Origin of the sequence: Pseudomonas sp. GD03842, from assembly GCF_029841165.1 — a bacterium.
Taxonomy (GTDB): domain Bacteria; phylum Pseudomonadota; class Gammaproteobacteria; order Pseudomonadales; family Pseudomonadaceae; genus Aquipseudomonas.
Window position 1 is genome coordinate 399594 of sequence record NZ_JAOCEA010000001.1, and the last position, 115343, is coordinate 514936.

The 115343-nt window shown below is 60.5% G+C and carries 100 protein-coding genes and 6 pseudogenes (2 of these 106 cut by a window edge); 51 read left to right on the forward strand and 55 right to left on the reverse strand.

Going from position 1 to position 115343, the window contains the following annotated elements; translation table 11 throughout:
• Positions 1 to 203 carry the 5' portion of a hypothetical protein gene (locus N5D61_RS01825; protein WP_108236525.1) on the reverse strand. Its footprint begins 64 nt before the window's first position, so only the first 203 of its 267 coding nucleotides appear in the window; the start codon lies at positions 201 to 203; the stop codon falls past the left edge of the window.
• A gap of 388 nt (positions 204 to 591) precedes the next feature.
• On the opposite strand from N5D61_RS01825, the gene N5D61_RS01830 reads away from it, so the two are divergent.
• Positions 592 to 1911 (forward strand): sigma-54 dependent transcriptional regulator, encoded by a 1320-nt coding sequence (locus tag N5D61_RS01830; RefSeq protein WP_279890356.1) that lies wholly within the window; start codon positions 592 to 594, stop codon positions 1909 to 1911.
• A 57-nt stretch (positions 1912 to 1968) separates the two neighbouring features.
• Here the strand turns inward: N5D61_RS01830 and N5D61_RS01835 are convergent, their stop codons facing one another.
• Positions 1969 to 2496 carry an AAA family ATPase gene (locus tag N5D61_RS01835; RefSeq protein WP_108236527.1) on the reverse strand — a complete coding sequence of 176 codons (528 nt, stop codon included), beginning with the start codon at positions 2494 to 2496 and terminating at the stop codon, positions 1969 to 1971.
• 6 nt (positions 2497 to 2502) lie between these two features.
• Entirely contained in the window at positions 2503 to 3066 is a 564-nt protein-coding gene (gene pnuC, locus N5D61_RS01840) for a nicotinamide riboside transporter PnuC (protein ID WP_108236528.1), read from the reverse strand.
• Between the two features lie 279 nt (positions 3067 to 3345).
• On the opposite strand from pnuC, the gene N5D61_RS01845 reads away from it, so the two are divergent.
• Positions 3346 to 4176 carry an undecaprenyl-diphosphate phosphatase gene (locus N5D61_RS01845; RefSeq protein ID WP_108236756.1) on the forward strand — a complete coding sequence of 277 codons (831 nt, stop codon included), beginning with the start codon at positions 3346 to 3348 and terminating at the stop codon, positions 4174 to 4176.
• A 4-nt stretch (positions 4177 to 4180) separates the two neighbouring features.
• Positions 4181 to 4615, forward strand: coding sequence for a DUF1294 domain-containing protein (locus N5D61_RS01850; protein WP_108236529.1), 435 nt, complete (start codon positions 4181 to 4183; stop codon positions 4613 to 4615).
• 16 nt (positions 4616 to 4631) lie between these two features.
• Here N5D61_RS01850 and N5D61_RS01855 read toward each other — a convergent pair whose 3' ends face one another.
• Together N5D61_RS01855 and N5D61_RS01860 are read right to left on the reverse strand one after the other, a co-directional pair.
• Positions 4632 to 4976 (reverse strand): MmcQ/YjbR family DNA-binding protein, encoded by a 345-nt coding sequence (locus tag N5D61_RS01855; protein ID WP_108236530.1) that lies wholly within the window; start codon positions 4974 to 4976, stop codon positions 4632 to 4634.
• 22 nt (positions 4977 to 4998) lie between these two features.
• Positions 4999 to 5922 carry a LysR substrate-binding domain-containing protein gene (locus tag N5D61_RS01860; RefSeq protein ID WP_279890362.1) on the reverse strand — a complete coding sequence of 308 codons (924 nt, stop codon included), beginning with the start codon at positions 5920 to 5922 and terminating at the stop codon, positions 4999 to 5001.
• A 123-nt stretch (positions 5923 to 6045) separates the two neighbouring features.
• Here N5D61_RS01860 and N5D61_RS01865 point away from each other — a divergent pair, with 123 nt between their 5' ends.
• From N5D61_RS01865 to N5D61_RS01875, 3 genes are all read left to right on the forward strand, one after another.
• Positions 6046 to 6201 (forward strand): DUF2256 domain-containing protein, encoded by a 156-nt coding sequence (locus N5D61_RS01865; protein ID WP_108236531.1) that lies wholly within the window; start codon positions 6046 to 6048, stop codon positions 6199 to 6201.
• 213 nt (positions 6202 to 6414) lie between these two features.
• Complete coding sequence (locus N5D61_RS01870; protein ID WP_108236532.1) at positions 6415 to 7020, forward strand: FMN-dependent NADH-azoreductase; 606 nt, start codon at positions 6415 to 6417, stop codon at positions 7018 to 7020.
• A gap of 409 nt (positions 7021 to 7429) precedes the next feature.
• Positions 7430 to 8470, forward strand: coding sequence for a dienelactone hydrolase (locus tag N5D61_RS01875; protein ID WP_279890363.1), 1041 nt, complete (start codon positions 7430 to 7432; stop codon positions 8468 to 8470).
• A 13-nt stretch (positions 8471 to 8483) separates the two neighbouring features.
• Here the strand turns inward: N5D61_RS01875 and N5D61_RS01880 are convergent, their stop codons facing one another.
• The 3 genes from N5D61_RS01880 to N5D61_RS01890 all read right to left on the reverse strand — a co-directional run bounded on the left by N5D61_RS01880 (position 8484) and on the right by N5D61_RS01890 (position 11335).
• Positions 8484 to 9347 carry a TIGR03915 family putative DNA repair protein gene (locus tag N5D61_RS01880; protein WP_108236534.1) on the reverse strand — a complete coding sequence of 288 codons (864 nt, stop codon included), beginning with the start codon at positions 9345 to 9347 and terminating at the stop codon, positions 8484 to 8486.
• Positions 9344 to 10564, reverse strand: a complete 1221-nt coding sequence (locus tag N5D61_RS01885) for a putative DNA modification/repair radical SAM protein (protein ID WP_279890366.1) — start codon at positions 10562 to 10564, stop codon at positions 9344 to 9346. Before N5D61_RS01885 ends, N5D61_RS01880 begins: the two co-directional genes overlap by 4 nt.
• 126 nt (positions 10565 to 10690) lie before the next feature.
• Positions 10691 to 11335, reverse strand: a complete 645-nt coding sequence (locus N5D61_RS01890; RefSeq protein ID WP_108236536.1) for an HAD-IA family hydrolase — start codon at positions 11333 to 11335, stop codon at positions 10691 to 10693.
• A 255-nt stretch (positions 11336 to 11590) separates the two neighbouring features.
• Between N5D61_RS01890 and N5D61_RS01895 the strand changes: the two genes are divergently transcribed.
• Positions 11591 to 12712, forward strand: coding sequence for a DUF1615 domain-containing protein (locus tag N5D61_RS01895; RefSeq protein ID WP_279890368.1), 1122 nt, complete (start codon positions 11591 to 11593; stop codon positions 12710 to 12712).
• Between the two features lie 27 nt (positions 12713 to 12739).
• Here N5D61_RS01895 and N5D61_RS01900 read toward each other — a convergent pair whose 3' ends face one another.
• Positions 12740 to 13645 carry a LysR substrate-binding domain-containing protein gene (locus N5D61_RS01900; protein ID WP_279890370.1) on the reverse strand — a complete coding sequence of 302 codons (906 nt, stop codon included), beginning with the start codon at positions 13643 to 13645 and terminating at the stop codon, positions 12740 to 12742.
• A 212-nt stretch (positions 13646 to 13857) separates the two neighbouring features.
• Here N5D61_RS01900 and N5D61_RS01905 point away from each other — a divergent pair, with 212 nt between their 5' ends.
• The 6 genes from N5D61_RS01905 to N5D61_RS01930 all read left to right on the forward strand — a co-directional run bounded on the left by N5D61_RS01905 (position 13858) and on the right by N5D61_RS01930 (position 19267).
• Entirely contained in the window at positions 13858 to 14703 is an 846-nt protein-coding gene (locus N5D61_RS01905; protein ID WP_279890371.1) for a transporter substrate-binding domain-containing protein, read from the forward strand.
• A gap of 12 nt (positions 14704 to 14715) precedes the next feature.
• Positions 14716 to 15378, forward strand: coding sequence for an amino acid ABC transporter permease (locus N5D61_RS01910; protein ID WP_279890373.1), 663 nt, complete (start codon positions 14716 to 14718; stop codon positions 15376 to 15378).
• Positions 15379 to 15386: 8 nt separating this feature from the next.
• Positions 15387 to 16064: an amino acid ABC transporter permease gene (locus tag N5D61_RS01915; protein WP_108236540.1), complete on the forward strand. Its 678-nt coding sequence runs from the start codon at positions 15387 to 15389 to the stop codon at positions 16062 to 16064.
• A gap of 11 nt (positions 16065 to 16075) precedes the next feature.
• A complete protein-coding gene (gene argH, locus N5D61_RS01920) occupies positions 16076 to 17578 on the forward strand; it encodes an argininosuccinate lyase (protein WP_279890376.1) in 1503 nt (500 codons plus the stop codon).
• The gene (locus N5D61_RS01925) at positions 17575 to 18315 is read left to right on the forward strand and encodes an amino acid ABC transporter ATP-binding protein (RefSeq protein ID WP_108236542.1); all 741 of its coding nucleotides are present in this window, start codon (positions 17575 to 17577) and stop codon (positions 18313 to 18315) included. Before argH ends, N5D61_RS01925 begins: the two co-directional genes overlap by 4 nt.
• Positions 18316 to 18718: 403 nt before the next feature.
• Entirely contained in the window at positions 18719 to 19267 is a 549-nt protein-coding gene (locus N5D61_RS01930) for a cupin domain-containing protein (RefSeq protein ID WP_108236543.1), read from the forward strand.
• A gap of 218 nt (positions 19268 to 19485) precedes the next feature.
• Here N5D61_RS01930 and N5D61_RS01935 read toward each other — a convergent pair whose 3' ends face one another.
• The 3 genes from N5D61_RS01935 to N5D61_RS01945 form a co-directional block, all read right to left on the reverse strand.
• The gene (locus N5D61_RS01935) at positions 19486 to 20664 is read right to left on the reverse strand and encodes a cystathionine gamma-synthase (protein ID WP_279890379.1); all 1179 of its coding nucleotides are present in this window, start codon (positions 20662 to 20664) and stop codon (positions 19486 to 19488) included.
• On the reverse strand, positions 20661 to 22037 hold the full coding sequence (locus N5D61_RS01940; protein ID WP_279890380.1) for a cystathionine beta-synthase: 1377 nt from the start codon (positions 22035 to 22037) through the stop codon (positions 20661 to 20663). The genes N5D61_RS01935 and N5D61_RS01940 overlap by 4 nt, the downstream gene beginning before the upstream one ends.
• Before the next feature lie 155 nt (positions 22038 to 22192).
• Positions 22193 to 23497 carry a site-specific integrase gene (locus N5D61_RS01945; protein WP_279890382.1) on the reverse strand — a complete coding sequence of 435 codons (1305 nt, stop codon included), beginning with the start codon at positions 23495 to 23497 and terminating at the stop codon, positions 22193 to 22195.
• A 138-nt stretch (positions 23498 to 23635) separates the two neighbouring features.
• On the opposite strand from N5D61_RS01945, the pseudogene N5D61_RS01950 reads away from it, so the two are divergent.
• Both N5D61_RS01950 and N5D61_RS01955 read left to right on the forward strand, forming a co-directional pair.
• Positions 23636 to 24203: pseudogene (locus tag N5D61_RS01950) on the forward strand (LysR family transcriptional regulator); the annotation flags it as partial.
• A gap of 42 nt (positions 24204 to 24245) precedes the next feature.
• A pseudogene (locus N5D61_RS01955) lies at positions 24246 to 24353 on the forward strand (ABC transporter permease); the annotation flags it as partial.
• A 122-nt stretch (positions 24354 to 24475) separates the two neighbouring features.
• Here the strand turns inward: N5D61_RS01955 and N5D61_RS01960 are convergent.
• Positions 24476 to 25231, reverse strand: coding sequence for an alpha/beta hydrolase (locus N5D61_RS01960; RefSeq protein WP_279890384.1), 756 nt, complete (start codon positions 25229 to 25231; stop codon positions 24476 to 24478).
• Positions 25232 to 25581: 350 nt separating this feature from the next.
• On the opposite strand from N5D61_RS01960, the gene N5D61_RS01965 reads away from it, so the two are divergent.
• From N5D61_RS01965 to N5D61_RS01975, 3 genes and pseudogenes are all read left to right on the forward strand, one after another.
• The gene (locus N5D61_RS01965) at positions 25582 to 25704 is read left to right on the forward strand and encodes a hypothetical protein (RefSeq protein ID WP_279890539.1); all 123 of its coding nucleotides are present in this window, start codon (positions 25582 to 25584) and stop codon (positions 25702 to 25704) included.
• Positions 25701 to 26474 (forward strand): annotated as a pseudogene (locus N5D61_RS01970) (ABC transporter ATP-binding protein); the annotation flags it as partial. The gene N5D61_RS01965 and the pseudogene N5D61_RS01970, both read left to right, overlap by 4 nt.
• A gap of 64 nt (positions 26475 to 26538) precedes the next feature.
• A pseudogene (locus tag N5D61_RS01975) lies at positions 26539 to 26721 on the forward strand (ABC transporter substrate-binding protein); the annotation flags it as partial.
• 127 nt (positions 26722 to 26848) lie between these two features.
• On the opposite strand, the gene N5D61_RS01980 reads toward N5D61_RS01975, so the two are convergent.
• The 4 genes from N5D61_RS01980 to N5D61_RS01995 form a co-directional block, all read right to left on the reverse strand.
• Positions 26849 to 27610 carry an SDR family oxidoreductase gene (locus N5D61_RS01980; protein WP_279890386.1) on the reverse strand — a complete coding sequence of 254 codons (762 nt, stop codon included), beginning with the start codon at positions 27608 to 27610 and terminating at the stop codon, positions 26849 to 26851.
• 60 nt (positions 27611 to 27670) lie between these two features.
• Entirely contained in the window at positions 27671 to 28498 is an 828-nt protein-coding gene (locus N5D61_RS01985; protein WP_279890388.1) for a DMT family transporter, read from the reverse strand.
• Positions 28499 to 28580: 82 nt separating this feature from the next.
• A complete protein-coding gene (gene gcvA / locus N5D61_RS01990; RefSeq protein WP_108236550.1) occupies positions 28581 to 29486 on the reverse strand; it encodes a transcriptional regulator GcvA in 906 nt (301 codons plus the stop codon).
• A gap of 96 nt (positions 29487 to 29582) precedes the next feature.
• Positions 29583 to 30164, reverse strand: a complete 582-nt coding sequence (locus N5D61_RS01995) for a TetR/AcrR family transcriptional regulator (protein ID WP_279890389.1) — start codon at positions 30162 to 30164, stop codon at positions 29583 to 29585.
• Between N5D61_RS01995 and N5D61_RS02000 the strand changes: the two genes are divergently transcribed.
• From N5D61_RS02000 to N5D61_RS02035, 8 genes are all read left to right on the forward strand, one after another.
• Positions 30144 to 31289 carry a LysR family transcriptional regulator gene (locus N5D61_RS02000; RefSeq protein WP_279890390.1) on the forward strand — a complete coding sequence of 382 codons (1146 nt, stop codon included), beginning with the start codon at positions 30144 to 30146 and terminating at the stop codon, positions 31287 to 31289. The two genes, N5D61_RS01995 and N5D61_RS02000, sit on opposite strands and share 21 nt — an antisense overlap.
• Positions 31290 to 31576: 287 nt before the next feature.
• Positions 31577 to 32746, forward strand: coding sequence for an efflux RND transporter periplasmic adaptor subunit (locus tag N5D61_RS02005; protein ID WP_279890392.1), 1170 nt, complete (start codon positions 31577 to 31579; stop codon positions 32744 to 32746).
• Positions 32747 to 32751: 5 nt separating this feature from the next.
• Entirely contained in the window at positions 32752 to 35883 is a 3132-nt protein-coding gene (locus N5D61_RS02010; protein WP_279890394.1) for a multidrug efflux RND transporter permease subunit, read from the forward strand.
• Positions 35884 to 35972: 89 nt separating this feature from the next.
• Complete coding sequence (locus N5D61_RS02015) at positions 35973 to 37472, forward strand: efflux transporter outer membrane subunit (RefSeq protein ID WP_279890396.1); 1500 nt, start codon at positions 35973 to 35975, stop codon at positions 37470 to 37472.
• A 331-nt stretch (positions 37473 to 37803) separates the two neighbouring features.
• Positions 37804 to 39408 carry a GGDEF domain-containing protein gene (locus N5D61_RS02020; protein ID WP_279890398.1) on the forward strand — a complete coding sequence of 535 codons (1605 nt, stop codon included), beginning with the start codon at positions 37804 to 37806 and terminating at the stop codon, positions 39406 to 39408.
• 260 nt (positions 39409 to 39668) lie between these two features.
• Complete coding sequence (codB, locus tag N5D61_RS02025; protein ID WP_279890400.1) at positions 39669 to 40934, forward strand: cytosine permease; 1266 nt, start codon at positions 39669 to 39671, stop codon at positions 40932 to 40934.
• Between the two features lie 156 nt (positions 40935 to 41090).
• Positions 41091 to 42197, forward strand: a complete 1107-nt coding sequence (locus N5D61_RS02030; RefSeq protein WP_279890401.1) for a Gfo/Idh/MocA family oxidoreductase — start codon at positions 41091 to 41093, stop codon at positions 42195 to 42197.
• A gap of 200 nt (positions 42198 to 42397) precedes the next feature.
• Positions 42398 to 43249, forward strand: a complete 852-nt coding sequence (locus tag N5D61_RS02035; protein WP_279890404.1) for a LysR family transcriptional regulator — start codon at positions 42398 to 42400, stop codon at positions 43247 to 43249.
• 35 nt (positions 43250 to 43284) lie between these two features.
• Here the strand turns inward: N5D61_RS02035 and N5D61_RS02040 are convergent, their stop codons facing one another.
• Together N5D61_RS02040 and N5D61_RS02045 are read right to left on the reverse strand one after the other, a co-directional pair.
• Positions 43285 to 44733, reverse strand: a complete 1449-nt coding sequence (locus N5D61_RS02040) for an MFS transporter (protein WP_279890406.1) — start codon at positions 44731 to 44733, stop codon at positions 43285 to 43287.
• Positions 44734 to 44786: 53 nt separating this feature from the next.
• Positions 44787 to 45386 carry a TetR/AcrR family transcriptional regulator gene (locus N5D61_RS02045; protein ID WP_218565093.1) on the reverse strand — a complete coding sequence of 200 codons (600 nt, stop codon included), beginning with the start codon at positions 45384 to 45386 and terminating at the stop codon, positions 44787 to 44789.
• Positions 45387 to 45581: 195 nt separating this feature from the next.
• Between N5D61_RS02045 and N5D61_RS02050 the strand changes: the two genes are divergently transcribed.
• Together N5D61_RS02050 and N5D61_RS02055 are read left to right on the forward strand one after the other, a co-directional pair.
• A complete protein-coding gene (locus N5D61_RS02050) occupies positions 45582 to 46340 on the forward strand; it encodes an SDR family oxidoreductase (protein WP_279890410.1) in 759 nt (252 codons plus the stop codon).
• Between the two features lie 55 nt (positions 46341 to 46395).
• On the forward strand, positions 46396 to 46890 hold the full coding sequence (locus N5D61_RS02055; RefSeq protein WP_279890412.1) for a nuclear transport factor 2 family protein: 495 nt from the start codon (positions 46396 to 46398) through the stop codon (positions 46888 to 46890).
• A gap of 52 nt (positions 46891 to 46942) precedes the next feature.
• Here the strand turns inward: N5D61_RS02055 and N5D61_RS02060 are convergent.
• The 6 genes and pseudogenes from N5D61_RS02060 to N5D61_RS02085 form a co-directional block, all read right to left on the reverse strand.
• Positions 46943 to 47173: pseudogene (locus N5D61_RS02060) on the reverse strand (OprD family outer membrane porin); the annotation flags it as partial.
• Positions 47174 to 47315: 142 nt separating this feature from the next.
• Positions 47316 to 48377, reverse strand: a complete 1062-nt coding sequence (locus tag N5D61_RS02065) for an amidohydrolase family protein (protein WP_279890414.1) — start codon at positions 48375 to 48377, stop codon at positions 47316 to 47318.
• A gap of 73 nt (positions 48378 to 48450) precedes the next feature.
• Positions 48451 to 49773: an MFS transporter gene (locus N5D61_RS02070; protein ID WP_279890416.1), complete on the reverse strand. Its 1323-nt coding sequence runs from the start codon at positions 49771 to 49773 to the stop codon at positions 48451 to 48453.
• 70 nt (positions 49774 to 49843) lie between these two features.
• Positions 49844 to 51274 (reverse strand): NAD-dependent succinate-semialdehyde dehydrogenase, encoded by a 1431-nt coding sequence (locus N5D61_RS02075; RefSeq protein WP_279890417.1) that lies wholly within the window; start codon positions 51272 to 51274, stop codon positions 49844 to 49846.
• 53 nt (positions 51275 to 51327) lie between these two features.
• On the reverse strand, positions 51328 to 52218 hold the full coding sequence (locus tag N5D61_RS02080; RefSeq protein ID WP_279890419.1) for an NAD(P)-dependent oxidoreductase: 891 nt from the start codon (positions 52216 to 52218) through the stop codon (positions 51328 to 51330).
• Between the two features lie 239 nt (positions 52219 to 52457).
• Positions 52458 to 53417, reverse strand: coding sequence for a LysR family transcriptional regulator (locus tag N5D61_RS02085; protein ID WP_279890421.1), 960 nt, complete (start codon positions 53415 to 53417; stop codon positions 52458 to 52460).
• Between the two features lie 197 nt (positions 53418 to 53614).
• Here N5D61_RS02085 and N5D61_RS02090 point away from each other — a divergent pair, with 197 nt between their 5' ends.
• Positions 53615 to 54163 carry a carboxymuconolactone decarboxylase family protein gene (locus N5D61_RS02090; RefSeq protein ID WP_279890423.1) on the forward strand — a complete coding sequence of 183 codons (549 nt, stop codon included), beginning with the start codon at positions 53615 to 53617 and terminating at the stop codon, positions 54161 to 54163.
• A gap of 3 nt (positions 54164 to 54166) precedes the next feature.
• Positions 54167 to 54967, forward strand: coding sequence for an SDR family oxidoreductase (locus N5D61_RS02095; protein ID WP_108236562.1), 801 nt, complete (start codon positions 54167 to 54169; stop codon positions 54965 to 54967).
• Between the two features lie 398 nt (positions 54968 to 55365).
• Here the strand turns inward: N5D61_RS02095 and N5D61_RS02100 are convergent.
• From N5D61_RS02100 to N5D61_RS02110, 3 genes and pseudogenes are all read right to left on the reverse strand, one after another.
• Positions 55366 to 55503, reverse strand: a pseudogene (locus tag N5D61_RS02100) (OprD family outer membrane porin); the annotation flags it as partial.
• A 2-nt stretch (positions 55504 to 55505) separates the two neighbouring features.
• Positions 55506 to 56456, reverse strand: a complete 951-nt coding sequence (locus tag N5D61_RS02105) for a 3-hydroxyacyl-CoA dehydrogenase (RefSeq protein ID WP_279890424.1) — start codon at positions 56454 to 56456, stop codon at positions 55506 to 55508.
• Between the two features lie 27 nt (positions 56457 to 56483).
• Positions 56484 to 57590, reverse strand: coding sequence for an ATP-NAD kinase family protein (locus N5D61_RS02110; protein ID WP_279890426.1), 1107 nt, complete (start codon positions 57588 to 57590; stop codon positions 56484 to 56486).
• Positions 57591 to 57701: 111 nt separating this feature from the next.
• Here N5D61_RS02110 and gcvPA point away from each other — a divergent pair, with 111 nt between their 5' ends.
• Together gcvPA and gcvPB are read left to right on the forward strand one after the other, a co-directional pair.
• Complete coding sequence (gene gcvPA / locus N5D61_RS02115) at positions 57702 to 59111, forward strand: aminomethyl-transferring glycine dehydrogenase subunit GcvPA (protein WP_279890427.1); 1410 nt, start codon at positions 57702 to 57704, stop codon at positions 59109 to 59111.
• Positions 59104 to 60642, forward strand: coding sequence for an aminomethyl-transferring glycine dehydrogenase subunit GcvPB (gcvPB, locus tag N5D61_RS02120; RefSeq protein WP_279890429.1), 1539 nt, complete (start codon positions 59104 to 59106; stop codon positions 60640 to 60642). The genes gcvPA and gcvPB overlap by 8 nt, the downstream gene beginning before the upstream one ends.
• Positions 60643 to 60686: 44 nt before the next feature.
• On the opposite strand, the gene N5D61_RS02125 is transcribed toward gcvPB, so the two are convergent.
• Positions 60687 to 62090: an aminotransferase gene (locus tag N5D61_RS02125; RefSeq protein WP_279890431.1), complete on the reverse strand. Its 1404-nt coding sequence runs from the start codon at positions 62088 to 62090 to the stop codon at positions 60687 to 60689.
• Between the two features lie 116 nt (positions 62091 to 62206).
• Between N5D61_RS02125 and N5D61_RS02130 the strand changes: the two genes are divergently transcribed.
• The 12 genes from N5D61_RS02130 (at position 62207) to N5D61_RS02185 (ending at position 74660) form a co-directional block, all read left to right on the forward strand.
• Positions 62207 to 63661, forward strand: a complete 1455-nt coding sequence (locus tag N5D61_RS02130; RefSeq protein ID WP_279890536.1) for an NAD-dependent succinate-semialdehyde dehydrogenase — start codon at positions 62207 to 62209, stop codon at positions 63659 to 63661.
• A 62-nt stretch (positions 63662 to 63723) separates the two neighbouring features.
• A complete protein-coding gene (locus N5D61_RS02135; RefSeq protein WP_108236569.1) occupies positions 63724 to 64518 on the forward strand; it encodes an IclR family transcriptional regulator C-terminal domain-containing protein in 795 nt (264 codons plus the stop codon).
• Positions 64519 to 64901: 383 nt separating this feature from the next.
• Positions 64902 to 65669 (forward strand): SDR family NAD(P)-dependent oxidoreductase, encoded by a 768-nt coding sequence (locus N5D61_RS02140; protein ID WP_279890433.1) that lies wholly within the window; start codon positions 64902 to 64904, stop codon positions 65667 to 65669.
• A gap of 139 nt (positions 65670 to 65808) precedes the next feature.
• Positions 65809 to 66615, forward strand: coding sequence for a transporter substrate-binding domain-containing protein (locus N5D61_RS02145; protein ID WP_279890435.1), 807 nt, complete (start codon positions 65809 to 65811; stop codon positions 66613 to 66615).
• A gap of 66 nt (positions 66616 to 66681) precedes the next feature.
• On the forward strand, positions 66682 to 67356 hold the full coding sequence (locus N5D61_RS02150; RefSeq protein WP_279890437.1) for an amino acid ABC transporter permease: 675 nt from the start codon (positions 66682 to 66684) through the stop codon (positions 67354 to 67356).
• Entirely contained in the window at positions 67356 to 68102 is a 747-nt protein-coding gene (locus N5D61_RS02155; RefSeq protein ID WP_279890439.1) for an amino acid ABC transporter permease, read from the forward strand. Before N5D61_RS02150 ends, N5D61_RS02155 begins: the two co-directional genes overlap by 1 nt.
• A complete protein-coding gene (locus N5D61_RS02160; RefSeq protein WP_256600640.1) occupies positions 68086 to 68760 on the forward strand; it encodes an amino acid ABC transporter ATP-binding protein in 675 nt (224 codons plus the stop codon). The genes N5D61_RS02155 and N5D61_RS02160 overlap by 17 nt, the downstream gene beginning before the upstream one ends.
• Positions 68761 to 68790: 30 nt before the next feature.
• The gene (locus N5D61_RS02165) at positions 68791 to 70500 is read left to right on the forward strand and encodes an FAD-dependent oxidoreductase (protein ID WP_279890444.1); all 1710 of its coding nucleotides are present in this window, start codon (positions 68791 to 68793) and stop codon (positions 70498 to 70500) included.
• Between the two features lie 168 nt (positions 70501 to 70668).
• Positions 70669 to 71601 (forward strand): dihydrodipicolinate synthase family protein, encoded by a 933-nt coding sequence (locus tag N5D61_RS02170; RefSeq protein ID WP_108236576.1) that lies wholly within the window; start codon positions 70669 to 70671, stop codon positions 71599 to 71601.
• 14 nt (positions 71602 to 71615) lie between these two features.
• Positions 71616 to 72743 (forward strand): NADH:flavin oxidoreductase/NADH oxidase, encoded by a 1128-nt coding sequence (locus tag N5D61_RS02175; RefSeq protein ID WP_279890446.1) that lies wholly within the window; start codon positions 71616 to 71618, stop codon positions 72741 to 72743.
• 22 nt (positions 72744 to 72765) lie between these two features.
• A complete protein-coding gene (locus N5D61_RS02180) occupies positions 72766 to 73896 on the forward strand; it encodes an FAD-dependent oxidoreductase (RefSeq protein ID WP_108236578.1) in 1131 nt (376 codons plus the stop codon).
• A gap of 23 nt (positions 73897 to 73919) precedes the next feature.
• Positions 73920 to 74660, forward strand: coding sequence for an SDR family oxidoreductase (locus N5D61_RS02185; protein WP_279890449.1), 741 nt, complete (start codon positions 73920 to 73922; stop codon positions 74658 to 74660).
• Between the two features lie 118 nt (positions 74661 to 74778).
• On the opposite strand, the gene N5D61_RS02190 is transcribed toward N5D61_RS02185, so the two are convergent.
• The 8 genes from N5D61_RS02190 to N5D61_RS02225 all read right to left on the reverse strand — a co-directional run bounded on the left by N5D61_RS02190 (position 74779) and on the right by N5D61_RS02225 (position 87995).
• Complete coding sequence (locus N5D61_RS02190) at positions 74779 to 76191, reverse strand: sugar porter family MFS transporter (RefSeq protein WP_279890451.1); 1413 nt, start codon at positions 76189 to 76191, stop codon at positions 74779 to 74781.
• 1689 nt (positions 76192 to 77880) lie between these two features.
• A complete protein-coding gene (locus tag N5D61_RS02195) occupies positions 77881 to 79083 on the reverse strand; it encodes an MFS transporter (protein ID WP_279890452.1) in 1203 nt (400 codons plus the stop codon).
• Positions 79084 to 79318: 235 nt separating this feature from the next.
• The gene (locus N5D61_RS02200; protein ID WP_279890454.1) at positions 79319 to 80170 is read right to left on the reverse strand and encodes a glycine betaine ABC transporter substrate-binding protein; all 852 of its coding nucleotides are present in this window, start codon (positions 80168 to 80170) and stop codon (positions 79319 to 79321) included.
• Positions 80171 to 80485: 315 nt separating this feature from the next.
• The gene (locus tag N5D61_RS02205) at positions 80486 to 81064 is read right to left on the reverse strand and encodes a TetR/AcrR family transcriptional regulator (RefSeq protein WP_279890456.1); all 579 of its coding nucleotides are present in this window, start codon (positions 81062 to 81064) and stop codon (positions 80486 to 80488) included.
• Between the two features lie 190 nt (positions 81065 to 81254).
• On the reverse strand, positions 81255 to 82355 hold the full coding sequence (gene sfnG, locus N5D61_RS02210; protein ID WP_279890458.1) for a dimethylsulfone monooxygenase SfnG: 1101 nt from the start codon (positions 82353 to 82355) through the stop codon (positions 81255 to 81257).
• A gap of 339 nt (positions 82356 to 82694) precedes the next feature.
• Positions 82695 to 84191 carry a CoA-acylating methylmalonate-semialdehyde dehydrogenase gene (locus N5D61_RS02215; RefSeq protein WP_279890460.1) on the reverse strand — a complete coding sequence of 499 codons (1497 nt, stop codon included), beginning with the start codon at positions 84189 to 84191 and terminating at the stop codon, positions 82695 to 82697.
• Between the two features lie 59 nt (positions 84192 to 84250).
• Complete coding sequence (locus tag N5D61_RS02220; RefSeq protein WP_279890462.1) at positions 84251 to 85408, reverse strand: iron-containing alcohol dehydrogenase; 1158 nt, start codon at positions 85406 to 85408, stop codon at positions 84251 to 84253.
• An 88-nt stretch (positions 85409 to 85496) separates the two neighbouring features.
• Positions 85497 to 87995: a CoA transferase gene (locus N5D61_RS02225; RefSeq protein ID WP_279890464.1), complete on the reverse strand. Its 2499-nt coding sequence runs from the start codon at positions 87993 to 87995 to the stop codon at positions 85497 to 85499.
• A 257-nt stretch (positions 87996 to 88252) separates the two neighbouring features.
• Here N5D61_RS02225 and gcvA (N5D61_RS02230) point away from each other — a divergent pair, with 257 nt between their 5' ends.
• Positions 88253 to 89152, forward strand: a complete 900-nt coding sequence (gcvA, locus tag N5D61_RS02230) for a transcriptional regulator GcvA (protein ID WP_279890466.1) — start codon at positions 88253 to 88255, stop codon at positions 89150 to 89152.
• 393 nt (positions 89153 to 89545) lie between these two features.
• Here the strand turns inward: gcvA (N5D61_RS02230) and N5D61_RS02235 are convergent, their stop codons facing one another.
• Positions 89546 to 91003 carry a YncE family protein gene (locus N5D61_RS02235; RefSeq protein ID WP_279890468.1) on the reverse strand — a complete coding sequence of 486 codons (1458 nt, stop codon included), beginning with the start codon at positions 91001 to 91003 and terminating at the stop codon, positions 89546 to 89548.
• A gap of 38 nt (positions 91004 to 91041) precedes the next feature.
• Positions 91042 to 91467: a DUF305 domain-containing protein gene (locus N5D61_RS02240; protein WP_279890470.1), complete on the reverse strand. Its 426-nt coding sequence runs from the start codon at positions 91465 to 91467 to the stop codon at positions 91042 to 91044.
• Positions 91468 to 91827: 360 nt separating this feature from the next.
• On the opposite strand from N5D61_RS02240, the gene N5D61_RS02245 reads away from it, so the two are divergent.
• Positions 91828 to 92346 carry a MarR family transcriptional regulator gene (locus N5D61_RS02245; RefSeq protein ID WP_279890472.1) on the forward strand — a complete coding sequence of 173 codons (519 nt, stop codon included), beginning with the start codon at positions 91828 to 91830 and terminating at the stop codon, positions 92344 to 92346.
• An 87-nt stretch (positions 92347 to 92433) separates the two neighbouring features.
• On the opposite strand, the gene N5D61_RS02250 is transcribed toward N5D61_RS02245, so the two are convergent.
• The 12 genes from N5D61_RS02250 to N5D61_RS02305 all read right to left on the reverse strand — a co-directional run bounded on the left by N5D61_RS02250 (position 92434) and on the right by N5D61_RS02305 (position 105993).
• Positions 92434 to 94041, reverse strand: coding sequence for a gamma-glutamyltransferase family protein (locus N5D61_RS02250; RefSeq protein WP_279890474.1), 1608 nt, complete (start codon positions 94039 to 94041; stop codon positions 92434 to 92436).
• The gene (locus N5D61_RS02255) at positions 94041 to 95264 is read right to left on the reverse strand and encodes an amidase (protein ID WP_279890476.1); all 1224 of its coding nucleotides are present in this window, start codon (positions 95262 to 95264) and stop codon (positions 94041 to 94043) included. The genes N5D61_RS02250 and N5D61_RS02255 overlap by 1 nt, the downstream gene beginning before the upstream one ends.
• Complete coding sequence (hpxZ, locus tag N5D61_RS02260; RefSeq protein WP_279890477.1) at positions 95261 to 96841, reverse strand: oxalurate catabolism protein HpxZ; 1581 nt, start codon at positions 96839 to 96841, stop codon at positions 95261 to 95263. Before hpxZ ends, N5D61_RS02255 begins: the two co-directional genes overlap by 4 nt.
• 16 nt (positions 96842 to 96857) lie before the next feature.
• A complete protein-coding gene (locus N5D61_RS02265; protein ID WP_279890479.1) occupies positions 96858 to 98123 on the reverse strand; it encodes an amidohydrolase/deacetylase family metallohydrolase in 1266 nt (421 codons plus the stop codon).
• A gap of 428 nt (positions 98124 to 98551) precedes the next feature.
• Positions 98552 to 99244, reverse strand: a complete 693-nt coding sequence (locus N5D61_RS02270; protein WP_279890480.1) for an SRPBCC family protein — start codon at positions 99242 to 99244, stop codon at positions 98552 to 98554.
• A gap of 23 nt (positions 99245 to 99267) precedes the next feature.
• Positions 99268 to 99747, reverse strand: a complete 480-nt coding sequence (locus N5D61_RS02275; RefSeq protein ID WP_108236688.1) for a (2Fe-2S)-binding protein — start codon at positions 99745 to 99747, stop codon at positions 99268 to 99270.
• Entirely contained in the window at positions 99744 to 100574 is an 831-nt protein-coding gene (locus N5D61_RS02280) for an FAD binding domain-containing protein (RefSeq protein ID WP_279890482.1), read from the reverse strand. The genes N5D61_RS02275 and N5D61_RS02280 overlap by 4 nt, the downstream gene beginning before the upstream one ends.
• Positions 100571 to 102955: a xanthine dehydrogenase family protein molybdopterin-binding subunit gene (locus N5D61_RS02285; RefSeq protein WP_279890484.1), complete on the reverse strand. Its 2385-nt coding sequence runs from the start codon at positions 102953 to 102955 to the stop codon at positions 100571 to 100573. The genes N5D61_RS02280 and N5D61_RS02285 overlap by 4 nt, the downstream gene beginning before the upstream one ends.
• Positions 102956 to 103019: 64 nt before the next feature.
• A complete protein-coding gene (locus tag N5D61_RS02290) occupies positions 103020 to 103832 on the reverse strand; it encodes an amino acid ABC transporter ATP-binding protein (RefSeq protein WP_279890485.1) in 813 nt (270 codons plus the stop codon).
• The gene (locus N5D61_RS02295) at positions 103829 to 104488 is read right to left on the reverse strand and encodes an amino acid ABC transporter permease (RefSeq protein ID WP_279890486.1); all 660 of its coding nucleotides are present in this window, start codon (positions 104486 to 104488) and stop codon (positions 103829 to 103831) included. The genes N5D61_RS02290 and N5D61_RS02295 overlap by 4 nt, the downstream gene beginning before the upstream one ends.
• Positions 104485 to 105132 carry an amino acid ABC transporter permease gene (locus tag N5D61_RS02300; RefSeq protein ID WP_108236692.1) on the reverse strand — a complete coding sequence of 216 codons (648 nt, stop codon included), beginning with the start codon at positions 105130 to 105132 and terminating at the stop codon, positions 104485 to 104487. Before N5D61_RS02300 ends, N5D61_RS02295 begins: the two co-directional genes overlap by 4 nt.
• A 9-nt stretch (positions 105133 to 105141) precedes the next feature.
• Complete coding sequence (locus N5D61_RS02305) at positions 105142 to 105993, reverse strand: transporter substrate-binding domain-containing protein (protein ID WP_279890488.1); 852 nt, start codon at positions 105991 to 105993, stop codon at positions 105142 to 105144.
• Between the two features lie 542 nt (positions 105994 to 106535).
• Between N5D61_RS02305 and N5D61_RS02310 the strand changes: the two genes are divergently transcribed.
• Positions 106536 to 107345, forward strand: coding sequence for a phytanoyl-CoA dioxygenase family protein (locus N5D61_RS02310; protein WP_279890490.1), 810 nt, complete (start codon positions 106536 to 106538; stop codon positions 107343 to 107345).
• 69 nt (positions 107346 to 107414) lie between these two features.
• On the opposite strand, the gene N5D61_RS02315 is transcribed toward N5D61_RS02310, so the two are convergent.
• From N5D61_RS02315 to N5D61_RS02330, 4 genes are all read right to left on the reverse strand, one after another.
• Positions 107415 to 108707 carry a citrate:proton symporter gene (locus tag N5D61_RS02315; RefSeq protein ID WP_279890491.1) on the reverse strand — a complete coding sequence of 431 codons (1293 nt, stop codon included), beginning with the start codon at positions 108705 to 108707 and terminating at the stop codon, positions 107415 to 107417.
• A gap of 62 nt (positions 108708 to 108769) precedes the next feature.
• Positions 108770 to 109459 carry an RraA family protein gene (locus N5D61_RS02320; RefSeq protein WP_108236696.1) on the reverse strand — a complete coding sequence of 230 codons (690 nt, stop codon included), beginning with the start codon at positions 109457 to 109459 and terminating at the stop codon, positions 108770 to 108772.
• Between the two features lie 14 nt (positions 109460 to 109473).
• The gene (locus tag N5D61_RS02325) at positions 109474 to 110445 is read right to left on the reverse strand and encodes a hydroxyacid dehydrogenase (protein WP_279890492.1); all 972 of its coding nucleotides are present in this window, start codon (positions 110443 to 110445) and stop codon (positions 109474 to 109476) included.
• 102 nt (positions 110446 to 110547) lie between these two features.
• Positions 110548 to 111435 carry a LysR family transcriptional regulator gene (locus N5D61_RS02330; protein ID WP_279890493.1) on the reverse strand — a complete coding sequence of 296 codons (888 nt, stop codon included), beginning with the start codon at positions 111433 to 111435 and terminating at the stop codon, positions 110548 to 110550.
• Positions 111436 to 111705: 270 nt separating this feature from the next.
• Here N5D61_RS02330 and N5D61_RS02335 point away from each other — a divergent pair, with 270 nt between their 5' ends.
• The 4 genes in view from N5D61_RS02335 to N5D61_RS02350 are tightly spaced (at most 1 nt apart) and all read left to right on the forward strand, a layout consistent with a single transcriptional unit that may run on beyond the window.
• The gene (locus N5D61_RS02335) at positions 111706 to 112749 is read left to right on the forward strand and encodes an ABC transporter substrate-binding protein (RefSeq protein WP_279890495.1); all 1044 of its coding nucleotides are present in this window, start codon (positions 111706 to 111708) and stop codon (positions 112747 to 112749) included.
• Between the two features lies 1 nt (position 112750).
• Positions 112751 to 113566 carry an ABC transporter ATP-binding protein gene (locus N5D61_RS02340; protein WP_279890497.1) on the forward strand — a complete coding sequence of 272 codons (816 nt, stop codon included), beginning with the start codon at positions 112751 to 112753 and terminating at the stop codon, positions 113564 to 113566.
• A complete protein-coding gene (locus tag N5D61_RS02345; protein ID WP_279890499.1) occupies positions 113559 to 114434 on the forward strand; it encodes an ABC transporter permease in 876 nt (291 codons plus the stop codon). Before N5D61_RS02340 ends, N5D61_RS02345 begins: the two co-directional genes overlap by 8 nt.
• Positions 114431 to 115343: the 5' portion of an amidohydrolase family protein gene (locus N5D61_RS02350; protein WP_279890500.1), read on the forward strand. It continues 125 nt past the right edge of the window; only the first 913 of its 1038 coding nucleotides appear in the window; its start codon is at positions 114431 to 114433; its stop codon lies off the right edge, out of view. The genes N5D61_RS02345 and N5D61_RS02350 overlap by 4 nt, the downstream gene beginning before the upstream one ends.

Below are 115343 nucleotides of genomic sequence, written 5' to 3' on the forward strand. Positions count from 1 at the left end.
TCCAGTACATGCGCCAGTTGCTTGGGGTCGGAGTAGGCGCTGCTGGGAATCTGTTTGCGACCAATGCGAGTGCTGGTGCGATCGATCACGGTCAGTGTCAGCTCGCCGTTGCCGTCCTGTGGGGACCACGCCACGCACTGGAAGGGTTCGAAGGCGTGACCGGCGATCAGCAAAGCATCGTTGAAGCGCAAAGGGGCGTTCATGGAATGTCCTCAAGTGCCCAAATCAATTCAATCCCCGTCGGCGGGCTTACCGAGCGGCTGGATACCTGTACTGATGACCGCGAACAGCGGAGAAGTCACAAGAGATTTCAACTTTTTTCAATTTATTTACACATCGCGGCGATTTGTCGCATCGGATTTGCGCGCGTGTCGGCTCCGTCCTAAGCCATAGGCCCGCGTCGCCTGTACTTCATCCTGCCCGCCTTTCGCTCAACGCTGTTAAGCACGTTTCGATCTGAGGCTTATAGTGAATCGGTCCAAGCGCGTGTCAAATATTTGCTAATGTAACAATCAGCCTCGCCAAGACACTGTTTCTAAATGTGTTTTCTGTGTGCAAATCCCGTTGCCCTCCGGCGCCAAGGAAACCCGTATGCATGAACTGGCCTCTGTCCGTCGCCTGCTGATCGTCGAACCCTGCGAAGACTGTCTGCGTCTGATCCCTGGCCTGCGCATCGCGGGATGGGAAGTCGACACCTGCGGGTTGGATGCGGCGCTGTCTCATCCGTGTGACGTTGGCCTCATTCGTCTGCTGCCTCAGCATTTTGATCAGCCACAGCGCATCAAGGATCTCATCACCCGCAGCCAGACCGAATGGATCGCGGTGCTGACCGCTGACGACCTGCGTCGGGAGTCAATTGGCGACTTCGTTTGCGAATGGTTCTTCGACTTCCACACCTTACCGTTCGATGTCGCGCGGGTGCAGGTCACGCTCGGGCGCGCATACGGCATGGCCCGCCTGCGTGCGCAGGGGGCTGGGTACAGCGCAGCAGCGGAGCACCAGATGCTGGGTGAGAGTCGGCCCGTTCGCGAGTTGCGTCGTTTGCTTTCCAAGCTGGCCCCAACCGAATCGCCGGTGCTCATCCGCGGCGAGACGGGCACCGGTAAGGCGTTGGTGGCGCACCTGCTGCACGAACAGTCGCAACGGAGCGATCAGCCATTCGTTTCAGTCAACTGCAGTGCCATTCCCGAACATCAGCTCGATTTCGAATTGTTTGGTGAAGAAGGTGACACCCACCCCGGTGGTTCGCCGCGCAAACCGGGGCGTATCGAAGCCGCTGACGGTGGCACGTTGTTTCTCGATGAGCTGGGGGAAATGCCCCTGGACGTGCAGGCCAGGCTGCTGCGCTTCCTGCAGGACCGGTATATCGAAACCGCCGAGGGCCGGGTGCCGGTGGATGTGCGGATCTTGGCGGCGACCCATATCGATCTCGAGTCGGCGATACGCAAGAAGCGGTTTCGCGAAGACTTGTATTACCGTCTGAACGTCTTGCAGGTGGGGACTGCGCCCCTCCGTGAGCGGCACGGCGACCTGGCCTTGCTGGCCAATCATTTTGCGCATCTTTACAGCCAGGAAACCGGGCGACGCCCGCGCAACTTCAGTCAAGACGCGCTGGTCGCTATGGGCAAGCACGACTGGCCGGGGAATGTCCGCGAGCTGGAAAATCGCGTGCGTCGAGGCCTGGTACTCGCCGAAGGCCGTCAGATCGAAGCGTTCGATCTCGGGCTGCTCGGTGAAGAGGAAATCAGTTCGAGCATGGGCACGCTGGACGAGTACAAAAGCCGCGCGGAGCGACAGGCGCTGTGCGACGTGCTGACCCGCCACAGCGATAACCTGAGTGTCGCGGCCAAGGTGCTCGGCATCTCGCGGCCGACGTTCTACCGGTTGTTGCACAAGCATCAGATCCGATAATCACCGTTACGCGGCCTTGCCGAGTGCCCCCGGCCCTTCGGACGCTGGCCAATGGCTTCACGCTTGATTCAGCAATCGTTCCACTGCCGCAAACGCTCGATCCCTGCGGTAGCTCCAACTTCCGTCGATCACCTCGAACCGCTGATGATGCCGTTCCAGCCAGCTCTGGCTCGCGCGGAAGAACGCTCGACGCTCGGAGAGCAACGGCTGGCATCGCTGCCCGTCGCTCACCCAATCGACGCCGTCCGGTGACAACAGCAAGTGCAAGTCATAGCGCCGGGCGAGCAGTTCGGTTTCCAGCCATGGCGGGCAGTCGCCGAACAGTGTCTGGCTCCACAACAGGTTGCTCAGCAGATGGGTATCGAGTGTCAGGAGTGACGGTGCGCCCGACCGGGCGGCATCTTCTCGCGCCAATTGCCCGCGAGCGATGGCTGGAATGTCGGCATAGCAGGTGTCTCGTTGGTGCTCGTCAATGAAGTCGCGCACGTATTCGCCCACCAGCACACCGCCGAAGCGCTGTTGAATCTGCTCGGCCAGCCAGCTTTTGCCGCTGGATTCCGGACCTGCCAATACCAGAACTTTCATCGTGGATCAGCGTGCCAGCGCAGGGTCTGCGCGCCACTCACGCCAACCCTGGACCGCCAGCAGCGTGAACAAAGCATACAAGCCCGCTGTCAGGTACAGCGCTTTATAAAGGAAGAGCCCTACAAAAATGACGTCGAGCACAATCCAAAGCGGCCAGCATTGCACACGTTTCTGGGCCATCCACACCTGGGCGACCAGGCTGAAGCCGGTCAGCGCGGCATCCAGCCAGGGCTGCGCGGCGTCGGTGAAATGCGCCATCGCGGCCCCCAGCGCCAGGCTCACGATGGCGCCGATGGCCAGGCTCATCGCCAGGGGGCCGCCGCCCAGCGAGGTGACTTGGCGCACGTCTCTGCGTTCGCCGCGCCGGGTCCACTGCCACCAGCCATACAGCTGCAACACGGCATAGACAACCTGCAAGAGCATGTCGGAGTAGAGCTTCACGTCGAAAAAGATCCAGACGTAAAGCAGCACCATCACCAGGCCAATCGGCCAGCACCAGGGGTTTTGTTTGACCGTCAGCCAGACGGCGATGACGCCGAGTGCAGCGGCGAACAATTCAAGCCCGGACATGGAAGCTCCTGAGGTCGTTGCGCAAGGGGCGGGGATTGTAAGCGCTTTGTTGGCGGTTGTGGTGAGCGGTGCTCGGGAAAGCTCATCAAGGCGCCGTGGGGTTCGAGCGAGGCTAGAGCGATTGTCCCGGAGGTCTGGTAGGATCGCCGCGCCTGCGGGCGGGAGGTGCTGTCTTGACTGTTCATGCGTTTTTTACATCAACCGGTTTATCGTGCGCCGAACAGTGCTCGAAACATATCAAGAGAGCCTTGCCATGAGCGGGCTCCATTTGGGGGAATGATGGATTTTTGGACCGCCGCACAGGCGTTGATACTCGGTGTCGTCGAAGGGTTGACGGAGTTTTTGCCGATCTCCAGCACGGGCCACCAAATCATCGTGGCCGACCTCATCGGCTTCGGTGGAGAACGTGCGATGGCGTTCAACATCATCATCCAGTTGGGGGCGATCCTCGCCGTGATGTGGGCGTTCAGGCACAAGATTCTGGATGTCGCCAGCGGGCTGACCACTCAGCCCCAGGCCAGGCGCTTCACGTTCAACCTGATCATCGGTGTGTTGCCCGCCGTGGTGTTGGGCATGCTGTTTTCGGATCTGATCCACGAATACCTGTTCAACCCGATCACCGTGGCGGCGGCACTGGTCATCGGCGGTTTCGTCATGCTGTGGGCCGAGCGCCGGGAGCATGAGATACGCGCCGAGACCGTCGACGACATGACGTGGGTCGAAGCCCTGAAAGTGGGCTTCGCCCAGTGCCTGGCCATGATCCCCGGGACGTCGCGTTCAGGCTCGACCATCATCGGCGGCCTGTTGTTCGGCCTGTCGCGCAAAGCGGCCACCGAGTTCTCGTTCTTCCTGGCGATGCCGACCATGGTCGCGGCATCGGTCTATTCGGGCTACAAGTACCACGCATTGTTTCAACCGGGCGATTTCGCAGTGTTCGCGCTGGGGTTCATTACCTCATTCGTCTTCGCGATGATTGCGGTGCGAGGGCTGCTCAAGTTCATCGCCACCCACAGTTATGCGGTCTTTGCCTGGTACCGCATCGCGTTCGGCCTGTTGATTCTGGCGACGTGGGCATTCGGCTGGGTCGACTGGTCCAGCGTGCAGGTGTAAGCCGATGAATCAGCCCATCAAGCCCACCCGCGACAGCCATGCCGAGAAACGCCCAGTACGGTTTCTCAAATTCAAGCTGCTGATGCTGGTCGGCCTGTGCGCCTTGCCAGGCTATGGCATGGTCGCCTACGGTCTGCATGGCGGCCATGGGTGGGTTCTGGGCATCTACCCGTTGATGAGCCTGCTGGCGTTCGGACTGTACGGCTACGACAAGCAACAGGCCCGCCGCCAGGGGCACCGCATCGCCGAAAAGTGGTTGCACAGCGTCGAGCTTCTGGGCGGCTGGCCGGGCGCGCTGGTGGCGCAACAAGTGTTTCGCCACAAGACACGCAAGTTCAGTTTTCAGTGGGTGTTCTGGCTGATCGTGCTGATGCATGAACTGCTGTGGGCCGATCAGGTGCTGGCCGGCGGCAACTTTCTCGCACGGCACTTCTATTGAGTCGTTTGCCGGGCAATCAGAGCTTGAGGGCTGCCTGGCGTTTCTTCGGCAGCCGGCTCACCACCAACTGGTGCGAACGTACGAGCGCATCGCGCAATTCCTCGTCGCCCATGGCCAGCGGCACCCTGAGGGTGATCCAGTGCGCTCGGGCCAGGTAAGGGGCAGGGCGGATACCGGGGCGGTCGACGTAGCCGAGAAAGCCTTCCGGCGCGACCTTAAAGGACAGATCGTCCCCGGCCAGCCCCATCACCGCGAACATTTTGGTCTCGGCGATGGAAAAGACGCGCACACCGCCCCATTTGTAATCTTCCCTGGCGCCGGGCAGCGACAGGCAAAAGTGTGCAACTTCTTCAATCTTCATAGGGGTTTTCAAGACAGGGTTTTCAAATAGGCCGCCCCGCGCATTGGTCGAAGGCATGGGTGAGGTGTTCGAGCCAGGCGCGCACTGCAGGCAAGACGCCTCGCCTGTGAGGATAGACCGCCTGTAACCAGGCGGGAGGGCAGTGCCACTGCGGAAGCAGGCGCACCAGCGTCCCTTCGGCCAGTTCCGCTTCGCAATACATCATGGGCAACACCGTGAAGCCCAATCCCGCCAACGCCGCCTGTTTACGCATGGTGAAGTCTTCGACCCCCAGCCTTGCCGGCATCGCCAGGTCGAACCGCTCACCGCTCGCGTTGAACAGCCGCGTCCGTGACAGCCGATCGGGATCGAGGGCGCCGAGGAACGGCAGGTCCAGCAACTCCCGCGGGTGAGTCAATGAGCGCCCTGCGGCGAAATGGGGCGCGGCCACCACCTCGGTCTGCGCTTCCCGCAGGCGCCGGGTGATCAGGTTGGGTTCTTCGTCGTCGGCCTCGCGCACCCTGAGCGCGACATCGATGCCCTCATTGATCAGGTCCACGCGGCGGTTGACCAGCAACAGGTCCAACTGCACTTGCGGGTACTGCTGAAGGAAGGCTTGCACCACTGGGGTCAGCAGTTGGCTGGCCAACCCCACCGGGCTGCTCACGCGCAGCGGCCCTCTCGGCACGCTGGCGGCGCTCGCCACCATCTCATCGGCCAGATCCGCTTCGATCAGCATCGCCTGGCAGTGCCGCAAATAACGTTCACCCAGGGTTGTGAGTTGCAGCTTGCGGGTGGTGCGCTGGATCAGCCGCGTGTCCAGACGTTCTTCCAGTTCGGCGATACGACGGGACAGCCTGGACTTGGGTATTCCGAGCAGGCGACCGGCCGCTGCGAAGCCGCCAGCCTCGACCACTTTGGCAAAATAAAACAAATCGTTGAGGTTTCTGGGGTCGCCAGTGGGCACGTGCTTTTGATTCCGTCGGTTGGGCGGGGGTGACATCATCACCGCACGTCGGCTGCGATGAGCGTCGGGTTGAGTCACCGGTCCACCGCAAGCCAGTCAGGGCACGTGCAAGGAGACATCATCGTGAAGAAGGCTGACCTTCCGATCAAACAGTGCAAGGTCTGTGGCCTGCCGTTTACGTGGCGCAAGAAGTGGGCCCGGTGTTGGGACGACGTGAAATATTGCTCTGAACGATGCCGACGCGCAAGGCAAGGTTCGTCGACGGGCAACGCCAGCTGAGGGCGGTCCACGGGACCAGTTGGGCTGCTTTCATCACTCATCATTGCGCGATGGCTGCGGCTTGCGGGAAACACCACCGGTGCCTCTGAATCCACGATTGTTCTATTGGTAGAACGAACCATCGCATTTTCGCTGACTAATCAAGGATTGGATTGCAAGGTAGGATGATTCCCATCTGATCGCCCCGCGCGATTCTCATTTGGGAGGCCTTTTATGAAACTTTTGCACATCGATTCCAGCATCCTTGGCGATCACTCGGCGTCGCGCCAGTTGAGCCGCAGCGTGGTGCAGTCGTTCGTAGCGACGCAGCCGGGCACCGAAGTGGTGTACCGCGATCTGGCCAGCGATGCGTTGAGCCACTTTTCCGCAGCGACCCTGGCCGCGGCGGGCACCCCGGTCGAAGGCCGCGACGCCGCCCAGCAGTTGGAAGTGCAAACCAACGAAGCCACCCTTGAGGAATTCCTGTCCTCGGACGTGGTGGTGATCGGCGCGCCCATGTACAACTTCACCATCCCAAGCCAGCTGAAAGCCTGGATCGACCGCATCACCGTGGCCGGGCGCACCTTCCGCTACACCGAAGCAGGCCCCGAAGGCCTGTGCAAAGGCAAGCAGGTGATCATCGTTTCGACGGCTGGCGGCTTGCATCAGGGCCAGCCGACCAGCGTCGGCCATGAGGACCTGTTGAAAGTGCTGTTCGGCTTCATCGGCGTGACCGACCTGCAGTTCGTCTTCGCCCATGGCCTGGCTTACGGTGACGAACCTCGCGCCAACGCCATCAGCGCGGCGCAAAAGCACATCGCTGAAACCCTGTTCGCCTGACCTGTCGCCCCGCCATTGAGGTTGAGGGTCGGCAGGCCCGACCCCAGCGCGTGACACGCTCGAAAGCCCCTCCGCCCAAGGCTCTGTGCCTGCCGGCGGCGGGGCTTTCGCGTTTTCCGCCCGCAGATCGAGCGGCGTTCAGCCACCGGACAGCCTTTGCGGTTTCTTTGCGAGTAACCTGCCGAGATGGCAGTAAAGTGGTCGCCGAAAACGCCGTAACCGAAGGAATGAGGATAACGGCCCGCACCGTATTCGCGGTTGGCCCGTCTTGTGCACTGACCTTTGGTAAATCGCAGTGAATGTTATCTGCGTGCCTGTGTCAGATGGCTACAGGCAACGGTTTACAAGGCGCTCAGGCCATCAGGGACTGAGTGAGCAGGCAAGGATCGGAAGGGTGAGGGGCATTGCGATGATGCGTCTTTGTGCAATGGTGGTGATCAGCCTGTTGAGCGGCTTGCTTTCAGTGCAAGCCAGCGAACGGCAGAACTGGAATGTGGGATTTCACGAACTGACGTTCATCGATCCGCTGGATTCCCGGCCCATGCACGCCTATGCGTTTTACCCTTCTACCGATCCGGACAAGGTCACCCGCGTTCAAGGCTACCCCATCGAAGCGACAGAAGATGCCAGGGTCGCCATGGGCCGGTTTCCGCTATTGATGCTGTCCCATGGCAACACCGGCACGCCACTGGCTCAGCATGACATCGCCACGTCCCTCGCACGGCGCGGCTTCGTCGTCGTCGCCGTGTTCCATCCCGGGGACAACTACCTAGATCACAGCCGCCTGGGCAGCCTCAGCAACCTGTATGGCCGCCCGTTGCAGGTTTCCGAGGCAATCAGCGCGGCGTTACTCGATCCCATGCTTTCACCCTATATCAGCGCTCGACGCGTCGGCGTCATTGGCTATTCGGCCGGTGGCGAGACGGCGCTGATTCTCGCCGGGGCGCAACCGGACCTTCAGCGCTTGCGCAATTACTGCATGCAGCGGCCCCAAGACATCGATGCCTGCAAGACTCAGGGTGAGCTGCTGGCCGACCGTGACGACCTGCATGCCCAGGCTGATCCGCGCGTGGGCGCACTGATGCTGATGGCGCCATTGGGGCTGATGTTTGGTCGTCACACGCTGGCAGACGTGCATGTGCCCGTGCTGTTGTACAGCGGCGATGGCGATGAATTGTTGGCCATCGACAAGAACGCCGAAGCGTTGGCGCGCAAGCTGCCCGAAGTCAGAGACTTCAAATTGTTGGCCGGCGCCGGGCATTTCGTGTTCATGGCGCCCTGTGACGACATGCAACGCGCGACGACACCGGGCCTGTGCACGGATGCCACGGGGGTGGATCGCGAAGACATTCATCGCACCCTGAGCAACGAGGCGGTGCAGTTCTTTGGCTCCGCACTGGGCGGGCCGATCAGCACGGCGGGCATGCAGACCGCTGTGCATCAGCAATAGCAGCTCCTCGACGCTACCGGCGAATCACCTTGCCTCGCCGCTCGGCAATCTGCCGGGCCTGGCCATCCCGCTGCTTGCCGGTCCGCGCCTCGCTGATCAACGCGGGGATCAATGGGCCTTCAGGCAGGTTTTTCCAGAACCGCGCCGGCAAATGGCCCTGCATGACCTTGGGGTTGAGCCGCGCGGGATTGAAGATGTGGCTGTAGTAGGTCAGCCACAGTTCGCCATGGGGGTCATCGGCATTGCGCGCCAGCGCTTTCCACGCTTCCGGGCAGCGACGTTTATGAACGAGCTGCTGCCCGTCGTAGAACACACCGTCGTTAGGGGTCGCGATCATCCAGCGGTGGCGCCCCAGCCGACCGATGAAGTGCTCGCTCGCGGTGCGCAGAATATCGTGCGCCGGTTCGTGCCAGGCCACGAATTCCGGAAGCGTCTGCATGTCCAGCAGGGCGGCTTTCACCGAAAGGTCTTTGGGATTGGGGTCAGCGGGCAGGGCAATGAAGCGCAGAAACGCATGCAGATGATGGGCCTCGCGGCTGACCCGTTTCAAGCGACGATGCAATTCGCTGCCCAGCTTGTCTCCTGCCAGCATGGCCGTGCGGTCACCGTGGCTCACGCGCCACAGCACTTCGTACAACAGCGTCCAACGCTGCTCTCCGCAGTACTGCGCGGCATTTTGCAGCAGCTCCAGCAGTGCCAAGGGCACCTTGGCCTGAAAAGGGCCCATCTGGTCCGGGACAGCGTGATCGCTGGAGAACAGATCAGCGTCTTCCGGCACGCGCCAAGTCACCTGGTCCGGGTTGATCTGGTGGCTTAACAGCCAACGGGCCTGCTGGCGCCAGGTCTCGAAGAGGTCGTCGCAGTCGAGAATGATCATGCCCACAGCGCCATCTGTTGGGGTTGAGGCTTGTCGCGCAGTTGCTCGCGCAGCAGCACGCTGGAGCTTTCTGCCTGCCGAGGATGGTAGTCGCTGGTGATGATGAAAGGCCGGGCTTTCGACAACACGCAGCGCAGCCGGGTCAAGTCTTCATAGCGAATCCGCCGCTGCCGCCGCAGTTCCACGAGGCGTTGAGTGGTCCGTATACCGATGCCGGGGATGCGCGCGATCATTGCGGGTTCGGCGCGGTTGAGGTCCAGCGGGAAGGCGTCACGGTGTTCCAGCGCCCAAGCCAGTTTCGGGTCGATGTCCAACGCCAGGTGGCCCGGCCCCGGCAAAATTTCATTGGCACTGTAGCCATAGCCGCGCAGCAGAAAGTCAGCCTGGTAAAGACGATGTTCGCGCAGCAGAGGGGGGGCGGCGAGCGGCACGCTTTTCGGGCTGTTGGGAATCGGGCTGAACGCCGAGTAATAAACACGCTTGAGGCGGTAATCGCCATACAGCGACTCGGCGGTGTGCAGCAGGGTGCTGTCATCGGTTTCATCGGCGCCGACGATCATCTGCGTGCTCTGCCCGGCCGGTGTGAACCGTGGGGCTCTGGGCTCGTTGAGCACGGTCTGTTGGCCGATGTGGATCGTCTTCATGGCCTGTTTGATCGAGCCCATTTCCTTTTCCGGCGCCAGTGTCTGCAAGCCGACCTGGGTTGGCAATTCGATATTGACGCTGAGGCGATCGGCGTAGCGACCGGCTTCCTCGATCAAGGCAGGATCGGCTTCAGGAATGGTCTTGAGGTGGATGTAGCCGCGGAATTCATGTTCCTCGCGCAGCAGTTTCGCGACCCGCACCAGTTGCTCCATCGTGTAGTCCGCCGAGCGAATGATGCCGGAGCTGAGAAACAGGCCGCTGACGCAGTTGCGGCGGTAGAAATCGAGGGTCAGGGTCACCACCTCTTCCGGGCTGAAACGTGCGCGGGGCACGTCGCTGGAGCGGCGGTTGACGCAGTATTGGCAGTCATACAGGCAGAAGTTGGTCAGCAGGATTTTCAGCAGCGACACGCAGCGGCCATCCGGCGTATAGCTGTGACAGATGCCCATACCGGTGCTGGAGCCGATACCGGATTTGCCTTCCGAACTGCGTTTGGGCGCGGCGCCGCTGGCGCAGGACGCGTCGTACTTGGCCGCGTCGGCGAGGATGCTCAACTTATCGATCAGCTGCATGACCGTTCTCTTCACTGTTTTTATATACAGTATAGAGTCCGATCTGCTCAGGCAAGGCGCGGAGCTTGGAAAACCCTGCCGCACGTCCGATGACACGAGCTCGCTGTCCGCGAGCCGGTGCCCGTGTCAACTGATGCGCTGCACCAGCACTTTCAACTCGCCGAAAGTTTTCACCGGATGGAAATTGGCATGCTCTACGAACTCGGAGAAGTCCGTCTCACCGTAGCCGGCGACTTGCGCACCTGCGCTCAGCCCGGCCTGAACGCCGGGGATGCTGTCTTCGACCAGCAGGCATTCATCGGGTTTGAGCCCCAGCAGGTCCGCCGCATGCTCGATGAGTACCGGCGAAGGTTTCCAGGCCTCCACTTCATACGCGCTGACAATCAAGCCATGGAACACATCCAGCAGGCCGACGGTGCTCAGGCAGGTTTCGATCTTGCTGCGCGGGCCGTTCGATGCCACGCACTTGGGCAGGGATAGCCCGCGCACGAACTCGACGGCGCCCGGCATCTCTTCCAGCTTTTCCTGCAGCAACGGCAGCGTGCGCGCGCGGAAGCTGTTGACGATTTCGATGTTCGGCAATCCGGGATAATCCCGACACAAGCCCTCCATGCACAGCGCGAACTGCACCCCGCGGAAACGCGCCAGCACCTCATCGACGGTCAACGTGACTTGGTGTTCTTGCAGGATATCGCGCAACAATCCGGCGGCCAGTCGTTCGCTGTCCACCAGGGTGCCGTCGCAGTCGAATATGACGCCAGCGATGTTCAAACAGGATTCTCCCGTGCTCGTGTTCGGGGCGGTTGGACCGGCATTATCCCGAAAAGTTGGCGGGAGAGGGCGCAGACCGACCTGCGGTCGAGTGGATGCGACTGGGCTTGAGAGGTGGCAGGCCCAGCGATCGGCCGGGTTTCAGGGACAACGAGGTTGCGCCGGGCGATCGACAGCAGACAGGGCTGAGCGATGAGTCACTGGCATGACGCTGTGGTCCAACACGCCATTGCACACTTTGAATGTCGAGTTCTTATGCTTTCGAACCTCTGTCCCAGCCTCATCCGCACGCTGACCGGCCTGACGCTGATGACGCTGCTCGCCGCTTGCAGCACGCCCCGACAGCAGACGCCACCACCGCCACCGGATCTGGTGCGCAGCGAGATCGTGCGACTTCTGCCGCCGTCCGTATCCGATCGCCAGGGCTGGGCGACCGACATCTATACGGCGTTCGAGTCCCAAGGCATCGCGCCGAGCGTTGAAAACCTGTGTTCGGCGGTGGCGGTGACCGAGCAGGAATCCAATTTTCAGGTCGATCCTGCGGTGCCGGGAATGGGGGGCATCGCCCGGGCTGAAATCGACCGTCGTGCCGGCAAGGCGCACATTCCCAACTTGCTCGTCCGCAGCGCGCTGGACATCCGCTCGCCCACCGGCAAAACCTATAACGAGCGCCTTGCCGCAGCGCGCACCGAAAAGGATTTGAGCGCCATCTTCGAGGATTTCATTGGCATGGTGCCGCTGGGCAAGACATTGTTCGGCACCTTCAACCCGGTGCACACCGCCGGGCCCATGCAAGTGAGCATCGAATTCGCCGAGCGCCAGGCGCGGGACTATCCGTATCCGGTGGAGGGTTCCATCCGCCACGAGGTGTTCTCGCGCCGCGGTGGGATGTATTTCGGCATCGCGCACTTGCTGGGGTACCCGGTGAGTTATGACAGGCCGATCTACCGGTTCGCGGATTTCAACGCCGGATGGTACGCCAGCCGCAACGCGGCGTTTCAAAGTGCCGTGGCCCGGCTTTCCGGTAAGCGCCTGGCCTTAGACGGCGACCTGATCAGCTATGGCTTCGGCCCATCGCTGGGGCAGACGGAACTGGCCGTGCGCAGCCTGCACGCCCAGTTGGGCATGCGCAACAGCACCATTCGCAGTGCGTTGGAGAAGGGCGATACGGCGGACTTCGAAAACACGGACCTCTACCGCCAGGTCTTCGCGCTGGCCGACAAAGCCGCGGGCAACCCGCTGCCTCGGGCGATTCTGCCGGGCATTGTGCTGGAGAGCCCGAAAATCACTCGCAAGCTGACGACCGCCTGGTTCGCGCAGCGTGTCGAAGAGCGCCGTGTGCGCTGCATGGGCCGTGCCTCTGGCCGATTGAAGTGAGGAACGCCACGCGGGTGAAAAACGCCATCACACCTCCCACGCCTTGCTTGCCTCGGTGAGCATGTGCTCGATCAACACGCTGAAACGCTGGCTGAGCAGGCTTTGCGGTCGATCTTCGGGCAGCAGCAAATAGGTTGAAAAGCGAATCTGCGGCTCGAACGGTCGGGTCTCGACACCTAAGTGCAGGTACTCCCGCGCGACCATTGGGCTGACGATGCTCACGCCCAGCCCCAGCGCCACCAATGAACACACCGTCGCCGCATAGGGCGTTTCCAGGTTCAGCTTGCGGTATTCCTTCTCATCGGCGAACACCCGGTCCACCCGGGCGCGGGCACCGTCGTTTTGCGACAGGGAAATGAACTCCTCACCGTAGACGTCTTCGGGTCTGACGGTCGTCAGTGCCGCCAGCCGATGCCCCTTTGGAAAGACGCACACCCCCGGTACATCGCAGATTTTGCGCGTACGCACGCCTGGCATATCGTCCCCTACATAAGACGCAAGCCCCACATGGCAGAACTGCGAGGCGGCCCAGTGGGCGACCATCGGCGAATCATTGGTGTGAATCGAGATGGCGGCGTCCGGGTTTTCCTCACGAAATCGTCGGATCACCTCCGGCAATAGCGTCAATGACAAAGACGGCACCGCCGCGATCCGCAGTTGACCGGTACCGCCCCGGCGGATGTTCTGCGCCGACTTCTCGAGGCTTTGCAGCCCGATGAAGGCCCGTTCCACATCGGCAAATAACGCTGCGCCTTCGTCCGTGGGCAGCAGGCGTCCTCCCACGCGTTCGAACAGCTTGAACCCGCTGCCGCGTTCCAGCTGTGCGATGAGCCGACTGATGTTGGGTTGCGAAGTGTGCAGCGACTCGGCAGCGGCGGTCATCGAACCACTCAGCATCACGGCGCGGAAGGCTTCCACTTGTTTGAAGTTCATGGGGGCATATCAATTTGGTATGGATGCCCAATGTATTGTCATTTGTTGGCATGATCCAGAGGCTTTATAACTGTTTTCGACATCGACAGTCCGCGCAGATGGACGCGATGCCCCAGCGCCGATGCGCTGCATGGTGCGTATTAAGTCTGCCCTTGAAATCGTCGCTCGACGCCTTTCCATGGCGCCGCGCGACTAGCCAACCAGGAGGCAATATGTCGTTTGCGTCAAAATTTCTCGTTCGTGTCGTGGCTGCTTCATGGGTTTCGCTGGCGGGGCTGGCTCAGGTCCAGGCGACCGAACTGCCGCCGGTGCCTGATGAGGTCAAACAAGCCGGTCAGCTGCGCGCCGGTGTACGGTGTGACCAGCCGCCTTATGGCTTCCAGAACGGCAACGGCGAGTTCGCCGGTGTGGAAGTGGAAATGTCCAGGCAGATCGCGCTGTGGGCGCTGGGCTCCAAGGACAAAGTGACCTTTACCTGCGTGACCGCTGAAAACCGTGTACCGCAACTGCTCGGTCGCAAAGTCGATTTTCTCATTGCGACGCTGGGCGTCACCCCTGAACGTCAGCGGGTCATTGACTTCACCACGCCGTATCGCTGGGGCGCGAGCGATGTGGTGGTGAAGAAAGACAGCCCGATTCACTCGATCAAGGACCTCGACGGCAAAACCCTGGCGACGCTCAAAGGCTCGGTTCAGGCCAAGTGGTTCGAGGACCATATGCCGGGCGTCAAGACCCTGCGCATGAACAGTGCGGCCGATGCGCTGCAGACGTTCCGGCAGGGGCGGGCCGACGCCTACACCCACGACGCCGCCACGCTGGTGGTCGTCGCTGCCAACGATGGCGACGCGCGCCTGCTCAATGAGCCTTTCCAGATTTCCGATGCCGCGATCGGGGTGCGCAAGAACGATGAGGCTTGGCGCGATTACCTCAGCGCCGCGGTCGCCAGAATGCACGAAGAGAAACTCTTTCGGGGCTGGGTTCAACAGTACGTCCCGCAGAACATTCAGAGCTATTACCTGAGCGTCTTCGAACAGGCCAAGCCTGAAGAAAAACTCTGATCGGGCGTCGTCATGGATTTCGATTTCAACTACCTGGTGGCGCAATGGCCAGCCTTGCTCGATGGCGTGCTGATGACGCTGAAGGTCTCGCTGCTGGCCATCGCCTTCTCGCTGCTGATCGGGATTCTGGGAGGCGCGGCCCGCGCCTTCCGCATTCCCGGGCTCGCTCAGATGGTGGTGCTGTACGTCGAGCTGATCCGCAACACGCCGATTCTGGTGCAACTGTTTTTCATTTTCTACGGCCTGCCCGCGATCGGCATGGAGCTGTCGCTGTTCTGGTCGGGTGTGCTGTGTCTATCCCTGTGGGCGGGGGCTTACCAAGTGGAAAACATGCGCGGCGGCCTGTCGACGGTGGAGCACAAGATGCGTGAGGCGAGTATGGCCTTGAGCCTGAAAACCCATCAGTACTTCTATCTGGTGGCCTTGCCCATTGCCGTCCGAACCAGCCTGCCAGCGGTGCTCAATACGTCCATTTCACTGCTGAAAAACTCGTCCTATCTGCAAGCGATAGGCTTGGCCGAGCTCACCTTCGTGGCGGTTGACCGCATTGCCACGGATTTTCGCGCCATCGAAATGTTCAGTGCGATCTGTGCGATGTACCTGCTTCTGGTGGCGATCCTGTCTTTGCTGACCGGGCGCCTGTCGGCTCACTTGCAACGGCCTTTCCGGCACTGAGGCCTTCGATGAATTTTCTGATCGAAAACTGGGGCTTCGTGCTCAAGGGCTTGTGGATGACGCTCCGCCTGGCGCTGGTGATCCTGTTATTTACCACGCTGATCTCGACGGTATTCGGAGTGCTCGCCACCCTCAAGAACCGGGTGCTGTGGTGGACGATACATGGCTACGTCGAGCTGTTCCGCTCGATCCCGTTGATCGTCAACGTGTTCTTCATCTTTTTCGGTGCGCCGATGCTAGGCCTCGACCTCAGCCCGTTCGCGGCTGTGGTCACCGGGTTGACGCTGTGGGGCAGCGCCAATGGCATCGAGATCGTCCGAGGCGGCCTGGAGTCGGTCAACCGGCACCAATGGAAGAGCGCATGGACCCTTGGCCTGCGCCCGTGGCAGATCTATTGGCATGTCATCGCGCCGCAGTCGATGAAGGCGATTCTACCGGCCTACACCGGGCTGCTGACGATGCTGGTGCAGGCCACCTCGCTGGGTGCGCTGGTGGGCGTGAGCGAATTCCTCAAGGTCGGCCAGATCATCGTCGAGCGCTCCACCGTCATGACCGGCGTCAGCCCCGCGTTCGCTGTCTACGGCGCGGTGCTGCTGGTGTACTTCGTCATCTGCTCATTGCTGAGTTGGCTCAGCCGTTATCTCGAACGTCGCCTGGGTCGCCCGGCGATGCGCACCACTCGTTAAAGGATCTGATCATGCAAGCATCCAAAGTCAGTCGTCGCTTGAAAGAAACCACCGCGCCCGAAGTCAACGAGTACATCTACCGACCGCGGCTGGAGGGGTTCGCCGATGGCTTCCTCAACCTGGGCAACGTAAACAAGGCGCACATCGTGATGCTCGCCGAGCAGGGGCTGATCCGTCACGAACACGCCACGGCGCTGGCCAAGGGGGTGCTCGACATGGAGGCCGCCGGCCCTGGCGTGGTGACACTCGACCCCTCCCGCGAGGACGCCTATTTCAATTACGAAGCGCACCTGATCGAGCAGATCGGCGCTGACGTCGGCGGGCGCCTGCACACCGGTCGCAGCCGCAACGACATTCTCGCCACCCTCGATCGGCTGCGTTGCCGGGACGTGCTGCTGGCGTTGATCGACGTGCTGATCCAGACGCGGCAGACCGCGCTGAACAATGCCGAAGTTTTCGCCGAGGTGGTGATGCCCGGCTATACCCATTTGCAGCCCGCGCAGCCCATCACCTACGGCTATTACCTGTCGGCGGTCGAGCAAGCGCTGGAGCGGGATTGCAAACGCCTGACCCAGACCCTGGAGACGATGAACCAGAGCCCGCTGGGTGCCGCGGCGTTCGCCGGTACGCCCTTTGATGTGGACCGGGCGCGCACGGCCGAGTTGCTGGGCTTCGACGGCTACCTGGACAACGCGCTGGACGCCGTCGGCTCGCGGGATTTCATCCTCGAAAGCCTGTCGCACCTGAGCCTGCTCTCGGTGTTCTGGAGCCGCGTGGCGCAGGACTACTTCGTGTGGAGCACCCATGAGTTCGGCCTGATCGATTTCCCAGACAGCGTGGCCGCGACCTCCAGCATCATGCCGCAGAAGAAAAACCCCACCGTGCTGGAGTACCTCAAGGGGCGCACCGGGCATATCGTCGGGCTGTTGATGGCCGCCAGCGTCACCGTCAAAGGCAGCAATTTCTCCCACACGGGGGATGGCAACCGGGAGAGCACTCGCGGGTTCTGGGAGGCGGCTGAGGAGAGCCTGCGCTGCCTGAAGCTGCTCGAGCTGGTCCTGCGGACCGCAACGCCCAATGTGGCATTGGCCAAGCAGCGAGCAGGGGAGGACTTCTCGACCGCCACGGGGCTGGCGGACCTGATCGTGCGTGAGGCCGATCTGTCGTTCCGCGAAGCGCACCATATCGTCGGTGCCGCCGTGCGCATGGCAATGGACGCCGGCTTGCCGGCCCACCGTATCGACAGTGAAATGATCGACGTCTGCGCCCGTGACCAAGTGGGCCATGCCCTGAAGCTGGCCACCGACAAAGTGCGGGAGTGCCTGGACCCGACCGCCAACGTGCAATCCCGCGCCTCGGCGGGGGGGCCAGCGCTGTCTTCGTTGCGTCCGAGCCTGGCCCGCGCCAATGCGCGCTTGCAGCAAGAGCGTCAGGCCAATCAGGCCAGGCGTGACCGTCTGACTGCTGCCCAGGAAAAACTCCAGGCGGCCACCCGCGCGCAGGCCGGCCTATGAACAAGATGCTGACGGTGCGCGGCCTGCACAAGCACTTTGGGTCCGTGGAGGTCGTCAAGGGTGTCGACCTTGACGTGGCACAAGGCGAAGTCGTGGTGATCATCGGCCCCAGCGGCTCGGGAAAATCGACGTTCATCCGCTGCCTGAACAGCCTGGAGGAGCCATCGGCGGGCAGCGTAGTGGTCGGCGGTGGGGAGTCGGTACGGGCCGACGACCGCAAGGCCATGGCGCGATTGCGCGAAGACATCGGCATGGTATTTCAGGACTACACGCTGTTCCCGCACCTGACGGTGATGGCCAACATGATTCTCGCCCCGGTCAAGGTCAAGGGGGTCAGCAAGGCCGACGCTCGAGCCGCCGCACTGGCCCTGCTTGACCGCGTGGGGCTCAAGCACAAGGCCGACGGATATCCCAGCGAACTCTCGGGCGGGCAGCAACAGCGGGTGGCGATCGTCCGTGCACTGGCAATGAAGCCGCGCCTGTTGCTGTTCGATGAGCCAACCTCGGCCCTTGACCCGGAAACCGTGGGCGAGGTGCTGAGTGTGATGAAAGGGCTGGCCGCCGAAGGCATGACCATGGTTGTGGTCACCCACGAGATGGGGTTTGCCAGGGAGGTGGCGGACCGGGTGGTGTTCTTCGACGGCGGCAAGATCGTCGAAATGGGGCCACCGGCCAAGGTTTTCGGTGCTCCGGAGCATCCTCGCACTCGGCAGTTCTTGCAGAGTGTGCTGCATTGACCAAGAGACTGAGGCCTGAACGCCAGGCAGAAAAAAGCCCGCTGGGGAAGACGGGCTTAAAGAGGATCAAAAGGAGTAGATGCAGATTGAACCTTGAGACGTGAAAGGTTTGTGAAAACCCATTTATAACTGATTCCTATTTAAAAATGAGCGACGAACGGTCATTGGTTCGAACCACGACCGGCCTTCGGGAAGGGGCGTTCGATGGGCTAAGGCGTTTTCGCGAGGAAGGCGTATGGCCCAGTGACGCGCCCGCGCGGTGCCGTGCCGATGTGTCGCCTGGCCGTATAGGTGAGTGCGCACAAACGTGCTCTAATCACCGCTACTCAAACCGAGGACGGCGGCGCACGCAGCATGCGGCCTGCGACAACGCCCTCGATCCCTCATTTCACAAAGGGCAGTCATGGATACGGGGTCACGACTCAAGCTAGTGCGGGAAAGTTACAAGATGTCCCAGCGGGAGCTGGCCAGGCGCAGCGGTGTCGCCAATGGCACCATTTCTCTGATCGAATTGAATCGCGTCAGTCCCTCGGTCAGTTCGCTGAAAAAATTGCTGGAAGGGTTTCCCATGACCTTGGCTGACTTCTTTTCCTTCGATCAGCCGCCTCAGGATCAGCGCCACATATTCCGGGCCGGGGAACAACCAGACCTGGGGCGTGACGGATTGCGCATGCTGCTGATCGGCGCCTCGCTGCCCGGTCGTCAGATGCGTATGTTGCGCGAGCAATATGCACCCGGTGCCAGTTCCGGCGATGAGCCCATCGTGCATGCCCAGGGCGAGGAGTGCGGGCTGGTCACCCGTGGCACCATCGAGCTGACGGTGGACGGCCAGATCAGCATCCTCAATCCGGGTGACGGCTACTATTTCCCGACGACCTTGCCCCACAGCTTCCGTAACATCGGCCAGGACGAAGCGGAAATCATCAGCGCCAACACACCGGCCAACTTCTGACCGAAGGCGTTGCGTGCGCCATGGGCGTGCGGGCAATAAAAAAGCCGCAAGCCCGTTATCTCGGACGGGGTCGCGGCTTGAAGGACATCCATCAAATCGGCGGATTTGACAGGTAAAACGTTAGCAACCTATCTGAATCTCGGCCACCTCTGTTTCGGCAAGACAGTGTTGCGTATCGCGAAACAATAGTGGCTAGCCCCTTTCCGGGAACCATCCCATCAGACCGCCTCCAGCGCCTGAGCCAAATCCGCCCGCAGGTCGCCGACGTCTTCGATGCCCACCGACAACCTCACCAGCGAATCGCCGATGCCCAACCTTGCGCGGTTTTCCGGCGGAATGCTGGCATGGGTCATGATCGCCGGGTGTTCGATCAGGCTTTCGACACCGCCGAGGCTTTCGGCGAGGGCGAACAGTTCGACACGTTCCAGAAAACGTCGGGTGCCGGCCAGGTCAGTGTTCAGATCCAGGGAAATCATCCCGCCAAACCCGCGCATCTGCCGAGACGCCAAGGCGTGCTGAGGGTGCGAGGGCAGGCCGGGGTAGTAGACCTTCGCCACCTGAGGTTGGCGTTCCAACCACTGCGCGATGGCCAACGCGTTGCTGCAATGCCGTTCCATGCGCAGCGCCAGGGTTTTCACGCCGCGCAGTGTCAGAAACGCGTCGAAAGGACCGGCGATCGAACCGACTGAGTTCTGCAGGAAGCCCAGCCGCTCCGCGAGTTCCGGGTTGTCTCCAACCACCGCAATGCCGCCGATCACGTCCGAATGGCCGTTGAGGTACTTGGTGGTGGAGTGCACGACAATGTCGAAGCCCAGGGCCAAAGGATTCTGAATCCACGGGCTGGCGAAGGTGTTGTCGGCGACGCAGAGGATGTCCCGGTCACGGCATATCCGTGCGATGGCGGCCAGGTCGGTAAGACGCAGCAGCGGATTGCTCGGTGTTTCAACCCAGATCATCCGGGTATCGTCCTGAAGGCCCGCCTCGAATGCGCCGAGGTCCGTCATGTCGACGAAGCTGAAGCGATGGCCGGCGCTGCGTTTGCGGACTTTGTCAAAGAGGCGGAACGTGCCACCGTAGAGGTCATCACCGGACAGCACATGGGCGCCGGCGTCCAGCAATTCGAGCACCGATGAAATGGCTGCCAACCCCGACGCAAAGGCAAATGCTTGAGTGCCGCCCTCCAGGTCGGCGACGCAGCGCTCGAGCGCGAATCGGGTGGGGTTGTGGGAACGCCCGTAATCGAAACCCTTGTGAACACCCGGGCTGTCTTGCAGGTAAGTGGAGTTGGCGTAGATCGGCGGCATCAATGCGCCGGTCGTCGGGTCCGGCGTCTGGCCCGCATGGATGACCCGCGTGGCGAAGCCATGGGACGGATGAGTATCGTCGTGCTGAGTCATGGGAGGGACCTCCGCAGGTGGTTGAGCAAGTCGACCCGGGTAATCAGGCCGTGAAAGCCAGTGGCGTCGGCGACAATGGCCACCAGGCCACGGTCCAGAATGTCCTGAAGACGGGCCAGGCTCGCCTCGGGCGGCAGGGTTTCCAGCTTGTCGGTCATCGCATCCGCCACGGCCGTGCGGAAGTGTGCCGGGTCCTGATGCATGCCGATCAGGATATCGGATTCATCGATCACCCCGGCCAGCCGCTGCCCATCGACCAGTACCGGCAATTGCGAGACGTCTGCCAGGCGCATGCGCTGAAAGGCGGTGAGCAGGGTATCGTCCGGCCCGACGCTGATGACCCGCCCATCCTCGAAGCGGCGGGCGATCAAATCGCGCAGGTCGCCGTATTTCCTGCGCTGCAGCAAGCCTTGGTCAGTCATCCATTGGTCATTGTAGACCTTCGACAAATAGCGCGTGCCGGTGTCACAGACGAAGCTGACCACCCGCTTCGGCGTGGTCTGTTCGCGACAGTAGCGCAAGGCGGCCGCCAGCAGGGTTCCGGTGGAGGAGCCTCCCAGAATGCCTTCGCTGCGCAGCAATTGCCGGGCGTGTTCGAAGCTGTCCTCATCGCTGATGGAGTAGGCATGCCCTACCGTGGACAGGTCGGTGAAGGAGGGGATGAAGTCTTCGCCGATGCCCTCCACGGCCCAGGAACCGGGGGTGGGCAGCGTCCGGCTGCGGCTGTATTCCGCCACCACCGAGCCCTCGGGATCGGCGAGTACCATTTCCAGGTCCGGTTGCACGCGTTTGAAGAAACGCGTCAGCCCGGTGAGCGTGCCTGCGGAGCCGACCCCGACGACGATGGCGTCCAGGTCATGCTGGGTCTGTGCCCAGATCTCCGGCGCGGTGCTGGTTTCGTGCGCCAGGGGGTTGGCCGGGTTGTTGAACTGGTCGGCAAAGAATGCGTCTGGAATGTCCTTCGCCAGCCGGGCAGCGACGTCCTGATAATACTCAGGATGGCCTTTGCCGACATCGGACCGAGTGATGTGGACTTCAGCCCCCATGGCCTTGAGGTGCAGCACCTTTTCCGTGGACATCTTGTCCGGCACCACCAGCACCACGCGGTAACCCTTGGCGCGGCCGACCAGTGCCAGGCCGAGGCCGGTATTGCCCGCTGTCGCTTCTACGATGGTGCCCCCGGGTTTGAGACGGCCGTCCCGCTCGGCAGCGTCGATCATCGCCAGGCCGACACGGTCCTTGATCGATCCGCCAGGGTTCTGGGATTCGAGCTTGAGAAACAGGGTGCACAGGCCCGTATCCATCCGGCTAACGCGAACCAGAGGCGTGTTGCCGATCAATTCGAGGACGGCGGGGCGGGAAATGGCTGACATGACAAGACCTCACGCACTGAGAGATACAGGATGGACAGCAGCGCGGTCAGAATGTGCACCGCGAAGGTGCGCGTGAGTGGCGAAACACGTCGCAGGGGGGCAGGGGGCGCAACACCGACCATGGCCTCGCGACCCGCTAGATTTTCCGACAGGCCTCAGGTGCGTTCTTTCATGGGCAGGCGCTTGATCGAGTAGGCGCGTTTTTCATCTTCCGAGTTGTAGTACACGTTCTGCGTGGTGCTGAGGCTGTTGTGGCGCAGGTCGACCTGAAGGTCTTTCATGTCGCGGTGCGGCGCATCGAAGGTGGCCGAGGTGTGGCGCAGCCAGTGCAGCGATGCCGCGCGCAATCGGCTCACGTCTTCGTCCGACCAGCCTTCGGCGAGCATGCGCTCCAGTGCGCGGTCGAACACCGCCTGCAGCAACACCCGAATGTGCCGGTCAGACAGGCCGGCCCGACCGCGATGGGTGGCGATCAATGGCGTGGCCTCCCGGAACCCCGGCAACGGCGACAGCCCCTGGTGCACGCGCCAGCGCTTCAGGTAGTGCTCGACGTAGTCGTCCCGTACGCTGATCTTTCCGGCCTTATTGCCTTTGCCCACCACGTGGTACCACCAGTTCCCCGCGCCATCCTGGCGCAGGTCGCCCATGGTCGGGGTCCAGTTGTCTCGGCCCACCAGGTCCGACACGCGCAGATACATGGCGAAAATAGTCGCCACGATGAACAGCGTCCGTTCGTGTATAGGGTCTTGAGCGGCCATTTGCTCAGCTGTCTCGAGCACGAAATCCCATTGCAGTGAAGTCAGGATGCGCGTGTCCTGATCGCCGGTGGTGCGTTGCTTGTACTTGCTTTTCTGCTTGACCGCGCGGAAAGGGTTGTGCTCGCAGAAGCCCTCATCGATGGCGTGCTGAAAGAAGCTGCCACACACGGCGAAAATCTGCGCGATGGACCCCTGAGCGGGCTTGTAGTGTTCCTGGATCAACGCGCGGTTCTCTTCTTTGGCCCGTTTGCGCTCTTCCTTGGACGCAGACTGGCTGAATGGCCGCCATTGAGGGTTGAGCACATAAGTGTCGGTGGCAGTCTTCTTGCGCGCACCGATCCGGTTGAAACGGGATTTGACCACCGGGCCGACCCACGCCGGATCCGGCGCGAGACAGAACTCCAGAAAATCCTCGGCGTGGGTACGGCGCAGTTCGAGCAAGGGGATGCGGGCCTTGATCATCGTCCACAGCAGCAAGCGCTCGACGTGGGTGCGGTAGGCGTTGAAGGTCGATTCGTTGCCAGCGTATGACTTCAAGAAGCTGCGCACGGCGCGATAGCCTTCGACGGCCTGCTGGTCGGGGGGAAACGCCGCCAGGTAATCGGTGATGGCGGGCAGTTCTGTTTTGAGCGAACTGAAGTTGAGTTCGCCGAAGCGGGCATAGGTTTCAAACAGCGGATGCGGATGGGAAGGCGCGGGCATGGGGCCGGAGGCAGAGCGAGAACAGGGCGCCCATGTTCTCGCGCGCGGACGCGACACGCAAGGCGCGGTTTAGACTTTCGCCGCTGTGCCGGGTGCTTTACGCTCCGTCATTCGATTTGACATGTGTAAGGCGAGCGTATGGATCTGCGTCAACTGGAAGCCTTTGCGACCGTGATGTCGGCCGGCAGTGTGACGGCGGCGGGAAAGATGCTGGGTCGATCCCAGCCCTCGTTGACGCGGGTGATTCAGGAACTCGAGCAAGAGCTGGGTTTGCCTGTTCGAACGCAGCGGCCCGAAGGTCACGCCGACACAGAAGGCGTTCATGATGTACGGCGAGGTCGAAAGCGCCTTGCTGGGCATCCGCAACATCCGCCAGCGGGCGCAATCGATCACTCAAGAGGAAAATCATCACATCAAGCTGGTGGCCATCTCGGCGCTGGCTGCCGGTTTGTTGCCCGCGGCTTTGGCACGCTTGCCGGCGACCCTGCATCCGCAGCAGATCCAACTGCAGAGCATGTCGCCGGAAAACGTGGTGCAGGCCGTGCTTTGCAAAACCATGGACTTGGGTGCCGTGAGCCTGCCACTCGAGCACCGTGGCCTCGATATCCACTGGATCGGCGAAGCGCCTTGCGTGGCAGTGCTGCCGGCGGACTCGGCCTTGGCTCGCCACGAGGTGCTCTCGCTGGAAGTCCTGGCCGAACAGACATTCCCGTGGTCGATCAGCCGATGCCCGTGCTGGAGGTGGCAATCATCGGAGATTGCCCGGGCGATCACACTCGAGGCGACGCTCTAGTTCCTCGGCCTTAGCGTGCCGGTCACCGAGCCTTCACTGGGCCTGCTGATCGCCAACGGTTTTGCGCTTGCCGGCGTAAAGCATCGGCAACGGTCATCTGCTTCATCGGCTCATCTTTCTGCAGTGATCTGGATGCTGCGCACTGAGTACTCAGCGCACAGCAGGCTTTCGAATTACACGCGAAACTATTTGCTGCTACCGTTCGCCGCTTCTTCGATGAGCTTCGCCACTGCTTCGGGCTGGGAGACGTAGACCGCGTGGCTACCCTTTATCTCTACGGTTTTGCTCCCCGCTCGGGCGGCCATATATCGCTCCAAATCGGGATTGATTTTGTGGTCCTCTGTTGCAACAGCATACCAGCTGGGCTCGCTATGCCATGCTGCCTGTGTGATGGATGTGTTAAGCGCTTTGGCAGCAATCGGAACCTGAGACTTTGCCATAAACGCTGCTTGCTCTGGCGGCAGATCGGCTGCGAAGTCCTGAGCAAAAGACTTAGGATTCAGGATCTGAAAGCCATTACCAATCGGGATAACATTGTTGGTTGCCAATGGTTTGCTTTTGACCAAACTAGGAATAGATTCGCCTGCATCCGGCATCAGGGCAGCGACATAAACCAAACCCTGCACCTTCTGATCATTACCCGCATCGCTAATTACAATACCGCCGTAACTATGGCCAACAAGAATGACTGGGCCATCTTGAAGAGCGATTATGCGTCGAGTTGCCGCGGCATCGTCCTCGAGCGAAGTCTCTGGCTCCTGAACAATACTGACTTGATACCCGTCCTTGGTGAGGACATCGCTGACGGCTTTCCAACCAGAGCCGTCGGCGTACGCACCATGAACCAACACAATGTTGTTCACCGGTTTGGCATAGACCGCACCACTCACGCACAGCGCAGCAACGATGCAACTTAGGGAAACAGCAAGCTTCTTAAACATAAATTTCTCCACCATTTGGGCTGGTTGAATAAGGGGCGCGGAGACAAAGTCAGCCGCTTGAAATAATCATGTCGATCACCTGCAGATGGCGATCGATATACGCATGGCTGCTGAATTTCAGCATACCCACCTATGACGCTTGCCAAATCGAACTATTCCTTCACCCACTAAAAGAATCTGCCCGAAATGTCCCATCGGCAGCGCCGAGACAGCCCACGCTCGACGAAATGGGAGCGAGAATCGGAACTAGAAATTCCTGACTTTTTATAGGCTTAAAGTTAACGCCGATGGTCATGTGGTCATTCGCAACTATCCCGAATCTAACCCCGATAAACGGATGGTGGTAAGACATGCTCACCAGCGAGTTCTGGATCAGCCTCTTGCCGAGGCTGGCATTGCTGATCACCATCGTCGCGATCAACCTGGTCGGTGACCGGCTGCGCGACGTTCTGAACCCGAGGTTGCAGCTATGAGCCTGTTGGAATCCTCGAACGTGACGCCGCCGACCCTCGAGGTGCGCAACCTGTGCACCACCTTTCATACCCGCGCTGGCCTGCTGCCGGCCGTGCGTGACGTATCGCTGCGCGTGCAGCCCGGCCGCGTGCTGGGGCTGGTGGGGGAGTCCGGTTCGGGCAAGTCGGTGACCGGATTTTCGATCCTGGGGTTGGTGGATGCGCCCGGGCGCATCAGCGACGGGCAAGTGCTGTTCAAGGGCCGCGACCTCATTGGCCTTGCACCGGCCCAATTGCGTGAGCTGCAGGGCAACCGCATCGCCATGATCTTCCAGGACCCGATGATGACCCTCAACCCGGTGCTGAGGGTTGACACGCAAATGATCGAAGCCGTGCGTGCGCACGGGCCGTTGAACAAGCGCGAGGCTCGGCAGCTCGCTGCTCGGACCCTGGCGGCGATGGGCATTCCGAGCCCGGAGGAACGCCTGCGCGCCTATCCTCATCAGCTGTCGGGCGGGATGCGCCAGCGTGTGGCGATCGCCATCGCCTTGTTGCACTCGCCGGATTTGATCATCGCCGACGAGCCCACCACGGCACTGGACGTGACCATCCAGGAGCAAATCCTCAGCGAAGTGCAGAAACTGGTACGCGAGCGAGGCACTTCGCTGATCTGGATTACCCACGACCTGTCGGTCGTCGCGGGCCTGGCAGACGATGTGGCAGTGATGTACGCCGGACGTATCGTCGAGCAAGGTCCGGTGGACGCGGTGCTCGACCGCCCCCAGCACCCTTAATGTGCCGGGCAGCGTGGCGTCCTACGCCGGTGGCACACGCACGTTGGAATCGGTGCAGGCCAAGGTCTCGCCGACCGACGTCGAGCGTCTGCGCAAGACGCCCAACGTCAACGTCTTTGCCTATCAGTGGCTGCGCGCGCTGATCATTCAGCCAAGCTTCCGCGAGGGGCCGAACGAATTCATCCGTGACAACGCTGGCAAGCCGCTGGCCGAAAACCCGCTGCATGACGTGCGCGTGCGCAAGGGTCTGGACGATGGGCAGATCCTTGACTTGATACACGCCATTTCCATTTTCGCGTGGGCCAACCGTCTGATGCTCAATCTGGGCGAGCCGGTGTTCCCGGGGGCGTGAACGCCAACCGGCGCATCGCTCACTTGCCGCCGGTCACGTCCAGGAAGGTCCCGGTGGTGAACGACGCCTCAGCGCTGGCCAGCCACAAGATCGCCCGTGCCACTTCTTCGGGTTGGCCGCCACGGCCCATGGGAATGGTGTCCTTGATGCGGTCCACGCGTCCGGGCTCGCCACCGCTGGCGTGCATGTCGGTGTAGATGTGCCCGGGGCGCAGGCCGTTGACGCGAATCCCCTCGCGTGCCACTTCCTTGGCCAGGCCGATGGTGAAGGTTTCCAGTGCGCCCTTGGAGGCCGCGTAGTCGACGTATTCGTTCGGGCTGCCCAGCCGCGCGGAAGCCGAGGAAACATTGACCACTGAACCGCCTCGGCCTTGATGCCGATACGACATGCGCTTGATCGCCTGTTGTGCACACAGCATGGGGCCGATGGCATTGACGGCGAAGATGCGCTGCATCCGTTCGGGGCTCAGGTCTTCCACGCGCGACTGGCGCGCCAACACCGCCGCGTTATTCACCAACACATCCAGGCGTCCGAACTGTTGATCGATCGTCGCGAACAACTGCGCGACCTGCTCGGGGTCGGCGCTGTCTGCACGCACGGCCAGCGCACGGCGGCCCATCGCTTGCACATCAGCCACGACGCTTGCGGCCGCAGGCTCATCGGCCACGAAGCTGATGACCACGTCGTAACCCTGGGCGGCCGCCAGTCGCGCCGTGGCGGCACCGACGCCACGGCTGCCGCCGGTGATCAGAATCAAAGGGGCTTGTGAAGCAGTGTCCATGGTGTGAACCCTCATGCGATGAAATTGCTTTCAAGTCGGGCGACCGCCTGCGCCAGGCGGTCAGCCCATGACGATGGTGCCCAGGGCGATGACGGCGCAGGCCAGCAGTTTCCTGACGGTCAAGCTTTCTCCCAGGAAGAAATAGCCAATCAATGCGGCAAACACCACGCTGGTTTCGCGCAGCGCCGATACCGCCCCCATGGGCGCCCAAGACATGGCATAAATGATGGTGCTGTACGCCAGGAGGGACACCAGGCCGCCGGCGATGGCGGTGAGGAAGCCCGGACGAGGCGTCACCAGGCTGCGGACGCCCCGCAGGCCAATGTAGACCGCCGGCATCATCACCCCCCACAGCGCGCACATCCACAAGGTGTACGCCATCGGAGCCCCCGACAGACGCGCGCCGATGCCGTCGGTCACGCTGTAGGCCGCGATGAACACACCCGTTCCGACCGCGTAAGGCAGGCCGGGAACGGCGAGACGGCCCTTGCTCAGGGCCAGTGCGATGATGCCTGCCGAAATCAGACCGATGCCCATCAAGGCGCTCGCCTCGACATGCTCCCCGGCGAACAGCGCCGCGCCCAGGGTGATCAGAATGGGCGAGCACCCCCGTGCGACGGGATAGGTTTGACCCAGATCACCCAAGCGGTAGCTGCGCACCAGAAACAGGTTGTACCCGACATGCAGCACGGCCGAGAGGACCGCATACGGCCAGCTCGCCGCCGCAGGCGCCGCCATGAATAACGCGCCGACGACGCTGGCACCGGCCACCGCCACGCACATGATGGTCATTGACCAAAGCCGGTCGCCTACCGCACGGAGCAGGGCATTCCAGCTGGCGTGCAGCACGGCGGCGAACAGAACAAGGGAGATAATATGAATAGGCATGGGCCATGTTAGGCCGATGACCCAGCGCCATGACAGCGAAGTCTCTTCATCCGATCATGAACAAAAGCTCATGCTCAGGACCTCAGCCGTACGCACGCTGGGCCTCGGCCGATTGTTCGCTCAACCATTGGCGGAAGCTGACGATATGAGGCTGCGCTTCAATGCCTTTCGGGCAGACGAAGTAGTAAGCGACCGGGGAGGGGAATGGCACGTCGAACAACCTAACCAGGCTGCCATCGGCAATCTGCGCCTCCACATGGCCACTGCGAACCAGCGCCACGCCTTGCCCCAGCAAGGCCGCCTCCACCGTCATGTTGGTGTCGGCGAACCGGACACTTTCCTGAAGGGATGAAACGCTCAGCCCGACGTGCTGGAACCACACCTCCCATTTGGGCACCAGGTCGGCGCCATCGCGGGTCAACAGCGGGTAGCGCAGCAGTTCAGCCGGCTGCCGGGGCTGGCCAAAGCGCTTGAGCAGATCGGGGCTGGCCACCGGAAAGATGTGCTCGCGAAACAGGAACTCGGAGAACAGGTTCGGGTAATGACCTGGCCCGAGGCGGATTGCGACGTCCGGGTCGGTGCGCGAAAACTTGATCGCCTCATCGGTGGTGTCCAGCGTCACCAGGATGTCGGGGTGTTGCTGGGCCAGGCTCGGCAGCCGTGGCAACAGCCACTTCAGTGCGTAGGAATAGGTGGTACTGACCTTGAGCCTGACCCTGCCTTTCTGCTCGCGCAGGTCGGCGAGGGTAGCCTCCAGGTTCATGAAAAACTCCCTCACGATGGGCGCAAGGGCCGCGCCCGCCGGGGTCAGGGTCAGCGCCTTGCCGCGCTCGAACAATTTCAAGCCCCAGAGGCTCTCGAGGTGCTTGAGTTGATGGCTGACGGCGCTTTGGGTGATGTGCAATTCCTCGGACGCCGAGGTGAAGGTGGCGTGCCGCGTAGCGACCTCGAATGCACGCAGGCTGGCGGTCGGTGGCAGATAGCGCATGGCGGGTTTCCGACGGAGGGCAAGGGTGCCCGGTATGAATGTCTGCTCATCATAGACGATCCCCTCCCTGCAGCGTTCGTGATCAATCCGCGTGCGTCAGTCTCGAATCGCCTCCGGCGCGGGTGACGGCGCGTCCCACTGTTCCAGCACGGCAGCCATGAACTTTTCAGCCAACTCGGGGCAACTGGAAGCCCGCGCGATGATCATGGCACCCGCCGCCGAAGCCAGCATCTGCATCGCTTGCTTTTCCGAGGTGCCTTCAACAAGGTCGCCTTTTTTTGCCATGAGCAGCTCGACCATGCGTTTGACCCCGCGTGTATAGGCCTCACGGGGCGCGCCGCCTACCCGGGCGACATCGGCCGCCAGCGTTGGGATAGGGCAGGCGTCATGCTTGCTCTGGCAGTGTTCATGGTTGACGTAGCTGTGCACCACCTCACTCGCTGATGCCAGGGTGCTCCAAAATTCACAGTATTCATCGAATGTGCGTTGGATGGCTTCGGCGACCAGTTGGTCCTTGCCTTGGGGAAATTGCCGGTAGAACCCGCCGTGGGTAAGCCCCACGGATTTGGAGAGTTCGCCGATCCCGATACCTTCTATTCCATGTTCGCGGTAGAGATGGGACGCTGCCGTCAGGATCTTTTCCTTGTTCAGCTCTCTTTGTTCTTTCGTGACTTTCATAATGATCTCGCGCTGCGGGGCGATGCGAATTATAGCCGCCTCGCCGGGCCGGGTGCCTGGAAGCGCTGCGCAGATGCGTTGACAAATCTCCGGCGCTTCTCAATGATTATAGTCGTAATCTTTGATGGCGATGAGAAAGCATGGTTCAGCGTATCTGTTCGGCATCACGGGACCCCATGGGCGTGGAGGCGCGTGCTCATGCTCGATGATTTGCATGCCATTGACCTGAACCTGCTGGTGGTTTTCGCTGCACTGATGCATGAGCGCAACGTCTCCCGCTGCGCGCAGCGGCTGCATGTGGGGCAGCCGACCATCAGTTCGTCCCTGGGACGCCTGCGGATCCTGTTCCAGGATCCCTTGTTCGTGCGGGCGCGGTATGGGGTCCAACCGACCGCCAAGGCGGTTGAGATCTCCCACTTGATCGGGCAAGCCCTGGACCTCATCCATGCGTCCATCGAGGGGGCCAATCACTTTGTCCCGACCACCTGCCAGGAGCGCTTTCACATCGCGGTCAGCAGCGGCGTCGCCACGTCGCTGATTACCAGCGTGTTGAATGGCGTCATTGCAGAAGCCCCTCAAGCGATCGTTTCGCTTGAGCACCAGGAAGTCGGATCTTTTGGGCTCGATCGTGCGAGCCTTTCCCTCGCGGTCGGCTACTTCCCCGCCAAAATCAAAGGCTATGCCCGGGAAACCCTGGTGCCTTGCCGCAGCGTAATGGTTCGCGCGACGAACAGCGCAGCGATTCTGAGCGCCGCTGATTTGAGTAGACGTGCGCATGTGATCGTGCCGTTCGGAAACGGCGCCGAAACACAAATCGATGAAAAACTCCTGCAGATGGGCTGCTCGCGCAACAGCGTGGTGCGGTTGCCTCGCCCGGATGGCATCGACCGGCTCGTGCTGGGCACCGACACCGTGGCGATCATGTCTAGCATCGATTGTCATCTGCTCGAACACATTGACGGTCTGGTGTTCGAACCGCTGCTCCCGGAGCTTGAAGACACCTTCGACTTCGCGATGATCTGGCCGGAGGGCAAAAACCTCCAACCTGCTGAAGTGTGGTTCCGGGAGCAGGTCAAACGGCAGTTGGTCCACCACGCAAAGCCTCTTGCTCGTCCTCTTAACTGATTGATTTTCGCTTTTTAGAAGGCCCACGGAGACCTTGGGACAACGTCCAGTACGTGGTTCTTATTATGATCGACATATTTACTTAAATTATGATGATAAGTAACATCAAAAAATGTTCGCGTCGCCACGCTTCCCGTAAGAGTGGGCCCGCGATGCAGCGTTTTAGCGGCGAATCCGTGTGATTGGCCAACCTTTTCAGATGGGGACGTGGGGGCTAGGTGGTGAAATTAAGGGCAAAAATCAGAGACAGACACGCTGAGGCGTTACCGCCGACACGGCACTCGGTCATGCTCCGCACCGCGATGGGCGTTGGGCTGTTTTCGGCAGCGATCGGCGCCGGGCTTCTGGCCTTGCCATCCACGGAAAACGCGCAGGCCAACGACGCGCCAGCGCTTCCCACGGTGGTCGCCAGCAAGCCGTTGGTGCAATCGCTCGACAGCCGGTTGGCATTTCTCGGGCAGTTTTCCGCAGTCGACCGGGTCGAGTTGCGCGCGCAGGTGGGTGGGACGCTGGTCGGCATCCATTTCAAAGACGGCCAACTGGTCAAGAAAGGCGCGGTGCTGTTCACCATCGATCGCGTGCCTTACGACATTCGTCTGGCTCAGGCCAAGGCGCTGCTGCAACGTTCCACTGCGCGTCTGGCCTACGCCAAGAGTGAATACCATCGAGCGGACGAACTGGCGCGTAACGAGGCCGGTTCCGTGCAGAACATGGAACAGCGTAAGTCCGAATGGCAGGAGGCCGAGGCAGCGGTTGCGGATGCGAATGCACAGATACGAGACGCCCAGTTCGACCTTGACCACTGCCAGATCGTCGCGCCTTTCACCGGCCGGATCGGCAACCACCATGTTTCGGTCGGCAATCTGGTCGCTGGCAGCCGCGCAGCGGGCAGCCCCACCACATTGCTGGCGACGATTGTGTCTCAAGACCCGCTTTACCTCGATTTCGACATGAGCGAGTCGGATTTCCAACAGTACAAACGCTTCAGGGCCAGCCGTCACGACGAAACGGCTGACCAGGTGCGGATTGCGCCCAATGGTGGCCATGACTACAGCACGCCGGGCGTCCTGGACTTCATCGATAACGCACTCAACCGATCCAGCGGCACGATCCACGCCCGTGCCACCGTGCCGAATCCGGACAGTACGCTGACCCCGGGCGAGTTCGCGCGGGTGCAGGTGATCGCGGCGGCCGCTGCACCGACCTTGCTGGTCCCGGACGCCGCCGTGCTGCCCGATCAGTCTCATTTCTTCGTGCTCACCGTGGGCGACGACGGGGTGGTCGCCCCCAAAGGCGTCGAGGTGGGTGAAATGCGCGCCGGTCTGCGGGTCATCAAGTCAGGCTTGAGCGCAAATGACCGCGTCATGATCGGCGGTTTGCCGTTCGCCGCGCCCGGCGCCAAGGTGAACGTCAAGGACGGTGAAATCAAAGCCGACAATGAACAAGTGAAGGACTAGACGACATGCGGATAGCTCACTTTTTCATCGACCGACCGCGTTTTGCCGTCGTCGTCAGTTGCTTCATCACGCTGATCGGCCTGGGCGCGCTGTTCGTCCTGCCGGTGGCGCAATACCCGGAGATCGTTCCACCGACCGTGCAGGTGACCACCTCGTACCCGGGGGCTTCGGCCGAAACCATTTCGAAGACCGTCGCCACGCCGCTCGAGCAGCAGATCAATGGCGTCGAAAACATGATCTACATGAGCAGCCAGTCCACGGGCGATGGCAAGCTGACCATCACGGTCACCTTTCGGATTGGCACTGACCTGAACCTGGCGCAGAACCTCACGCAGAACCGTGTGCAAAACACGATCTCGCGGCTGCCGGAGGACGTCCAGCGGCTCGGCGTGCAAGTGCGCAAGGCAACGCCAAGCATCCTGCTCGCCGTGCACCTGTATTCCAACGATGGGACCAAGGACACCCTTTACCTGTCCAACTACGCCACGCTGCACATCAAGGATGTGCTGGCGCGCATACCCGGCGTGGGCGATGTCCAGTTTCAGGGCGGCCGGGAATATGCCATGCGGATCTGGCTCGATCCTGACAAGGTGGCGGCCCATGACCTGAGCGCCGATGAGGTGCTGCAAGTCCTGCGGCAACAAAACCTGCAGGTGTCGGCTGGGGTTCTCAATCAGCCGCCGACCCAGACCCGTGAAGCCTATCAACTGAACGTGGAAGTGCTGGGCCGCCTGACGACCCCGGACGAGTTTGCGCGCATCGTGGTCAAGACCGATGCCTCTGGCCGGGTGACGCGCATTGGCGATATCGGCCGTGTCGAGGTGGGCGCGGTCGACTACGGTTCGACGGCATTCATGGACAAGAAGGATGCCGCCACGCTGTTGATCTACGCGCAACCGGGTGCCAACTCGCTGGATGTCGATCATGCGGTGCTCGGCACGATGCAGACGCTGCAACAGGAGTTTCCTGCAGGCGTCGATTACAAAATCATCTATGACCCGACCATCTTCATCGGCAAGTCGGTCGATGAGGTGATCACCACGATCTTCGAAGCCATCCTGCTGGTGGTGTTGGTGGTGTTTCTGTTCTTGCAGAACTGGCGCGCGACGATCATTCCGGTGGTCGCGATTCCCATTTCGCTGTTCGGCTCGTTCACCGTCCTCTACTTGTGCGGGATATCCCTCAATAACCTGTCGCTGTTCGGTCTGGTGCTGGCGGTGGGCATCGTGGTGGACGATGCCATCGTGGTGGTGGAAAACATCGAGCGGAATATCCATGAAGGCATGACCCCGCTGGCGGCTGCGCACCACACCATGGATGAAGTGGGCGGGGCGTTGCTGTCGATCGCCTTGACGTTGTGCGCGGTGTTCGTGCCGGCCGCGTTTCTCAGCGGCATTTCTGGTCTGTTTTTCAGGCAGTTCGCCGTCACCATCGCGGCTTCGACGATCATTTCCTGCGTGGTGTCGCTGACGCTCAGCCCGGCGCTGTGCGCGGTGCTGTTCAAACACAAGGGCCACGACTCCGGTCGTTTCAAGACGCTGAGACGCTTCATGGACGCCTCGTTTGGCCGCTTCAACCGGGCGTTCGACCGGTTGTCGCATGGCTACGCCCAGGTCACCCGCCGGCTGGCCAGGGTCCTCGCATTGGTCATGCTGGTGTACGTGGGCCTGATCGGCCTGGCGGGCTTCGAGTTTCACACCACCCCAACCGGCTTCATTCCAGAGCAGGATCAGGGTTACCTGATTACCATCGTGCAGTTGCCGCCGGGTGCTTCCTTGGACCGCACCGAGGCGGTCGTACGCCAGGTCATGGATATTGCGTTGGATACGCCCGGTATCGAGCACATGGCGCCATTCGTAGGGCTCGACGCCACCACCTCGACGGTGGCGTCCAACGCGGGCACGGTGTTTACCGGGCTGCCATCGCTCTACAACCACGACATGCCCGGGTTGACGGCACAGTCGGTGTTGGCAGACCTGCGCAAGCGCCTGTCGGTGATCAAGGATGCCTATGTGCTGACCATTCCACCGCCGCCCGTGCAGGGGCTCGGCAGTTCCGGTGGGTTCAAGCTGATGCTGGAAGACAGGGCCGGCCTGGGGTCCAAGGCCCTTGCCGACGCGGCAAACACACTTGTGGCTGAGGCCAGGAAAGACCCGGATTTCGTGGGCATGTTCACCTTGTTCAACGCTGGGTCGCCATCGATCTTCGCCAACATCGATCGCCTCAAGGCGGAGAAAGTCGGGTTGAAGCCTACCGACGTGTTTTCCACGTTGCAGGTGTATCTGGGTTCGCAATACGTCAACGACTTCAACTATCTGGGGCGGACTTATCAGGTCGTGGCGCAGGCCGATTCCCGCTTCCGGGGCACGGCGGAGGACATCACTCGCCTGAAAGTGCGCAACACCGCCGGCGAAATGGTGCCGATTGGCACGGTCGCCGAGGTCGAGCGCAATACGATTCCGTACCGTGTGCCGCGTTACAACCTGTATCCCGCCGCTGAGGTCCAGGGCGCAGCCGCACCTGGCGTCGCGACAGGGACGGCGTTGCTGAAAATGGAAGCGTTGGCCCAGAAAGTCCTGCCGAAGGGCATTGGCTTCGAATGGACCGAATTGGCTTACCAACAGCAGCAGAAGGGAACGCCGACACTGCTGGTGTTCGGCGCCGCGGCCCTGTTCGTTTTCCTGGTTCTGGTCGCTCAGTATGAAAGCTGGCGCCTGCCGTTGGCCATCGTGCTGATCGTGCCCATGTGCATCCTGGCCGCCATCAATGGCTTGAAGCTCAGGGGTATGCCAATCGATATCCTCGCGCAGATCGGCTTCATCGTGCTGATCGGGCTGGCGGCGAAGAACGCGATTCTGATCGTCGAGTTCGCCAAGCAGAAACAGGACGAAGGTTCGACTGCGATGGAAGCTGCAGTGCACGCCGCCCGGACACGTCTGCGGCCGATTCTGATGACCTCTCTGGCGTTCATCCTTGGCGTTGCGCCGTTGACCCTGGCCACAGGGGCGGGCGCGGAAATGCGCCAGTCACTCGGTACCACGGTGTTCTTCGGCATGCTGGGCGTCACGCTGTTCGGGCTGCTGTTCACCCCGGCGTTCTACATCTTCATCCGTAAATATTTCCATGGGAGGCGTTGATGGCCAGTAACCGTACCTTCGATGCAGGCGCAGGCATCGGGCTTCATCGACGCTCCGATGGCGCGAGGGTGACAGCGAAGGAAAATAGCGTGAGGCGGCCTACGGCGCTGAACGGCACGCTGTCGACCCTGCTGGGTGTGGCGCTGTTGGCCGGGCTGGGCGGGTGCTCCGTCGGCCCGGATTACGTGAAGCCAGAGACCTCGCTGGCGCCGTTCCACAATGCTCAAGTTAATGCTCCCCAAGGGAGTGGTTCGACAGCGGCTGACAAACAGGACCGCCAACGTCAGGCCGATCTGGCCAACTGGTGGAAAGGCTCGAACGATCCGCAACTGGTCTCGATCGTCGAGCAGGTGTTGGCGCAGAACCTGGACCTGGCCGCCTCGGTCGCGCGCGTTGCGCAAGCCCGGGCGGCGGCTCAGGCGGCGGGGGCTGCACTCTATCCGACGGTAGATTTTCAGGGCGCCTCTACCAAACAACGGCAGAGCCTGCAAAGCCCGCTTGGTGAACTGAGCCGCAATCTTCCCGGTTACGAAAGGAACCAGAAGGAGCTCACGGCGGGTGCGGTGGCCAGTTGGGAACTGGACGTGGCGGGCGGCTTGCGTCGCGGAGCTTCGGCCGCCGAGGCCACCGCTCAGGCGGCAGAGTCCGAGCACATGGGCACCCGCATTTCAGTGGTGGCGGAGGCAGCGGACGCGTACGTGCAGATCCGCGGCTACCAGGCGCGACTGGCGGTCGCCGCCGACCAGATCGACACGGACGAACACCTGTTACGGCTGGTCCAGGTCAGGCACCGCTTGGGTGAGGTCACCGAGCGCGACAAAGCCCAGGCCCAAGCGCTGCTCAAACAGGCCCGAGCCAGTGTTCCACTGCTGCGCATCGCGCTGGAGGCCCAGCTCAATCGCCTCGACGTGTTGATGGCCAATCAGCCGGGCAGGGCGGCGCTGCTGGTCGGTAACCGCCTCGACATTCCGACGTTGCCAACCCCGCAGCAAAGCCTGGAGCCTACCGACATGCTCCGTAGGCGACCCGATATCATCGCAGCGGAACGGCAACTTGCTGCCTCCAACGAGCGAATAGGGGAAGCGATCGCGGACTATTATCCAAAGCTCTCCCTGTCGGGCGTGCTGGGATATGACAGCACCACGGGCCATCACCTGTTTACCTCGCAGGCCTTCCAGCCTTCTATCGGCGGTCTGGTTCGCTGGCGGTTGTTCGACTTTGGCAAGATCGACGCCGAGGTTGCCCACGCGAAAGGCGAGCAGGCCGAGGCGCTGGCGCGCTACCGGCAATCGGTGCTCCGAGGCTGCGAAGACGTCGAAAATGCTCTGGTTGCGGTGGCGCAGACCGAAGAGCGCCGCAAGGAACTCGCCGACGAGGTCGTGGCATTGACCCGGGCGCGGGATCTGTCGGAGCGGGCCTATAAATCAGGGGCCATCACCCTCACTGATGTGCTGGACGCCAATCGTGAGCTGCTGGTCGCCAGGGACAGCCTGAGCAGCACGCAAAGCGATTCGACCCGCGCTGTCGTGTCGCTGTATCGCTCAATCGGCGGCGGCTGGGACGGGGCGAGCGTTCAGGCGGCGAATTGACCCTATCACCGCGCGCGTCATCGACCGACGACGCGTGCGGCCTGCAAAAGAGCGTCGCGCCCGTTCGCGGGCGCTGAAACTCCCTTCCTGTACGTGCCCAGCGATTCATTTCGTCGCTGGCATGCCCCCTGCATCGCGCTGACGCAGTCCATGAGCCGGTAAAACCTTTGCGTACGTGGCTGTTGTCAGGTTCGCGATTGCTGGCGCTGCATCGGTGATGCCACAATGCCGCTCCCCGCTTGGTTCGCCGAACGTTCAGCGTGACGCTTGGACAGTCACGATGCCCAGCCTCCGTGGCTGTTTTCACATGCCAGGCCCGCAGGAGAGGTTCATGTCGGTTCGGTTGCGTCTGTTATTGAGTATCGTGCTGCTCTGGGCGCAGGCGGCGTGGGCCAGCTCCGTCACACAGCGTGAGAGCTCCGCCCACACCATCGATGTACAACTGCGATGGAAGCACCAATTCCAGTTCGCCGGGTACTACGCTGCCATTGCGCAGGGGTATTACCGCGAGGAAGGGCTGGAGGTGCGCCTGCACGAAGGCGGCCCCAGCGTCACACCGGTCGAAGAAGTGCTTTCCGGGCGTGCCCAGTACGGCGAAGCCAACAGCGAACTGCTGTATGCGCGCCTGCATGGAAAGCCTTTGGTCGCGCTGGCGGTGATTTTTCAACACTCGCCCTCCGTTCTGCTGGCGCGCACGGACCAGCAGGTTCGCACGGTGCATGATCTCATCGGCAAGCCGGTGATGCTGATGGGTGAGCAGACCGACGCCGACTTCCTGGCAATGTTCCGCAGTGAGGGGATACCCCTCGACAAACTCAACCTGCTGCCCAGCAGTTACCAGATCGAGGACCTGGCCAATGGAAAGGTGACGGCCTTCAATTCGTACCTGACCAACGAACCTTTCTACCTTCAGCAGCGCGGCGTGGACTACAACGTGATCTCTCCCGTCACCTACGGGATCGATTTCTACAGCGACATCCTGTTCACCAGCCAGGCCGAGATCGACGAACATCCCCAACGGGTTGAAGCGTTCCGGCGCGCCACCCTGCGGGGCTGGCGCTACGCAATGGACAACCCCGAGCAGATCATCGACCTGCTGATCAACCAGTATTCGGTCAAGAAAAGCCGTGCGCACTTGCAGTACGAGGCCCAGGCCATGCGGCCGCTGGTGCTGTCCGACCTGATTGAGATCGGCCATATGAACCCGGGCCGCTGGCAACGAATGGCGGAAACCTTTCTCGACCTGGGCATGGTCAGCTCGCTCGACGGCCTGGAGAATTTCATCTACGACCCCAGTCCGCCTCAACTCGTCGAGCGCCTGCGCAAGACCATCGTCCTGGTCAGTATCGGCTGTGGAATCGCACTGACGTTCACCTTGATTCTCCTGAACGTGCAGCGCCAACTGCGCAACGAGATCAAGCGACGCAAACTCGCCGAACAGGAAGTCCACAAACTGGCTTTCTATGACAGCCTGACGGGCTTGCCGAATCGCAATAGTTTCATTCCCTTCGCCACTGAGAAGCTGCTCGCTGCAAAGCGGCGTGGCGCGCACCTCGCGCTGTGTTACATCGACTTGAACCACTTCAAGCAAGTCAACGACTGTTTCGGCCATCAGGCGGGCGATGCGATTCTCATCCACGCCGCCGAGGCGATCAAATCCAGTATTCGTCCCTCCGATATCGCCGCGCGGGTAGGGGGTGATGAATTCGTCGTGCTGCTTGAGGGGGCCCATGCGCGCAGTGAAATCCAGCGCATCACCCAGGACATCTGCACGGCCGTCGCCGAACCGATGACCTGGAACAACAGCCTGATCAAGGTCAGCGCCAGCCTGGGCGTGGCGTGGTATCCGGAAGCGGGTGAGGGCCTCGACGATCTGATTTTCAAGGCCGACACCGCCATGTTCGAAACCAAGGCCAGTACCGCGGCACGGGCCTGAATCGGTCTTTCGTCCATGGCCTCGTGTCCCTGACCGCTACAACCTTGCCTCAGCCTTTTCCTCCTTGTTTCCGGTGCCGTCTCGGTCAGAGGGCTTGTCCTCAAACAGTGCGCAACGCCTCAACCCAGTGCGGCCAGCACATCCTCGACGGAAGAAAGAGTCCGATATTGCCGTTTTCAGGCCGTCTGAAACGGGCCTGCTATTTGCTCTCCTTGAGCGCGCGATCACTCAATCAAACGCATTTGAACAGGAGCAGGTACATGAGCTCATCCGGCGATTTTCCCTTAAGTGAAGCCCCACCGTCCGCGCGAAAGGGGCTGTTATCCATTTCCATGGTGCTGTTCAGTTTCACGTTCTTTACCGGGACCATGTTTGCAGGTGGCAAGTTGGGCATGGCCTTTTCATTTACGGACATGCTGTGGATTGCCACGATCGGGAACACCCTGCTCGCGATCTACGCTGCCGCACTGGCGTTCATCGCGTCGCGCAGTGGGCTGAACACGGTGTTGATGGGGCGCTTCTGTTTCGGGGAAGCGGGAAGCCGGCTCTCGGACTTTCTGCTGGGGTTTGCCGAACTGGGCTGGTATGCCTGGGGCACGGCCACCGTCGCCATCGTGCTGGTGAAGATGCTCGGGCTGGCCGAGGGCCTGACGCTCCCGCTGATGATTCTGTTCGGCTTTGGTTTCAGCATCACCGCCATCGTCGGCTACAAAGGCCTGGACATCCTTTCGCGCCTCTCGGTGCCCCTGATGTTCATCTTGTTGATCATTTCGATGTACATCGCCACGCGCGACATCGGCGGGTTCAAAGGCCTCTCGGCGGTGATTCCGCACGAGACCATGACCTTTTCCGCTGCGGTGACCATGGTGTTCGGCACGTTCGCCAGTGGCGCGACGCAGGCCACCAACTGGACGCGGCTTTCCCGCACTGGGCGCGTGGCAATCATTGCCAGCGTCGTCAGTTTTCTGCTGGGCAATGGCTTAATGGTCGTGGCAGGCGCCTGGTGCGCAGTCGTCTATCAGCAGGCCGACATCGTTGAGGTGATGATGCTTCAGGGCTTGTCATTCGCGGCCGTGGTCATGCTGTGTCTGAACCTGTGGACGATCCAGGGGCCGACGATCTACAACGTGGCGGCCGCTGCCTGCCATCTAGTGCGAAGCGAAAGACGCCGCACGATGACCTTGATCGCGGCGGGTGTGGGCGTCATTCTGGCGATCGGCGGCATGTACGAAATGCTCATTCCTTTTCTCGTCCTGCTCGGTTCGATCATCCCTCCCGTGGGCGGCGTCATCATGGCCGACTTCTGGTATCGCCATCGCGGCAGTTACCCCCTGCTGGCCAACGCCACATTGCCACGCTACAACGCCAAAGGCTTGATTGCCTATGCCGTCGGCGCCATCGTCGCGTACTGCTCACCCTGGATCGCGCCGCTGGTGGGGATCGCGGTTGCCGCGGTGTGCTACATCGGGCTGCTGCGCATGGGGGCTCGGGACACGGCGGTGACCAGCGTTCAGGGTGAACAGTGAGCCTGATGGTGGAGGAGGTCCTGAAGCTTTCAGGCCTTGACGAGCTGACCGTGCGCCCAGGCGGTTGAGCATTGGAACGGCCACAAAGATGGAACCTTGCCGGGCTTGGCTTGCCCACTTCCTGTGTGAGCAATTGATACTCGACAGGAGAAGAGGATGCCTAGCTCAGATGGAAAGATTCGGTACGCGGTGGTAGCAGGCGGGTCAATTTCTCAAGGGGCCTTCATGCCGGGTGTAGGCCAGACGGACAACTCGGTGATGACCGCCCTGGTCACGGGGGATCCGGTCAAGGCGCAGGATTTGGCCTCGGTCTATGGCCTGAAGTCCTATTCGTACGAGGAGTACCCCAAGCTGTTGGCCTCCGGGGAAATTGACGCCGTGTACGTTGCGACGCCGAATTTTCTGCATACCCAGTACGTGATTCCCGCGCTTCATGCAGGCATCCATGTGCTTCTGGAAAAGCCCATGGCTGTCACGCAAGCCGAGTGCCGTGAGATGGCGGACGTCGCAGAACGAACAGGCGCCAAGCTCATGGTTGCGTACCGGTTGCATTGTGAGCCTGGAACGCTCGAGATGATCGAGCGTGTGCAGAAAGGGGAGTTTGGTGACCCGCGCGTGTTCACGTCGACATTCGCCCAAACCGTCAAGGCCAGCAACCATCGCAACCAAAACGGTTTCGCTGCGGGTCCCGTTGCGGACATGGGGCCTTACCCACTGAACATGGTGCGCAAACTGTTCAACGCAGAGCCGATCGAGGTGATGGCGTTGGGTGCAAAAACGCCAGGATCACCTCTGGAGTCTTGGGACACGGTGACCGTCTCGCTGCGCTTCCCGGAAGAGCGGCTGGCTCACTTCACTGTGAGTTACACGCTGCCAGATACCGAGCGCTTCCAGTTGCTCGGTACTCAGGGCGAAATCGAGGCATCGCCCTGCTTCGGGTACGGGGAAGGCGTGGCCATCCGTTACCGAGCGACCCTCAACGGCGAGACGACCGAACACGTCCACCCCGTCGTTGATCAGTTTGCTGGCGAGACCGCCTATTTTTCCGACTGCATCCTCAATGACCAGACGCCCGAGCCAGACGGCGAGGAGGGCTGGCGGGACGTTCGGGTGATCATGGCGATACAGCGTGCGCTCGAGACTGGCCTTGCGCAAACGCTCGAGCCCTTGGCGCAAAGACGCCCGCCGCTCAGGACACAACAGCGAACGTTCGCGTTAGCCGAGGTGCCGCCGTACATCAACACCGAATCGCCAACGGAGTGATCGAGCACAGCCGACGCGTGAGAAAACGCGCGCGTCGGCACGGCCCGATCAAGGCGTCCAGATCCCCACGTCTTTCAGTAACTCCCCAGTCACCCGTCATGCTGCTGAGCTGACCGGTACGATTCATACGTCCGCTGGGGGATTGCTACGGGCGTGTCAATGCTGCAACCTCGTCGTTCTTTTCTGCACGGGGTGGGGCAATGGACTGGAGCGATATGCGGGTCTTTCTGGCGATTGCTCGCAGCGGATCGTTAGGCGCTGCTGCGAAGCAGTTGGGTGTCAGTCATCCCACGGTAGGCCGTCGCTTGCAGGTGCTTGAACAGACCAGTGGCCAGCCCTTGTTTCTACGCACGGTCCAAGGGCTGGTGCTCACGGACACCGGCGAACGGATTCTCGGTCTGGCGGAGGAGATGGAGCAGAGTGCACTGTCGATCGAGCGTCGTCTTGCCGGTGACAGCGATCAGCCTGAAGGGCTGTTGCGAATCTCATGTGCGGAGTGGTTCGCCGGGTATGTGCTGACGCCGGTATTTCGTGAGTTGGCTCGACGGTATCCGCTGATCGCGCCCGAGGTGATACCTGGCCATCGACTCTTCGATCTGGCGCGGCGTGACGCAGACATTGCCTTTCGCATCGTGCCTTTTACCGAACCCGACATCGTGCACCGCAAGCTGACCACCATGCGTTACGGGCTTTACGCCAGCGCCGCCAGTCCCGCGCCAAAGCCCGATGGCGAGGGCGCAGGGCTGATATTGATGAATATCGCCCAATCCCACTATCCCGATGTGCATTGGCTGCAGCAGCGCTATCCTCTGGCCCGCACCGTATTCACCAGCAGCAGCCGCACGGTGCAGGCCCAGATGTGTGCGAACGGCCTCGGACTGGCGGTCCTGCCGCGCCCGCTCGGCGACCGAACGCCAGGCCTGCAACTGCTGGACCCGGACGAGCCGCCGCCGGGTCGCGACATCTGGATGGGCTATCACCAGGACCTGCGCCAGATGGACAGGCTGCGCGCGCTCGCGGACCTGGCCTCCAGCATGATCGGGTCCGACTGACGAGGCGTCGATGCCTGAGGGATCGTACGCACCCGCTAGCGGGGTGACGTGGCCGACGGCTGGCGCAGCAGGCTGAAGCTCAACCCGGCGCCCAACGCCAGGAACGCGGCGATGCAAAGAACGGAAACCCGGAAAGCGTGGGTGATCGTCTCGGGGTCCGTATTCATCCCTGACAGCGTATAGAAGACCCCGCCAATCACTGCGACGCTCAGCGACGTACTGATCTGCAAGGTCGCGCTGGTGATCCCTGCGATCATGCCCGAGTAGGCTGGAGCAACCCTTCCTGTGACCATCCGCATCAACGTCGGCAGGGCCAGGCCTTGTCCAAATCCGATGACGAAAAGAATGACCGCCAGCAGTGAGACAGACGGAGCGACGTCAGTCGGTACTGTGGAGACAAGCCAGGCCATCGCCAGGAATCCGATGACTTCCAGTGCCATGCCCACAGGATTGACGTAAGCGCCAAAAAGGCGCTTGAACGGGCCGGTCGACAAAGGCCCCAGCAGGAAGCCCGCCCCAAAAGGCAGAAAGATCAGACCAGCGTGAAGCGGTGTGGCGTGCAGAGCGCCCTGCAGATAAATCGAGAACAACAGGAAGAACACGCCGATCGCATAGAAGCACAGAGCGACCAGCAGTGCTCGGCCCAGGCCAGGGGCCTTCAGCGCGGTAGGATTGAGCAGAGGTGTACCACCGGCGCGGTGCAGACGGATTTCGTATTGCCAGAACAGCCAGGCCAGAACGGGTGCTGCAGCCAGCGACAGCCACGCCCACAGCGGCCAGCCAGCTTCGCGGCCTTCGATCAAGGGGACGATCAGAGCACCCAGCGTCAGGATCGACAGCCCAGTGCCGCAGAGGTCCAGCTTGCTCGCGTGCGCCGCGCGGGTTTCCTTGAATACGGGAATCCCGAACACCACGACCAGCAACGCAATGGGCAGGTTAACCAGAAAGATCGCTCGCCACCCCATTCCCATGACGTTGAGAGAAATCAGAATGCCGCCCAGCGCCTGACCTATCACCGATGCCAGCCCGAATACGGCGCCATAGATGCTCAGCGCCCGCGGTTTTTCAGCTTCTGGAAAAATCGCCTGCACCGAGGCGAGTGCTTGAGGCGCCATGACCGCTGCGGTAATGCCTTGCAGCGCGCGACCGGCAATCAACATCCACGGCGATGTCGCCAGTCCGCAGAGCAGTGATGCCGCCGCGAACCCCACCAGGCCCAGGAAAAACATGCGCCCGCGACCGTAAAGATCACCCAGCCGCCCGCCTGTGATCAGGGTGACGGCGTAGAGCGTCGCGTAAGAAGAGATCACCAGTTGTTCGGCGGAAGAGCCGGTCCCCAAATCGTCCTGAATGGAGGGGAGGGCAACGTTCACGATGAAGAAATCCAGAGGCGGGAGAAACGCCCCAACCAACAGGATTACGAACATGAACCAACGCTTGGGATCGTGTGTGATGTCTACGTTTTGAGTCAGGGTAAGAGACATAAAGAGGGTTCCTTTAAGAAACCATTCGGTTCCGGATGGGGTGGATGGGTCGATTAGCTGTCAAGCAGATGCATGCTGCGCTCGACCAACGCGGTCATTTGCGCCTCACGTGCCCCGGTCTTTCCGAGTACCCGCATGCCCTCGATCTGGCAGACCAGAAAATGCGCGATTTCCTGCTCATCGCCTTCGCCGAATTCCCCAGCCGCCTGGCCACGAATGATCGCGCTGGCGTAGAGCTGTTGAGTGCGGTCGAGCATGCGGGCGATCCGCTGCCTGACCTCGGGCTCCTGCGCGATCAGTTCATTGGCTACGGCAACCAGCATGCATCCGCGTCGTCCTTCCTCACCGGCAGAAGAGCGGGCATGGCGCAGCATGGACTCGTGGATCGCCTGCCTCGCGGTGCCGGGCTGGGAGAGGATGTCGGCAGTCATTTTCAAGGCTTGTGCGCAATAGATATCGAGGGCTGCCAGGAGGATGCCTTTCTTGTCGCCGAAGGCTTTGTACAAACTTCCCCGGGACAACCCGGTGCCTTCGATCAGGTCGGGCAACGAGGCGCCTTCATAGCCGCGATCCCAGAACACGTTCATGGCATGGCGGGCGGCATCCTCCAATTCGAACTGTCGTGGACGCCCGGGTCCGGGTGCATGAGTCATCGATCGGAACTCCTGAGTGTCGGTTCAGGCCGAGAACCGATCGGTTCCAATCTAAAAGAATTTTTCCGCGTTTACGCCTCACAAAAATGTACGCCCCGCGTGCATTTGTGGCAGTGCCCATCACGCTGAATGACTTCCACAATGGCTCAAAGTGGTTTCAGTCGATCCACCCAGCCAACACTTGAGGAGTCAGACATGCCAGGAACATTCACTGATCGGATTGCAGTCGTCACAGGCGCATCCACCGGCATCGGATTTGCCATCGCACAGGGGCTGATCGAGCAAGGTGCTGAACGCGTATACATCACCGGACGTTCGGCCGGCACGCTGGAGGCTGCGGTCGAAAAATTGGGTGAGAAGGCAGTGGCGGTGATTTCCGACGTTTCCCGCCAGGCTGACCTCGATGAACTCAAGGCGGTGATCAAGGCGAATGGCGATCAGGTGGACGCGGTGTTTGCCAACGCCGGTATCTGCGAAAAAAATCCGGTGGGCGAGACCACCGAGGCCGCCTACTACACCCTGTTCGACATCAACGTGAAGGGCGTCTTCTTTACCGTTCAGACACTGCTGCCGCTGATGAAGAACGGCTCCGCGATTGTCCTGACAGCCTCGATCTGCTCCAGCAACGGTCTGGAAGGGTTGAGCCTGTACAACGCATCCAAAGCCGCCGTGCGGTCTTTCGCACGCACGTGGGCCAACGAACTCAAAGACCGCAAGATCCGGGCGAATGTGGTCAGCCCCGGCTTCACCCGCACCCCGATCCAGGACAACGGCCTTGGGATGAGTGAAAGCGAGATCGCCGAGTTGCGCAAATACGTCGAGCAGATCACGCCGTTGGGCTACATGGCCGAGCCGGAAGAAATCGCTTCGTCTGCGCTGTTCCTGGCGTCCGACGATGCGCGTTACGTCAACGGCGTCGAGCTGATGGTCGACGGCGGCCTGTCGCAAATCTGAAGTTCCTCATGCCCCGCTGCCCCTTTGTAGGGGGCGCTCCTGACTGGACAACGTTATGAACATCGAACAATTGATCGCTCGGTTGGACGCATTGGAAAGCCGTGCGGCTATCGACACCCTTATTTCCTCTTATGCGAACGCTTTCGATCGCTTGGACAGAGCACTTTTGCAGAGCATCTGGCACGCCGATTCGACCCTTGATCTGCCGGGTTTCGGAAACGCCGCCAGCCGCGATGACATCCTGCTGATGGCTGAAAACAGCTGGCGACAGATGCCCCATATGCACCACTGGATGAGCAACCCGCTGATCAAGATCGACGGTGACAGCGCTGCCGGCACCGTGGCCGCGGACTGTGTGTTCTACGACATCGAGAAAGGCCCCGTGCAAGTCAGTGGGCTGTATCACGACACGTTCGAACGACGGTCAGGGCAGTGGGCGTTCAAGTCGAGGTATTTCGAACTCCATTACCTGACGCCCTTGAAAGACTGGGCCCCCATTGCGGGCAACGAGGGCTTCGGGCGGCAACAGCCTTCTCCCGAGCAAGCCTGATCGACTGAGGCGTTGCCAGCAGGGCTGCTGCCGGAATCAGCGAAGGCTTGGGTTACAGAAGCGAAATGCGGTATTGAATGATCAGGCGGTTCTCGTCGAAGCTGCTGTTGCTGCCGTAGTTCCTACGCAGGGTGGAGTTACGCCACCGGAGCGTGAGAGATTTGAGAGAGCCGCTTTGAAAAACATACGCCAGTTCCGATTCCCGACCTCGGTCTTCCCCATCGTTGATCGTGGTGGTGTGTACGTTTGTCCCCTTGATAAACCGGTTCATCATGGTGAGCCCCGTTTTCTAAAAGCGTCTCCAATGCCAAGGCTTGAGCCCCCGCATGGGGGCAACCGAGCAAGGCCAGGGGTTGACACCGGCAACAGGTTCTTCGCGTCCCGGGCTGGCTAGGCAGGTGAACCCTCACGTTGATGACAGCTTTTCAGGTTTTCAGCGAGATGCGGTAGACCTGAGCGGCTGTGCCCGAGAACAATCGCTCTTTTTCGCTCTCGCTCGCTGACTGAGCAATCAGCTTGAATGCGTTCCATACCGTGGCGTAGTGCCCGGCAGCACGATCAACCGGAAAATTACTTTCGAACATGCAGCGTTCAGCGCCAAAGGTCTCAATCACGAACTCGGCAGTCGGTCGCCACAGTTCAGCGAGCAATTGCGAAGACGGTGGTGTGAGATATTGCTCGAAATGGTAACCAGAAATAGCGATCGCATAGCCACCGATTTTTACGAACACATTGGGGCAGTCAGCGAGTTGCCTCACTGAGCGTTGCCACTCAGCGAATACCTCGCGGCGGCGTTGTGCGTGTTCAAACACACCCAGGATGCCGCCCAAATGATCGAGCACGATGGGGACCTCCGGAACAGCCCTTGCGAGGTCTACCACTTCCTGGATCTGGGTGTGGTAAATCCATGCATCGAATGCTAATTCATGCTTCGCCAATTGCTGTAATCCGCAGCGGAAATTAGGGTCGGCAAAAAGCTGGCGCTCAGGGCGTGGCAATACACCGAAACGGAAAGCTTCGCTTCTGGCGGCAGCACACCGGATGCCTCGAAAACGCCCGTTGGCCGCTTCTTGATGCGCCACGAGCACATCTTCGACTGCCGCTCCCATCGTGAGGTCCGCATGACCCACAATTGCAGCGGCGATCTCGGCACGCGCGCCCTGGGCGAGGGCCTGTTCGGCGATTCGGGTCACGGCTTCCGTTTCGCCGACAGGCTTCAGTGGTTCTGGCCCGGTAGCCCGGTAGTTCCAGCCACACTGAATGAAGACGGTAGCTTCGACGCGGTGACCCGCTTCAACGTCGGCGAGTTGCTCGTTCAGCCCGTACCCCGCCCAGTGATCCGTGAAATGGAAATGGGCATCGATAATGCGGCGCCCCGGATCCAGAATGGTTTCGGGGCTGTCAGCATACCAATCAGGGTTCAATCGCGGTGCCTTCAGCGTGGGCAGCAGGTCGTCTTGCGTGTGGGTAGTGGTTGGCATATTCATGTCTGTCCTCGAAAAACTGCTTAGGCATGACGGTATCCACCGTCGCACTCATCTCGGTAAAAAGGCTTGGCGGTTATTCGATCGCCAAGGGGCGTCCCGCTGTTTCCTTGAGACGCAGCAGCACCAGGAAAGAGATCAGTCCTGCGATGATCAGGATCCAGGCGGGGGAGGTCGGAGAACCGGTATACGTCATCAGCCAAGTGGCGATGTAAGGGGCTGATCCGCCGGCGGCAATCGCCGCGATGCTGATGCCAAGGTTGATGCCGCTGGTGCGAACACTGGTTGGCAGTAGCTCGCAATACAGGGTGTAGTTGGTGGACAAGTAGGCCGCCTCAAGCAGCCCAAGTGCGACTTGCGACGCCATGGCCGCGCTCACAGATAGCTTCATTGCCAAAAAAAGCGGATAGGTAAACACCATGAAGCACAGCGTTACGCCGATCAGCATTGGCCGTCGACCTATTTTATCGCTGAGCAATCCGAACGGATAAATGGCTAGAGCAGCAACCGTCATTGAGAGGGTGGCAGACCAACCCGCCATCTGCGCCGTCATAATGCCTTGCTGTTGAAAATAGGTGACCAAGTACGTGAAGGGCAGGTAGTAGCCTGCCATCGCGCACGAACCGATGCAGGCAATCGCCAACAGCGGACCGGGGTAGCGGCGCAGCAGGATCAGGGTAGGGGCTTTCTTGACCTTGTTTTGCCGCTCGAGCTTCACGAAGTCTGGAGTCTCCTCCATTTTGTGCCGGATCATCAGCGCAATGATGCCCATAGGCGCTGAGATCAGAAATGGCAGGCGCCAGCCCCAGTCCAACAGTTGTTCATGGGTCATTAGCATGTTCAAAAGCGCAACCGCGATTGCACCCCCCATGGTCCCCACCAGGCAGCCGATTTGCGTGGTGCTTGTCAACGCCGCTCGCTTCGCGTCAGGCGCCACTTCGGCCACATAAGTAACGGCCCCGCCCATTTCTCCGCCGGCGGCCATGCCTTGAATGCAACGCAACAAACACAGCAGCACAGGTGCGGCTATACCTGCTGCAGCATAAGTGGGTAAAAGCCCGATGCAGGCCGTGGCACCCACCATGCCCACCACAGACACCAGTAGCGCAGGCTTGCGACCGACTTTGTCTGCCAGTGCGCCTAGCAAGATGCCGCCTATGGGTCTGACCACGAATGCGACGCCGAACACCGCGAAGGTGTAAAGCAGGGCGAGCGGCTCGTCCGCCGGGAAGAACAAGGCAGCTAGGGTCGTGGCCAAGAAGGCGTAAGCGGTGTAGTCGTAATACTCGATCAGCGTGCCGATTGCTCCGGCCCAGACGACCTTGCGGATCGAGCGAGTGTCGTGGACTGCGGACGTGGCGGGCGTGACCGCCATGGCTGCATTACCGATATTGTTCATATTCTTGTGCTCGCTACGGCAGTAAGAGGGCGTGGCCTGAATGGGAACAGGCCATGCGTGTTCTACGTGTTCAACTGGCTTGGCTCTGCCGGACAGACTTGACCCTAAGGAATTCTCGCAATCCTTCGATGCCGCCCTCGGAGCCCAAGCCGCTGTCTTTGTACCCCCCGAACGGGGTTTCAGGCAGTGACGCCAGCCATTCATTGATGCAGATCGCGCCGCTCTGAAGCATGTGCGACAGCTTCCCTGCTGCAGCGAGGTTGTTGGTGAACGCATACGCTGCGAGCCCGAACGGGAGACGGTTGGCCTCGATAATCGCCTCGTCCAATTTGTCGAATGGGCTGATCAACGCCACAGGGCCGAACGGCTCTATGTTGGCGACGTTCGCGTCCATCTGTGGCTCAATGATCACAGTGGGTTGGAAATAGTAGCCATTGCCTGGCAGGCGTTCGCCGCCGGCGGCAATGCGTAATCCTCGTAAGCGTGCATCCTCTATCAGACGCTCGACCGCACTGCGACGACGTTCATTTTTCAAGGGTCCCATCTGGGTATCCGCATCGAATGGGTCGCCCACTTTGAATGCACGTGCCGCGCGGGTGAACGCATCCACGAACTCATCAAAGATGGGCCGTTGCACCAAAAAACGCGTAGGCGAAATACAGACCTGTCCGGCATTGCGGAATTTGGCAGCGGCGGCGCTCGCTGCGACGTTGGCGACATTCACGTCATCGCAGATGATCACCGGCGCGTGGCCTCCCAGCTCGAGGGTGGTGCGCTTGAGTAAGGCACCGGCTTTGCCGCCAATTTCTTTTCCGACAGTGGTTGCACCCGTGAAACTGATCGATGCAATTTCGGGAGCGGTGCAAAGAATATCTGCGATCCGGGCCGGATCACCAAACACCATATTGATCACACCCGCCGGGATACCGGCATCCGCGGTCGCCTGGGCGATCATCAGTGCGACGCCGGGGGTTTCCTCCGAGGGCTTCAACACGACGGTACAGCCGGCGGCGAGTGCACCCGCAATCTTGCGCGAAGGGGTGATGGCCGGCGCGTTCCATCCGGCAAAGGCGGCCACGACACCACAGGGCTCGAGCACTACGGTTTGGGTCACGCCGGGGGTGCGGGCCGGAATCACACGACCGTAAAGCCTGCGGGCTTCTTCGGCAGACCATTCGAACATTTCCGCGGCGACTACGACTTCTTTCTTAGCCTCGCTGAAAGGCTTCCCGAGCTCAAGCGAGATGTGTTTTGCGATTTCGTCACTACGCTGGCGCATCAACGCAGCGCTGCGGCGAAGCATATTCGAGCGCTCAAGCGCGGAGGTATCGCGCCACGTTTTTAATGCAGCGGCGGCAGCCGCGATGGCGCGTTTCACATCAGTGTCTGAAGCTTGCGGGTAGCTGCCCAGCACGTTGCCGGTGGCTGGGTTGATGACGGTAATCGCGGCGTTTGCCGTACCGGTGCAGAACTTGCCGGCAATGTATTGGGAATAGTCCATGGCGTTTCTCGTCAGTTGTTGTGTTTGTTCGATTTGAAAAAACGGGGAGGGGATCAAATACGTAAAGGCTCAATGCCATTTGCGATGGCCCAGAATTCGGTCATCGACGACGTGTCTTTACCGTCGTACCCCGCGTTGCGGGCCAACTGGAACATTCCGCGCACCAGATTTCCTATCGGGAGCGATACGCCCGAGGATTGCGCTGCTTGGCACGCCAGCGTGAGGTCCTTGAAGCCCAGCGCGATATCGAACCCAGGCGACAGATCGCCGCCGAGCACTTTAGTCGGCCATTTTTCCTTCAACTGCCCATTCACCGCTGTGGTGCCGGTCAACAGGTCGTAGACCTTGCGGGTATCCATTCCGAGGGCCTTCGAAAGGACCAGCGCTTCGGAATTCAATTGGCAGTAGGAGAGCACCATCAAGTTGTTAATCAGCTTCATGCGGGTGCCCGCGCCGGCCTCGCCGCAATGTTGCACGGTTGAGCCCATCTTGAGCAGCAGGGGCTTGAGTGCGTCATGATCAACCGCTGAAGCGCCGAGCATGAACAGTGACTCTCCCCTGTCTGCGCTCGTTGCCAATCGACCGACGGGGGCGTCGGCAAAACGGATGCCGCGTGCGGTGGCGGCGCGGTGAATTTCATCGACCGTATCGGTGTCGATGGTACTGAGCTCCACCAGAGTCGCATCCCGGTTCATGGCAGCCAGGATACCGGCCTCGCCCAACAGCACTTCCCGCGACTGTTTCGGGCCGGGGAGCATGGTAAACACCACATCGGCCTCACTCGCCAGGATGGCCGGGTCCGCCACGGTCTTTGCACCTCGTTCGACAAGCTTTCCGACAGGGGCGGCCTGGATGTCAAAAACCGTCAGGGTGACGCCGTTTTTCAAGAGATTGGAAGCCAAGGCAAAACCCATTCGGCCCAGGCCAATAAACCCGATTTTCACACTGTGTACCCCGCATTAACGTTGAACAGGCTGCTTATTGAAATTGTCATGCCCAAGCCAAGCGTTGAGCCTGGTCGGCAAGTCAAAACGCTTTGGGAAAATGTGGGGGAAGACGGAGACCTTGGCAAAGACCGATTTTCTATGCCAAGCCATGCTCTAGCGGTATAGCTGGGATGGCAGCCATATCCGACTACTTTTCAGGACCTGGACGGGGCAGGCGGTGTATAGGGTGGGACCGCTCACTCACCTAGCCAAGTGGTGTAGCCATACCACGCACCTTCTGTGACCAGACTGCGCATGCTGTGGGTGATGATCTCGGACGCTGCCTGGACCAATCGGGAGGGTTGCTGCTCGCGCAGCGTCACGATGGAAACGACCGAGCGTATCGGGGGGCGCTCGATAGCGATTGCTCGTAGCTTGCCGTCGTCGATTTCGCGTTGCACGGCCGTTTGCGTAATGACGGCATAGCCATGCCCTGCGGCGACGAGCTCTTTGGTCAGACTGACGCTGTCGACTTCCAGCGCGACGTGCAGGTGCGCCCCATGCTGCGCAGCAGCCTGTTCAAGTACCCGGCGGTCTGCGTGCGGAAAGGCCGGGGCGATCAGCGGCAACTCCGCGACTTCGCGAAAAGTCAAACTCTCGCGACCAATCTCACTAAAGTGTGCATCACCTGAGGCTGAAATGAGCACCATCGGCTCACTGTTCAATGGCGCGATATGCAATGCATCCAAGGGTGGTTGGTTGTAGACCACCGCGATGTCCACTCTGCGGTCAAGTACCCATTCCTGAAGCGAACTGCTCAAGCCCTCCCGGATATGCAGCCCTACAGCCGGCCAGGCATTTTTGAAAGCCTCCACGATGGCAGGGGCTACCCATATGCCTACGGCTGGCGGCAATCCCAGTGCCAAATGCCCGGTCAGGTTGTCCTTGGACGCTCGAACGTGCTCGCCTGTCTGCGCCACCAGATTGACAATCATTTCTGCGCGTTCGAGCAGTGACGCGCCGGCGCTGGTCAGACGCACCCCGCGGCCATGCCGTACGAACAGGCTCTCGCCTATTTCCTCTTCCAATTTCGCCACTTGGCGGCTCAGTGCAGGCTGGGCGATATGCAGATCGATGGCCGCACGGCTAAAGCTTCCCAGCCGGGCGATATGAATGAATGAGCGTAGTTCTCGTATATCGATAACCGTATCCCCCAAAAAGATGGAATGTGCGAGCGATACCTAGGTGACGCACTGGCAGTATCGCCATGCCTCGAGCGGGAGCATCTGACGCGAGGTATAACGTAGGAGTATAGGTTTCTATCTCAATAAGGTGTTTGTCAATGACGCCCATTCGGGCGATGTTGGTCCTCTACAAAAACAACACCGCCTCCGGGTGAGAAAGAGGTGAATGCGTGACTCGAGTGAACCCTTTGGATGTGTCGTTCATGACGCCTGATCAACGCAACGTCTATAACGCCATCTCGAATGGCCCCAGGGGAGGGGTCCGTGGCCCGTTAGCCGTCTGGCTCCATCGGCCCGAACTGGCGCAGACCGCACAAGCGTTTGGCGCCTACTGCCGCTACGAGACGCTACTGTCCCCCAAACTTTCGGAGCTGGCCATCCTGACCGTTGCCCGGTTTTGGTCCTCTGAATATGAGTGGTACGCGCACAAACCCATTGCCCTCGAAGCCGGGGTCGCTGAGGCGACCTTGGAAGCCATCCGTTGCCATTCATTGCCGGCATTCGAACATTCAGATGAGCGAGCCGTTCATGCGTTTGTCAGCGCACTGCAATCGCTCAAGCATGTGCCTGAGTCTCTGTACCGCGAAACAGTTGACGTGCTCGGACAGGGGGCTGTTATCGACCTGGTCGGGTTGGTTGGCTATTACACGTTGATTTCGATGACCCTCAATACCTTTGAAATCAATCCACCGTCCGAACATAAAAGAGAACTTGAGTGACTTATGAATAAGCGGCTGGCAGGAAAAGTAGCGATCGTTACTGGCGCAGGGTGTGTGGCCAGCGGCTGGGGAAACGGCCGAGCCGTGGCGGTTCGCTTTGCTCAAGAAGGGGCGAAGGTGTTTGCTGTCGACCGTTCGGTGGACACGATGCAAGAAACCCTCGAACTTATCAGCCAGGACCAAGGTGAAGTCACTTCGATGACTTGCGACGTGACGTCGGGAAAATCAGTCGAAGCCATGGTTGCAGAGTGTGTGAAACGCTACGGCCGTGTCGACATTCTGGTGAACAATGTCGGGGGGTCGTCTGCAGGTGGGCCCGTCGTCCTGGACGAAGCCACCTGGGATGCGCAGCTCGCATTGAATCTCAAGAGCGTGTTCCTTACGTGCAAGTATGTGCTGCCCGTCATGGAAGCCCAGGGGGGAGGAGCAATCGTCAACACCTCTTCGACCTCCGGGCTTCGCTGGAGTGGCGCTGCGCAGGTCGCCTACGCGGCAGCCAAGGCAGGCATCATTCAACTGTCCAAAGTGGTCGCGGCGGAATATGCCAGTAAAGGGATACGGGTCAATACTGTTGTCCCTGGTCAGCTACACACGCCAATGGTCGGCGCTCGGCTGGCCGGTCAGCGGGCCGATGGCAACGTCGAGGCGCTTTTGGAGCAGCGACTTGCCCGAATTCCTTTGGGGTTCATGGGAGACGGTCGCGACACCGCCAACGCTGCGTTGTATTTGGCCTCTGATGAAGCCCGGTTTGTCACGGGCGCCGAGATAGTGGTGGATGGTGGGATGACTGTGCGATGTGATTAGTCGAGGTCTGAGCAAAGATTAAAGCGGATCGGCGGGCATGCTCAGCCGCACACCACATGGTATCCGCCCGTGCAGGAGATATCACGGCTGTTGACTGGATTTTGGTTGTGAGCAGGATTTGTGTCACTGGCTTCCAAACCTGCGAATTCACCACCCATCCTGCCATGGATGGCTGACTTCCAGAACCGTATGGCAGTCGATGCCGGCAGACTGTCCGCGATGTTGATGGACGCTCCTTTGCGGGACAGATCCATTTGCGTGATCGGGTAGGGCCTCGAGAAACTGGGCCCCCATTGCGGGCAACGAGGGCTTCGGGCGGCAACAGCCTTCTGCCGAGCAAGCCTGATCGACCGAGGCGTTGCCAGCAGGGCTGCTGCCGGAATCAGCGAAGGCTTGGGTTACAGAAGCGAAATGGGGTATTGAATGATCAGGCGGTTCTCGTCGAAGCTGCTGTTGCTGCCGTAGTTCCTACGCAGGGTGGAGTTGCGCCAGCGGAGGGTGAGAGATTTGAGAGGGCCGCTTTGAAAAACCTAAGCGGTCACTTGCTTGTTTTTCTTTTCATCTCATCCCTTGCGCGTTCCATGAGCGCTCGATCACGCCAAGCGACCCGCGACTCCCAGTCTTCGAGCGGGACTAACGCCCGACGTTGGGTTTCGACAGTGGCGACCAGATCCGCCGTCCAAGGATCTTGCTGCCCCCGTTGAGCGCCCATGCGTGCATAGGCCGGCCCCATTTTTACGGCATGTGAAGCAATACCGCCGCGGGTGTTGAGGTCCACTGTCTCGAATGGCCCCATGAAGGCCCAGCGCAAGCCAAGACCGTGACTCACCACTTTGTCGATATCAGCCACGCTGCTGATGCCATCACGCACCAGGCAGTAAGCCTCTCGAAGCAATGCACCCTGAAGGCGGTTGAACACAAAGCCTTCGATCTCTTTTTGCAAGCGCACGGGGGTGAGCCCCGCTTCGGCGTAAAGCGCCAGAGCGCATTCAACATAGTGAGTTTCGGTGAACGGTGCCGGAACGATTTCGATCACCGGCAGCAGGTACGGCGGGTTGCCGGGGTGCGCCACCAGGCATCGACCACGACCGGGCAATGCTTCAGCGAAGCTCGACGCTGTCAGCGCCGACGACGAGCTGGCGAGCACCGCAGTGGGGGGCGCCAGGCGGTCCAGTTGTTGAAACAGCTCGACCTTGAGGTCAAGGCGCTCCGGGGCGCATTCCTGGACGAGGCTGACGTCAGCCACCGCGTTGGCCACATCGCTGCACAGCGTGACCCGCTCATTGAGGACCTCGGGCGTCTCCTCGATCAGCCCGTAGTTGAACAGCTCCGTACATTTACTGGCGATCTCTTGCCGAGACAGTTGCAGCCTTTGAGGGTCGGGGTCTTGCAGGCGCACGCGCCATCCGGCACGCGCAAACACGATAGCGAACGCAACGCCGATGCTGCCAGCGCCGATGACGGCCACGATCTGAGGGGATGTGTGCATGAGCTCTCCGTTTTTATAGAACTTATTTCAATGCGTCACGCGCAACATGACGCTACGACCCGGTGCTGTGTGCACGCGGGTGAAGCCGCTATAACGAGCGTCGATTTCCGGGTCTCCGGTGTCGACGAACAGTTGGCCATCAGGTAGCTGGGCGATTTTTGCGGCGCTTGCCAGCACGTGGAGGTTGGCGGGGTCGACCCGTGCAAGGACGGCCGCGCTGATTTGCTGATTGCCGCGACCGAACAGGCACCCTTGACCGCCTGTCAGGCTGACGACGAGATGCACCGGATGCTGCGCGGCAAGCGCCAACAGCTCATGCTCGCTGGCATCACGGCAGACCAGCTTATGTCCCAAGTAAGCATCCACACCCAGCAATGTGCCGTCGCCATCGAGCTGCCCGGCCAATGCCTGAACCGTTCGGCCAGGCCCCAGGAAATAGAGGTGGTCGGCGAGCATTTGGCTGGCGAACACTTGGGCCGCGGCGGCTACGGCACGATCAGGGTTGGTGCTTCCCGCTTTGGCGCTCTGCATGTGCCGCGAGTGTGCCGGTACCCTGGCATAACCGTAGAGCCGAGTGCTGATCCGGTCGGTGCGGGTGGCCTGCTCATCGATATCGAGCACTTCGGCTTCATGGATCGCCACAGGCCCCTCGGCGCACTGTCGGACGAGGTCTCCGGCGTGTTCGGGGGTGCGGGCGAACACCCCGGAATACATCTTCACGCCGCATGGAATGCCGAGCAGCAGGGCAGGAGCAGAGCGCGACGCGGCCATCACGTCCCGTGCCGTACCGTCTCCGCCGCCGAACAGCAACAGATCGATGCCCTCTGCCAGCAGTGCGTGGCAGGCTTCGACGGTATCCCGCGCGGTGCTCACTGTCGGCGGTGTCGCGACCACCCGTGCATTTAGCCCTGCCGCGCGGCACGCACGCTCGCCCAACGCGTCGGCCACGGTATACACCTCCACCTTGCTCCCCACGATGCGCTTCAACGCGCGTATGCAGCGCGCTTGGGCTTGCGGCTGGGCGCCTCGCGCCAGGGCCATTTCGACGATAGCGGCCCCGTCGCTGCCCTTCAGACCGGCTGTCCCGCCGAGCCCGGCGTAGGGGTTGATGAGCAGGCCAACCTTGAACGTCATCGATATGAGCCTTCAGACCATTGAGCAGTTGCGGGCATCTGCGATGCGACGTAGATTGTGCGCATTGCAAACTTAAGTTCGCGTTAAAACCATATTGCGTCTGGAGGCGAAATGAGTCAACCCAGCTCAGCACACCCGTTCATGGCCAACGCGCTGCCGGATATCAAGCAGGAGATGCTTGATTTTCTAGGCGTCGACCATATCGAAGCGCTTTTCGAACAAATCCCCGATGCTCATCGGTTGAAGGAAATCCCCGAACTTATGGGCGCCCTGCGGTCGGAAATGTCCCTTAGCCGGCACCTGCGCGAAACCCTCGGCCGCAATCGACACTGCGGCAACACCCTGAGCTTTTTGGGCGGCGGTTGCTGGCAGCATCATGTGCCGGCGATTTGCAGTGAGATCGCGGGCCGCAGTGAATTTCTGACTTCAGTATGGGGCACCCCCTCTTCGGACCAGGGGCGTTGTCAGGCCTGGTTCGAATTCAGCAGTCAGTTGGGCGAGCTGGTGGGGTGCGAATACGTAGGCCTGCCGGTGTACAGCTGGGGCTGCGCGGCCGGGCATGCGTTGCGCATGGCGTCGCGTCTGAATCAGCGCAACACGGTGTTGCTGCCTCAGGTTATCGATCCCGAGCGGCTGGCGGTGATTCGCAACTATTGCGAGCCCGACATGGCCAACGAACTGACGATGGAATTCGTCGCCGCCGATCCCGTCACCGGCGCCATGGACCTGCAAGACCTCGAACGCAAACTGGGCAGCCACGTGTCCGCGGTGTACCTGGAAACCCCTGACTATTTCGGATTGATCGATGGCGGTGCGACGCGTATCGGTGAATTGGCCCACGCGGCTGGCGCAGAGTTCGTGGTGGGTGTAGACCCGTTATCGCTGGGCATCCTGGCGCCGCCGCCCGCGTACGGTGCGGACATCGTTGTCGGCACCATCCAAACCCTGGGCATTCCCATGTATGGCGGAGGTGGCCTTGGCGGCTTCATCGCCACTCGTGACGAGGAACGTTACGCCCGCGAATACCCCACGCTATTGATCAGCGCGACCACCACAGTGCGCCCGGGGGAGATCGGTTTTGGCCTTTCGCTCGCAGAACAGTCCTCCTATGGCCTGCGGGAAAACGGCAAAGACTGGACCGGTAACTCCGTTTACTTGTGGGCCATCGCCAACGCGGTCTACATGTCGTTGATGGGGCCTCAGGGGTTCGTCGATGTCGGCGAATTGATCTTCGCTCAGGCACACCTCGCGGCCCGTCGGTTGAGCGAATTGCCGGGCGTCTCCGTCCGGCACGGCGACAACTTCTTCAAAGAGTTCGTGGTCGATTTCAGCGCCAGCGGCCTGAGCGTGGCGGCCATCAATCAGGGTTTGCTGGCCCGAGGCATTTTTGGCGGGCATGACTTGAGCCAGGAATTCCCGGGACTCGGACAATGCGCGTTGTATTGCGTGACTGAATTACATCAGGACGACGATATCGAGCGTCTGGTCAAAGCCCTTCATGAGGTACTCACACATGACTGAATCGGTGACTTTGCGGCGTTATCAAGGGGCGGTTTGGGATGAGCCGGTGGTGATGACGCTCTCTCGACCAGGGCGCCGTGGCGTGGTGTTTCCCGCCGCGCGGGTGCCGGGGGAGCTGAGTGCGATTCCAACGGCCATGCGCCGCACCGTGGCACCGGAGTTGCCGGAGATGTCCGAGCCGGATGTGTTGCGTCATTACTTGCATCTGTCGCAGCAAACGCTGGGCATGATGGGGATCTCCCTGTTCGGTACGTGCACCATGAAATACAACGCACGGGTCAACGAAGCGATCACTGCCCGCGATGAGGTCGCCCAGTCGCACCCCCGTCAACCGGATACGACGTTGCAGGGCTCGCTGCAGATCATGCACGACCTGGATCTGAACCTGAGGGCGTTGTCGGGCATGGACCGCTTTGTATTCCAGGCGGCCGGTGGAGCGGATGCTGCCTTCCTTCATGTCTGCGTGACCCGGGCCTACCACGCCGCACGCGGCGAGCTCGACACACGGGACGAGATCATCACCTCGATCCAGTCTCACCCTTGCAACCCTGCAACGGCGGCGACGGCGGGGTTCAAGATCATCACATTGCCGCTGGAAGCCAACGGTTATCCGTCCCTCGAGGCCCTCAAGGCGGCCGTGTCGCCGCGCACCGCCGCGCTGATGATCAACAACCCTGATGACATGGGTATCTACAACCCGGACATTGCCGAGTGGGTGAAAGTGGTGAAAGCGGCGGGGGGCTTGTGCTTCTACGACCACGCCAACTTCAACGGGGTGATGAGCAAGATTCGGGCGCGGGATCTGGGATTCGACGCCTGCATGTTCATGTTGCACAAGACCTTCGGTGCGCCCAAGGGCGGCGGCGGGCCTGCGGTTGGCGCCTACGGATGCAGCGAAGCGCTGATTCCCTATCTGCCTGGCCCGTTGCTGACGCAAGAGGATGGCGCGTTTCGCTTGCACCCGGGCAGCGACAGCGGCATCGGTCGGGTTCGCGAGTTTCTCGGCAATTTGCCGCAGATGATCAAAGCCTATGCCTGGGTGCGCGCCATGGGGGCCGACGGGATTGCTGAGGCCTCTGATCTGTCAGTGCTGGCCAACAACTACATGGGACGCAAGCTGGCTCAGATTCGCGGGGTGACGTGCTCCCATCCGCATCTCACGGCGTGGCGCCTGGAGATGACACGGTACAGCCTCGAAGTGCTCGAGCGGGAAACCGGCGTCAGCGCGTATGACGTGCAGAATCGCATGGTCGACTACGGCGTCGATGCGTTCTGGCTCGCCCATGAACCCTGGATCATTCCGCAGCCCTTCACCCCGGAAGCCGGAGAAATGTGGTCGAAGGAAGACATCGATTACTGGATTGCGGTATTGGCCAAGGTTTGTCAGGAAGCCTACGACGATCCGCAGCTTGTGCGAACGGCACCGCACAACCACGTGATCGGACGGCTGAATACCGGGCCGCTTGAAGATCCGGCGCAGTGGGCCACGACTTGGCGTGCGTACACCCGCAAGCACCTCAAACCACAATAACGCGAAACCGCCGACGCACTGTGCGTCGGCGGTCCCAGAGGGGATCAGCCTTTCCAGTGACCTTCCGCGTGTAACTGAGTGAACACGTTGTCCACGGCGCGGCGTGCACGGGCCACCATCTCGGCGATTTCATCCTCACTGATAACGAACGGCGGGGAGAAGGAGATCGAATCACCCTGCGGCAGCGCTCGGGTGATCAAGCCCTCTTGAAGAGCCGCCTTGGCAATGCGCGGCGCGACTTTCAGCGCTGGGTCAAAGGGAGTCGCTGGATCGCGTGCGGCCACGAATTCCACTGCACCCATCAAGCCGACGCCGCGAATCTCGCCCACGGCGGGATGGTCGGCAAAGGTCTCGCGTAGCAAACGGTGCATGACGTCGCCCCGCGCGCCGGCCTGAGCCACCAGATTTTCATCTTCGATGATCTGCAAATTGGTCAACGCGACGGCGGCTGCCAGCGGGTGAGCGCTGTAGGTGTAGCCATGAGCGAATGCGCCATACCGCTCGCCCCCTTGAAGCAGGCCTTGCCAGATCTTCTCGGACACGATGCACGCCGACAATGGTACGTAGGCGGAGGTGATGCCTTTTGCGACGGTCATCAAATCCGGGCGCATGCCCATTTTTTCGCTGCCGAATTGGGTGCCCAGCCGACCAAAACCGCAGATGACTTCATCGGCGATGAGCAGCACGTCATATTTATCGAGGACCGCCTGGATGGCCGCGTAGTAACCCGCAGGCGGCACGATCACGCCGCCTGCGCCCATCACCGGCTCCATGATCATGGCGGCGACGGTGTCAGGCCCTTCGGCGAGGATGAGGTTTTCCAGATCAGCGGCCAGCCGCGCGACGAATGCAGCGTCGCTTTGTCCGTGCTCGGCCTGCCACAGACGGTGCGGCGCGGTGGTGTGGCGAACGAATGGCAGCGGCAGGTCGAAGCCGGCGTGCATGCCCGGCAGCCCTGTCAGGCCGGCTGCGACCACTGTCACGCCGTGGTAGCCCCGCTGACGCGCGATGATTTTCTTTTTCTGCGGCAGCCCGCGCGCATTGTTGTAATACCAGACCAGTTTGACCTGAGTGTCGTTGGCATCGGAGCCCGAGTTACCGAAGAACACTTTTGACATCGGCACCGGGGCCATCTGGATCAGCTTTTCCGCCAGCAGGATCGGGGTGTCAGTGGCCATCGACGAGAACGAGTGGTAGTAGGGCAGGCGCAGGGCCTGAGCGTGCAGCGTGTCCGCAATCTCCCTGCGGCCATAGCCCACATTCACGCACCACAGGCCTGCCATGGAATCGATGTAACGGCGTCCGGTGGTGTCCTCCAGCCAAACCCCCTCACCCTTGGTCATCACCAGCGGACCGTTGCGCTCGTGCTCGGCCAGTGCCGTGAAAGGGTGCAATGCATAGCGTCGGTCCAAGTCGTGCAGATCGGTCAATGGCGTCAGTGAATCCATGGTGGCTCCTGAATCGTGCGTGTTTCCAGTTGATAATTTGTGCGCATTGCGTTGATATGGGCGAAGCGCGAACATCAATGTAGCACCATCAATCCGTATCGAGGAAACAAAACATGCTGAATCTGAAAGACCCTTCATTGCTCAAACAGGCGATCTTCGTTAACGGCGAATGGTCTGTACCCGAGGGTTGCAGCTGGATTGACGTGGTCAATCCCAGTACCGGCGAGCCGGTAGGAAGGGTGCCCAAGGCTGGCCGCAAAGAAACTGTCGAGGCCGTGGAGGGCGCAGAGAAGGCTTACAAATTGTGGGCCGCGCGTTCGGCTGGCGATCGGGCGAAAGTGGTCAAGCGCTGGTACGACCTGATCGTGGAAAATGCTGATGACCTAGCGCTGATCCTCACCGCCGAGCAGGGCAAGCCGCTGGCCGAAGCGAAAGGCGAGATCCTTTACGGTGCAGCATTTTTTGAATGGTTTGCCGAGGAAGCCAAGCGCGTTTACGGCGAAGTGCTGCCCGCCGCTCAACCCGGCCAGCGCCTGCTGGTGCTGCGTCAGCCTATCGGCGTTTGCGCGGCGATCACCCCGTGGAATTTCCCGATGGCAATGATTCCCCGCAAGGCGGGTCCAGCCATCGCCGCTGGCTGCAGCATGGTGCTCAAGCCGGCCAGTGCCACGCCTTTTTCAGCGCTGGCATTGGCCGAACTCGGCCAGCGCGCCGGGTTGCCTGCCGGGGTATTCAGCGTGGTCACGGGGGCGGCCGGGGAGGTGGGTGATGAACTTTCCACTCATCCGCTGGTGCGTAAAGTGACCTTTACGGGGTCCACGGAAGTCGGGCGTTCACTGATGGCCAAAGCGGCAGGAACGATCAAGAAAGTGGCGTTGGAACTGGGTGGCAACGCGCCGCTGATCATATTCGATGATGCGAACATCGACGTCGCTGTGGAGGGCGCCATGGCCTCTAAATTTCGCAACATGGGCCAGACGTGCGTTTGCGCGAACCGTATTTACGTGCAAAGCGCCATCCATGATCGTTTCGTCGAGCGTTTCGCTGCGGCTGTCGCTGCCCTCAAGGTCGGGGATGGTCAGACACCGGGCGTTCAACAGGGGCCGTTGATCGATGAAGCCGCGGTGCGCAAAGTCCAGGAGCACATTGATGACGCGCTGGCCCTGGGTGCGCGCATCGTCACCGGTGGCCGTCGGCACGCCCTCGGACAGACGTTTTACGAGCCGACCGTGCTGGCTGATGTGACCGCTGACATGCGCATCGCCGTGGAAGAAACCTTCGGCCCGGTGGCGCCCGTGTTCCGCTTTGAAACAGAGGCCGAAGTCGTCGCCGCCGCCAACGATACCGAGTTTGGCCTGGCCGCGTATTTCTTCACCCGAGACAACGCGCGGGTATGGCGAGTGAGTGAGGCTTTGGAAGTTGGGATCGTCGGCGTGAACACCGGTGCAACGTCATATGAAGGTGCGCCGTTCGGCGGCGTGAAGTCTTCGGGCATTGGCCGCGAAGGCTCCCATCACGCCATCGAAGAATTCACCGAGCTAAAATACGTATGCGTCGCCCAGGTGAACTGATATATTCCGCCCAAACATCTGTGCGCTCGTCGCACAGAATTTTCTAACCATGGTGTCAAAAAATGCTCGATTCAGAATCTTCCATCGACGACCTTGAAAACCGTGATCGCGATTATGTGGGTTCTTTCGCGCGCGGCCTCGAAGTCATCAAGACCTTCACCCGTCACACGCCGAGGCGAACGCTGAGCGAGGTGGCAGAGGCCAGTGGCATGAGTCGGGCAACCGCTCGGCGTTTCCTTCTCACGCTAGTGCGTGAGGGGTACGCCGAGAGCGATGGCAAGTACTTCAGCCTCAAACCCAAGATTCTCGAAATCGGCTTTTCCGCACTGTCCTCAATGAACATCTGGGACGTTGCACAGCCCATCATGAGCGCCCTGTCCGATCGTCTCCAGGAGTCCTGCTTCGCAGCAGTGCTCGATGGTGACTCGGTGATTTATGTGGCGCGCGCCAACTCCACGCGCGTCGTCAACATCAGCATCTCAATCGGCAGCCGTTCGCCCGCTCATAGCGTGTCCACAGGGCGGGTGTTGCTCGCCGCGCTGCCTGAATCAGAGTTGCAGGAATACCTCGATAAGGCCACGTTGACCAAGTTCACTCAGCACACCGTGACCTCCAAGGTGAAGCTGCGAGAATTGATCAATGAAACCCGACTCAGAGGTTGGTCGATCGTCGATCAGGAACTGGAAATAAGCCTGCGCTCGATTTCGGTCCCTGTCCGCGATCGGGACGGGCGCGTGGTCGCAGCCCTTAACGTCCCTTGCCCGACGGACCGCGTGACCCTCCAAGACATGAGCACACGAATCCTGAGCGAACTGCTCGAAGCGTCGAAGAACATTACCCAAGCCCTTCAAGGCTGACGCTTCAAACATTAAAGACGCGCCTCAATCAGCGAATTGGGCGCGTTTTTTTTCGCCCGCGTTTTCCGAAGCGAAGAGAGAAAGCATAAAAAACCGCGCACAATAGTTTGCAATGCGCACAGTCGTGCGATACCTTAGGCTCCACATCGAAAACAACGAAAATAGCAAACGGTGGGGTTTCACTGATGCACGCAGAACTTCACGCACGTCCCGCGCAGCGCATTTGGCCTGCGGTCCCTTTTGCCCTTTGGGCACTGTCTCGACGCCAGCCAGTTCGCTCGGCGCGTCACCTCACTTTCATTTCAAGGATCGCTCAAGCGATCTGACGACGTTAGCCCGCGCATTGGCCTGTTCAATGCAGCGGACTTTGCATGGAGTCTTGAATGTTTGACCTGAAAGGTAAGACGTTGCTTGTCACGGGTGCTTCCAAAGGGATTGGTGCCGCGATTGCCACCGCCTTGGGCGAAGCGGGCGCGCGAGTCATCGCCCATTACGGTGCAGACCGCGAGGGTGCCGAACAGGCGCTGGCCGGCGTGGTAGACGCAGACAAGCTTTTTTTGCAGGCCGATCTTCATGATCTGGCTGCTGTGGAGCAGCTCTGGGATCAAGCCCAAGCCTGGCAAGGCCGTATCGACGGATTCGTGAACAATGCCGCGATCATGCGCTGGAACGGCGGTTTTGCGAGTGATGACGAAACGTGGGACCGCGTTTGGGATGAAACCCTGGGCGTGAATGTGCTCGCACCTGCGCGCCTGATCCGGCGCGCGGTGAAGCATTTTCAGGCCAATGGCGGGGGCATCCTCATCACCATTTCCAGTTGGGCGGCGCAGCGTGGCGTGACTAACCCGGACACGATCGCCTATGCCGCTTCCAAAGCTGCTGTGCGCTCGATGACCCAAACAGTGGCTCGGGCCTACGCCAAAGAGGGGATTCTCGCCTACATCGTGGCTCCCGGCGTTGTGCGCACACAGATGTCCGAGTCGTTTGCCCTGACGCAAGGGGGCGAGGAGGGCGTCACGGCACAGCTGGCCATGGGCGAATGGGTACCACCGGCCGATATCGCCGCGCTGGTTGCCTTCCTGGCCAGCGGGCGATCCAGGCACCTCAGTGGCGCCACGTTGGATGTAAACGGTGCAAGTTACGTGCGTTAAACGAGCTGGCGTAAATGTGTGCGCTATGACGTAATCTGTTCGTATAGCGCATAAATTGATTGACATACTTGCGGCGACGTCAGACATTGAGATGCCAGCATGTGCTGGTGTCGCTTGTCATACCAATCAGGAGTTTCACATGCTGAAATTGAAAGCTGTCATTCTCTCGCTGGCTGTTGTGGCGGCAGCGACCGCCGGTGCCGTGCAGGCGCGCAGTCTGGATGCGATCATCCAGAGCGGCACCCTGAGGGTCGGGGTCAACCCGAATTTCCCGCCGATGAGTTCGTACAACGACCAGAACGAAATGGTCGGTTTCGACATCGACGCGGCCAATGAAATTGCCCGCAATCTCAACGTCAAAGTCGACTTCGTCCCCACCGAGAGTGCGCAGCGTGTGCCGTTCCTGCAGTCGGACCGGATCGACATTTCCCTCGGCGCGCTGACGCGTAACTCCGAGCGCGCCAAGCTGATCGATTTCACCGTGCCGCTGCACACCGAATCCATGGCAGTGCTGACCACCGACAAACTCAAGGCCGATAACTGGAAGCAGCTCGACAGCCCTGACGTGAAACTGGTCAACATGCGCGGCAATTGGTCCGTCGATTACCTGAAGAAAGAGCTGCCCAAGGCCAACGTTTTGTTGGTCGAGACCATCGCAGACACCGTACGCGCAGTGGCCCAGGGCCGTGGCGACGCCATCGTCGAGAACATCGACTTCTTCATGAGCTTCACCAAGAACTACCCAGACGTGAAGTGGCGCGTGCTGAAAGACCCAATTTCCGTCGGGTATGACTGCATTGGCGTGGCGAAAAACAGCACCGGCCTCAAGGATTACCTGAACGTGGTGCTGTACGAAATGCACAGCAGTGGCTTCATCAATGCCACCTGGCAGAAAGCATACGGCGCACCGATGCTCTCGCCAGTGCCCGTCACCCCGTACTTCTAACCCTCGCAGCGCCCCCGTGCACCCGAAAGGCTGCACCGGGGACGGCAAAAAAGACGGATTAGCCTTGTGGACTACACCTTTCAATTCTCGAACGTGATCCAGAACTTGCCCTACCTATTGAAGGGCGCACTGTTCACACTGGAAATCGCCTTCGTATCGTTCTGGCTCGGCTCGGCCATCGGCCTGGCCGGTGCCATGGCAAAAATGCATGGGGGACACCTGCTGCGCGGCCTGGTCAGCGTGTACATCACGCTGTTCACCAATACCCCGGCGCTGGTGCAGATTTTCTTCCTGTTCTATGCCTTGCCCGATGTCGGCATCGTGCTGGAACCGATGACCGCCGTATTGATCGGACTGACGCTCAATTCCGGTGCCTACCTGACGGACATTCTGCGCTCCGGCGTCGAGTCGGTGCGTAAAGCGGAAATCGAAACCGCCGTCACCCTGGGAATGTCCGGATTGCAGACTGTGCGCTACGTCATCCTGCCGCACATCGCCAAGACCATCTATGCGCCACTGTGCAACTTCTTCGTCTGGCTGGTGCTGGGCAGTTCCATCGGCGCGATCTTCGGGGTCGAGGAATTGACCGGTCGAGCGATCAACATCTCGACCGCCAACCTGCGCACCATTGAAACCTTCTCCGTCGTGGCGGCGATTTATGTGGCATTGACCTTCGTGGCGTCGATCGCTCTGGGGCTGGTTGGCCGTCACCTGTTCCGCGCAAAAATCAAGGTGTTCTGATGCTCGATCTGATCATTTCCCAAGCCCCACGCTTCTTCACCTGGTACACCCTGGTCTTCGTCCTCGAAGCCATGGGTCGTACCTTGATGATGACCGTGATCGGCTGCACCGTGGGCGCCCTTTGCGGCTTCGTTATCACCGTGATCCGCAGCACCACCAGTCAGTGGCTGATGCTGTTGCGACTGGCCGTGACGGTGTATGTCGAAGTGTTCCGGCGCATCCCGTTTCTGGTCATCCTGTTCATCGTCATGTATGCCTCTCAAGGCCTGGGCTCGAACATTTCGCTGTCGACCATCGCCACGGTCTCGATCTGCCTGGTGGCCACCGCGTTCCTTTCGGAGATCATCCGGGCGGGGCTCGAGTCGGTGCCTCGGCAGCAGCTTGAGGCGGCCCAAGTGATGAATTTCGGTTTCAGCCGCACGCTGTTCATGGTGCTGCTGCCTCAGTCGTGGAAGGTCATTCTGCCGCCAGCCTTCGCCTTCATGGTGATGTTCATCAAGGACACCTCGCTGGCGTCGCAGATGGGTGTCGTCGAGCTGACGTTCACCGGCAAGGTGCTGATGAACCGTGGCTTCTCGCCCTTCCTGGTGTACGGGGTCGTCCTCGCTGCGTATTTCGCCCTGTCTTATCCGCTCAGTAAATTTGGCGCTTATCTGGAGAAACGTCTTGGCTCACCTCAACGTCGTAAATCTGTCGAGCGCGTACGCGCACATTCCGGTCCTGCAAAACGTGAGCTTGTCGGTTGATCGCGGCGAAGTCATCAGCCTGATCGGGCCGTCCGGCTCCGGTAAAAGCACGTTGCTGCGCGTACTGATGGGCTTGCTGCCGCCCACGGCCGGGCAAGTGCTGATCGACGAAGAGCCGCTGGACTATGTGTCGAAAAGCAGCCTGCGCGCCGCCCGCGACAAAATGGCCATCGTCTTCCAGCAATACAACCTGTTCCAGAACATGGACGTGCTGCGCAACGTGACCGTCGCACCGACCAAGATCAAGAAGCGCCCTCGCGCCGAGGTCGAGGTGGAGGCCAAGGCCTTGCTGAACAAGGTGGGCCTTGGGGAGAAATACCATGCGTATCCGGACGAGTTGTCCGGCGGCCAACAACAGCGTGTTGCGATTGCGCGGGCGCTGGCCTTGCGTCCGCAGATTCTGTTGCTGGACGAAGTCACGGCGGCCCTGGATCCGGAGCTGGTCAACGAAGTGCTCGACACGGTGCGCGGGCTGGCGAAGGAGGGCATCACCATGTTGTTGGTCTCTCACGAGATGTCGTTCGTGCGTGAGGTCTCCACGCGCATCGTGATGATGGATAAGGGGCAGGTGGTGGAAATCGGTACGCCGCAGCAGATTTTCGAGGCGCCGGTCGAAGCGCGCACCCGGGAGTTCGTGGGCAAGATCCTGCGGCATTGAGATGTTGATCGAAGGCAGAGAAGAAGCGGCATGACAAACATTGCAGTCACCTTCGAAGGCACCGAATACACCGCACGGGCAGGGGAGTCGCTGGCCGCTGCGTTGATTGCGGGGGGCGTGAAGCATTTCCGTGAGACGCGCAGCGGCGCCTGCCGCGGGATCTTCTGTGGCATGGGCGTGTGTCAGGAATGTCTGGTGGAGATCGACGGGCGCCCGAACCAGCGTGCCTGCATGACCAAAGTCGTGGCGCCGATCAGCGTTCGACGGAGTGTCGGCGAGGCTGCCTTGCCACTGGACGTCGCGCAGGCCGTTTCGATCGAACCCATGGAGGTACGCGCCCCCGATGTGCTGGTCATTGGTGCCGGGCCGGGTGGCTTGTCAGCCGCACTGAGCGCGCGACAGGCGGGTGCAACGGTGGTGGTGCTGGACGAGCGCAGCTTGGCCGGCGGCCAGTATTACAAGCAACTGAGCGTCAGTGGCCCTGGCATCCAGCCCCCGGACCGACAGCATCGGCAGGGCGCTGAGTTGATTGCTCGCGTGCGGGAGGCGGGCGTGGAAATGATCGGCGACGCGCTGGTCTGGGGTGCATTCGAGCCCGGCGAGTACGGGGTGGCCATCAACGGCCACACTCAGCGCTGGAAACCGCGGACGACCATCATCGCCACAGGTGCCTACGAGCGTGCCTGGCACGTACCGGGCTGGACGCTACCGGGAGTGATGACCACCGGCGCTGCGCAAACACTTTGGCGCACTGCGCGACGTTTGCCAGGGCGCCGCGTGCTCATCGCCGGGAACGGCCCGCTCAATCTGCAATTGGCGGCCGAGCTGCGTGCAGGGGGAGCAACAGTGGTGGCGGTGGTGGAAGCTGCTAAGGCACCCGGGGTGTCGTCACTGCCCAGTCTGCTGCGCATGACGACGTCAGCGCCGGGCTTGGTGCTGGACGGTCTGCGTTATCGTTGGGCGTTGGCACGCAGCGCCGGTCGGATGATCCATCGGGCGAGGGTGGCGGGCATCGAGGCCCACGGCGAAACGTTGCAGGTGAGCGTGTGTGATGCAGACGGCAATGCATTCCCGGAACGTTTCGAGGTCGATTGCGTATGCCTCGGCTATGGGTTCGAACCTGCCAATGAATTGCTGCGCGCCTTGGGCTGCAGTCACGATTACGACGCGGCACGTCGGCAATTGGTGACCCGGCGCAACGCACAAGGCGAAACGGACATCGCCGGGGTGTTTGCCTTGGGTGATTGCACAGGGATCGGCGGAGCCAAGGCCGCCTTGGCGGAAGGGCACTTGGTGGGCTTGAACGCGGCCAGCCAATGCGGCTATCAGCCTTGTGACGAATTGCGTGAAAGTGCTGAAGCCGCAGACGCCGAGCTCAAGCGCCAGCGAGCGTTTCAGAAGGCGTTATGGACGCTGTACCAGGCAGACGCTCGGCCCCCTGTCATCGACGCGACGGCTGATGCGCAGCGCCTGATTTGTCGGTGCGAGGAAGTCAGTTTCGCAACGCTGAAGCAGGCATTGGACGACGGAATCAGCACCGTCGGTGCGATCAAGCGCCACACGCGAATCGGCATGGGGCGCTGCCAGGGCCGTTATTGCGCGGCATCGCTGGACGAGCAGGTCTGCGCCCTGACAGGGGCACAACGCTCGGAGCTGTCTGGGTTCGCCCCTCGACTGCCGGTCAAGCCTGTGACGATCGCGGAGCTCGCTGGCGCATTGGAAAAGACTGAAATCACTTAAACGCGAACGCGTGTTCGCCTGAGTGACACCGCTTTGCAGGTGTCGGGATTCGGCCGCTTCGAATAAGACGATTCGGGCCGAATTGGCCCTGGAAAGCGTCATTCGTGACACAAAAATAGTGGATGCATACCGCGTCCGCGCACAATCGTACGACAGTTGGAGTCAAGCATGAGTAAGGAATTTCGCGGCAGCTACGGCGTTACTGTGACGCCCTTCACCCCCGATGGCAGCCAGATCGATTACAAGGCGCTGGCCGCGTTCATCGAATGGCAGATCGAGTCGGGCTCGCCAGGCATCATCATTCTCGGCACCACCGGCGAGTTCCTGACCATCTCCGATGACGAGCGGACGCAGTACATCGAAACCACGGTCAAGCTGGTCAACGGCCGCATCGACGTGCTGGTCGGCACGATGAACGCCTACACCCCCAATGCCGTGCGCTACACCCGCGAGGCCGAGGCGTTGGGCGCCGATGGTTTCATGATTGCGCCGCCGTATTACTACACCCCGACCGAAGACGAAATCTTCAATTACTACCGGGCGGTGTCGGAGGCCACTTCGCTGCCGATCATGCTCTACAACAACCCGGTGACCACCAACGTCGACATGTCCGCCGCGCTGGTGGCCCGGATGACCAAAGCCTTCGACAACGTGCGGTATATCAAAGAGGCCAGTATGGATGTCGGTCGTATCTACGACATCGTCGAGGGCACGCAAGGCGTGATGAATGTGTTCGCAGGCGAGCGCCCTGTGGAGAGTTTCCTGCTGGGTGCCGTGGGCTACGTCAACCCTTACGCCAACTACATTCCCCGTGCTTCGACCCGGATGTGGGAGGCGCTGGTGGAAGGCAAGCTGCAGGAAGCGAGCAAAATCCAGGCGATGATCAGCAGCTTCGATCACATCATTGCCGAAGGCCATCCGACCTATGGCCACCAGTGCTATTCCAAGGCGCTGGCTGCGTCGCAAGGCTACCCGGTGGGGGACGTGCGCGCGCCGCTGACGCAATTCGCCGACTTGGGTCAGGAAGGGATCGACCGCCGCGCGCGGATTGTCAGCATCCTTGACGACCTCAACAGCTACGTTGCCACTCAAGCGAAATAAGACGAGGAACCGGCATGAACCGACCCCCGTTGTTTACGCCGTTCGACTGCCGAGGTGTGAGCTTTCGCAATCGTCTGATCGTGTCGCCGATGTGCCAATACCAGGCCGAAGAAGGGCAGGTGAATGACTGGCATTACGCCCATCACGCCCGGTTTGCACTGGGCGGAATCGGCGGCGCGATGCTTGAGGCCACGGCGGTGCTGCGCGATGGACGCATCAGCCCCGGCTGTCTGGGCCTCTGGCGCGATGACCAGATTCCCGGCATGCGGCGGCTCGCTGAGCTGTACCACCAGCACGGCATACCGTTAGGCGTGCAACTCGGTCATGCCGGGCGCAAGGCCAGCTCGGCGGTGCCCTGGCTCGGCAGCGGCCCCTTGACCGCCGATGATCCGACACCGGCCTGGCCTACGCTGGCCCCTTCAGCGCTGGCACACACCTCGGGCTGGCCGACACCCGAAGCGGCGAGTCTCGAGGACATCGAGCAGGTGGTTGCGGCGTTCGCCCAGGCCGCACGCCGCGCCGTGCAGGCGGGGCTGGATTTCGTTGAGATCCACGGCGCCCATGGCTACCTGATCCACGAGTTCTTTTCACCGCTGGCCAACCGAAGAAATGATGCTTACGGCGGCGATTACGCCGGCCGCGCGCGGCTGGCCCTGGAGGTCGTGCGCGCCGTGCGCGAGGCGATACCTGCCCATACACCGGTGTGGTATCGCGCTTCCTGCGTCGACGACGGCGAGGGCGGCATCACCCTCGACGATACGGTGCGTCTCGCGCAGTCGTTGGCTGAGCAGGGGGTCGACCTGGTGGACTGTTCGGCCGGTGGGATTCTGGGGCCGGTGGCACGTTCCGCGACACTGGCGACCCCAGGGCATCAGGTGCCTTATGCAGCGCGAATCCGAGCAGAAGCCCAGGTCCCGACCATGGCTGTCGGGCTCATTACCGAGGCGCAGCAGGCCAATGACGTCATCGCCAGTGGTGCTGCGGATCTGGTGGCGTTGGGGCGGGCATTGCTGGATGATCCGAGCTTTGCCTATCACGCCGCCTTGGCGCTGGAAGTGACGGATGCTCATGAATTGCTGCCGCAGTCCCACGGTTTTTTTCTCGCGCGTCGTCAGGCGCGTGCACAGGGGAAGACCGCATGAGTGACGATCCGGGGACTTTTCCATGGCCGATGTGATTGTCATCGGTGGAGGGCTGGCGGGGTGCGCCACGGCTTATTATCTGGCCAAGGACGGCGTGGACGTCCTGGTGCTCGAACGCAGCGAGCTGAACACCCAGGCATCCGGTTCGAATGCGGGCAGTCTGCATGCCCAGATCCCCCACGATCCCTTTGTGAACAAGGGGGCTGCGTGGGCTGAGCGTTTCGCGCCGAGCATCGCGTTGATGGCCCGCTCTATCGACCTGTGGCACGCGTTGCCGGACGAGTTGGGGGTCGATCTTGAGGTGTCGACCAAGGGCGGTTTGCTGGTCGGCACGACCGATCAGCAACTGCGCGAAATCGAATCCAAGGCGCGCCTGGAGCGCAGTCAGGGGCTGGAGGTCAATGTGCTCGACCAGCGCGGCGTGCGCGAATTGGCGCCTTACCTGTCGGACCGGGTACTCGGCGGGGCATTTTGTCCGATCGAGGGCAAGGCCAGTCCATTGAAAGCGACCCTGGCCTACGCGGAGGCCGCAAAGCGTCTTGGCGCGACATTCCGTCGTCATTGCGAAGTGGTCGGGGTCGAACGTGGTCAACACAACTACCGCATCAGCCTGGCAAATGAGGTGCTGATCGCCAGGCGCGTCGTGAATGCCGCGGGCGCTGACGCCGGACGCATCGCCGCCATGCTCGGCATCCATACCGACGTGCAGGGCTTTGCCATTCAGGTGGCCGTCACTGAACAGACCGGGCCGTTGATCCCGCACCTGGTGTACTCGGCCGGGGAAAAACTGACCCTCAAACAGAACGCCATAGGCTCAGTGCTGATTGGGGGCGGGTGGCCGGCGCGCTGGCACGGGCGCGGACATCCGGTCACCGACCCGGATTCTCTCGCACAGAACATGGCCCTGGCGCTGCAAACCGTACCGGCCCTTGGCCCCCTGCGAGTCATCCGGACCTGGGCCGCGGTGGTGAATGGCACTGACGACTGGCGCCCGATCCTGGGTGAGGTGCCAGGCTCGCCGGGCTTCTTCATGAATTTCTTTCCGTGGATGGGGTTCACTGCCGGACCGATCATTGCCCGCATCATCGCCAGTCTGGTGCAGGACAAACCCGTGCCGCTGGACATCGATTACCGGCCGTTTCTGTGCCAATGACAAACGACGCCTCGGAGGTGTCCATGCGCGACAAAGTGGTTCTGATTACCGGCGGCGCTGGCGGCTTGGGCCTGGCGTTCGTCGAACGTTTCCGTCAAGCGGGCGCACGCGTGTATTGCGTTGACCTGCCAAGGGACGGCATAGACGAGTCCCCAGACTTTATCGGCTGCGACGTCACTCAGGTGGAAGATCTGCAGCGGGCCGTGCAACGGATCGTGACGCAAAGCGGCCGACTCGACATTTGCATCGCCAACGCAGGCTGGGTGCCCCCATGGCGCAGTACGTCCGAGCTTCAAATAGACGAGTGGGAGAGGGCGCAAGCGATCAATGTACGCGGCGTCGCCTTTACCCTGTCGGCGAGTGCGGCAGCATTGAAAGCCAGCCAAGGTGTGGCGTTAGTGATGTCCTCGGTCAATGGTCGATTTGCCCATGGCCAGCAGATGGCCTACAGCGCCTCCAAACACGCGGTACTCGGCATTATGCGCGCCGCCGCACGAGACCTTGGCCCCCATGGCGTGCGGGTCAATGCCATCGCCCCGGGCCCCGTCGCCACATCAGCGTTGCGCGCCCGAGTGTCGGCCCGCAGTGGCTATAGCGCAGAGGCAGAAGAAAACGCGTTGCAGTCGATGGCCGAAGGCAATGCCTTGCGACGTCTCGTCAAGGTGGAGGAGGTCGCTGATGCTGCGTTTTTCCTGTGCTCGTCGGCCTCAAGTGGCATCACGGGCACAGTTCTGCCAGTCGATGCCGGGATTGAGTGCATTTGAGCTGAGTTCGGAATCATCTACTGCACAAACTGCTCCTGCTCCCGGGCGAGGCGAGGGGCAGCATGCTGGGTACGGGAGGCTAAACAGTTCAAGCGCATCGTCGACAACACATAGGTGGTCAGAGGTGCTTTGCAGATGAAGCAGGCAGAAACGTTCCTGCATGCAAGCTGCGCTCGATGTCTTCCAAGGTGCGTCCCCCGGTCTCCGGTACCAAGAAATAGATAAATACCCAAGCGAGCGCGTTTAGCCCCGCATACACCCACATCGCACCTCCGACGCCCAGCCATTGGGTCATCGTCAGCGCAGTACCTGTCAGGAGCAGATTCGATCCCCAAAGGACGGCAGCGTGCAGGCCAATTGCTTGGTCGCGAATGGCCGTCGGGTAGATCTCCGACCCGGTCAGCCAACCAATGACCTGAATGCCACCAGAGTTAAAAATCATGAAGACGATCAGGCACCCGACAATCCACCATGCCTGGCTATCACCAGCGAGGTTGTAGTGCAGCACTGCACCCAGCACCAGCAAGCTCAAAACCGCACCAGGAATCATGGCCAAACTTAGGGTTCTGCGGCCGGTGTGGTCGACCACCGTTTTGCCAATAAAGGTCATGATGAGGTAGGTGACAGCGACACCCAGGGCTGACCAGAGCGCAGCTGATGCACCGAAGCCTGCATTCTTGAGAAAGGTGGGGGTGTAATAGATCATCATCTCGATACCGCTTAACTGCGTAAACGCGGCAATCCCGAGCCCAGCGACAAGCGAAGGGCGCACCCAGCGCTCCTTGACCGCTGGCCAACCAATGGTGGGAAGCTTCTCGCGTTTCTCGACCACTTCCTGAATGTCAGCAATCTCCTCTCGTACCTCTCGGCGTGTTTCGCGTACCAACGACAGCGCCTGGGCGGCGTCCTGGCGACGGTCATTTTCTACCAGCCAGCGGGGACTGCCCGGCAGCTTGCTCATCCCAAGCAGCAATACAAGGGAGGGGACGATTGCGATACCCACCATCCATCGCCAATCAAAAAGATTCTGTCCGGCAACACCGACGATTGCAGCCAGCAGGATGCCGATTCCGATAGACACATTGAAGTAGGTGACGAGCCGCCCACGTTTGTCCGAGGGTGCGAGTTCAGCGATGTAGGTCGGAACGATTTGCGTGGATCCGCCCACAGCGAATCCCAGCACCAGTCGAGCGACTGCCAGGCACCAAGCGTTGGGTGAAAGCGCTGCACCTACCACGCCAATGCAGTAGATGGCGGCGACAATCACGATGGTCGTCCGTCGGCCACGACTGGCAGAAAGGCGGGTAGAGCAGATCGCTCCAATCACAGCGCCCAGCAGGATGGCAGCGGTCACCCATTCCTGAGCGCGGTAGTCGAGTTGAAACTCGTTGGCGATCTGGGGCAGTGCACCCGAGATGATCCCAGTGTCGTAGCCATAAAGACCGCCGGCGATCGCTGCGACAGTGGCCACAACGGCCATGTAAGTTTGGGGTTTGAGTTGAGTACCCGAAGAGACTTCAGCTGTGTTCATGCGAGATCCTTCCAGTCGTCCATCAAAAGTGCGAAACGCTCCTGATGTAGTTGAGCCGTGATGGTGCCGTTGCGGTGTTGACCTAGGCATTGCTGAATCGGTTCATTAGATTCTTGGTGAATGTCGCAATCGCTGAGGTTTGGCCAAGCATGTCATCGTCTGTGAAGGCGCGAGTGAAGTCGGACTGGTGCGAGGACTCGACCAGTTCTGGAGCGGCGCGAACAACGATTCGTTCCTGACCAGGGGTTACGCTTACGTCAACGCAGACGGCGGAACTTCGGATCACGGCTACAACCGAGGGCTGGCGATACGAGCCAGTCCGCAAGACGTTTTGAATGGAGGTGACTGAAAACGGAGTTAGTGAAACGACGAGAGGGCATGAGGAGGGGCTGCGAATAACTGATTTCCGGAGAAACGGGGTTTTGTGCAAAACCTACCGGGGGTTAGTGGATTTGGACAGCATGTCAACAGAAGTGCCACAGACACACAATTTAACATAATATACATTATACGTAACAACGTATTGCGAGTCAGGGCGAGAGCCTGCTGCATTTCGCTGCCTCCATTCCCCAGCTCTCGGAACTGGTTTCTTTGCATTTTTTGAGAACTACTTCATCGACACCGTTGCTTCGTTGCTTCGTTGCTTCGTTGCTTCGCAGCATTGTCGACGAATTACATCCAACGCGGCTGGCACGACACCCAGCATCAACGTATCACCGAAACATAAAAAATGTGTCTGCATGCGGGTTCGCAGATCAGCGTTGGCGATTTACTTCTTGCCACGACAGCGCGCACTCCATGACATGCATCAGCCAAGACGGTGCCGAAGGCCTAAAGTTACTCAAATATTTACTTCTGGCGAGACTCACTCCTGACCCTCGGATAGCAATACGAGGCTTTTGGGCCCTGTCGACGAGACCATCAGCATTAAGGCTGCTGAGATAGGATCCGCGGTCGCGAGCGATCGGTTGAGTCCTCAAATACAGGCTGGCGCGTCCGACGAACTTATGGCCGAGCCAGCCGTGCTATCACCGCCTATCTAGACCTTTCAGCTCTGCTCTGATTCCCTTGAATGCCCCAATCATTGGGGCGAAGTACATGCTCGAAGCTTCCTTGGTAGCTATATCGCCACGATTATGCCAACGGCAACACGATAGAGGGCTCATCTCCATATGCAATATCCGATAATTGCTAGACCCGGATATTGCAGGGCTTAAACCGACGGCGGTTCAGGTGGGTCTCCATCGTCTGAGTTTGACTGATGGAAATTTATACCAACGGTAGTTTTGGTGACCCTGTCCACCAAAACAGTGACAACAGGATATCGATAATTTAGTACTCCCACGCTTCTTGTCTTAACAAGAATATCCATCCGAAAGCCTTCTTTTAATCCGAGTACTCTTTCCACCGGGCTTTCAAAACAGCGCGGAGTGTCACCCCCGCAAAAGCACGAAGGCAACAGGGAGGAGATGCCGTACGGCCCACAAGCCCAGCTTCAGCTTCAGGCGTGGTCCCTTCCCTACCCCATTTACAGTTTAAATCTCGCCACCATACCGTCAGAGGAAATGGCCAAACGAGAAAGCTCCTGAGTCGATGCATTCGTCTGATTGGCGCCCGCTGCGGCCTCATTTCTTGTGCAAATCTTGCGGGCACAAGCTACTACCCAGTGGGCGGTGCCCTGTCCGGAACCTACACACTTGTTACCGAAAGGCGTCGAACTGGTGTTTCGCGAACGGGCCAACTCAAAATAGCCGCCATGAGGCTCAGCAGGATAGACACTTGCCAAACCAGGTCGTAGCTACCTGTTCTGTCATAGACGATCCCACCTAGCCAGCCCCCGAGGAATGCTCCGAGTTGGTGGAACAGATACACGAGCCCCCCCAGCATCGATAGATTCCGCACTCCGAATACCGTTGCGACAGTCCCATTGGTCAAGGGCACTGTTGATAACCACAAAATGCCCATGGCAACGCCGAACAGGTAAGCAGTGAGCTCTGTGACAGGAAGTGAGACGAACGCAAAGATCACCAATGCTCGCAACAGATACAACCCTGTCAGCAAGCGGGGCTTTGACATCCGGCCGCCAAGCCAGCCCGCACCATAGGTACCGAAGATATTAAACAAGCCAATCAACGCCAGGACGGTGGTACTCGTTTTGGCATTAAGATGCTGATCCAACAAATACGCCGGAAGGTGGACTCCGATGAAAACCACCTGGAAGCCGCAGACGAAGAACCCAAACGACAACAACCAGAAGTCGGAGTGGGTGCATGCCTCATGCAGCGCTTCGCGCAGCGTTTGTTGAGGCCCGGTGTCCGGAATAGGCTTGTCCTTCAGCATGCCAACCAACGGCACGATAAGGGCGGCTAAAACGGCGAGCACCAGCAACGCTTTTGACCACCCTAGTCCGCTGATCAGCCCCAACGAGCCAGGCAGCATGACAAATTGGCCGAAGGATCCGGCGGCTGCCGCCAAGCCCATCCCCATGCTGCGTTTTTCGGGTGGCAGCGCCCGCCCTACCACACCCAGGATGACGGAAAACGTCGTTCCAGAAAGGCCGATACCGATAAGCACGCCAGCGCTCAATATCAGAGATGAGGGAGAGTCAGCCATGCTCATGCAGAGCAGGCCTGCTGCATAAAGCACTCCGCCCGTGATAATGACTTTGCCGGCACCATAGCGGTCCGCCAGCCCTCCCGCTATCGGTTGTGCCAGTCCCCAGAGCAAGTTCTGGAAGGCAATGGCAAACGCAAACACCTCCCTGCCCCAACCGAACTGCGCACTCATTGGAGAGAGGAACAATCCAAAGCCGTGGCGTATCCCAAGCGACAGAGTCAGGATCAACGCACTGCCCACTATAATCCAGCCACTGGATCGCCAAGCGTTCGTCACGGTATATCTCCAAAACAGGATTGCCTTCACCTAAGAAGTAGTGTTCAAGGCGGGGATTATTTCCTCGTCGCGATAACGAGGTCAGTAAAAGTAAGTGATCGTTGGAACTTACGGATATAGAGGTGCGCGCGCCGCCAGACAGCGTCGTACCCTCCATCACTCTACCGAGCGACGGAGGGTACATACCCGGGATTCATCGCGCTAACAGACTGCCACTTCCGGCTCTGTTGTGTGCTTACTGGCCTGTCCACTCCGCTACCCGATCGGGATGTGCTGCGACCCATTCGGTCGCGACATCCTGAGGTTTCTTGCCGTCTTGGATTTCGAGCATGACGGCGCCGATCTCATTGGCGTCCTTCCACGAAAACCGCTTCAGGAACTCAGCGACCTCAGGTGCTTTTGTGGCAAGATCCTTGCTGCCGATATTGTCTACATGCTCAGCGGCGCCAAAAACACCCTTAGGGTCTTCAAGGAAGCGCATTTTCCATTTAGCGAAAAGCCAGTGCGGCGACCACCCGGTCACTACAATGGGTTGATTCTTAGCGTAGGCGCGGGCCAGTTCAGCCGTCATCGCCGCGCTGGAGCTGGCCTGAAGCTTATAGCCGTCCAGATCATAGTCCTTGATCGCAACGCCGGCTGCCGTCATCACACCTGCGCCTGCGTCGATCCCGACAATCCGTTTGCCATAACCATTATCAGCCTTGAGATCGTCGATAGATTTAGCGGTTACATAGTCCGGTACAATCAAACCGATCTTCGCACCCGTATAGTTAGAACCGTAATCAACAACCTTTTCGCTATTTTTTGTCCAGTATTCGGCATGTGTCACTGGCAGCCAGGCTGAAACCATCATGTCCAACTTACCGGTTGCGATCCCTTGCCACATGATCCCCGCCGCAACAGGCATTAGTTTTACGTCATATCCAAGCTTTTGCTTGATGACTTCTGCAGCCACAAAGGTCGACGCGACACTTTCAGCCCAACCGTCTGAATACCCAAAGCTCAACTCGGGTTTGGCCTGCGCAGCACTGCAAGCAAATACCAAAGCCAAGGTTATACCCGCCCCCAAAATACGCCCAGATTTCATGTGAGACTCCTGAAAGACGCCGTTGTCGGCTATGGTCTTGTGTAAATTAGTGTGCTTTCTTGTTAGGTCATGGTCCATGTAACGGCCATGTTTGCGATCACTCGCAAAAGGCACTCACCCCAACCCTGCCACTCACTGAAAGCGACGGTTTGCCGTCTCGGCAATCGTGGGTATATCGATAGAACCAAGACGGAGGCAGATGTCGTGCTTATAAGAAATCGATGAACATGTAAAACATTTTTGATTACGGGGGATGGCCTCGTGAAATAGAAGACGGTAGGCCCTCTATCCGTTAAATTTTCCAGCAATACTACGTCAACACGCTTCTGCTTTGTGCCGATTGTGCTGACGTACCCAGCAGCGCGCCATCTTTCTAGCGGTATCGAAAACCTCGGTATTTTTTTGCGCCATTGCTCCTGTGAGAAAAGTCCCCTCAAGTAACACGAAAAGTCCTTCAGCAGCTGCATGTGGATCCATCAAATTTGCCTTGATAGCCAACCCCATCAACTCATCCCGGATCCCCTGTTTATGCCTGTTCACAGCCATATGAACAGGATGGCTGCACTCAGGAAATTCTGCGGCGCTGTTGACAAACACGCATCCACGTCCGCCGTCCTGAATAAGATAGCGTTGATAAAGATCAAAAAACGCAAGAATGGAATCGACCGGATCAGGGTGCCTTTCCAGCATAAGCTCGACTTCTCTACGCCAAATGCGATCTCGCTCATCAAGGCATGCCACAATCAGCGCGTCTTTTGATTCAAAATGACTGTAAAGGGTCATCTTGGTCACACCGGCCTGCTCGGCAATAGCCATAACACCCGTGATGTGCACGCCCTGAGACAAAAACAGTTTTAACGCCGAATCAACTAAGCGCTTGGGGACATTGTCCATTCGAGTGTCTCCCTTACATAAGTAAAGTCACTATACCGACCGGTATAACTCGAAAATGGCCATAAGCGACACAGAGTATCCCCATTGCGACCGAGGTGAACACTCCGCGGCTAATGAAAAACCCGCCGCAGCGGGTTCTCATTAGTACGGCGTTTTGAGGGAAACTCTGAGGTTGATCCTCCGTTGGGCATCATGCACTTTCGACCGATCTCCTGCTTTGGGCAGCTGCTTCCAACTCACGCACCAGCGGCAATACGTGTTGGCCAAAGTACTCAACTTCTTCTTGAAAGTGCAGGAACGCAGACAGGATCAGGTCGACGCCCACTGACTTCAGCGCGACAATGCGCTCGGCGATCTGTTTGGGGGTACCTATGAGATTGGTTTTGAAACCGTCGTTGTATTGGACCAGGTCGGCAAAATTGGATTTGGCCCAGTTCCCCTCACCTTCCGGGCTAGCTTTGCCTGCCTGTTTTGCAGCATCGCTGAACGCGTTAACGGCCTCCGGATTCGCCTGATCGATGATGTCCTGAAGTACGGCCTGGGCCTCTTCCTCGGTTTCACGTGCAATGATGAAGGCGTTCAGACCAATCTTCACCGAATGGCCGTTCGCCGCGGCCTTCGCCCGGATGTCATCGATCTGAGCCTTGACGCCCTCTACGGTATTGCCGTTGGTGAAATACCAATCAGAAACGCGCGCGGCCATGTCCCGTGCTGCACGAGAACTGCCTCCCTGGAATATTTCCGGATGCGGTTGCTGAATAGGCTTGGGTCGAAGTGTGTAGTCATGGAAGCGGTAAAAATCACCTTTGATAGTGAAGTTATCTGTCGTCCAGATGCCTTTAAGCGCAGTGATGAACTCTTCCGAGCGACGGTAGCGCTCATCGTGCTCCAGCCACAGTTCGCCAATTGCCTGGAACTCGCCCTTGAACCAGCCACTGACGACATTGATCGCCACGCGCCCACCTGTGAGCTGATCGATCGTCGACAGCTGCTTGGCCACCACTGCTGGCGTCCATGGTCCAGGCAACACTGCTGCGATCACCTTCAATTTGTCGGTTGCCGCCAATAATGCATGACTGAAAGCCACGGACTCATGCTGGCTGTCAGCGCCATAACCAGCGGTGAAACGAATCTGGGTGAGCGCATACTCAAAGCCGGAGCGCTCAGCGATTTGAGCGAGCTTTCGGTTGTAATCGATTCCCCAATGAGTGCGCTGCTCGATCTTGCTAACGACCAAACCGCCACTCACGTTGGGTACCCAGTAAGCGAACTTGATTGCGTGCTGACTCATGACTAGCCTCCAATTCGATGAGGAGCCGCCCGGCATGATCACCAAGAACGTAGATCCTCATCTCCTCGCAAAACAAGAGCATCAACTATGCCATCAAATATCCTCATATTTTTCAAATGGTTAGTCGGAAGACCTGATTTGATCGATTGTTGAAATCGCCCACCATTGCTGAAGGCGTGTTGCCAACCAAACATCTACTGTTCAAAAAAAACAGACAATGTCCTGGTGGCTGAAGCCTCATATCGATCTTTGTTGCGCCGCACTCTGCAACAAAAGTCGCCCAAGGGCAGCGCAGCACGCTGACTCTGCCGCCCTGTCGATCCGTGAACGGAAACGGCGTTACTTCATGGTCGGCATAGAGAACTCAGCTCCCTCACGGACACCTGAGGATGGCCAGCGTTGAGTCACCGTCTTCCTCTTGCTGTAGAAACGCACGGCATCCGGGCCATACGCATGCAAATCGCCGAACAGCGAGCGTTTCCAGCCGCCGAAACTGTGGTACGCCACCGGCACTGGAAGAGGGACGTTGATACCCACCATCCCGACGTTGATGTTGTCTGAAAAATAGCGTGCAGCTTCACCATCTCGAGTGAAGATGCAGGTGCCGTTTCCGTACTCGTGATCGTCGATCAATTGCATGGCTTGCTTCATGTTTTGAGCGCGCACTACCAGCAACACCGGGCCGAAGATCTCTTCCTTGTAGCAGCGCATGTCGGGCGTGACTTGATCGATCAATGTCCCGCCGACGAAGAAACCGCCCTCACATGCCGACACTTGAACATGACGGCCGTCGACCACCACTTGGGCACCCTGCTCTTGCGCGCTGTCGATATAGCCGATGACTTTTTGCTGATGTTCACGGGTGATCAACGGGCCGAAGTCGTTCTGCTTGTCTTGGTAATGGCCAACCTTGAGCTTGGCCATCGCTTCACGCATTTTCAGAATGAGTGCATCGGCAGTCGCATCGCCCACTGTGACCGCAACGGACACCGCCATGCAGCGCTCCCCAGAAGAGCCAAAAGCGGCGCCGATGAGTTGGTTCACAGCGTTATCGATATCAGCGTCAGGCAAAACGATCGCATGGTTCTTTGCCCCGCCCAGCGCTTGGCAGCGCTTGCCGTTAGCCGCCGCCGTTCGATAGATGTATTCAGCAATCGGGGTCGACCCCACAAAGCTCACCGCCTGCACGCGTGGATCGTGCAGCAGCGTGTCAACAGCCTCCTTGTCACCGTTGACCACGCTCATCACCCCATCCGGCAGACCTGCTTCTTGGAGCAACTGGGCGATATAGAGCGTCGAGCTGGGGTCGCGCTCAGAAGGCTTGAGTATGAAGCAGTTACCGCAGGCGATAGCCATAGGAAACATCCACAATGGCACCATCGCGGGAAAGTTGAATGGCGTAATACCCGCCGCGACGCCGAGCGGTTGAAATTCGCTCCACGAGTCAATATTCGGGCCGACGTTTTTGCTGTGTTCGCCTTTCAAAAGCTCAGGAACGCCACAGGCATACTCGACGTTTTCGATCCCACGCTGCAACTCACCCATCGCGTCATGGATGATTTTCCCATGCTCCTCGCCGATGAGTTGGCAAATCCGTTCCGCATTTTTTTCGAGCAGCTCTTTGAAGCGAAACATCACTCGCGCACGCTTGATCGGGGGTGTATTTCGCCACTCCGGGAAAGCCGCTTCAGCTGCGGCAATCGCTTGTTCGACGGTGGCTTTAGAGGCAAGCGAAACCTGTTTGGTGACTTCACCTGTTGCAGGGTTGTAAACCGCCTGAGTACGTTCAGTGTCGGTGACGATTTGGCCGTTAATGAGATGCCCTACGGTAGTCATGTAGACGTTCCTTATTATTGAATACTGTTGTCGTTGCCCGAAGGCTCGGGATCTTGGGGTTACCAAAGATTGCGATACAGCTCTACGATCTCGTCAGCCGGGGGGACACGCGGATTGTTTCCCGGCGACCCCGATGCGAGCGCCTGCTTGGCCATAAGAGGCATCAGTTCAAAAAAGCGGTCGCGGTTGATCCCGAAGCCTTCCACCGTAGGCACCTGGAGCTCGTCATTGAGGGCCTGCAACTCTTCAAGCAACTTCTTGTTCGCCTGTTCATCGGTATCGCTTGCACTGGCGATTCGCATGGCGCGAGCACAGTCGGCATAGCGCCCTGGCGCCCCAGGAATGGAGAACTCAGTCACCGCCGGCAACAGCATGGCATTGGAAAGGCCATGAGGAACGTGGAAAAAAGCACCAATCGGGCGACTCATGCCATGGACCAGTGCAACCGACGCGGCGGAAAACGCGACACCGGCCAAAGTCGATCCAAGCATCAACGCCTCGCGGGCTTGGGCATCGTCACCCCGCTGAAATGCTCTGCGCAGGTTTGGGCCAATCAGGCTCATCGCGGCGAGGGCCTGACTGTCGCTATAAAGATTTGATTTGAGACTGACATACGCCTCAATCGCGTGAGTGAGGGCATCGATACCGGTATCGGCGGTAACACGCGACGGCAGCGTCATCGTGAGTTTGAAATCTACTAGCGCCGCGACCGGCATGAACCCGATACCGACACACAGCATTTTCTCGTCAGTTTTTTCGTCAGTGATGATGGTAAATCGGGTGACTTCCGAACCTGTGCCGGAGGTGGTCGGGATGGCAATGAGCGGTAAACCTTGTTCGGTGACCTGACGAGGGAATTTATAGTCACGCATTTCCCCGCCGAACCTGGCCAAGATACCAATAGCCTTGGCGCTATCGATTGGGCTGCCACCTCCCAATGCAATAATGCAGTCGAAGTTGCCGTTGCGTGCATGCTCTACCCCTGCCTGAATCGAAGCGACGGTGGGCTCCGGCACAGTGTCTGAAAACACGTCAGCATCGATCCGCTTGGTGCGAAGCACATCCTGAATTTCACGTGCAAAGCCCAGCTGGACCATCATCTTGTCGGTGATGATCAGAGGCCGACTACAGCCAAGTGTGGTCAACACATCTGGAATGGCCCGACTCGCGTTAGCGCCGACTTGCAAAATTCTGGGCAGGACAATTTGGTTGGACATAGAGCCTCCAAGGCTTTCGTACGTACGGGAGTCGGCCCAAAACGGGCCGTCCCTGTTCTTGTTTGCGGGATTTAAACAACGATTCGGATCAGCTCGGCAGGTATTCCAGGCTCCAGGTGTCGCTAATCACCTGGTTGGCCATCAAGGCTTCGATGGCCTGGGGGCTGTAACCGAGCTTGAGCATGACCGCGCGAGTAGACGCACCAAATTTCTCTGCGGGCCGCAGAGCGCGAATCGGCGCCAGGCGCGGACGAATTGCGAATGGATCGAGCTGAGTGACGCGATGACCACTAGGGTGGTCGGCGTAGACGCTAAATGAATAGCTACCGTTAGCGGTGCCCGGCAGGCCATCAGCTGCGCGGCTATAGCGCTGGCGCAAGTTGTCGATGTTGTCTGGAACCGCTGCAGCGATCCCGACGGCTTGCAGCCGTTGCTGCCAGATATCGCCTGCGGCCTTTGCGAGTGCTTCAGTCAAAAACGCAGTTTTGTCCGGCGCCTGGTCGATCCCCACCAATCCGGTGACAGTGTCCAATAACACCAGATCGACTTCCCTAGTGTCCAGGTACAGCCAGCCGTCAGAGGTTTGATAAAACCGTGACAAGTCGCTGTAGCCCATGACACTTCTGCCAGATGGCTCATCAAATTCCCTGCGGCCTTTGTAATCGAAACAGAACGGCACCTGTACCAGGTTACCGAGCGCTGCCAGGGACGTCCGTGCACGGCTCACCTTGCCTTTTCGTGATTGTTGATAAAGCGCTGCCCCCACCCCAAGCGCTGCGGCAAAACCACACATGACATCAATTGTTCCGACATGAGCATGCTCCTCCGGAGTCTGCATGCCCCCGCCGAACCGCACCATGATGCCCGTGGTAGCCTGGATCAGATCGTCGTAGCCCAGATAGTCGGTACGAGGGCCACGGCGAGGCCCGCCAAAGCAATCGAGCTGGCAGAAAATCACCTGAGGGTTGATCGACTTGAGGCTAGTTTCGTCCAACCCAAGCGGTGCCAACTGTCGATCTGGCGCGTTCATGACGATGACATCGACGGTCTTGACCAGCCTGTCGAACACCTCGCGACCTGCAGGCTGATTGAGGTCAACTAACACGCTTTGCTTACCACGCGCTGACGACATGCCAAACACGACGGTATTCCAAGGATCATAGTTGGGCGTAGTCGGATCCAGCTTGATCACCTCGGCCCCGAAACGCCCCAGAAACGAGGTGGAATGAGGGCCGGCGATGACGTTAGTCAGATCTAGGATGCGCACGCCATGCAACCATGCACCAGGAGCTTGTGACACGATTGCAGGAAGCTCATCACGTGGGATTTCACTCAAGGTGGCAAGCGCTTCCTCAATGCTCACATCACGGCGTGAAGCGGGCTCCAGCATCAAATGCCCACTATCTTCAAGCCAGGCCATCGGGCCAGGTTGCTTCATGACCCCGAAGTCTTTGTCCACCACTTCGACGATGAGGCCCGCAGCGTTCGCATGCTCGTCATGCAACCACTCTTGTGTCGAGCGGTGAGGCGCGCCGGGGAACTGCCCTTCTCCGAATATCATTTCCCACTCTGCTGCAGTCTTGGTGAGAAATACCTCTTTCATGCGCTTGGAAATGCGCTTTGCCCACTGTTCTGGCAGTGGGTAAACACCTAAAGAAGCATCGCCTTCCCATTCAGCGAGCGGCAGGTAAGGGTCATCGACCTTCGGCAGACCTGCAGCAATCATCTCGTCGTAAAGCCCCATCGCTTGCAGGCACCGCTTGGCGTGGGATCGATGCGAAGGGCACACCGCATAAAACTTGCGGCCATCGGCACATTCGTAAGTACGGTAAAAAGGATCGAGATACTCCTGCAAATCCTCGTAACTCAGATTCATTGGCAGGTTTTCAGCTCGCCGACGTTCAATCTCCTTTTCACGCAACGTTTTGTAGCGTAACGGATAGCCATCGATTTTGATGGAGTTGTAAGACAGCCCCTCCATGACGGCCGCAGCCAGCGGGACTTCGATCTCATCACCCAACCCAGTTCGCTGACGAGACTGCAGTGCAAGCATCACTGAAGAAGCCGCCAGCATCGTGCCGTACGCTGACGCCAGTGGCAGCGGAGAAAAACTTGGATTGATCCCCATCAATACCCGGTTCTGACCCATGTCGGTAAACACGCCAGACGCCGAAGCAATGATTGCCTCAGACGCGCGCCAGTCTCGACGCAGTTCATCATTGGTGGCAAATCCCGGAATCGATAACGTGATCAGATTGGGCCGCTCGCGGCGAAGCTCGGAAAAATCCAGCCCAAGGCGCGCTAGAACGCCAGGGCGAAAGTTCTCGATCACGATATCTGCGGTCGCAATCATCTCGCGTGCATGCTCAAGGCCGCTCGGTGACTTCAGATCAAGCTTCACGCAAAGTTTATTACGATTGAGAACCGCGTTAGCCGGACTGTCCCAAAGCGGCCCATCGGGGGGATCAATGTGGACGACCGTTGCCCCAAGATCGGCCAGTATCATCGCCACGGCAGGGCCTGCGATGTATTGGCCGAAGTCGATCACGTTCACGCCACTGAGGGGCAACTGACTGTGCTTACCCATGATTCACCTTATTTTTTTTATCGACATATCTGTAGTTCAGACACGCCCTCGATTGATGTTCATACTCCGCCGGCAACGTTGCGCCGCGGCAGCGTCAGGGACGAGTTGGGCTACTTTCAAGAAAAGGCCGGGGCAGCGAAAGCAAAAAAAAAAGGCCCTTTGGGGGCATTTTTTTTATGCATAACAGATAGGATTTATGGGTATATGCTTCGTTGGGAACCTACAACAACAAGACGCCATACCCAGAGCTCAGCAACATGAAAAAAAGACTGCCCCCTCTCAACTGGTTGCGTGCTTTCGAATCAGCAGCACGCCACCTGAGTTTCACCGACGCGGCCCTTGAGCTAAGCCTCACCCAAGCCGCCATCAGTCAGCAGATCAAAGCACTCGAATCGCAACTTGGCGCAGCGCTCTTCAAGCGCCTACCACGTGGTCTGGAGCTCACAGAGCCGGGGCTGGCATTTCTCCCGGCGGTACATGATTCGGTCGAGAGACTGGCGGCAGCAACTGATGAAATCTTCGGCCAGGGTCATCGTAAAGTGCTGACGATCCGGTTCAGTCTGGTGTATTTCACGCACTGGCTGGCGCCCAGGCTCCAGGCATTCAGGATGCTCCACCCGCACATAAACTTGCGCATCACCAGTAACATATGGATGGGTGAAACAGACTTGGAGGCTGACCTCGAGATTCGCTACGGCAGCGGAAAATGGCCGGGGCTTAAAAGTGAGCGGCTGACGTGGGATCGGTTATTTCCGGTGTGTGCCCCAGCGCTTCCATCGCAACACAGGCCGCTCAAAGTGCCGGCTGACCTGGGAAACCATGAGCTTCTACACGTTCTGGGCTACGAAGAAGGATGGGGATACTGGTTGAAAAAAGCCAAAGCCGATCACCTGGACTACTCCAAAGGCATGCAGTTCGACACACTCATCTCCGCGCTGAAGATGGCCGAGCTTGGTCAAGGAGTAGCGTTGGCGCGATCATCATTGGTGGAACAGTACCTGGCCTCCGGACAGCTGATCGCTCCCCTGTCAGCGCGCTTTCAGACGTCTGAAGCCTTCTACCTCGTTTACTCTCCGCACAAAATAGTGAATCCACAGGCAGCCGCTTTTGCGAACTGGCTCGTCGAAGAAGCTCACAAAGCGCGTGAGCCTGACTGACGAAGACAGTCTGGAGCGGCGGCATCTCTGTGAAGACAAAGCACATGGGGCGCCCATAAAAAAACCGATGGCTGTATCTGGCAGTCGCATTAAGCATTCAGACGCGCCAGGGCTGGGTTACAGCTTCGCGGATCGGACGAGGGACAACTTGGTTGAGCGAGCCTTCATCGTCACCGGACAGGCCCATAGCGTTCCACACGCAGCCATCCGCGGAACTCGGTTGACGGAATCATCGCCTGCCTAGTGGCCAGACCGTGCGGCGGTGTGCGCTGTTGAGCCCGCCGCAGCCCTGACGCGGCGAGCTCCTGCTACCCATCCTCAGCGCTGCCGCGATTCAGGTGGCGCCCTGAGAGAATGGTCAGTGTCGCTGCGTGTGTTATCGAACCACGCTGGTCAAGGCGTCTGTACCTGCGCCAACGCCCCCAATTGCTCGGGCTTGCCAGCGACGATCACCAGGTATCGACGTTGTTCTGTCACGTCGCTCTGCACGATCTGGCGAATCGGGCCAATGGTGTTGACGATGGCTGACCCCGCCGGGTTGGTCATGAAGGCTGACAACGGCTGCAGGTTGCCGCTGCCGTCCGGTTTATCGGCCAATGCCAGTGTGTACGGCTGCTTGGGTTCCAGCCCGGTCGCGGCAGCTTGCAGCACTTGTGTCAGTCCCTGGTTGAACAGCGTGACGCTGGTCGGCGCCTGATCCGATGCCTTTCCGACGGCATTCAAACTCAAATGCACCGCTTGCCCCGCCACGCCCAGCGGTTTGAGGTTCTCAAGACCTGCGCCCTTCTCTACCGCGTTTGGCACATACGCGATGGCCTGCGGCGCCTGACCGATCGGAATGTTGGCGATCACCTGATTGCTTGCCGTGTCGATCACCGCAAAAGCGTCGGCGTTCTCCAGGCCCACATAGATGCGGCTGCCGTCACCCGACGGCCAGATACCGTGCGGCAGTTTGCCGACGGGGATGGTGGCGACCTTTTCGAACGTGTCGGTGCGGTAAACCTGCACCTCATTCAAGCCACCCACGGTGATGTAGGCGAACGAGCCGTTGGCGTTGTTGACCAGGTTGACGTGGTTGGCAATGGGACCGATGTCCAGGGTCTTGATGAGTTTGAACGGCGGCGTGGCCTCGAACACCTGCGCCTTGCCGACGTCCTTGAGGGTGAACCACACCTGCTTGCCATCGGCCGATGCCGCGATGTTCGGGCAGAACGGGCTGGCCTGTGGCACGCGTCCGACGATCTTGTGATCGGCCACCGAGACCACCACCGTTTCCGGGTTGAACGAGGAGCAAACGTAGCCGTATTTGCCGTCGGGCGAAAAGATCTGCATACCCGGCCCCGCTGGGGTCTTGATGCGGGTCTTCTCCTCGAAGGTCTTGGCGTCGATGACCGACACGTAATCCTCGCCGCGCACCGTCACCCAGACCTCTTTGCCATTGGGCGTGAAAAACGCTTCGTGGGGCGCGCGGCCTACATAGGTCTTGTGTTTGACGGTATTGGTCTGGGTGTCGATGAACGACACTGAATTGGTGCCAATGGACACCACCGCCAAGGTCTTGTGATCTGGCGAAAAGCCCAGGCCATGAACCAGCACTTCGCCCTTGTATAACGGACTCAGGTTGCCGGGTTGCGGATCGCCGAGGCTGATTACACCGAGCAATCTGTTGTCGACCGGGTCGCTGACGGACACGGTATTGGAGAACTGCTCGGCAGCATACAGACGATCCTGATGTGAAATAGGAATGTCCTTGGCCGAGGCCTTACCGGGAATCTGGCCGGCGAAGATGGACACTGGAGCGGTCAACAAGGCGCAGGTCAGCAGCGCCATAGGGTAGCGAGACAGGTGCATGGGATTTCCTTCTTTTTTGTGAAGTCAGAGCGAGGCAATCAGGGCTTTGTCGCGAGCGGCGTCTGGGTCGGTGACGCGACGGAAGGCGGCAACGGGTCGCCGATTGCCAGGCGCATCGCGGCAATTTCCTGCTGTTGCTCGACGATGATTTCCTGCGCCATGCGTTTGAGCTGTACGTTATGCCCGTACTTGAGCATCGTCACCGCCATGTCGATGGCCCCTTGATGGTGGGCGCTCATCATTGCGACGAAATCACGGTCGATATCACCGGTCGGCTTGTTGTCCATGCCCGCCATCATGGTTTCCATGGCGGCAGCGTTTTCCCTGATGAAGGGGGCCTCGGCGTTGAGCTGCTCGGCGTTGGCTTTGGGCGCATGACCTTCATGGGCGACAGCAGCGGACACGGAGCCCGCCATGAGCAGCGCGATACCGCAGCGTAACGAGCGGCGAGTGAGTCGTGACATAAGCGTTTCCTCCTGACGGTAAGCCTTCACAAGCAGGACGCTTGCCGAAAGGGTTTATTCCATTCGCTGAATTCGATTGGCTGGCGCTCGCGCATGCGTTCATGCTCAATCGGCCTCCTCCCCGCGTTCACTGCGCCGGGGTGAACAGTCCGGCTTCGATTCCTAACTGCAGCGTTGGTCTTCGCGAGCGTGCTGAGCCTGCTCGTACCGCCATGCGCGCGGGCTGATTCCGGTGTTTTGGCCGACAGTTCATTGCCAACCCTGACCCTTTTTCAAACATCCCCGTCGTCGTCAGCCTTGCGCTAAATGATATGCTTGCGCCACCTGCCCCTCCTCCTCAAGAGCTGCGATCAGACCGATATGAGCGAGTTATCCCCAAACGACATTCAGGCCCAACTTGAGGCTGCCATCAGTCGCTCTGCTCTGCTGGGCAGGCCGGGTTTCCTGATCCGTCGGCTTCAGCAAATTCATTACGGCTTGTTCCTGGATGAAACCCGCAACTACAACATCACCCCTGTTCAATACAGCCTCATGACCACGCTGGGCACCCACGGCGAGATGGACCAGAACACGCTGGCGCGTGAAATCGGGCTGGAGCGTACCAGCGTTGCGGAAGTCATTCCGCGCCTGGAGGCTCGCGAGCTGCTGCTGAGGCGGCAAAGCACTGAGGACCGTCGCGTCAAACTGGTCAAGCTCAGTCGCAAGGGCCTCTACCTGCTGAAGAAAATGGACGCCAGTGTGCAACGTGCTCACGACCGGACCATCGAGGGCATTCCCGAGGATCAGCGCCCGCTGTTTCTGTTGCAGATGATCAAGCTCGTCGAAGCCAACAATGATCGAGGGGTTGCGCCATTCCGGCTTGGAAAGGCCGAAGAATAAACACTGACAGGCTCGCTCGGGCTGCCTTTGTCCGCCCTGGCGGTGCAGCGAAGCGTTATCGCTGCCCCCTGCGAGCCTGACCTTTCCCTACCAGGCAGCCACGGCACCATCGCTGCGGGGGTCGGCTCCGCCTTCAAGCAGTCCGTCGCCGTGCCGGACGATGGCACCGGCGTGCCCCATGCTCTCGTCGTAATCCTGCAGCACCGCCACGTCGTGCCCCTTGGCGGTTAATTCGGCCACGCAGGCGTCGCTGAACCGGGACTCCAGCTTGAGGTTATCGCTGGCATTGCCCCACGTCCGGCCCAGCAGCCAGCGTGGCGCGTCGATGGCGCTTTGAGGGTTCATGCCGAAGTTGACGATGCGGCTGAACACAGCGCTCTGCGATTGAGGTTGCCCGTCACCGCCCATGTTGCCGTACACCAGCGTCCGGCCGTCGTTGAGACGGGCCATGGCCGGGTTGAGCGTATGGAAGGGTTTACGCCCGGGAGTCAGCGGGTTGCGCCCCGTCGGGTCCAGGGAAAAGCTGCACCCGCGATTCTGCCAATTCAGCCCGGTCGTCGGCAGGACGATCCCGCTGCCGAACTCGTGATAGAGGCTCTGGATAAAGCTGACCGCGACCCCTTCCCTGTCCACCACGCCCATCCAGACGGTATCCGCCGGCCCCACGCCCTTCCCCCACGGCGCCGCCCGATGGGGGTCGAATGTCGAGGCCATGGCGTCCAGCCGGTCATGTGTCAGGAAACTCTGCGCTTCGTCCGTCATGTGGTCCGGATCGGTGATATGACGATCACGGATGGCGAAGGCACGCTTCGTTGCTTCGACGCATGCGTGCACGAACGGCGCACCTGATGCGTCCATCTCCGGGCTGAGCAATCGATCCAGCTGCCCCAGTATCAACAGCGAAACCAGCCCTTGGGTCGGCGGAGGAAAGTTGTAGACCTTACCTTGTGAATGGCTCAGCACCAATGCTTCCCGCCACTCGGCTCGGTGGCGTTGAAAATCCACCCGGCGCAGGGGGCTGCCCGCCGCTTCGAGTTCTGCGCAAATGCTCTGGGCAAGGTCTCCGTCGTAAAAGTCATTGAGCCCTGCCTGCGCCAGGCGCTCCAGGGTGTCGGCCAGCCGCGAGTGAGTGAACCGCTGGCCGGGCAACGGGACGCGCCCAGCGTTCAGGAACGTCTGACTGAAACCGGGGATCGTCCCTAATTCATCGCACTTGCTCGCTGTGCACCGGCTTTGGCTGGCCGTCACAGGGATGCCTTGGCGGGCATAGTCGATGGCGTCGCCGAGAAGGCGCTTCAGCGGCATGCGCCCACCCAGCACGCGATGCTGCCACTCGAACGCGGCGTTCCAACCGGACACGGTGCCGGCCACCGTATTGGCGGCCAGCCCCCCTCGGAACGGGATGCTGTCCAGCCCCTGCTCACGGTAACTGGCCAGGCTCGCGCCCTGCGCCGCACGGCCGCAAGCATCCAGCGCCAGTGGCGGTTCACCGGGCTTGGCGATCAACCAGAAGCCGTCGCCCCCCAGACTGTTCATGTGGGGGTAGACCACGGCGATGGTCGAGGCGGCGGCAATCATCGCTTCCACCGCATTGCCCCCCTCTCGCATGACCGCCAAAGCACTTTGCGACGCCAGTGCATGGGTCGCGACCGCCATGGCGTGAGCACCGCGAACCGGATTGAGGACATGGGGCATCAGAGGGTTCCTGTCGAATGGTTGATGTAGTGGTGGTGCACATCGATCGCGCTTTCGACGGTGGATTCATCCGCGAACGGCGCCCCGATAAGCGACATGCCCACGGGGGCACCGTCGATGTTTCGCCAAGGCATGACGACTTGTGGCAGCTGCGCCAACCCCGCCATGCACAACAGACTTTGTGAGCGGGCTCGAATGTCGTTGACCCGGTCCAGAGGCTCATCGAGCTTAGGTGCAGGGCCGGGGACGGGAGGCATCAGCAGGCAACCATTTTCATTCAGCAGCGCGTGCAGCAACGTCTGCGCCTGATGGCGTACCTGTTGAGCGGCCTCGACGGCAGACGCTGTCACCTGACTGGCCATGGCGAAGCGCTGCGCCACGTCGGCACCGAATGAAGGTCGCGCGCGCGTGACCCACTCACCGTGTTGTTGCCAGACCTCTGCGGCCTGCAAAGTGCGGAACGCCTCGGCCCAGGCTGCCAGTGGCAGCGTTCCGACAGGCAGTCGCTCGCACGGTACGGCCTGTTCCACCAGCCATTGCTCGAAGGCGACTTGCAGGGGGGCGTCCAGCAGCGCAATCACGTCATCGCTGACCCAGAATCGCCGGGCCGCTGGAGTGGCGACCTGGCTCGGCGCCTGGACGAGCACTGCCAGCGCCGATGCGAGCAACTCGCCGTTACGCGCAAACCAGCCGACCGTGTCGAAACTGGGTGCAAGCGTAAAACAGCCCTGGTTGCTCACTCGGCCATGGGTGGGCCGAATACCCCACAGCCCGCAGTAACTTGCAGGAAGACGAATGGAGCCCCCACAGTCCGTTCCCAGCGACAGGTCCGCATGATCGGCGGCGACCGTCACTGCGGACCCCGAGGAAGACCCTCCTGGCAGGCGGTCCGGCGCGGCCGGATTCGTCGGTGTACCAAAGTGCAGGTTGATGCCGGCCAGGCTGTAGGTCAGCTCATCGGTGACGGTCTTGCCTACCCATCGACACCCCGCATCCAGAAGCCGCTGCACCACCGCTGCCGTGTCGCTTGCCGGCACGTGTTGTTCAAGCCATGAAGGGGTGCCGGCGCTGCAGGTCATCCCTTCGACGTCGAACACGTCTTTCACTGCCAGACGCGCTCCGGCGAGGCGTGAGCCCGCAGCGAAAGGCGCCGACGGGACGCTGGCTGCAAAGCCCTCGGCCATGAAGGCCCCATTCAGGCCGGGTTGTAGCCGTTCGTTCATAGGTCCATCCAACTGACATGGGCGGCGACGACACGCCACGCCCCTTCTATACGCACCCAACTTTGGGTCTGCCTGCCCAAGCGCGCTTCGCCTTGGCGGCTGAACACCATGTGGGTGATGCCGAAATCGGAACCGAAGCTCGTCACCGAGCGCTCCAGGATCTTACGGTCCAGGTTGGCCGCCGGGCGCGCCACACGAAAGGCGCGAATGGCCTCGAAGCCATACAGGTGTTCTTTGGCCCCGTAACGCAGGGTATGCGGGCTGTTCCAAAAGAGCGCGTCCAGGACCTCAATGTCATTGCCGGTCAGCGCACGCTCGTAGCGTTCGAAGGCGCGGTTGAGTTCGGCCAACGATTGGGGTTGATTGACTGCCAGAGCGTCGTTAGGAGGGACGCCAAACAACGCCGGATCTGTCTTGCAAACGCCCCGGCCCAACAGGCCCTTCTCCCCTGCCGCATCGAGCATCGCAATCGAAACCAGGGGTGTAGGAAGCGCGTCGGACACGCGGTTGGCGTCGATAGCACAGCCCAACCCAAACGCCGAGAAGTCCGGATGGCTTCCGACCAACCAGGCGGGGCGCTGAGGGGATTGCGCAGGCAACCAGCCAGCGATGTCAGTTGCCGCCTCAGGCTTGCAGAACCAGGCCTGAGCACCGAAGCCTGCAGCGTCGATCACGCCGCTGTCGCCCAACATCGGGCTCACGGCGCTGTCCCCATCCCCCAGTCGTGGTCCCTGGGGAACGTGCGCCGGCGCTGTGATCCATTGCTTGGGCCGGTCCGCCAGGCGCACTCCGGCTTCTATGCCGTTTCCCGCCAGTGCCACGACCAGCCGGGTCGAATGCGCTTCATCAGCGGCGGCCGTTGCATCGAGCATCAGGTAGCAGGCAGCCATCCATAGCGTCAGGAAAAACAACGGGGTTGCCGCGAGCATGGCATCGACCACGCTGTCATCCATCGACGCCGAGAGCACGCTGCGCAAGTGAGCAGTGGCGGCGGTGGTCCGGCTGTGCAGATCATCCCCAGCCTGAAGCCCCACCCGCGCAGCCTGCATCAAATCGATGTCAGCCTTCTCCAAGGCAGTCCGCAAGACGGGCGCCAGGTAGTCGTCCCGCCAGGCCATGCGTTGCAGAATCTCGGGCGCACGGCTGCCGAAGCGGATCTGCGGACCTGCGCCGGAGCCCAGCAGCGACCAGCAACGAGGCCCACCCGGCCTGGCCGTGTCACTCACCTCAACCAGGCTGGTCGAGGGTGAAATGACCGCGGCCAACGGTGTCACCACCCGATACGCCTGGCTGGACCGCAACGACACGGTACCGTCAGCGATCAACCGTTGTGCCTCGCTTTCATCGGTTGCCCAGCCTTCGTACAGGCAACACAACACCGCCGAAGACAGCACCGGCGCACTGGGGCGACGGGGGTCTGCAAAAGGCGGCCCCGCATGCAGCAGGGTCATCGCCTCAAGCTGCACGGCCTCGCGAGCACTGCGCACGGCGTGCCAGACCGGTCGCACGGCATACAGCCGTGCCAGCGCGGATGCCAGGGCCTGATCGTTGAGCGTTGATGTCGGTTCTGCGGTCATGGCTGCGGCCCCTCGGTCAGGCGGCCCGTGGTACGGGCAGTATGGTCGCCGAGGCGTCGAATCGTTTGCCGGCCCGCAGGCAAAACACCGGCTGCAGCATCCGCTTGGCGATTACTTCGGTGCCTTCGTTGTCGCGCAAGAGCCAAGCGCCCTCCTCATCGGACAACACCGTCACATCCGCTTCACGCCCCACACCCAGGCTGCCGATCTCGTCGCTCATGCCCGCGAGCAGCGCGGCATTACGGGTGACCATCGGCACCACCTGCTCAAGGGTCAGCCCCAAGGCCATCATGCTGACCATGGCGGAGACGAGGCTGAACCGCGAGGTGCCCGCGAACAGGTGTTCTTCATCCGGGTGCTCATCCGGGGTGCCTGCCGGTGCTGGCACGGTGGTGTTATAGCCATGCATGTCCGAGCCCAGGGTATCCGGTACCACGCCGGCGCCGATTACCTTGGCGGCCATTTTGTAGCTGAAATGAGAGCCATGGCCAACGTCGACCTTCAAGCCCCGTTTTATCGCTTCGCTGACCAGCGGGTGCATCTGGCCGTTCTGCTCCACGAAACCGCCTGGGTGGCGACTGAAAGGATGGGCCAGCACATCACCCGGCTTCAGCACCTCCAACACCTGCGGGAAGATGCTGTCGGGATCGACTTCGTAGGTGGGCTGGTCCGGCATTGGCCACAACTGCCCGAAATGGATGTACACCGGCAGAGACGTCAGTTCGCCAATCTGCGAGGCCTTTTTCATGACGTCCAGGCCCCAGCGAGCAAAGCCGCCCAGCTCGGCGTGAGCCTTGATGCCTTTGACGATGTCACTGTTGGCCAACGCCGCCTTGACCGTCGCCGCCACATCGGCGCACTCGGGACGGTACAACTCCGGATAGAAATGCCCTTCGAGGCCACCGACCAGATAGGCGGAAATGAACGACAATACCCGGCTGTGGGACGGCTCGACGATGAACTTGCGAAAACCGGGCAAGGTCATGCAACTGGCACCCCCTTGGTCGATCAGCGTGGTCACGCCGGAATGTACGCCGCACATATCGGCGTTCAAACCGAATCGCCCGGTCACATACTGGTAGACATGGCTGTGGGTATCGATCAACCCGGGGAGCACCAGCTTGCCGCTGCAGTCGATGCGCTCGGCACCGATCACCTGTTCGGCGTCGAGCGCTGTTCCGACGGCCTTGATGCGATCGCCCTCGATCAGCACATCACAGACAGTGTCGATTGAATTGGCTGGATCGATCACACGACCGCCAGACAGAAGGATTTTTTTCATGGGCTTCTTCACAGTGTCAGTGGGTGGGCAATACGAGGCAATCTGCGTGCCAATCCTTTCTATCGATTTTTCTTAAATTGCCTTATCCATTTGATTTAAAAAGAGATAATCGGTCGCGAAAATAGGTGGCATACCTTATTTAATTCATCGATGAAGATGGTTTACACACCCGCCGTGCTCCGGGGCAGCGGATGACGCACCACTCGGGCTCACTGCGGGGTATACCCCCTATATAAATGAGCCATGAGGGTGCGGTGGCAAAGCACGAAAGTGAACGAGCGAAGGGAGAACACCGCCGATGGCGGCAGTCGGAGAAGCGACCGTCGCCATGACGCCATTCGACTGCGGGTCTGAACGGCGTCCACGGGGCTGACGAGGGGTTGCATTCGAGGTAAGTCTGCCGAGCGCCGAGGCGCCGGATAAGCTTGCTATTTACCGCAAGTCGGGCAGCGCCGTTTCTCTTTCAGGCCGAACAGCCGACGCAATCGGCGCAGCAGCAGCGTCCAAAACATGTTGCCGAGGTCCAGCGGCGCCTGGGGTTCGGCAGGCTGGCGCCCAACAGCCTCCGATGCCGTGACGGCACTTGGTTCGGCCACGCGAGCGTCCTTCACTTCCGGCAACGCTGGCGCAGCAGTGTGATCCATCGGCTCGACTGCAAGGGTGTGATCGTTGGCGGCTTCCAGGCGGGTCTTGAGGTTTTCGGCGAAGGCCTCCGTCATGCGAGTGGCCAGTTCACGAACAATCCCGCCCCGGGAAAACTGCGCCAGCGAGCCGGTGATCGAATAAGTGACCCCCACATTGACCCGCGTGCCGCCTGCGCCGTCAGGCAACAGTTCGAATTGCGCCGTGCCCTTCACGCGGGACCCGCTTTTGCGATCGCTGCCTTGCCCGCTCACCACCCCGCTGTGGCTGGCAGCGTCCAGGGAGATGTCGCCCTGCCCTTTGAAGGCTGCCACGATCGGGCCCAGCTTGACCGTCATCGCAAGGCTCAGTTGGTCGTCCTGGGGCGGCTCGGTCAGCGAGGCGCCCGGAAGGCAAGTGACGATGCCTTCCACATCGAGAAAACTCTTCCAGACCAGGTCTGGCGCGAACGGGACGCTGAAGCTTTGTTCGATATCCAATGCGTGTTACCTCATGAAAAGGGTTAGGCCGGCAACGTCTCGCGCCGTTGTTCGAGGACGCGGGCAATGGCCTTGACGAGCCCCACATACCCGGTGCATCGACAGAGGTTTCCCGACAGCTCGTGGCGAATACGGGCCTCGTCGGCGTCAGGAATGCGCAGCACAATGTCTCTTGCCGTTGCCAGCATGCCTGGGGTGCAGTAGCCGCACTGCAACGCGTGCTCGGCAGAAAAGGCAGCGCGCAGTTGCACCATGACCTGATCGTCATCGAAGTCCTCGATGCTGCGAACCTCAGCACCGCTGCAGGCCACGGCATAAACGATGCACGAGCGCATCGGTGCGCCATCGATCATCACGGTGCAGGCACCGCACACACCTTGCTCGCAACCTATGTTGGTGCCGGTCAGCAGCCGCTCTTCCCGCAGGAAGTCGGCCAAGTGAGTGCGAGGTTCAACGTCGGCGCTGATCGCCTTGCCGTTCACCTTGAGTTCGAGTCGGGTCATAAGGAAGCTCCTGGCAGCCGCGACAGCTGTTGCGCGGCACGGCGAAGTGCAACGAGATGGGTGTGGTAATCGTAACTGTCAGCCTCGATACCCGCGGCGAGCAGCCAAGGCTTGGCGAGCTCATCGTCCCAGCCGTCGATGAGTGCGCCAGCTTGCTCGATGACCAGAGGCGGCCCGTCCACGGCACCAATGATGGCCCGGCGTACACCCCTGGCAGGGTCGTCCATGAACGCGGCAATGGCTTCGGCGAACTCACCGGTCTTGCGGTTGAATTTGTAGTAGCTCCAGCGCGCTGCGCTGCTGACTTTGGGGATGCGTACCGCGCGAATGAGTTCGTCCTCGGCCAGGTGCGTGGTGAACGCGCCCAGCATGAAGCCGTCCGCCTTGACGGTCCGTTCACCTTCAGGGCCCAGCAGCATGATGTCCGCGTCCAGCAAGGCCATCACATTCACCCAATCGGCGGCAGGGTCGGCGTGGGCAAGGCTGCCACCGAGGGTTCCCCGGTTGCGGACCGCGCGGTAGGCAATGCCGCGGGCCACGAAGGGCATCAGCCCCGCGGACGCATCGGGCACGCGGCCGTCTTCGATGGCGGCATGGGTCGTCGCGGCGCCGAGCACCACGCTGTCGGCCAGATCCTGCACCTGATTCAACTCGGGCAGGCGACGCACATCGACCAATTGTTCGGGTTGCACCAGGCGAAGGTTCATCATCGGCCCCAGTGACTGGCTGCCCGCGACCACCTTGCCCATGCCATCTCCCGCCTTGAGCAGCCTGACCGCGTCGGCGGCAGTGGGCGGGAGCTGGTAATCGAACGCTATGGATTTCATGACATCACCTCCATGGGCCGGGCGGTGTCGGCCTTACGCCGCTTGGCGGCCAGCGCGGCACACACCGCACGCGGTGAAAGGGGCAATCGTGAGACTTCGACGCCAAGCGGGCGCAACGCGTCGTTGATGGCGTTGGCAATCGCAGCCGGGGAGCCGATCGCGCCGCTTTCACCGATCCCCTTCTGGCCGAAGGTGGTGTAAGGCGCCAAGGTTTCCATGTGCTCGATACGGATGGCGGGCACTTCCTTCGCGCCGGGCAGGATGTAATCGGCAAGGGTCGACGCTAGGGGCTGGCCCTCTTCGCTGTAGATCATTTCCTCGTAAAGGGCGGTCCCGATCCCCTGCGCGGCCCCGCCATACACCTGGCCGTCAACCACCATCGGGTTGATGAGCTTGCCGCCGTCTTCGACGATGACGTAATCGAGGATGTCGGTTTTGCCCAATTCCGGGTCCACGGCGACGACGACTGCGTGGCAGGCGTAACTGAACGTTCCGGTGTCGCGCTGAGCCTGATACGTCGTATGGACTTCCAGCCCGCCCGCGTCGGTATCGGCTGGCAACCGCTGGGGTTGCAGGTACCAGATCCGGCTCAATTCGTTCAGCCCGATCCGACCCGAGGGGCCCGCCACACCGCCATCACGCCAGGTCACACTGTCGGCAGGATCGTTCAGCAGATGGGTGCCGACATGCTGCAGCCTGTCCCGCAGGATCTTGCACCCCTGGGCCACCGCGCCGCCGGCCATGACGATCGACCGCGAGCCCCATGTCCCCGTGGAGTACGGGGTCATGCCGGTGTCCCCCAGTACGATGCGAACCCGTTGCGGATCGATGCCCAATACCTCGTTGGCAATCTGCGCCAAGGTGGTCTCCATGCTCTGTCCATGGGAATGCACCCCTGCGCGGACTTCCAGGATGCCGTCCGGCGTCAGCCTCAGCGAGGCCGGTTCCCGGCCCGGCACCATGGGAATTCCCCAGCCGAAATACACCGACGTGCCATGGGCGCCCTGCTCACAGAACACCGCCATGCCGACACCGATCAGACGGCCATCCGGTTCGCCTTGGCGTTGACGCGCACGCACTGCGGCCAAATCGATCGCTTGAGTCGCACGCCGCACCGCTTCGGGGTAATCGCCACTGTCGAAGTGCTTGCGGGTGATGTTGTCGAACGGCATTTCCTCAGGCAGGACGAGGTTGCGCAAACGCACTTCGTAGGGTTCGAGGCCAGCCTCGATGGCAATGGCGTCCATGACCGTCTCGATGGCATAGCACACGCCGGTTCGGGCCACGCCTCGATAAGGCAGAATCGGCGGCTTGTTGGTGGCCACCGACCAGGTGCGGCACCGGTAGCGCTCCATCTTGTAGGGGCCGGGCAGAATGCTGGCGACCTGCGCGGCTTCCAGGCATGCCGAAAACGGGTACGAGGAATAGGCCCCAGAATCGACGTGGGCTTCACAATCGATCGCCAGCAATCGCCCGTCGCGATCGGCGTAAGCGTGGATGTCATAGTGGTGCTCACGGCAGTTGGCGTTCGCGATCAATTGCTCGCGGCGGTCCTCGATCCAGCGCACCGGGTGGTCCAGGTGCATGGCCAACCATGCCACGCAGACTTCCTCCGGAAGCAGAATGCCCTTGTAACCGAACCCGCCGCCGACGTCGGGCGAAATCACCCGGATGCTGCCCTCGTCCAGGCCCAGGCAACCTGCCAGGCCTGTGCGGTTGATGTGAGGCATTTGCGCGGACGTGTACACCACCAGTTGGCTCAGGCGCCTGTCCCAGTGGGCCACCACGCCCCTGCCCTCCATTGGCGCCATGCTTTGCCGGGCCGTGCGCAGGACGCGGTGCACGTGGATCGCGGCGCGTTCCCGGATGTCGCTCAGGTCGGCATCCACATGGGTTTCGAGGAACACGTTATCCCCCCACTCCTCGTGGACCAGGGCAGAGTCCGCCGTTCGCGCCGCCAGCATGTCCACGACGGCAGGCAGCTCATCGAAATCGACGAACGTCGCGCCAGCGATGTCCTCGGCTTCGGCCCGGGTATCCGCCACGCACATCGCGATCATTTCACCGACCTGGCGCACTTTTCCGTTCGCCAGTACCGGTTGCGCGGAAGATTTGAACCCAGCCAACCCCGAGTTGGCGACGATCGGCTTGACGCCGACAAGGTCGTCGAGGGTAAAGACGACATGTTCCTGGCCGAGGGGTTTCTCGATCTGCAGAATGCGCCCATGGGCCACTGGGCTACGGACAAACGCAACATCACGCATCCCCGGCAGGCGGATGTTGGCGATGTAGTTACCACGTCCGCGCAGGAAGCGGTCGTCTTCCTTGCGCAGCAGCGATGCGCCGACACCTTGGCTGGATGATTGCGGCAACACAGTCATGATTCGCCTCTCTACGGCACGACGCCTCGAACTCCGCGCCATGCCTGTCGTTGGGTAAGGATCTTTAGCGGTAAGCGCCAGAAGCACTGTGAAAACGGGACAGGAACTGCTGCGCGCGCACCGTTTTCGGCGCTCCGAAAAACGCGGCGGGCGTCCCGCTTTCCACGATGTCTCCGGCGTCCATGAACACCACCCGACTGGCGACCTGCCGGGCGAACTCCATCTCGTGGGTGACGATCACCATGGTCGCGCCTTCGCTCGCCAGGCTGCGGATCACTTCCAGCACCTCGCCGACCAGCATCGGATCGAGCGCGCTGGTGGGCTCGTCAAACAGCAGAATGTCAGGTTTCATCGCCAGCGCTCGGGCAATGCCCACGCGTTGTTTCTGACCGCCAGAGAGCTTGGATGGAAACATGTCGGCCTTTTCTGCCAGACCGACGCGGGCCAGCAGGGCCAGGGCCTCTTGCCGCACGGTCTCACGGGCGCGCTTCTGCACGAAAACGGGCGCCTCCATGACGTTCTGCAGCACGGTCAGGTGGGGCCACAAGGCGAAATGCTGGAAGACCATGCCGATGCGTGCGCGCATCTGAGCCAGGTCAGCGTCGTTCATCTTCATGCCGCCCTTGTGCACGCCCATCCGCTGGCCTTTGAGGAACACGTTTCCGGCGTTGGGCTGCTCCAGCCAGTTGATGCATCGCAATAAGGTGGATTTTCCGCAACCGGATGGGCCGAGCAGGCAGACCACGTCACCGCTCATGACGTCCAGGGAAACGTCCTTGAGCACGTGGTGGTCGCCAAACCATTTGGAGATCCCCATCAACTGCAGGACCTTGGTCTGCGAGACCACATCGGTGGGGGAATCTTGAAAGGCGTTCACGTTCGACGCTCCTCGGCATAGCGGGTCAGAAGGCTGGTAAGGATTTCGATGCACAGACAGAGCACCCAATACAGCAGCACTGCCGATAGAAACGCCGCGAAAGGGATGAAGTAAGTCGACTGGATCGCATTCATCACACTGGTCAATTCGGTGACGGCAATGATCGACAGAAAGGCGCTGTCCTTGACGATTTGAATCAGTTGATTGCCCAGGCTGGGAATGGCGCGCATCAACATGGGCGGCAGGATGATCCGCCGGACCAGGTTGAAACCTTGAAAACCGAACGCCCGAGCCGATTCGATGGAATCCGCGGGCAAATCCTGCCAGGCGCCTTTGAGCAGCACCGCCATGTAAGCCGAGTTGTAGAGCACCAGTGCGAGTACGCCACTGCTCCAGTTCGACAAGCGGATGCCCATGGACGGCAAGGCGAAATAGATCACATAGACGAACAGCAAGAACGGTACACAGCGCATGGCGTCGCAAAACCCATGAGCCGTCCGCGCGATTCCCGGACGACTGCTCATCAACATCGGGGTCAGCAAGATGCCGAACAGCAAAGACGTCACGGCAGCGACGCTGACGAGCAGCAACGTGTTCAGAAAGCCGCCCCAGATATCCGGCCATTGCCCCCAGATCGTCTGGAAGTCGTTGATCATGCTGTCACCCCGCTGGGCAGATCACGGCGTTCCAGCCGACGTTGCAGGCGAATCATCAGGTAGACGATCACGCCATAGATGACCAGTGCGAACACGAAGGGCGGCAGCGGGTCGTAGGTGCGCGCGCCGACGCGTTGCGCGGCGCGGGTGATCTCCACCATGCCGATGACCGCCACCGCCGGGCTGGACTTCAATAACATGGTCATCTCGTTGACCAGGCCTGGCAGGCTCGACCGCCACACCTGGGGCAGCACGATCCGCCGCAGGCGCAGGCCCCGCCGCATGCCAAAAGCCAATGCCGCGTCGTACTCTTGTTTGGGAAAGCTAATCAACGCGCCGCGCCACACCTCACAGTTGAACGCGGCGGTGGACAGGGTCAGCGCCAGAATCCCCGCCGCCGCTGGGGCCAGTGATATCCCGAACTGCGGCAGGGCGAAGAAGATCAGCAAAATCAGTGTCACCGCCGGGCACGAGCGCATGATGCTCACATACAGGAACACGGCCTGGCGGGCCACAGGCACCCTGCCCCAGCGCAGCAGCGCCAGGCCAAGGCCCATTGGCACGCCGACGACGATGCTGACGAGAGAAACGCCTATCGTCGACAGAGCACCCACCAGGATGCTCCAGTAGTCGAATGCCGTCATGACGCAGGCTCAGTTCACGTTCGTCGGCATGTCTTCATGGCTTTCACCGAGCCATTTCTTTTGCAGCCGATACATTTCGCCGCTCTTGCGCAAGTCCAGCAACGCCGCGTCCACCATCTGCAGCACACCCGTGTTGCCCTTGGCGACGGCCCAGGCGAGATAGGTCGGTTCGCCGATCGGCTGGCCCATCACGAACATGTCACCGCGTTCCTTGACGAGCGAAAGCAAGGACAGGTCCGTATTGGCAACTGCGTCCAGGCGGCCGTTCGCCAAATCCTGGTAAGCCTCCGGGTAACCGTGGTACTCGACGATCTCCTTCAGCCCTTTGCCCTTGGCCTTGAGCTGCGTGTCGAAGTCTTTGAGGTCGGTCAGCATGGCGCTGCCCGTTTCGGCACCGACTGTCTTGCCTGCAAGGTCTTCGGGCTTGAGGATCGAACTGCCTTTCTTGGTCGCGAAATACGTCGTGCTCTGCGCGGTCGGCGAGGTGAAATCAAACGTCGCTTTGCGTGCCTTGGTCACCAGCACCGCCGACAGCGCCATGTCGTATTTGCCCGTGGTGACGCCTGGCAGGATGCCGGCCCAGGGCAGGATCTGTTGACGAATCTTGAGGCCGATTTTTTTCTCCACCAGTGCCAGCAACTCATTGTCGTACCCGGTGGCCTTACCTTCGTCCATGAACTCAAAAGGGCGATAGTCGTCTTCCGTGGCCACCAGCAGATAGCCGCGGCTTTTGACCTCATCGATCGTCGCAGCGTGGCTCATGGCCATATTCGTTAAAGAAGCGGTCATCGCGACAGCCAGCGCCACCAGCGACTTTCTTACGCGGATCGAAACCTTCACATTTTGCAGTAGAACAGTCATGGAAAATCCTTACTGAGTCCGTGGAGAACCGACCATTCAAGTCGTGTGGTCGTAAAGCGCAGAGCGCGCCAACAGGGACAAAGCAAGTGGCATGCCACCTATTCGAGCGTCAGGCCTGATGGGGGCTGGGCGTCTGAAACTGGCGAGCAAACGTCACGACAACGCGGCGCGGGTCGAAAAAGCGCACCAAAACAACCCAAAGGAAAGGTGGTATGCCTCTTAATCGGACGGTTAACAAATGCGATCGGATCCCGTTGGACGGCCTGGTTTCGACTGCAATCGGTCTGCGCCCACGACTCAATAAAAAATAACCTATTGATTTTAATCGCATAAAAAACGACTACCCGACGCGTCAAAACGGTCGTGGAGAATTTAGGCCATCAATTAATGTGGCATACCCCGTTTTTGGGCATCGCGCCACGTTTCGCCAAATCATTGTTTTTCCTGGCATTGAGCCCGCATGCGTCAACCGGTGCCGTTCTGGCACATCACGTGCACTCTCTTGAAGGACACACTCCCCGCCCATCAAGACAGAGTGACCTATGAGCAAACACCTGACCCCCTTGCAAATCGAGCACTTCAATCAGCAGGGTTACGCCTTCCCCTTTCGCGCCCTGAGTGCCGAGGACGCCGCCCTTTACCGGTCGCGCATCGAGGCTTATGAAACGCATGTGGGGGCAGACGCCAACCTCTCACTCAAGATCAAGGCGCACCTCGTCTCCCCCGCCTTTGTCGAGTTGGCGCGCAACCCGCGCATCCTGGACGCGGTGGAAGATGTGATCGGGCCTGACATCCTGTTGTTCGGGGCGTCCGTTTTCGCCAAAAACGCCCATGACCCACGCTACGTGTCGTGGCATCAAGACTCGACGTATTTCGGGCTGTCGCCCCATGAGGAAGTGACCGTGTGGGTCGGCTTCACCGACGCCACGCCTGAGAATGGTTGCCTGCGTGTCCTGCCGGGCTCCCATCGCGAACCGGACTACCTGCATCAGGAAACCTTCGCCAAGGACAACATGCTGGCCAAGGGGCAATCGCTCATCGGTGTCGACGACAGCCGAGGCGTGGAAATGCCGCTGTCGGCAGGCGAATTTTCCATTCACCACGAACGAACCGCACACAGTTCACGGGCCAACACCACCGATGATCGTCGGATCGGTTTCGCCTTCTTCTACATTCCCACCCATGTGTCATCCACCATCGGCCGTCGGCGAGCAACACTGGTCCGCGGCGAAGATCGCTATGGCCACTGGGACGCAGAAGCACTCCCTGGCTGTGATTACGACCCAGCCTCGATGGCGCAACTGCACCAAGCCTGGGGGCAGTATCGCGACGGTGAAGTGAAGGGCGGCTGAAGTCCTTGCCCGGTCGCCCACCTGCGATGCTGGGCGCTGCTGACCGGGCCGGATGCCGGCTCCCTCGTCCTAGACGTCGGAGACCAGCGGGATCACCCCCGTCAACAGCGCAACCAGCAACAGCACCAGGCAACTGACCACCGACCACTTCATGGTGAAGCGCTGGTTCTCGGCATAGTCGAGCTTGAGCATGCTCACCACCAGGTAAGTGGAGGCCACCAGCGGGCTGAGGATGTGCACCGGCTGCCCGATCAACGAGGCTCGCGCCATTTCCACCGCGGTGATGCCATGATGCTGCGCGGTCTGGGCCAGGATCGGGAGGATGCCGAAATAGAACACGTCGTTGGAAACCAGCCAGGTGACGGGGATGCTCAGCAACGCCGTTATCACGGCCATGTACGGGCCCATGGATGAAGGAACAATCTTCACAAGGCCATCAGCGACGGCGTTCGCCATCCCGGTTCCGCCGAGAATACCCGTGAAGACCCCCGCTGCGAAAATCAGCCCGGCGACGGCGAGTATCGGAGGCGCATGCAGGGCCAACTGATCCTGCTGGGCTTTGAGGGTAGGAAAGTTGACGATGAGCGCCAGGCACGCGGCGATCATGAAGAGGTACGACAGGGGCAGCACCTCCAGGCAGAGGGCCAGCAGCAGCGCCGCGGTCAGCGTCCAGTTGAAGATCAGCCGCCAGCGGCTTTGGCAACGCAGCTGTGCGCGCTCGGAGAAATCACCGTTGAGGTCGATACCACCGCCCAGGCGGGTGCGTTCGCGGCGGCCAAACCACCAGGCCAGGCCGAAGGTGTACACCACGCTGGCGAGTAATGCGGGCAACAGGGGAACGAACATTTCCGCCATGTCCACGTGCATGGCGGTGGCCGCGCGGGCCGTGGGCCCGCCCCAGGGCATCATGTTGCCCAGCCCTGCCACCTGCAGCAACAGGCAGCACACCATCGGGCGCGACAAGCCTAGCCGGTGGTAGATCGGCAGAAACGCCGAGAGCACGATCATGTAAATGGTTGCGCCGTCGCCATCCAGCGCCACGACGAAGGCAAGCGCCACGGTCCCGATGAAAATTCTCACCGGATCGCCGCGCACCGCGCCTACGATACGCGCCACGAGGGGGTCGAACATCCCGGCTTCGGTCATGCACAGGAAATACAGCATGGCGAAGATCATCAACACACCATTGGGTGCGACCATCTTCAGACCGTCGATCACATACTTGCCCATCTCGGCGTGGAAACCGCCGATCAATGCAAACAGCGACGGGATCAGGATCAGCGCGGTCAGCGCAGACAACCGTTTGCTCATCAGTGTGTAGATGAAGCACGCCAGCATCACGCAACTTAGCGTAATCAACATATGAGGAACCTTTTCTTATAGTTGTTAGGTGTACCGCGCCGAGGCCGACCGACGGGGCTGTATCAGACGGGAAGCCCCTTGGCCCGTAACAGGGCGTCAAAGCGCTCAGGGTCGGCCGTACCCTCTTCGTTGCTTTTGCGGATGGCCGCCTCACGCTTCAGATGCGCCTGGGTCAGGGGCAAGAGCGCGGCGGCGTCGTCGGCCCGAATCGCGATGACGCCGTCCGCGTCCCCCAGCATCAGGTCCCCGGGCAGCACGGCGAGCCCTGCACAGGCGACCGGCACATTGATTTCACCGGGGCCCTCTTTGCTTGGCCCTCGGTGGGTGTGACCTGCAGCGAAAATCGGAACGATCCCTTCGGCCAGTTCTTCCAGGTCTCGCACGGCGCCATCGATCACCATGCCGCCCAGGCCCACCCGCAGCGCGGTCGTGCGCACGAGGCCGCCAATCACCGCCTGGCTGAGGTCACCTCCCCCGTCGATCACCAACACGTCGCCGGGTTTCACCATCATCAGGGCTTTGTGAATCATCAGGTTGTCGCCGGGGCGCACGCGCACCGTGAACGCTGGCCCGCACAGTTTCAGCGAAGGATCGCCATGGTACGCGCGCAGCCCACGCGCGCCGACGCAGCGGCCCATGCAATCGCCAGCCACGGCGACGGGTATGTCTCGAAATGCGGTCACCAGGTCCTCGGCGGGGCCTTCCACACGCGGGTTGATGCGATAGCCAGCAGGCCATTGGGAATGGGTCATGAAAACCTCGGGAGTCAGGACAGAACGGAAGGGTTCACGCAGGCGCTGGCCGCGGGCGGATTGCCGGCCAGAAACCCGAGAACATTGCGCACGGCCCCCTCGGCCATTGCCGCCAGGGCTGCGGGCGTCGAGCCGCCGACGTGAGGGGTGAGTACGACATTCGCCAGCGTCAGCAATGGATTGCCGGGCATCAGCGGCTCCTGTGCAGTGGTGTCGAGCCCCGCCGCGTAGAGGGCGCCGCTGCGCAGTGCGGCGATCAGTGCCGCCTCATCGACCACTTCGCCACGCGCGGTGTTGATCAGAATGGCGTCAGGAGGGAGTGCCGCCAATTCAGCGGTACCGATCAGGCCGCGAGTTTGCGGCGTCAGGGGAATGTGCAGGGACAAGACGTGGCTACGGTCGAGCAACTCCGCCAGGCTACCGGCGCGCTGGGCACCGTCGAGCTCGGCGTCCTGTGGCAAGAACGGGTCATAGACCCAGGCCGACATGCCCAACGCCTGGCACGCGCGCCAGAGCCTGCGCGCCACCTGGCCGAACCCCACCAGCCCAAGGGTGCGCCCACTCAACTCGATGCCATCTTGCGCACGGGACCAACGACCGTCGCGCAGTTGTGCGTCCATCCAGGCGATTCGTCGGGCTGCGGCGAGCAGCAGCCCCAGCGCCATTTCTGCGACGGATTGGGCGTTGGCACCTGGGGTGACGTAAACCGGGATGCCCCGGGCGGTTGCTGCATCCACGGCGATGTTGCTCACGCCAACGCCATGCTTGCTGATGACTTTGAGTCGCGGCGCGCCTTGAATGGCAGCCGCGCTCAGCGTCAGCGTGCGTGAAATGACGGCATCGACTGGCTCATCGACCAGGACCTTCTCGATGGTTGCGCCGTCGGCCGATTCGGGCAGGTAGATGACGCGGTGTCCGCCCGCCTCCAGCAACTGGCGACCGGCAGGCGCGAGGGTCGGGGCGGTGACGAGAATCGTATAGGGCATATGCTGTTCCAGCCTTTTTTGTTCTTGGATGGCTGAGAGTATTGCGGCCTCTATCGTTCACTTCCATTATCGTTTTTTCAGTTAGTCTTTCCTTCGAGGAAACTATTGACTCACCTCGACCATCAGCGCCATGAAGCGTCGGGTGGCCGGAGACAGGTACGCGTTGCGGCGGTGCAAAATCCCGAAGCGCCTGCGCAAGGTCAGCGCCGCGCCCTGCACCTGGACCTCCACCAAGCCGTATGCACGACCGAACGGGGCCAGGTTGCGGCGCGAGATGAAGCTCAGCAGACGGGTTTCGGCGATTAGCTGCGGGGCCGCCGCAATCGCGTTGGTGACGATCGCGACAGCCGGTGCCGGGTGACCGTGCTGGATGAACGTTGCATCGAGCCATTGCCGGGTCGCCACCGTCGGCGGGGACAGCAGCCAGCGATGGTCAGTGAAATCGGACAGCGACACCGTCTGACTGGCCAGTGGATGCGCCTGATGCGCAACCACCACCACTTCATCGCCACTGACCTCGTGCTCGAGCAGTTCCTCATCGTCCGCACCGCCCAGCGGGCCGACGACGATATCCAGTCGCCCTTTGCGCAATTGCTCGCGCAGCACGTCGTTCATGCCGATCTGCAATTCGACGACAACGTTTGGCGCCTCGCATTGCAGGGCGCTGCAGGCCGCGGGTAACAGGTAATCGGCACTCGTCGCGGCAGCCCCTACCCGAATACTGCCGCTCAAACCCTGCCCCAGCGCCGCGGTTTGCCGCTGCGCCTGATGGATCAGGTGCTCGACCTCAAGCGCATGGGCCAGCACCAACTCGCCCGCTTCGCTGAGCCGGATGCTCCGTCCCACACGCTGGAACAACTCCGCGGCGTACTGCTGTTCAAGGCGGTCGATGCATTTGGACAAGGCGGAAGGTGAAATATGGAGCGCCTCGGCGGCGCGGCCGAGATGCCCGAGCTGGGCCACTTTGATGAAATACGTAAGGTCCCGCATGCGCTCCCACTCGGTCAGGCAGAGAGGACAGTATAGGGACTGAGCATCGCGCTGGCACGTCAGGCCTCAACCGCTGGACTTCTTGCTCAACGCGACAGAGATATGCCCGTTAATCGAAACGGCATTCCATAGAATGATCTCGGTTAAATGTAAAAACCACTCGTTCGAATAGATAATCACGACTTCAGCGATAACAGTTGACGTCTGCTGGCCGTCCTGCATAGCCTAATGGAAACACCATTTCAAAAATAACAATCGTGGAGTTTGCCCGTGTCGCTATTCGACTATTTCCGTTATGCCCCTCGCCCCCGCGCACAATTTGCCGTCGCTGCACTGAGCGCCGCGCTGGCTATCACCTGCATGTCGCGTGCTCAAGCACAAACCGAGCAGGCTGAAGTGACGGTCGCGGTCCAGTATGGCTATGCCTATCTGCCGGTCACCGTTGCCGACAAGCTTGGCTACTTCACCGAAGCCGCGACTGAGCGCGGCCAACCGGAAACCCGATTCGTCATCAAGCGCATCAGTGGCGCCGCGTCCATCAACGACGCCTTGATCAGCAACAGCGTCGACATCGGCGGCTACGGCCTGTATGGCACGCTCACTGCCTGGCAGAAAACTCAGGGCAAGATCGACATCAAGGCGCTGTGCGCGCTGGTCGCCGGAGACAACGGGTTGTACGTCAACGATCCGTCCATCAAAAGCCTGGCTGACTTCAAGCCCGGCGACAAGATCGCCGTCACGGCGCCCAACAGTCAGCAGGCCGCTCTCTTGCAGATGGCCGCCGAACAGGCCTTCGGCCAGGGCAAAGCCCACCAGATGGACAGCCTGATGGTGGCCCTTCCCCATCCCGACGCCATTTCCAGCTTGCTCAATAAAGCAGGCATCAAGGGCTACATTGGGCCAAACCCCTACAGCTACCTGCTCGACCATGACGAACGGGTCAGCAAGCTCTTCGATTTTTCCAAGCAGCTCAACATGCGCATGACCAGCGGCGTGCTGGCCACCACCGGGAAATTCGTCAAGCAGAACCCCCAATTGACCGAGGCGGTGGTCGCGGCAATCGCCAAAGCGGATGACTTCATTCGCGACAACCCTCAGCGGGCCGCGGAGCTGTTTCTGGCCAGTGAACCCTCGAAGCTGACCCCTGAGCAAACCCAGGACATGCTCGCCAAGGTGCGTAACGAATGGGGCATTCAACCCTCGGGCGTCATGAACCTGGCTGCGTTCATGGTGCGCACGGGTGCTTTGAAGGAGGCACCGACCGATTGGCGCCAGGTGTTCTTCGATCCCGTGGCCAAAGGGGAAGGCAATTGATATGGGCGCGCTTCCTTTGAACACCCCGACTGTGTCGCTTGAAAGCCAGGCGCTGCTCACCGTGGCGGGCGTCACCCTGCAGTACAAGACACGCGACGAGCTCATCACGGCCACCCATGCCGTGTCGTTCGACGTGAAAGAGAACGATCGCTTCATTCTCCTGGGCCCATCGGGTTGCGGAAAGTCCAGTTTGCTGAAGAGTGTCGCGGGCTTTTTGCCCCCTGCGGCCGGGACGATCCGGCTCCACGGCAAGACCATTCAAAAGCCTGGGCCGGATCGCATGATGGTGTTTCAGGAGTTCGATCAACTCATGCCCTGGAAGACGGTCCTGGGCAACATCATGTTTCCCATGTTGATGACCAAACGCTTTCCCGCTCAGGAAATCCCCGAGCGCGCTCTTCGTGTCGCCAGCAAAGTGGGGCTGGAACGCTTCAAGGACGCCTACCCTTACCAACTGTCGGGCGGCATGAAGCAGCGGGTGGCCATCGCTCGGGCCCTGGCCATGGAGCCGGCCATTCTCCTCATGGATGAGCCGTTCGCCGCGCTGGATGCACTGACGCGGCGTCGGATGCAGGAGGAACTGTTGGAGCTCTGGGCGCAGACGCCCTTCACCCTGATGTTCGTGACCCACTCCATCGAGGAGGCCATTCTGCTGGGGTCTCGCATTCTCGTGCTGACTCCGCATCCGGGCCAGGTGCGGGCCGAACTCGATGCCGTCGAACACGACTTTTCAACCCAGGGCAGCGAGGGCTTCGCCAGCCTGCACCGGCGTATCAACCACATGCTGTTCGGCGACCAGGATACCGCTCATGAATAAGCCAACGCTGCAACCTCGCCCTGATGTCGAATACACCCCCTCCCCAGTCGGGAAGATCGGGGATATCGCCCGGGAGCTCAGCCCTCTCGAGCGCTGGATGGGTCATGCCGGCGTGCGCCGTACGCTGGTGCTGATCGTCCTGGCAGTGCTGTGGGAAGCCTACGCCCGCTACCTGGGAAACGACTTGATGTTCCCCACCTTTAGCGCGACCGTCACCGCACTTTGGGGTGATCTGGCGAATGGGGTCCTGCCGATGGCGGTGGTGAGCTCCATGAAGGTGCTGCTGATGAGTTACGGCCTGGCGGTAGCGATTGCGGCGGTGTTGACGACGCTGGCAGTCTCCACGCGCATCGGCACAGACATCCTGTCCACCTTGACGGCCATGTTCAACCCACTGCCCGCGATCGCCATCCTTCCCTTGGCGATGCTCTGGTTCGGGTTGGGGGTGCAGAGCCTGATATTGGTCATCGTTCATTCGGTGCTCTGGGCGGTATCGCTCAATGCCTACTCGGGTTTCCGATCCGTAAGCCAGACCCAACTGATGGCGGGGCGAAACTACGGCCTCACTGGCGTGCGACTGGTGTTAAGGATTCTCATACCCGCCGCTGTGCCCTCGATCCTTGCCGGTTTGAAAATAGGCTGGGCGTTTGCGTGGCGAACGCTGATCGCCGCGGAACTGGTTTTTGGGGTGTCGGGCAATTCCGGCGGGCTTGGCTGGTACATCTTCCAAAACCGCAATGCGCTGGAAACCCCCAACGTTTTCGCCGGGCTGTTGACGGTGATCATCATCGGTCTGGTCGTCGAAGGTGTGGTGTTCCGCAGCATCGAAGTGCTCACCATTCGTCGCTGGGGGATGCATAATTCATGACCCACACGCCCGCTTCACCCCATGCGCCGGTGCGCCCTGACTGGCTGGCGGCGGTCAAAGAACGCCCGTTGGACCCCCAGCGGGTGATCGTCGACCCTCATCATCACCTGTGGGACCGCCCAGGTCAGCGTTACCTCGGCGAGGAACTGCTGGAGGATGTCGAAGCTGGCCACCAGGTGGTCGCCACCGTGTACGTGCAATGCAGGTCGATGTACGACCTGCAACGCCCCGAAGCGTTGCAGCCGGTCGGTGAGGTGCGTTTCGCTACGGAGGTTGCCAAACGATCGCCGCGCGGGATTCAACTTTGCGCAGGGATCGTGGGGGGCGCCAACCTGCGGCTGGGGCATGCGGTGGCACCGGTCCTTGACGAGATGATCGAGGTCAGCGAGGGGCGCCTGTGTGGCATACGCAACGCCACGGCCTGGCACGCCGACCCGACCCTGATCTCCAACCCTATGCCGCCGCCCGGCGGCATTCTGCTCGATCCGTCCTTCAGCCAAGGCGTCTCGAGACTGACGGAGCGCAATCTGACACTGGATATCTGGGCCTATCACACTCAGCTCGCGGAGGTCATCCAGCTGGCCCAACAGCACCCGGATCAGCAGATCATCCTCGACCACGCGGGCGGCCCACTGGGCGCGGGCCCCTACAGAGGGAAGCAGGTCGACGTCATGCAGGCTTGGGACGCATCGCTGCGCACACTCGCCGAATGTCCGAACGTGCAGATCAAACTCGGCGGCCTGGGCATGCGCGTCAACGGCTTCGACCTCGATCAACGCGCCTCCCCTCCCGATTCGTGCACCGTTGCCGAGTTATGGGGGCCTTACCTGCTGCGTTGCATCGAGATTTTCGGCGTGGAACGCTGCATGTTCGAAAGCAATTTTCCCGTCGACAAGGGTATGGTCAGCT

Coding starts and splice junctions, on each gene's coding strand:
- N5D61_RS01830 (WP_279890356.1), top strand. CDS start 592: ATGCATGAACTGGCCTCTGTCCGTCGCCTGCTGATCGTCGAACCCTGC.
- N5D61_RS01835 (WP_108236527.1), bottom strand. CDS start 2,496: ATGAAAGTTCTGGTATTGGCAGGTCCGGAATCCAGCGGCAAAAGCTGG.
- pnuC (WP_108236528.1), bottom strand. CDS start 3,066: ATGTCCGGGCTTGAATTGTTCGCCGCTGCACTCGGCGTCATCGCCGTC.
- N5D61_RS01845 (WP_108236756.1), top strand. CDS start 3,346: ATGGATTTTTGGACCGCCGCACAGGCGTTGATACTCGGTGTCGTCGAA.
- N5D61_RS01850 (WP_108236529.1), top strand. CDS start 4,181: ATGAATCAGCCCATCAAGCCCACCCGCGACAGCCATGCCGAGAAACGC.
- N5D61_RS01855 (WP_108236530.1), bottom strand. CDS start 4,976: ATGAAGATTGAAGAAGTTGCACACTTTTGCCTGTCGCTGCCCGGCGCC.
- N5D61_RS01870 (WP_108236532.1), top strand. CDS start 6,415: ATGAAACTTTTGCACATCGATTCCAGCATCCTTGGCGATCACTCGGCG.
- N5D61_RS01875 (WP_279890363.1), top strand. CDS start 7,430: ATGATGCGTCTTTGTGCAATGGTGGTGATCAGCCTGTTGAGCGGCTTG.
- N5D61_RS01880 (WP_108236534.1), bottom strand. CDS start 9,347: ATGATCATTCTCGACTGCGACGACCTCTTCGAGACCTGGCGCCAGCAG.
- N5D61_RS01885 (WP_279890366.1), bottom strand. CDS start 10,564: ATGCAGCTGATCGATAAGTTGAGCATCCTCGCCGACGCGGCCAAGTAC.
- N5D61_RS01895 (WP_279890368.1), top strand. CDS start 11,591: ATGCTTTCGAACCTCTGTCCCAGCCTCATCCGCACGCTGACCGGCCTG.
- N5D61_RS01900 (WP_279890370.1), bottom strand. CDS start 13,645: ATGAACTTCAAACAAGTGGAAGCCTTCCGCGCCGTGATGCTGAGTGGT.
- N5D61_RS01905 (WP_279890371.1), top strand. CDS start 13,858: ATGTCGTTTGCGTCAAAATTTCTCGTTCGTGTCGTGGCTGCTTCATGG.
- N5D61_RS01910 (WP_279890373.1), top strand. CDS start 14,716: ATGGATTTCGATTTCAACTACCTGGTGGCGCAATGGCCAGCCTTGCTC.
- N5D61_RS01915 (WP_108236540.1), top strand. CDS start 15,387: ATGAATTTTCTGATCGAAAACTGGGGCTTCGTGCTCAAGGGCTTGTGG.
- argH (WP_279890376.1), top strand. CDS start 16,076: ATGCAAGCATCCAAAGTCAGTCGTCGCTTGAAAGAAACCACCGCGCCC.
- N5D61_RS01925 (WP_108236542.1), top strand. CDS start 17,575: ATGAACAAGATGCTGACGGTGCGCGGCCTGCACAAGCACTTTGGGTCC.
- N5D61_RS01930 (WP_108236543.1), top strand. CDS start 18,719: ATGGATACGGGGTCACGACTCAAGCTAGTGCGGGAAAGTTACAAGATG.
- N5D61_RS01935 (WP_279890379.1), bottom strand. CDS start 20,664: ATGACTCAGCACGACGATACTCATCCGTCCCATGGCTTCGCCACGCGG.
- N5D61_RS01940 (WP_279890380.1), bottom strand. CDS start 22,037: ATGTCAGCCATTTCCCGCCCCGCCGTCCTCGAATTGATCGGCAACACG.
- N5D61_RS01945 (WP_279890382.1), bottom strand. CDS start 23,497: ATGCCCGCGCCTTCCCATCCGCATCCGCTGTTTGAAACCTATGCCCGC.
- N5D61_RS01960 (WP_279890384.1), bottom strand. CDS start 25,231: ATGTTTAAGAAGCTTGCTGTTTCCCTAAGTTGCATCGTTGCTGCGCTG.
- N5D61_RS01965 (WP_279890539.1), top strand. CDS start 25,582: ATGCTCACCAGCGAGTTCTGGATCAGCCTCTTGCCGAGGCTGGCATTG.
- N5D61_RS01980 (WP_279890386.1), bottom strand. CDS start 27,610: ATGGACACTGCTTCACAAGCCCCTTTGATTCTGATCACCGGCGGCAGC.
- N5D61_RS01985 (WP_279890388.1), bottom strand. CDS start 28,498: ATGCCTATTCATATTATCTCCCTTGTTCTGTTCGCCGCCGTGCTGCAC.
- gcvA (WP_108236550.1), bottom strand. CDS start 29,486: ATGCGCTATCTGCCACCGACCGCCAGCCTGCGTGCATTCGAGGTCGCT.
- N5D61_RS01995 (WP_279890389.1), bottom strand. CDS start 30,164: ATGAAAGTCACGAAAGAACAAAGAGAGCTGAACAAGGAAAAGATCCTG.
- N5D61_RS02005 (WP_279890392.1), top strand. CDS start 31,577: ATGCTCCGCACCGCGATGGGCGTTGGGCTGTTTTCGGCAGCGATCGGC.
- N5D61_RS02010 (WP_279890394.1), top strand. CDS start 32,752: ATGCGGATAGCTCACTTTTTCATCGACCGACCGCGTTTTGCCGTCGTC.
- N5D61_RS02020 (WP_279890398.1), top strand. CDS start 37,804: ATGTCGGTTCGGTTGCGTCTGTTATTGAGTATCGTGCTGCTCTGGGCG.
- codB (WP_279890400.1), top strand. CDS start 39,669: ATGAGCTCATCCGGCGATTTTCCCTTAAGTGAAGCCCCACCGTCCGCG.
- N5D61_RS02030 (WP_279890401.1), top strand. CDS start 41,091: ATGCCTAGCTCAGATGGAAAGATTCGGTACGCGGTGGTAGCAGGCGGG.
- N5D61_RS02035 (WP_279890404.1), top strand. CDS start 42,398: ATGGACTGGAGCGATATGCGGGTCTTTCTGGCGATTGCTCGCAGCGGA.
- N5D61_RS02040 (WP_279890406.1), bottom strand. CDS start 44,733: ATGTCTCTTACCCTGACTCAAAACGTAGACATCACACACGATCCCAAG.
- N5D61_RS02045 (WP_218565093.1), bottom strand. CDS start 45,386: ATGACTCATGCACCCGGACCCGGGCGTCCACGACAGTTCGAATTGGAG.
- N5D61_RS02050 (WP_279890410.1), top strand. CDS start 45,582: ATGCCAGGAACATTCACTGATCGGATTGCAGTCGTCACAGGCGCATCC.
- N5D61_RS02055 (WP_279890412.1), top strand. CDS start 46,396: ATGAACATCGAACAATTGATCGCTCGGTTGGACGCATTGGAAAGCCGT.
- N5D61_RS02065 (WP_279890414.1), bottom strand. CDS start 48,377: ATGAATATGCCAACCACTACCCACACGCAAGACGACCTGCTGCCCACG.
- N5D61_RS02070 (WP_279890416.1), bottom strand. CDS start 49,773: ATGAACAATATCGGTAATGCAGCCATGGCGGTCACGCCCGCCACGTCC.
- N5D61_RS02075 (WP_279890417.1), bottom strand. CDS start 51,274: ATGGACTATTCCCAATACATTGCCGGCAAGTTCTGCACCGGTACGGCA.
- N5D61_RS02095 (WP_108236562.1), top strand. CDS start 54,167: ATGAATAAGCGGCTGGCAGGAAAAGTAGCGATCGTTACTGGCGCAGGG.
- N5D61_RS02105 (WP_279890424.1), bottom strand. CDS start 56,456: ATGCACACATCCCCTCAGATCGTGGCCGTCATCGGCGCTGGCAGCATC.
- N5D61_RS02110 (WP_279890426.1), bottom strand. CDS start 57,590: ATGACGTTCAAGGTTGGCCTGCTCATCAACCCCTACGCCGGGCTCGGC.
- gcvPA (WP_279890427.1), top strand. CDS start 57,702: ATGAGTCAACCCAGCTCAGCACACCCGTTCATGGCCAACGCGCTGCCG.
- gcvPB (WP_279890429.1), top strand. CDS start 59,104: ATGACTGAATCGGTGACTTTGCGGCGTTATCAAGGGGCGGTTTGGGAT.
- N5D61_RS02125 (WP_279890431.1), bottom strand. CDS start 62,090: ATGGATTCACTGACGCCATTGACCGATCTGCACGACTTGGACCGACGC.
- N5D61_RS02135 (WP_108236569.1), top strand. CDS start 63,724: ATGCTCGATTCAGAATCTTCCATCGACGACCTTGAAAACCGTGATCGC.
- N5D61_RS02140 (WP_279890433.1), top strand. CDS start 64,902: ATGTTTGACCTGAAAGGTAAGACGTTGCTTGTCACGGGTGCTTCCAAA.
- N5D61_RS02145 (WP_279890435.1), top strand. CDS start 65,809: ATGCTGAAATTGAAAGCTGTCATTCTCTCGCTGGCTGTTGTGGCGGCA.
- N5D61_RS02155 (WP_279890439.1), top strand. CDS start 67,356: ATGCTCGATCTGATCATTTCCCAAGCCCCACGCTTCTTCACCTGGTAC.
- N5D61_RS02165 (WP_279890444.1), top strand. CDS start 68,791: ATGACAAACATTGCAGTCACCTTCGAAGGCACCGAATACACCGCACGG.
- N5D61_RS02170 (WP_108236576.1), top strand. CDS start 70,669: ATGAGTAAGGAATTTCGCGGCAGCTACGGCGTTACTGTGACGCCCTTC.
- N5D61_RS02175 (WP_279890446.1), top strand. CDS start 71,616: ATGAACCGACCCCCGTTGTTTACGCCGTTCGACTGCCGAGGTGTGAGC.
- N5D61_RS02180 (WP_108236578.1), top strand. CDS start 72,766: ATGGCCGATGTGATTGTCATCGGTGGAGGGCTGGCGGGGTGCGCCACG.
- N5D61_RS02185 (WP_279890449.1), top strand. CDS start 73,920: ATGCGCGACAAAGTGGTTCTGATTACCGGCGGCGCTGGCGGCTTGGGC.
- N5D61_RS02190 (WP_279890451.1), bottom strand. CDS start 76,191: ATGAACACAGCTGAAGTCTCTTCGGGTACTCAACTCAAACCCCAAACT.
- N5D61_RS02200 (WP_279890454.1), bottom strand. CDS start 80,170: ATGAAATCTGGGCGTATTTTGGGGGCGGGTATAACCTTGGCTTTGGTA.
- N5D61_RS02205 (WP_279890456.1), bottom strand. CDS start 81,064: ATGGACAATGTCCCCAAGCGCTTAGTTGATTCGGCGTTAAAACTGTTT.
- sfnG (WP_279890458.1), bottom strand. CDS start 82,355: ATGAGTCAGCACGCAATCAAGTTCGCTTACTGGGTACCCAACGTGAGT.
- N5D61_RS02215 (WP_279890460.1), bottom strand. CDS start 84,191: ATGACTACCGTAGGGCATCTCATTAACGGCCAAATCGTCACCGACACT.
- N5D61_RS02220 (WP_279890462.1), bottom strand. CDS start 85,408: ATGTCCAACCAAATTGTCCTGCCCAGAATTTTGCAAGTCGGCGCTAAC.
- N5D61_RS02225 (WP_279890464.1), bottom strand. CDS start 87,995: ATGGGTAAGCACAGTCAGTTGCCCCTCAGTGGCGTGAACGTGATCGAC.
- gcvA (WP_279890466.1), top strand. CDS start 88,253: ATGAAAAAAAGACTGCCCCCTCTCAACTGGTTGCGTGCTTTCGAATCA.
- N5D61_RS02235 (WP_279890468.1), bottom strand. CDS start 91,003: ATGCACCTGTCTCGCTACCCTATGGCGCTGCTGACCTGCGCCTTGTTG.
- N5D61_RS02240 (WP_279890470.1), bottom strand. CDS start 91,467: ATGTCACGACTCACTCGCCGCTCGTTACGCTGCGGTATCGCGCTGCTC.
- N5D61_RS02245 (WP_279890472.1), top strand. CDS start 91,828: ATGAGCGAGTTATCCCCAAACGACATTCAGGCCCAACTTGAGGCTGCC.
- N5D61_RS02250 (WP_279890474.1), bottom strand. CDS start 94,041: ATGCCCCATGTCCTCAATCCGGTTCGCGGTGCTCACGCCATGGCGGTC.
- N5D61_RS02255 (WP_279890476.1), bottom strand. CDS start 95,264: ATGAACGAACGGCTACAACCCGGCCTGAATGGGGCCTTCATGGCCGAG.
- hpxZ (WP_279890477.1), bottom strand. CDS start 96,841: ATGACCGCAGAACCGACATCAACGCTCAACGATCAGGCCCTGGCATCC.
- N5D61_RS02265 (WP_279890479.1), bottom strand. CDS start 98,123: ATGAAAAAAATCCTTCTGTCTGGCGGTCGTGTGATCGATCCAGCCAAT.
- N5D61_RS02275 (WP_108236688.1), bottom strand. CDS start 99,747: ATGACCCGACTCGAACTCAAGGTGAACGGCAAGGCGATCAGCGCCGAC.
- N5D61_RS02280 (WP_279890482.1), bottom strand. CDS start 100,574: ATGAAATCCATAGCGTTCGATTACCAGCTCCCGCCCACTGCCGCCGAC.
- N5D61_RS02285 (WP_279890484.1), bottom strand. CDS start 102,955: ATGACTGTGTTGCCGCAATCATCCAGCCAAGGTGTCGGCGCATCGCTG.
- N5D61_RS02295 (WP_279890486.1), bottom strand. CDS start 104,488: ATGATCAACGACTTCCAGACGATCTGGGGGCAATGGCCGGATATCTGG.
- N5D61_RS02300 (WP_108236692.1), bottom strand. CDS start 105,132: ATGACGGCATTCGACTACTGGAGCATCCTGGTGGGTGCTCTGTCGACG.
- N5D61_RS02305 (WP_279890488.1), bottom strand. CDS start 105,993: ATGACTGTTCTACTGCAAAATGTGAAGGTTTCGATCCGCGTAAGAAAG.
- N5D61_RS02310 (WP_279890490.1), top strand. CDS start 106,536: ATGAGCAAACACCTGACCCCCTTGCAAATCGAGCACTTCAATCAGCAG.
- N5D61_RS02315 (WP_279890491.1), bottom strand. CDS start 108,707: ATGTTGATTACGCTAAGTTGCGTGATGCTGGCGTGCTTCATCTACACA.
- N5D61_RS02320 (WP_108236696.1), bottom strand. CDS start 109,459: ATGACCCATTCCCAATGGCCTGCTGGCTATCGCATCAACCCGCGTGTG.
- N5D61_RS02325 (WP_279890492.1), bottom strand. CDS start 110,445: ATGCCCTATACGATTCTCGTCACCGCCCCGACCCTCGCGCCTGCCGGT.
- N5D61_RS02330 (WP_279890493.1), bottom strand. CDS start 111,435: ATGCGGGACCTTACGTATTTCATCAAAGTGGCCCAGCTCGGGCATCTC.
- N5D61_RS02340 (WP_279890497.1), top strand. CDS start 112,751: ATGGGCGCGCTTCCTTTGAACACCCCGACTGTGTCGCTTGAAAGCCAG.
- N5D61_RS02345 (WP_279890499.1), top strand. CDS start 113,559: ATGAATAAGCCAACGCTGCAACCTCGCCCTGATGTCGAATACACCCCC.